The 101453-nt window shown below is 52.0% G+C and carries 94 protein-coding genes, 9 tRNA genes, 1 rRNA gene and 1 other RNA gene (1 of these 105 running past the window's edge); 21 read left to right on the forward strand and 84 right to left on the reverse strand.

Features of this window, described 5'->3' with window-relative positions; all coding sequences use genetic code 11:
- Nucleotides 1–113 carry the end of a stalk domain-containing protein gene (locus tag ACFQ88_RS29325; protein WP_239630301.1) on the forward strand. Its footprint begins 1540 nt before the window's first position, so the window shows 113 of its 1653 coding nt (coding positions 1541–1653); its start codon lies off the left edge, out of view; its stop codon occupies nucleotides 111–113.
- A 356-nt stretch (nucleotides 114–469) separates the two neighbouring features.
- Nucleotides 470–646, forward strand: a complete 177-nt coding sequence (locus ACFQ88_RS29330) for a hypothetical protein (RefSeq protein WP_239630302.1) — start codon at nucleotides 470–472, stop codon at nucleotides 644–646.
- A 419-nt stretch (nucleotides 647–1065) separates the two neighbouring features.
- Here ACFQ88_RS29330 and ACFQ88_RS29335 read toward each other — a convergent pair whose 3' ends face one another.
- From ACFQ88_RS29335 to ACFQ88_RS29345, 3 genes are all read right to left on the reverse strand, one after another.
- Nucleotides 1066–1716 (reverse strand): PspA/IM30 family protein, encoded by a 651-nt coding sequence (locus ACFQ88_RS29335; protein WP_379459809.1) that lies wholly within the window; start codon nucleotides 1714–1716, stop codon nucleotides 1066–1068.
- A gap of 39 nt (nucleotides 1717–1755) precedes the next feature.
- The gene (locus ACFQ88_RS29340) at nucleotides 1756–1950 is read right to left on the reverse strand and encodes a PspC domain-containing protein (RefSeq protein WP_239630304.1); all 195 of its coding nucleotides are present in this window, start codon (nucleotides 1948–1950) and stop codon (nucleotides 1756–1758) included.
- Between the two features lie 360 nt (nucleotides 1951–2310).
- Nucleotides 2311–2976, reverse strand: a complete 666-nt coding sequence (locus tag ACFQ88_RS29345; RefSeq protein ID WP_379459811.1) for a ThuA domain-containing protein — start codon at nucleotides 2974–2976, stop codon at nucleotides 2311–2313.
- A gap of 467 nt (nucleotides 2977–3443) precedes the next feature.
- Between ACFQ88_RS29345 and ACFQ88_RS29350 the strand changes: the two genes are divergently transcribed.
- Complete coding sequence (locus tag ACFQ88_RS29350; protein ID WP_379459813.1) at nucleotides 3444–5366, forward strand: pectate lyase family protein; 1923 nt, start codon at nucleotides 3444–3446, stop codon at nucleotides 5364–5366.
- 67 nt (nucleotides 5367–5433) lie between these two features.
- Here ACFQ88_RS29350 and ACFQ88_RS29355 read toward each other — a convergent pair whose 3' ends face one another.
- The 10 genes from ACFQ88_RS29355 to ACFQ88_RS29400 all read right to left on the reverse strand — a co-directional run bounded on the left by ACFQ88_RS29355 (nucleotide 5434) and on the right by ACFQ88_RS29400 (nucleotide 16039).
- The gene (locus ACFQ88_RS29355) at nucleotides 5434–6606 is read right to left on the reverse strand and encodes a DUF418 domain-containing protein (protein WP_379459815.1); all 1173 of its coding nucleotides are present in this window, start codon (nucleotides 6604–6606) and stop codon (nucleotides 5434–5436) included.
- Nucleotides 6607–6669: 63 nt separating this feature from the next.
- Nucleotides 6670–7677: an AI-2E family transporter gene (locus ACFQ88_RS29360; RefSeq protein WP_239630308.1), complete on the reverse strand. Its 1008-nt coding sequence runs from the start codon at nucleotides 7675–7677 to the stop codon at nucleotides 6670–6672.
- 136 nt (nucleotides 7678–7813) lie between these two features.
- Complete coding sequence (locus ACFQ88_RS29365) at nucleotides 7814–9355, reverse strand: ATP-binding protein (protein ID WP_379459817.1); 1542 nt, start codon at nucleotides 9353–9355, stop codon at nucleotides 7814–7816.
- A gap of 221 nt (nucleotides 9356–9576) precedes the next feature.
- Entirely contained in the window at nucleotides 9577–10320 is a 744-nt protein-coding gene (gene map, locus ACFQ88_RS29370) for a type I methionyl aminopeptidase (RefSeq protein ID WP_379459819.1), read from the reverse strand.
- Nucleotides 10321–10487: 167 nt separating this feature from the next.
- Nucleotides 10488–11030: a DinB family protein gene (locus ACFQ88_RS29375; RefSeq protein ID WP_379459821.1), complete on the reverse strand. Its 543-nt coding sequence runs from the start codon at nucleotides 11028–11030 to the stop codon at nucleotides 10488–10490.
- Nucleotides 11031–11131: 101 nt separating this feature from the next.
- Nucleotides 11132–12052, reverse strand: coding sequence for a helix-turn-helix transcriptional regulator (locus ACFQ88_RS29380; protein ID WP_379459823.1), 921 nt, complete (start codon nucleotides 12050–12052; stop codon nucleotides 11132–11134).
- Nucleotides 12053–12065: 13 nt separating this feature from the next.
- Nucleotides 12066–12674 (reverse strand): DUF1349 domain-containing protein, encoded by a 609-nt coding sequence (locus ACFQ88_RS29385; RefSeq protein WP_379459825.1) that lies wholly within the window; start codon nucleotides 12672–12674, stop codon nucleotides 12066–12068.
- A gap of 132 nt (nucleotides 12675–12806) precedes the next feature.
- On the reverse strand, nucleotides 12807–13787 hold the full coding sequence (locus tag ACFQ88_RS29390; protein ID WP_379459827.1) for a 2,3-diaminopropionate biosynthesis protein SbnB: 981 nt from the start codon (nucleotides 13785–13787) through the stop codon (nucleotides 12807–12809).
- Nucleotides 13784–14773 (reverse strand): 2,3-diaminopropionate biosynthesis protein SbnA, encoded by a 990-nt coding sequence (gene sbnA, locus ACFQ88_RS29395; protein ID WP_239630315.1) that lies wholly within the window; start codon nucleotides 14771–14773, stop codon nucleotides 13784–13786. Before sbnA ends, ACFQ88_RS29390 begins: the two co-directional genes overlap by 4 nt.
- A 36-nt stretch (nucleotides 14774–14809) precedes the next feature.
- On the reverse strand, nucleotides 14810–16039 hold the full coding sequence (locus ACFQ88_RS29400) for a phenylacetate--CoA ligase family protein (RefSeq protein WP_379459829.1): 1230 nt from the start codon (nucleotides 16037–16039) through the stop codon (nucleotides 14810–14812).
- A gap of 203 nt (nucleotides 16040–16242) precedes the next feature.
- Between ACFQ88_RS29400 and ACFQ88_RS29405 the strand changes: the two genes are divergently transcribed.
- On the forward strand, nucleotides 16243–17028 hold the full coding sequence (locus ACFQ88_RS29405) for a YheC/YheD family protein (RefSeq protein WP_379459831.1): 786 nt from the start codon (nucleotides 16243–16245) through the stop codon (nucleotides 17026–17028).
- A gap of 155 nt (nucleotides 17029–17183) precedes the next feature.
- Nucleotides 17184–18284, forward strand: coding sequence for a PRK06851 family protein (locus ACFQ88_RS29410; protein WP_239630318.1), 1101 nt, complete (start codon nucleotides 17184–17186; stop codon nucleotides 18282–18284).
- A gap of 94 nt (nucleotides 18285–18378) precedes the next feature.
- Here ACFQ88_RS29410 and ACFQ88_RS29415 read toward each other — a convergent pair whose 3' ends face one another.
- Nucleotides 18379–18750, reverse strand: a complete 372-nt coding sequence (locus ACFQ88_RS29415) for a response regulator (RefSeq protein ID WP_239630319.1) — start codon at nucleotides 18748–18750, stop codon at nucleotides 18379–18381.
- Between the two features lie 258 nt (nucleotides 18751–19008).
- Between ACFQ88_RS29415 and ACFQ88_RS29420 the strand changes: the two genes are divergently transcribed.
- Nucleotides 19009–19782, forward strand: coding sequence for a GGDEF domain-containing protein (locus ACFQ88_RS29420; RefSeq protein ID WP_379459833.1), 774 nt, complete (start codon nucleotides 19009–19011; stop codon nucleotides 19780–19782).
- 130 nt (nucleotides 19783–19912) lie between these two features.
- A complete protein-coding gene (locus tag ACFQ88_RS29425) occupies nucleotides 19913–23041 on the forward strand; it encodes a hybrid sensor histidine kinase/response regulator (RefSeq protein ID WP_379459835.1) in 3129 nt (1042 codons plus the stop codon).
- A gap of 59 nt (nucleotides 23042–23100) precedes the next feature.
- Here the strand turns inward: ACFQ88_RS29425 and ACFQ88_RS29430 are convergent, their stop codons facing one another.
- The 11 genes from ACFQ88_RS29430 to ACFQ88_RS29480 form a co-directional block, all read right to left on the reverse strand.
- Nucleotides 23101–23955 (reverse strand): GGDEF domain-containing protein, encoded by an 855-nt coding sequence (locus tag ACFQ88_RS29430; RefSeq protein WP_239630322.1) that lies wholly within the window; start codon nucleotides 23953–23955, stop codon nucleotides 23101–23103.
- Nucleotides 23952–26036, reverse strand: coding sequence for a cellulose biosynthesis cyclic di-GMP-binding regulatory protein BcsB (locus ACFQ88_RS29435; RefSeq protein ID WP_379459838.1), 2085 nt, complete (start codon nucleotides 26034–26036; stop codon nucleotides 23952–23954). The genes ACFQ88_RS29430 and ACFQ88_RS29435 overlap by 4 nt, the downstream gene beginning before the upstream one ends.
- Nucleotides 26037–26057: 21 nt before the next feature.
- Complete coding sequence (locus ACFQ88_RS29440) at nucleotides 26058–27308, reverse strand: glycosyltransferase family 2 protein (RefSeq protein WP_379459840.1); 1251 nt, start codon at nucleotides 27306–27308, stop codon at nucleotides 26058–26060.
- Complete coding sequence (locus ACFQ88_RS29445; RefSeq protein ID WP_379459842.1) at nucleotides 27305–28870, reverse strand: hypothetical protein; 1566 nt, start codon at nucleotides 28868–28870, stop codon at nucleotides 27305–27307. Before ACFQ88_RS29445 ends, ACFQ88_RS29440 begins: the two co-directional genes overlap by 4 nt.
- A gap of 20 nt (nucleotides 28871–28890) precedes the next feature.
- The gene (gene wsfD / locus ACFQ88_RS29450) at nucleotides 28891–30417 is read right to left on the reverse strand and encodes a glycan biosynthesis hexose transferase WsfD (RefSeq protein ID WP_379459844.1); all 1527 of its coding nucleotides are present in this window, start codon (nucleotides 30415–30417) and stop codon (nucleotides 28891–28893) included.
- A gap of 20 nt (nucleotides 30418–30437) precedes the next feature.
- Complete coding sequence (locus ACFQ88_RS29455) at nucleotides 30438–31562, reverse strand: hypothetical protein (protein ID WP_379459846.1); 1125 nt, start codon at nucleotides 31560–31562, stop codon at nucleotides 30438–30440.
- Nucleotides 31563–31943: 381 nt separating this feature from the next.
- Nucleotides 31944–32135, reverse strand: coding sequence for a YgaP family membrane protein (locus tag ACFQ88_RS29460; RefSeq protein WP_239630328.1), 192 nt, complete (start codon nucleotides 32133–32135; stop codon nucleotides 31944–31946).
- A 91-nt stretch (nucleotides 32136–32226) separates the two neighbouring features.
- Entirely contained in the window at nucleotides 32227–32889 is a 663-nt protein-coding gene (locus ACFQ88_RS29465) for a Crp/Fnr family transcriptional regulator (protein ID WP_379459848.1), read from the reverse strand.
- A 117-nt stretch (nucleotides 32890–33006) separates the two neighbouring features.
- Nucleotides 33007–33411, reverse strand: a complete 405-nt coding sequence (locus ACFQ88_RS29470) for a DUF1761 domain-containing protein (protein ID WP_379459850.1) — start codon at nucleotides 33409–33411, stop codon at nucleotides 33007–33009.
- Nucleotides 33408–33605 (reverse strand): hypothetical protein, encoded by a 198-nt coding sequence (locus ACFQ88_RS29475; protein WP_379459852.1) that lies wholly within the window; start codon nucleotides 33603–33605, stop codon nucleotides 33408–33410. The genes ACFQ88_RS29470 and ACFQ88_RS29475 overlap by 4 nt, the downstream gene beginning before the upstream one ends.
- On the reverse strand, nucleotides 33606–34052 hold the full coding sequence (locus tag ACFQ88_RS29480) for an SRPBCC family protein (protein ID WP_239630332.1): 447 nt from the start codon (nucleotides 34050–34052) through the stop codon (nucleotides 33606–33608).
- Nucleotides 34053–34193: 141 nt separating this feature from the next.
- On the opposite strand from ACFQ88_RS29480, the gene ACFQ88_RS29485 reads away from it, so the two are divergent.
- The gene (locus tag ACFQ88_RS29485) at nucleotides 34194–34523 is read left to right on the forward strand and encodes an ArsR/SmtB family transcription factor (RefSeq protein WP_239630333.1); all 330 of its coding nucleotides are present in this window, start codon (nucleotides 34194–34196) and stop codon (nucleotides 34521–34523) included.
- A complete protein-coding gene (locus ACFQ88_RS29490; protein ID WP_239630334.1) occupies nucleotides 34504–34968 on the forward strand; it encodes an SRPBCC family protein in 465 nt (154 codons plus the stop codon). Before ACFQ88_RS29485 ends, ACFQ88_RS29490 begins: the two co-directional genes overlap by 20 nt.
- Before the next feature lie 74 nt (nucleotides 34969–35042).
- Here the strand turns inward: ACFQ88_RS29490 and ACFQ88_RS29495 are convergent, their stop codons facing one another.
- From ACFQ88_RS29495 to ACFQ88_RS29505, 3 genes are all read right to left on the reverse strand, one after another.
- Entirely contained in the window at nucleotides 35043–36878 is a 1836-nt protein-coding gene (locus ACFQ88_RS29495; RefSeq protein ID WP_379459918.1) for a WG repeat-containing protein, read from the reverse strand.
- A gap of 211 nt (nucleotides 36879–37089) precedes the next feature.
- Nucleotides 37090–39129 carry an iron ABC transporter permease gene (locus ACFQ88_RS29500; protein WP_379459920.1) on the reverse strand — a complete coding sequence of 680 codons (2040 nt, stop codon included), beginning with the start codon at nucleotides 39127–39129 and terminating at the stop codon, nucleotides 37090–37092.
- A 20-nt stretch (nucleotides 39130–39149) separates the two neighbouring features.
- Nucleotides 39150–40157, reverse strand: coding sequence for an ABC transporter substrate-binding protein (locus tag ACFQ88_RS29505; RefSeq protein WP_379459922.1), 1008 nt, complete (start codon nucleotides 40155–40157; stop codon nucleotides 39150–39152).
- A gap of 235 nt (nucleotides 40158–40392) precedes the next feature.
- Between ACFQ88_RS29505 and ACFQ88_RS29510 the strand changes: the two genes are divergently transcribed.
- Nucleotides 40393–40608 carry a YgaP family membrane protein gene (locus tag ACFQ88_RS29510; RefSeq protein ID WP_239630337.1) on the forward strand — a complete coding sequence of 72 codons (216 nt, stop codon included), beginning with the start codon at nucleotides 40393–40395 and terminating at the stop codon, nucleotides 40606–40608.
- A 107-nt stretch (nucleotides 40609–40715) separates the two neighbouring features.
- On the opposite strand, the gene ACFQ88_RS29515 is transcribed toward ACFQ88_RS29510, so the two are convergent.
- From ACFQ88_RS29515 to ACFQ88_RS29545, 7 genes are all read right to left on the reverse strand, one after another.
- Complete coding sequence (locus tag ACFQ88_RS29515) at nucleotides 40716–41285, reverse strand: hydrolase (RefSeq protein WP_379459925.1); 570 nt, start codon at nucleotides 41283–41285, stop codon at nucleotides 40716–40718.
- Nucleotides 41285–41752 (reverse strand): MarR family winged helix-turn-helix transcriptional regulator, encoded by a 468-nt coding sequence (locus tag ACFQ88_RS29520; RefSeq protein WP_379459927.1) that lies wholly within the window; start codon nucleotides 41750–41752, stop codon nucleotides 41285–41287. Before ACFQ88_RS29520 ends, ACFQ88_RS29515 begins: the two co-directional genes overlap by 1 nt.
- 189 nt (nucleotides 41753–41941) lie before the next feature.
- Nucleotides 41942–42982 carry a hypothetical protein gene (locus ACFQ88_RS29525; protein WP_379459929.1) on the reverse strand — a complete coding sequence of 347 codons (1041 nt, stop codon included), beginning with the start codon at nucleotides 42980–42982 and terminating at the stop codon, nucleotides 41942–41944.
- Nucleotides 42983–43106: 124 nt separating this feature from the next.
- On the reverse strand, nucleotides 43107–44336 hold the full coding sequence (locus ACFQ88_RS29530; RefSeq protein ID WP_379459931.1) for an MFS transporter: 1230 nt from the start codon (nucleotides 44334–44336) through the stop codon (nucleotides 43107–43109).
- 214 nt (nucleotides 44337–44550) lie between these two features.
- Nucleotides 44551–46545: a carbohydrate-binding domain-containing protein gene (locus ACFQ88_RS29535; RefSeq protein ID WP_379459933.1), complete on the reverse strand. Its 1995-nt coding sequence runs from the start codon at nucleotides 46543–46545 to the stop codon at nucleotides 44551–44553.
- A gap of 25 nt (nucleotides 46546–46570) precedes the next feature.
- Nucleotides 46571–47251: a DUF4956 domain-containing protein gene (locus ACFQ88_RS29540; protein WP_379459935.1), complete on the reverse strand. Its 681-nt coding sequence runs from the start codon at nucleotides 47249–47251 to the stop codon at nucleotides 46571–46573.
- On the reverse strand, nucleotides 47244–47987 hold the full coding sequence (locus tag ACFQ88_RS29545; RefSeq protein ID WP_379459937.1) for a polyphosphate polymerase domain-containing protein: 744 nt from the start codon (nucleotides 47985–47987) through the stop codon (nucleotides 47244–47246). Before ACFQ88_RS29545 ends, ACFQ88_RS29540 begins: the two co-directional genes overlap by 8 nt.
- A 157-nt stretch (nucleotides 47988–48144) precedes the next feature.
- Between ACFQ88_RS29545 and ACFQ88_RS29550 the strand changes: the two genes are divergently transcribed.
- On the forward strand, nucleotides 48145–48831 hold the full coding sequence (locus ACFQ88_RS29550) for a response regulator transcription factor (RefSeq protein ID WP_379459939.1): 687 nt from the start codon (nucleotides 48145–48147) through the stop codon (nucleotides 48829–48831).
- A complete protein-coding gene (locus tag ACFQ88_RS29555; protein WP_379459941.1) occupies nucleotides 48821–50083 on the forward strand; it encodes a sensor histidine kinase in 1263 nt (420 codons plus the stop codon). Before ACFQ88_RS29550 ends, ACFQ88_RS29555 begins: the two co-directional genes overlap by 11 nt.
- Before the next feature lie 129 nt (nucleotides 50084–50212).
- Here ACFQ88_RS29555 and ACFQ88_RS29560 read toward each other — a convergent pair whose 3' ends face one another.
- On the reverse strand, nucleotides 50213–50473 hold the full coding sequence (locus ACFQ88_RS29560; RefSeq protein WP_239630347.1) for a hypothetical protein: 261 nt from the start codon (nucleotides 50471–50473) through the stop codon (nucleotides 50213–50215).
- Nucleotides 50474–51221: 748 nt separating this feature from the next.
- Here ACFQ88_RS29560 and ACFQ88_RS29565 point away from each other — a divergent pair.
- Nucleotides 51222–52148 carry a C40 family peptidase gene (locus ACFQ88_RS29565; RefSeq protein ID WP_379459943.1) on the forward strand — a complete coding sequence of 309 codons (927 nt, stop codon included), beginning with the start codon at nucleotides 51222–51224 and terminating at the stop codon, nucleotides 52146–52148.
- Nucleotides 52149–52335: 187 nt separating this feature from the next.
- Here the strand turns inward: ACFQ88_RS29565 and ACFQ88_RS29570 are convergent, their stop codons facing one another.
- The 14 genes from ACFQ88_RS29570 to ACFQ88_RS29635 all read right to left on the reverse strand — a co-directional run bounded on the left by ACFQ88_RS29570 (nucleotide 52336) and on the right by ACFQ88_RS29635 (nucleotide 67583).
- A complete protein-coding gene (locus ACFQ88_RS29570) occupies nucleotides 52336–52935 on the reverse strand; it encodes a hypothetical protein (RefSeq protein WP_379459945.1) in 600 nt (199 codons plus the stop codon).
- Complete coding sequence (locus ACFQ88_RS29575) at nucleotides 52928–53779, reverse strand: DUF4747 family protein (RefSeq protein ID WP_379459947.1); 852 nt, start codon at nucleotides 53777–53779, stop codon at nucleotides 52928–52930. The genes ACFQ88_RS29570 and ACFQ88_RS29575 overlap by 8 nt, the downstream gene beginning before the upstream one ends.
- 402 nt (nucleotides 53780–54181) lie before the next feature.
- Nucleotides 54182–54545: a transfer-messenger RNA gene (ssrA, locus tag ACFQ88_RS29580) on the reverse strand.
- A gap of 147 nt (nucleotides 54546–54692) precedes the next feature.
- The gene (gene smpB / locus ACFQ88_RS29585; protein WP_239630350.1) at nucleotides 54693–55172 is read right to left on the reverse strand and encodes an SsrA-binding protein SmpB; all 480 of its coding nucleotides are present in this window, start codon (nucleotides 55170–55172) and stop codon (nucleotides 54693–54695) included.
- A 92-nt stretch (nucleotides 55173–55264) separates the two neighbouring features.
- Nucleotides 55265–57790, reverse strand: a complete 2526-nt coding sequence (gene rnr, locus ACFQ88_RS29590) for a ribonuclease R (RefSeq protein ID WP_379459950.1) — start codon at nucleotides 57788–57790, stop codon at nucleotides 55265–55267.
- Between the two features lie 121 nt (nucleotides 57791–57911).
- Nucleotides 57912–58712 (reverse strand): alpha/beta hydrolase, encoded by an 801-nt coding sequence (locus ACFQ88_RS29595; protein ID WP_379459952.1) that lies wholly within the window; start codon nucleotides 58710–58712, stop codon nucleotides 57912–57914.
- A gap of 124 nt (nucleotides 58713–58836) precedes the next feature.
- Complete coding sequence (secG, locus tag ACFQ88_RS29600; protein WP_379459954.1) at nucleotides 58837–59076, reverse strand: preprotein translocase subunit SecG; 240 nt, start codon at nucleotides 59074–59076, stop codon at nucleotides 58837–58839.
- A gap of 145 nt (nucleotides 59077–59221) precedes the next feature.
- Nucleotides 59222–59926: a M50 family metallopeptidase gene (locus ACFQ88_RS29605; protein ID WP_379459956.1), complete on the reverse strand. Its 705-nt coding sequence runs from the start codon at nucleotides 59924–59926 to the stop codon at nucleotides 59222–59224.
- A gap of 367 nt (nucleotides 59927–60293) precedes the next feature.
- A complete protein-coding gene (gene eno, locus ACFQ88_RS29610) occupies nucleotides 60294–61586 on the reverse strand; it encodes a phosphopyruvate hydratase (protein ID WP_379459958.1) in 1293 nt (430 codons plus the stop codon).
- Nucleotides 61587–61638: 52 nt separating this feature from the next.
- Nucleotides 61639–63171, reverse strand: a complete 1533-nt coding sequence (gpmI, locus tag ACFQ88_RS29615; RefSeq protein ID WP_379459960.1) for a 2,3-bisphosphoglycerate-independent phosphoglycerate mutase — start codon at nucleotides 63169–63171, stop codon at nucleotides 61639–61641.
- Between the two features lies 1 nt (nucleotide 63172).
- Nucleotides 63173–63925 carry a triose-phosphate isomerase gene (gene tpiA, locus ACFQ88_RS29620; RefSeq protein ID WP_239630357.1) on the reverse strand — a complete coding sequence of 251 codons (753 nt, stop codon included), beginning with the start codon at nucleotides 63923–63925 and terminating at the stop codon, nucleotides 63173–63175.
- A gap of 90 nt (nucleotides 63926–64015) precedes the next feature.
- Nucleotides 64016–65197 (reverse strand): phosphoglycerate kinase, encoded by a 1182-nt coding sequence (locus ACFQ88_RS29625; RefSeq protein ID WP_239630358.1) that lies wholly within the window; start codon nucleotides 65195–65197, stop codon nucleotides 64016–64018.
- A 293-nt stretch (nucleotides 65198–65490) separates the two neighbouring features.
- Nucleotides 65491–66498 (reverse strand): type I glyceraldehyde-3-phosphate dehydrogenase, encoded by a 1008-nt coding sequence (gene gap, locus ACFQ88_RS29630; protein WP_379459963.1) that lies wholly within the window; start codon nucleotides 66496–66498, stop codon nucleotides 65491–65493.
- A 56-nt stretch (nucleotides 66499–66554) separates the two neighbouring features.
- The gene (locus tag ACFQ88_RS29635; RefSeq protein ID WP_239630360.1) at nucleotides 66555–67583 is read right to left on the reverse strand and encodes a sugar-binding transcriptional regulator; all 1029 of its coding nucleotides are present in this window, start codon (nucleotides 67581–67583) and stop codon (nucleotides 66555–66557) included.
- 530 nt (nucleotides 67584–68113) lie between these two features.
- Between ACFQ88_RS29635 and ACFQ88_RS29640 the strand changes: the two genes are divergently transcribed.
- Together ACFQ88_RS29640 and clpP are read left to right on the forward strand one after the other, a co-directional pair.
- A tRNA-Arg gene (locus tag ACFQ88_RS29640) sits at nucleotides 68114–68188 on the forward strand.
- A 164-nt stretch (nucleotides 68189–68352) separates the two neighbouring features.
- Nucleotides 68353–68934, forward strand: a complete 582-nt coding sequence (gene clpP, locus ACFQ88_RS29645; protein ID WP_239630361.1) for an ATP-dependent Clp endopeptidase proteolytic subunit ClpP — start codon at nucleotides 68353–68355, stop codon at nucleotides 68932–68934.
- Between the two features lie 343 nt (nucleotides 68935–69277).
- Here the strand turns inward: clpP and ACFQ88_RS29650 are convergent, their stop codons facing one another.
- The 23 genes from ACFQ88_RS29650 to ACFQ88_RS29760 form a co-directional block, all read right to left on the reverse strand.
- Nucleotides 69278–71041, reverse strand: a complete 1764-nt coding sequence (locus tag ACFQ88_RS29650) for a stalk domain-containing protein (RefSeq protein WP_379459966.1) — start codon at nucleotides 71039–71041, stop codon at nucleotides 69278–69280.
- Nucleotides 71042–71259: 218 nt separating this feature from the next.
- Nucleotides 71260–71529, reverse strand: a complete 270-nt coding sequence (locus ACFQ88_RS29655; protein ID WP_028548982.1) for an HPr family phosphocarrier protein — start codon at nucleotides 71527–71529, stop codon at nucleotides 71260–71262.
- Nucleotides 71530–71684: 155 nt separating this feature from the next.
- Nucleotides 71685–72614 carry a DNA-binding protein WhiA gene (gene whiA, locus ACFQ88_RS29660; RefSeq protein ID WP_239630363.1) on the reverse strand — a complete coding sequence of 310 codons (930 nt, stop codon included), beginning with the start codon at nucleotides 72612–72614 and terminating at the stop codon, nucleotides 71685–71687.
- Between the two features lie 7 nt (nucleotides 72615–72621).
- Nucleotides 72622–73608, reverse strand: a complete 987-nt coding sequence (locus ACFQ88_RS29665) for a gluconeogenesis factor YvcK family protein (RefSeq protein ID WP_239630364.1) — start codon at nucleotides 73606–73608, stop codon at nucleotides 72622–72624.
- Nucleotides 73605–74504, reverse strand: a complete 900-nt coding sequence (gene rapZ / locus ACFQ88_RS29670) for an RNase adapter RapZ (RefSeq protein WP_239630365.1) — start codon at nucleotides 74502–74504, stop codon at nucleotides 73605–73607. The genes ACFQ88_RS29665 and rapZ overlap by 4 nt, the downstream gene beginning before the upstream one ends.
- Before the next feature lie 127 nt (nucleotides 74505–74631).
- On the reverse strand, nucleotides 74632–75582 hold the full coding sequence (locus ACFQ88_RS29675) for an ROK family glucokinase (RefSeq protein WP_239630366.1): 951 nt from the start codon (nucleotides 75580–75582) through the stop codon (nucleotides 74632–74634).
- A 207-nt stretch (nucleotides 75583–75789) separates the two neighbouring features.
- Nucleotides 75790–76737 (reverse strand): thioredoxin-disulfide reductase, encoded by a 948-nt coding sequence (trxB, locus tag ACFQ88_RS29680; RefSeq protein ID WP_379459970.1) that lies wholly within the window; start codon nucleotides 76735–76737, stop codon nucleotides 75790–75792.
- Nucleotides 76738–76906: 169 nt separating this feature from the next.
- Nucleotides 76907–78652 (reverse strand): tetratricopeptide repeat protein, encoded by a 1746-nt coding sequence (locus tag ACFQ88_RS29685; protein ID WP_239630368.1) that lies wholly within the window; start codon nucleotides 78650–78652, stop codon nucleotides 76907–76909.
- A 131-nt stretch (nucleotides 78653–78783) separates the two neighbouring features.
- Nucleotides 78784–79734: a ribose-phosphate diphosphokinase gene (locus tag ACFQ88_RS29690; RefSeq protein ID WP_239630369.1), complete on the reverse strand. Its 951-nt coding sequence runs from the start codon at nucleotides 79732–79734 to the stop codon at nucleotides 78784–78786.
- A gap of 409 nt (nucleotides 79735–80143) precedes the next feature.
- Nucleotides 80144–80830 carry a bifunctional phosphoribosyl-AMP cyclohydrolase/phosphoribosyl-ATP diphosphatase HisIE gene (gene hisIE, locus ACFQ88_RS29695; RefSeq protein WP_379460026.1) on the reverse strand — a complete coding sequence of 229 codons (687 nt, stop codon included), beginning with the start codon at nucleotides 80828–80830 and terminating at the stop codon, nucleotides 80144–80146.
- Nucleotides 80827–81585, reverse strand: a complete 759-nt coding sequence (hisF, locus tag ACFQ88_RS29700; protein WP_239630371.1) for an imidazole glycerol phosphate synthase subunit HisF — start codon at nucleotides 81583–81585, stop codon at nucleotides 80827–80829. Before hisF ends, hisIE begins: the two co-directional genes overlap by 4 nt.
- 94 nt (nucleotides 81586–81679) lie before the next feature.
- Nucleotides 81680–82285: an imidazole glycerol phosphate synthase subunit HisH gene (gene hisH, locus ACFQ88_RS29705; RefSeq protein ID WP_379460069.1), complete on the reverse strand. Its 606-nt coding sequence runs from the start codon at nucleotides 82283–82285 to the stop codon at nucleotides 81680–81682.
- 2 nt (nucleotides 82286–82287) lie between these two features.
- Complete coding sequence (hisB, locus tag ACFQ88_RS29710) at nucleotides 82288–82893, reverse strand: imidazoleglycerol-phosphate dehydratase HisB (protein WP_239630372.1); 606 nt, start codon at nucleotides 82891–82893, stop codon at nucleotides 82288–82290.
- Complete coding sequence (hisD, locus tag ACFQ88_RS29715) at nucleotides 82886–84175, reverse strand: histidinol dehydrogenase (RefSeq protein WP_239630373.1); 1290 nt, start codon at nucleotides 84173–84175, stop codon at nucleotides 82886–82888. The genes hisB and hisD overlap by 8 nt, the downstream gene beginning before the upstream one ends.
- A gap of 89 nt (nucleotides 84176–84264) precedes the next feature.
- The gene (gene hisG / locus ACFQ88_RS29720; protein ID WP_239630374.1) at nucleotides 84265–84903 is read right to left on the reverse strand and encodes an ATP phosphoribosyltransferase; all 639 of its coding nucleotides are present in this window, start codon (nucleotides 84901–84903) and stop codon (nucleotides 84265–84267) included.
- Between the two features lie 12 nt (nucleotides 84904–84915).
- On the reverse strand, nucleotides 84916–86118 hold the full coding sequence (locus ACFQ88_RS29725; RefSeq protein ID WP_379460030.1) for an ATP phosphoribosyltransferase regulatory subunit: 1203 nt from the start codon (nucleotides 86116–86118) through the stop codon (nucleotides 84916–84918).
- A gap of 249 nt (nucleotides 86119–86367) precedes the next feature.
- Complete coding sequence (locus ACFQ88_RS29730; protein WP_379460032.1) at nucleotides 86368–86748, reverse strand: HIT family protein; 381 nt, start codon at nucleotides 86746–86748, stop codon at nucleotides 86368–86370.
- Nucleotides 86749–86775: 27 nt separating this feature from the next.
- On the reverse strand, nucleotides 86776–87543 hold the full coding sequence (gene hisA / locus ACFQ88_RS29735) for a phosphoribosylformimino-5-aminoimidazole carboxamide ribotide isomerase (RefSeq protein WP_379460034.1): 768 nt from the start codon (nucleotides 87541–87543) through the stop codon (nucleotides 86776–86778).
- A gap of 52 nt (nucleotides 87544–87595) precedes the next feature.
- The gene (locus ACFQ88_RS29740; protein ID WP_379460036.1) at nucleotides 87596–88108 is read right to left on the reverse strand and encodes an acyltransferase; all 513 of its coding nucleotides are present in this window, start codon (nucleotides 88106–88108) and stop codon (nucleotides 87596–87598) included.
- Complete coding sequence (gene ppaX / locus ACFQ88_RS29745; protein WP_379460038.1) at nucleotides 88092–88757, reverse strand: pyrophosphatase PpaX; 666 nt, start codon at nucleotides 88755–88757, stop codon at nucleotides 88092–88094. The genes ACFQ88_RS29740 and ppaX overlap by 17 nt, the downstream gene beginning before the upstream one ends.
- A 52-nt stretch (nucleotides 88758–88809) precedes the next feature.
- Nucleotides 88810–89835 carry a prolipoprotein diacylglyceryl transferase gene (gene lgt / locus ACFQ88_RS29750; RefSeq protein WP_379460040.1) on the reverse strand — a complete coding sequence of 342 codons (1026 nt, stop codon included), beginning with the start codon at nucleotides 89833–89835 and terminating at the stop codon, nucleotides 88810–88812.
- Between the two features lie 38 nt (nucleotides 89836–89873).
- Nucleotides 89874–90815: an HPr(Ser) kinase/phosphatase gene (hprK, locus tag ACFQ88_RS29755; RefSeq protein ID WP_239630381.1), complete on the reverse strand. Its 942-nt coding sequence runs from the start codon at nucleotides 90813–90815 to the stop codon at nucleotides 89874–89876.
- 93 nt (nucleotides 90816–90908) lie between these two features.
- Nucleotides 90909–91802: a LysR family transcriptional regulator gene (locus tag ACFQ88_RS29760; RefSeq protein ID WP_379460042.1), complete on the reverse strand. Its 894-nt coding sequence runs from the start codon at nucleotides 91800–91802 to the stop codon at nucleotides 90909–90911.
- Nucleotides 91803–92022: 220 nt separating this feature from the next.
- On the opposite strand from ACFQ88_RS29760, the gene ACFQ88_RS29765 reads away from it, so the two are divergent.
- Nucleotides 92023–93069: a YeiH family protein gene (locus ACFQ88_RS29765; RefSeq protein ID WP_379460044.1), complete on the forward strand. Its 1047-nt coding sequence runs from the start codon at nucleotides 92023–92025 to the stop codon at nucleotides 93067–93069.
- Nucleotides 93070–93346: 277 nt separating this feature from the next.
- Here the strand turns inward: ACFQ88_RS29765 and ACFQ88_RS29770 are convergent, their stop codons facing one another.
- Both ACFQ88_RS29770 and ACFQ88_RS29775 read right to left on the reverse strand, forming a co-directional pair.
- Nucleotides 93347–94468 carry an ABC transporter ATP-binding protein gene (locus tag ACFQ88_RS29770; protein ID WP_239630384.1) on the reverse strand — a complete coding sequence of 374 codons (1122 nt, stop codon included), beginning with the start codon at nucleotides 94466–94468 and terminating at the stop codon, nucleotides 93347–93349.
- A 92-nt stretch (nucleotides 94469–94560) separates the two neighbouring features.
- Nucleotides 94561–95676 (reverse strand): PucR family transcriptional regulator, encoded by a 1116-nt coding sequence (locus ACFQ88_RS29775; RefSeq protein WP_379460047.1) that lies wholly within the window; start codon nucleotides 95674–95676, stop codon nucleotides 94561–94563.
- A gap of 229 nt (nucleotides 95677–95905) precedes the next feature.
- Between ACFQ88_RS29775 and ACFQ88_RS29780 the strand changes: the two genes are divergently transcribed.
- From ACFQ88_RS29780 to ACFQ88_RS29800, 5 genes are all read left to right on the forward strand, one after another.
- Nucleotides 95906–97222 carry a nickel-dependent lactate racemase family protein gene (locus ACFQ88_RS29780; RefSeq protein WP_379460049.1) on the forward strand — a complete coding sequence of 439 codons (1317 nt, stop codon included), beginning with the start codon at nucleotides 95906–95908 and terminating at the stop codon, nucleotides 97220–97222.
- Nucleotides 97223–97240: 18 nt separating this feature from the next.
- Nucleotides 97241–97633: a hypothetical protein gene (locus ACFQ88_RS29785; protein ID WP_239630387.1), complete on the forward strand. Its 393-nt coding sequence runs from the start codon at nucleotides 97241–97243 to the stop codon at nucleotides 97631–97633.
- Nucleotides 97634–97637: 4 nt separating this feature from the next.
- Nucleotides 97638–98237 carry a gluconate 2-dehydrogenase subunit 3 family protein gene (locus ACFQ88_RS29790; RefSeq protein ID WP_379460052.1) on the forward strand — a complete coding sequence of 200 codons (600 nt, stop codon included), beginning with the start codon at nucleotides 97638–97640 and terminating at the stop codon, nucleotides 98235–98237.
- The gene (locus ACFQ88_RS29795; protein ID WP_379460054.1) at nucleotides 98227–99798 is read left to right on the forward strand and encodes a GMC family oxidoreductase; all 1572 of its coding nucleotides are present in this window, start codon (nucleotides 98227–98229) and stop codon (nucleotides 99796–99798) included. Before ACFQ88_RS29790 ends, ACFQ88_RS29795 begins: the two co-directional genes overlap by 11 nt.
- Before the next feature lie 157 nt (nucleotides 99799–99955).
- The gene (locus tag ACFQ88_RS29800; protein WP_379460056.1) at nucleotides 99956–100264 is read left to right on the forward strand and encodes an MTH1187 family thiamine-binding protein; all 309 of its coding nucleotides are present in this window, start codon (nucleotides 99956–99958) and stop codon (nucleotides 100262–100264) included.
- Between the two features lie 202 nt (nucleotides 100265–100466).
- Here ACFQ88_RS29800 and ACFQ88_RS29805 read toward each other — a convergent pair.
- From ACFQ88_RS29805 to ACFQ88_RS29845, 9 genes are all read right to left on the reverse strand, one after another.
- Nucleotides 100467–100539: transfer RNA gene (locus tag ACFQ88_RS29805), tRNA-Lys, on the reverse strand.
- 9 nt (nucleotides 100540–100548) lie between these two features.
- Nucleotides 100549–100634: transfer RNA gene (locus ACFQ88_RS29810), tRNA-Tyr, on the reverse strand.
- Between the two features lie 33 nt (nucleotides 100635–100667).
- Nucleotides 100668–100743: transfer RNA gene (locus tag ACFQ88_RS29815), tRNA-Phe, on the reverse strand.
- Between the two features lie 46 nt (nucleotides 100744–100789).
- Nucleotides 100790–100866: transfer RNA gene (locus tag ACFQ88_RS29820), tRNA-Asp, on the reverse strand.
- A gap of 15 nt (nucleotides 100867–100881) precedes the next feature.
- Nucleotides 100882–100957 (reverse strand) — tRNA-Thr (locus ACFQ88_RS29825).
- A gap of 7 nt (nucleotides 100958–100964) precedes the next feature.
- A tRNA-Val gene (locus ACFQ88_RS29830) sits at nucleotides 100965–101040 on the reverse strand.
- Between the two features lie 38 nt (nucleotides 101041–101078).
- Nucleotides 101079–101155, reverse strand: a tRNA-Met gene (locus tag ACFQ88_RS29835).
- A 6-nt stretch (nucleotides 101156–101161) separates the two neighbouring features.
- A tRNA-Ser gene (locus ACFQ88_RS29840) sits at nucleotides 101162–101249 on the reverse strand.
- A 104-nt stretch (nucleotides 101250–101353) separates the two neighbouring features.
- Nucleotides 101354–101453, reverse strand: a 23S ribosomal RNA gene (locus tag ACFQ88_RS29845); the annotation flags it as partial.

Raw genomic sequence — 101453 nt, forward strand, 5'->3', positions numbered from 1 at the left:
CTGCCCGGCTGATTGGAGAAAACACGATGGTTCCCGTCCGCTTGCTGGCCGAGGTGCTAGGCGCCAAAGTCGACTATATCGATGCAACCCGCACGGTGAAAATAACTTATTGATGTGAGAAAAACGTCTATCGACGTCCTTTCACAGAGGAGCGACCGCGTTAAGAGGTTGTTTTTATCGCCAAATAGAATTTTTACATCCGATGACCTCGGAATCTTATAAATTCTATTGTGGTAACAAAAACTCCGTCTGCAGCGACTTGCTGCGGACGGAGTTTTTCGTTTGTTCGTCCCGATAGAGCCCGCACTAACCAAATGACGTCCGAGTCCATTACTGTTATTTTCTTCCATTATACTATCTCCTGCAGTTATTGGGTACTCTTTTATCTCCTTGGCCAATATATTCGCCGCTGCAAATGCTAGAATCCGGGCATATCCTGATAGTACCTTCACCGGGGAGGTGAGCAGCTATGGGCAAAAGAAAACGACAAAAATCCATCAATAACGCGAATGCGGAAATCGATAAAAGCCGAACCAAGTTCAAGTCTAGGCAGAGCGCCAACGCTTCTGTGAACCAAGGCGGCAACGCCTTTGCCATCAACGCCAATGAATTGGGCATTATCCGAATTCGTCCAGGCTCGCACTAATGCTTCGCTAAACCGACGATCCCGCCTGCTGCTGAAAAATAAGCCGGGTAAATTGGGCGCTGTGCCGGTTTATCCGGTTTTGCATTGAACTGAGAACAATTATCACTTATCTTCCATTGTAGTATAGCTGAAGTACAGGTTCAATCGGCAAACAGCCGTGCGGGAGGAAATCTTCAGACTCAGGAGAAAACGCCGAAAAACAGCAGGGGGGGGACGTCGAAGGCACGATCAAATCCAACGGATATGGGTCGCAGATCATAGGACATGCTGTGGATAATTATCTCTGTGGATATGTTGACAAAAGAAGCGCTGCTTATACACAATCCGCTCTTATGGGCTGTGAACATTGTGCATAAACTTGTGGATAAAAGAAAAAAACTCAAAGTCCGGATCCGGTCCGAGACTTTGAGTTTTCTTTTTTACTGCTGCGGAGCCGACGTTTTCAGCCGGTTCAGCTGCTCCTCGATCAGCGCGTTGCGGGAGGCTGCAGCCGCCGCTTTCATCGATTCGGCGATTTCGATTTGCGCTTCCTTCTGCAAAATCGTCGCCTCGATACGCTGGAAGCCGCGCGATGCGGAGCCCGTATCTACGCTCGAGCTGAAGCTCGGCATTGATGCAGCGGCCTTTACCTCCGTCTTCCGCGCACGGGCGGCCAGCTCCTCGCGCTTCGCCTGCATCGCTTCGTACTCCGCCTTCGCCTTGTTCAGCTGCTGGGCCAGCTCGCCCGAACGCTGCCTGGACTGCTCGTAGGCTTGTGTGTATTCCGAAGCTTTTTCCAAATAGGTCAGCTTCGCTTCCAACGCTTGACGCGCTTCGACCGAACGGTCGTCCTGTACGGCTTGAGCCGCTTTATGCTCGCTTTGCTCCGCAAGACGGTTGCACTCGGCGATTTGCTGCTCCAATCTCCGTTCTGCGGCCGCTTCTCTAATAAGCGCCTGCTCCACGGAGTGGATTTCTTCCTCCATGCTCCGCAAATAGTGGTTCATCATCATGACCGGCTTTTCCAGCTTGTCCAGCGCCTCATTCGCCGCCGCTTTCGATATGTCGAACAATCGTTTCAATACTCCCATAGTTTTTATCCTCCTCATAATTTGGCTATTAAAATGAAATTATAGAACGTAGTAGCGTTTTTCCGTCAGCAGGCTGGCGATGAAATACAGCAGTACGGTAGTCCCGAAGCTGCAAAACGCTGCGATAACCATCAGGATGCGGACCAGTGTGGCGCTGATGCCCAAATATTCGGCCAAACCTCCGCATAATCCGGTCAACCGGCTGTTCGTCGAGGAACGGTACAATTTTTTCATATGAATCTTCTCCTTTTCATCTATTATCATCATTCGTTGTTAACTTTTTCGTGAGGCTGTTTCTTATGTCGCTTGCTTATGTCCTTATTGTAGTATGCGGGAGCGCCCTGCAAAACGGACCGGCGACGGTATTTGAGCCTAGCCTTTAGACGGGGAACCGTTCTGACCTTGGGCGGGATGTTGGGCAGCGGATGCCAAAACGGCGTCCTGCGACCCGGTCCGAATCTGCATTTAAACGTCCATTATTGTCCGCATGAAGCCCAGCCGAACGCAAAAAAGCCCCTTTTTTGCAGAAAGGGACTTCAAAAAATGTTCTGTTCAAACGCAATGCCGTTCATGCAGGAATCGGTTTTACAAAAATTAATCAAGCCGTCCGGCTACCCATAGGCATGCCGACAAAATGAGCTTGCGAACCTCGGGATGCTGCAAGGAATTTGCATTATGTCCGGGCATGAGCGATACGATTCGGCCGCGGCCCTCATGACGGACCCATGCCGCGGGATAAGCGACTCCGTCCTGCCGGTATTCCACAATCACCTGCTTCTCCGTACTCTCCAGCATTGCGTATCGATAAGGCTCGTCCTCCGACTCGAACGGCTCCAGCTCCCGTACAATGGGGTGGAGAACGGCGTTACCCTCTTCTATCCGCTGGAAGGAAAGCTTTTGATAAGGCGGGTGGCCGATAAAACGCGCGCCGATCAGCTCATGCAGCTTGTCGTGAATGCTTAGCGAGACGCCGGTATGGAGCACGACCAAGCCTCCGCCGTTCCGTACGAACGAAATCAGCCCTTCCGCCTGTTCCTCCGTTACCGCCGCATCCCATCGGTCCGTATAGGCGACGAGCAGCTCGTAGTCGCGACTCCGTTCGGCCAGAAGCACATCATAATCTTCGGTGAACGAAACGTTCAACGGACCGGAGAGCATCGTCTCCAGGTCTTTCTGCACCCTGCTCAAAGGATGGTACTTCATCCTCTCCTCGTCTGCCAATACTACAGCTCTTATTGCCTCAACGTTCGATAATGTCATGGTTACCCTCCTAATTGAATATTCCTGCAATCCGGCCGGTCCTATCCGGCAAGCATCGTCACACCTATGTATTCCGCAAATCACCGCCATTTTCCTTTGAGAACCAGCCCTTGGCCTTGTACGTTCTTTTCTGGAGTCACCACAACGGCCTCAAGGTGTCCTACGCTGTGGATATCTATTTCTGTGGATATGTTGATAGTGACAGGCAAACTTATGCACACTCTGGTCCTGGAGGCTGTGGAGATTGTGAATAACGTTGTGGATAGTAAAAGAGCACATAGGACAATAAATTAGCCTATTGAGCAATTCGCCCGGTTGGTGTAAGATCGTCCCACGAGTGCCGAACGGGCCCAGACTTTTCACCCAGATCCGAGACCTAATCATCGTCCAAAGCGAAAGCGTCTCATGACGCTGCGGCTCTCTCCTGCTATCCGACACGTTTCATAAAAAGAAAGGGAAGTGACCCCATGAGTAAAGAAGCCCGTCCTGCTGTACAAGCGGCCGAGTATGCTCCCTTAGCGGTGCTGACATTGGAGCATGCCGCATTAATTCAATCGATCGGCCAACCGGCTGTGCTCCGGCCCGGAGACGCTCTGCCGGCACTGCGCGTTCGTGCCGCCGCTGCCATAAGCGTCACGGTGGAGCTTGTGCTCGCTCCGGCAGAGCGTATCATTGCCCGGCTGCCTGAAATAGCCGTCGCTGAAGGTGAAGATCGCCTGCTGCCGCTCGAAGGCACCGTCCGGGAACACGGCCTCTACGAGATCCGTGTGCAGCTGGACGCCGCCGGCCGGGCGCCTGCTTACGACAGCTTCATGTTCGCCGTCATGAGCGAAGAGAGTCTGGCCCCGGACCAAAGCCGGCTGGCCTATATGAACGAGAGCGGGGACCTGTCGTACGTTCCCGACTTCAAAGGCAACCGCATTGCCGATTTCTCCAATTGCGGCTATATGGGCGGCGGCGTCCGTCTGCCGGAGGCGCCGGTCCGCCTCGACATCGCGCCCTCGCCTGAAGAGGGCGATGACACCGAGCGCATCCAGCGCGCTATCGACGAAGTGGCCGCCCTGCCGATCGGCCACGATGGGCTGCGCGGCGCGCTGCTGCTGAAGCGAGGAACGTACCGCATCGCGGGTACGTTGTTCATCCGCGACAGCGGGGTCGTGCTGCGCGGCGAAGGCCAAGGCGAGGACGGAACGGTCCTGCTCGCCACAGGCGCAACCAAGCGCGACCTGCTGCAGGTAACGGGAGGCGGCGCCCCACGCCCGCTGCAGGAGACCGCGACGCCGATCACCGACTTGTACGTTCCAGTCGGAGCAAGGACGTTCCACGTCGCCGATGCCGGCTGTTATTCGATAGGCGATACGGTATCCGTAATCCGGCACGGGAACGCAAGCTGGATTTCCGCGATCGATATGGATACGATCACCCCTCGTCCTAATGCCGGGGGTACGAAGCAGTGGGGCCCGTTCGATCTCGCCTTCGACCGCGTCGTTACCTGTGTTGAAGGGAACCGGGTCACAGTAGACGCTCCGCTAGTTAACTCGGTAGAGCACCGCTGGGGAGGCGGTACTCTCGTCAAATACGAAGCACCGGACCGCATTGAGCAGGTAGGCATCGAGAACCTGCGCGTCGATTCGGAATTTAATCCGGATATTAAGGACTCGCAGGTGGATGGCAAAGGGGGTTTTACGGAGCCTTATTATGCGGATGAAACGCACGCCGTCAACTTTGTCGTACTGAACTACGTTCAGAACGCTTGGGTCCGCGATGTGACCGGGTATCACCTGGAACACTCGCTCGTCACCATCGACCGCTACGCGAAATGGGTGACCGTCCAGGACTGTACCGTCCGCGACATGGTCAGCATCATCACCGGAGGCCGGAGGTACTCGTTCCATGTGACAGGCCAGCTGAATCTCGTACAGCGCTGCGATACGGAAACCGCCCGTCACGCCTTCGTATTCGACTCGCATGTGTGCGGTCCGAACGTGTTCCTAGACAGCGAATCGCGGATCGATTTCAATGCGAGCGAGCCGCATCACCGCTGGTCTGTCGGAGGCTTGTACGATAACGTCAAGGCGGTGATCTACATTCGCGACAGAGGCTGGATGGGCAGCGGACACGGCTGGGCGGGTGCCAACTACGTCGCCTGGAACACCGAAGGCGAGCTGACGCTGCAGCAGCCTCCCACAGCGCAAAATGTTTCGGTCGGACACGTCGGCCCGCAGACGCCTCCGTTCCTGCCGAACAAGCACGATATGCGCCCTCGCCAGGACGGCTTCTGGGACCGCTACGGACAGCACGTCAAGCCGCGCAGCCTGTACCTGCAGCAGCTCGCAGAGCGTCTCGGCGAGCAAGCGTTGCGGCAAATTGCCGATCCGCAGCAATACTGAGCACGCGCTAAAAAGCACCGTTCCCTGCGTGGGAAACGGTGCTTTTTCTAACTCTGCTGCCGAATGGCTACAGCTTTGCCGACGGCTGCTGCTCTGCATACGGCGGCGCAACCCGGCGAAACGCAGGCTTCCGCCCGTACGTTCCCGCCCTCCAGAGCCACTCTGCCGGCCCCATCCGGTAATGGCGGAACCATACCTTACTTACCGCGATTTGCGCCGCGTAAATGACGATACAGTACATGGTGCCTGCCCACAGCGGAATCTGTCCCGCGTAGCTCCGCACGAACTGCAGCACGATCATCGTAACGATCGTCTGGGTCAAATAATGGGTCAACGCCATTCTGCCGACGGAAGCCAAGCCTTGGAAGCGGCTTTCGCCGTACCGGTGAAGCAGCCTCAGCAATGTGCATACATAGAAGACAGCCATCGTCTTGCCGCTCAAATACGTGAAATGGTACATCGCTTCAGGATAATAAGCGTCATACGCTCCAAAATACCGGAGCATCGGAATGAACAGCGCAGCCGACACCGCGAGAGCGATCCATTGGACGCGCCGTACGGCAGCCGGGTTCCACCGGTCGCGGTCGAACCAGCCCTTTTTGCCGGCATACACCCCGAGCAGAAACAACCCCAGCACCTCGAAGCTCAGCAGCAGCGCATTGGCGATGCCGGCACCGAGCAAATATCGAAGCCGGTCGCCCATATCCGGAAGCTGTGTGAACAATGGCTTACTGATCTCGCCCGAGAGACTGCTCTGATAGACGGACACCGACACGAGGACAATCAGGACGGTAAACAGTGCGAGCAAGGATAAGGCCCAGATCAGAACGGTTTTGGGTGTGCGCTTGTAAAACGGCATCAACAGAAACCCTATGATGGCATACGTATACAGCACGTCCCCGAACCAAAGCAGCACCGCATGCGCGATTCCGAACAACAGCAGAAGCAGCAGCCTGCGGGTAAACAGCCTCTTCGGGCGCAGTCCTTTCTGCTCGGCGCTCTGCATGAACAAATAAAATCCAAGCCCGAACAAGAAAGAGAAGATCGTATAAAATTTCGTCTGAAACAACATGTCGTACAGCAGGCGAATGACGGCGTCGAAGCCGGAATGTACCGGGATAAAGGAGCCTCCGCTGCCGATCATTTCAGGAACGTTGACGAAGAAGATGCCCATGACCGCGAAGCCGCGTATGACATCCAGCGCAACAATCCGCTCTCCGGCGGGCTGCAATGCATTCATCGACCCAACTCCCCTCTCTATCTAGCTTTCCGGCTAAAGCAGCTCCGGATCGGCTTTCTTTCTCTACTTGCTCCTTGTATCTACATCGAGAATATCCAGCATGAAGACAAAGATCGGAATCCCGAGAATTAAGCCCCATACCCCAAGGTAATGCTCGGAGAAAACAAGAACGATGAACGTATAAAACATCGGCAGGTTCATTTTGGCCGACATCAGCTTCGGATTGAGAAGATATCCTTCAAACACATGCAGTATAGCGATCATGGAAACGACATAGATGATCATCACCAAGCCGCCGATATTATAGCCGATGATGCATAATGGAATGAGTGAAATGACAAATCCGACTACGGGAATGAGGCTAAGCAAGAAGATCATAATGGACAGGGCAAACAAGTATGGAAAGCCCAGCACCCACAGTCCGATCACGGTAAATACCGTATTGCAGATCGCTATTAATACTTGAGCTTCGATTACCTTGCCGAACGAGAGAATGAACTTTTTTCCGAAATATTCCAGCTCCTCGTACAGCCAGGAAAGCTTGCTCGTTTTGAAACGGGACGTGAAGGCGACGATTCTCTTTTTTTCGAGAACAAATACAAGACTCAATATGATGGCGAGCACGAAGGTCGTACCCCAATTGCTGATTCTGAACACATATTCAAAGCCCTGCTTGACGTAGGATTGCAGATTGAGGTCTTTCAAGGTCCGGTAAATATATTGGGAAAATTCATCCTGGGGAACCGGCATCACGGTCAGTCCAACCAAAATATCTTTGATTTGCTTGATCTGAACGAGCACCTTGGGCAAATAGTTGACTATCGAAATGACCAGCGTAGTAATTAAAATCAAATAGAGCAGAATAACGATAACCTTGCTGTTAATCTTTATATATTTATTGATTCGCTTGGTCAGCGCTTCCTGAAGACTGTTCATAATATAAGCGATCAGGAAGGTCAACAGAACCAGGTTAAGCATGTCCCTTATGCTGAACAGCAATAAACATATAATGGCAAGAATAGCAAATCGCCGAACCGTTAAATTAGCAAAAAACCGCCGAACCGTTTCCATCCATTCATCTCCATTTCAAGTAGTCAGCTATTTTGTCCTACCTCCTAGTTTACAGCAATGAAAATGGTCATGGCAATTCCCGCTTTTTCGACAAAAAGAAGAGCCGCCTCCCTCCCGGGCCGATGGCTCTTTAGACCTAGCTCACGGAGCTTCCGAACGTGACTTCGCTTTTGCCTGCGAGAGGAACCTCTATCGTAATCTGCGTTCCGGCGCCTACTTCACTTTCTATCCGCATACTGCCGCCGTAGCTGTCCAGGATTCGTTTGCACACGGCAAGTCCCAGGCCTGTCCCGCTTTTTTTCATAGTGAAGAACGGAGTCAAAATTTTATCCAGCACTTCCGGAGGCATCCCTTTTCCGGTATCTCTTACGAGCAGCAGGGCGGTTCCCTCTACGGCCTCCGAGGCCAAATGCAGCTGACCTCCCGAATCCATCGCTTCCAGCGCATTTTTGACAAGATTCAGCACGATTTGCTTGAAATGGTCTTTGGACACCTTGACCCAAACGGATTCCTCTGTCATTTGAAAAGATAATTGTACGTTATACATATGAGCTTCCGATTCGATGAGAGGAATAATTTCTTTGAGGATTTCGTTCAAATCGTTCGTTTCTTCAATGATTACCGTCGGTTTGCCAACGATCAGCAGCTCGCTTACGATGGTATTTATCCGGTCGACCTCATTCTGGATTAACGAGAAATAATACTGGTCCTTGCTGTCCTTATACTTGGCGCTGAGCAAGGAGATGAACCCTTTGATCCCTGTAAGGGGATTGCGGATCTCATGCGCGGTGCTTGCGGCGATCGTTCCGATCAGCTTCAGCTTTTCCGCCTCATTCTGTTTCAGCTCCTGCGCCAGCTTCTGCTTGCTCCTGTACGATTGGATCAGCATGAATAAAATCGTCGCGACAACAAACGCCGTCAGCAAATGAAACAGGAAAGGGATCATTACCAGCCCTGCGTAATCGAACGAAACGACCGATTTCACTTTCCATGGAACGACTTCCAGCTTCATGTAGGACGCTGCCGACTTGGCCTCGGGTACCAGGTCTTCCGATTGAACCAGGATCTGGTTATTGTCGTCAATCAGCTGTACGAATTCCCCGTTCGACAGATCGTTAATGACGTTCTCCATCTCGTTAAGCTGGACGCTGCCGATCAGAATACCGCTCAGCTCCCCGAAATGATTCCTTACCGGCGTAGCGAGGGAAAAAATATATCTTCCGGTCACTCTCCCGAAATGGGCCTCCGAAATACGGGTTTTCCCCGTTTGGATCGCTTCCTGGACGTAGGGACGGTCTATCAGGTTCACCTTATCCGTCAGCACATTGGAGCTGACAATGATGTCCCCTTCGGTATTCAGCCAGTAAAACCCTGAGAATCTCGCGTCTTTGGTATGCGTTTTATATAAAACCTGTTCAATTAACGATAGGTTGTCTCCCTGATCGCTCATAAGGACCGCCATACTTTCCAGCCGGCCTATCGTCTCGCTTATGAAGCTTTCGATATACAACGCCTGAAAGCTGGAATGGCTGCGCGCTTCCGCCTCCAGCTCGGCATGTACCTGCTTCGATTTGTAGTCTAAATAAAACGGGCTTAGGAGCGCCAAGGGCAATAAGACTATACATACGTACAAGAAGAAATTCCTTTTATTGAAAGCGCGTTTAAGCTGCTTGTGCATAGGGAACAAATCTCCTTAGCTCAGGTAGGGATATGTGTATCATACCATCTGCCCTGAGGTGCAACAATAATATTCGACACGGTCTGTTTTAACTTCTTATCAAATGGAAAAAAAGAAGACCACCGGTCCGAAGACCGATGGTCCTTTGAAGTATGCACTAGGGGGCGGCCCTTATCCGCTGGCAAACGTTCCCATCCGATCGGCTTCCTGCCGGTCAGCGGTCAGGCAACCGTCAAAATGACAGGTGCGCCCCTCGTAATAATGATGGTGTGCTCGTGCTGCGCCGCCAGGCTATGATCGGGCAATCGAAGCGTCCACCCGTCCGGCTGCTCCAGAACATAGTCGGCGCCGGTGGTCAGGAACGGCTCGATGGTGATGACCTGCCCCGCTCTCAAAGTCCGCTGATCCTGCTTGTTATATACGGGAGCGATCTGCGGTGCTTCGTGAACGGAACGTCCGACGCCGTGGCTGCACAGGTTTTCGATGACGGCATACCCTCCGCGCTTCGCCTCGGCCTGGATGATCCTCCCTACCTCGTTCAGCTTCACTCCATGCCGGAGCGCGGAGATCACTTTCATCATCGTATCGTGGGTATGCCGGCACAGCCGCGTAACGTCCTCGCTGTAAGGAGCGACCTGGAACGAGTGGCCCGTATCGGCGACATAGCCGTTCTTTTCGGCGCAGACGTCGATGTTGATCAAATCGCCCGGCTGAATGACCGTATCCCCTGGAATACCGTGCGCGATATCTCGATTGATACTGATACAGGTATGACCGGGAAAATTAAAGTTGCGCTTTGGTGCCGAGAAGGCGCCGTGGCTTTGAAGAATGCTTCCTCCCAGCTCATCCAGCTCCTTCGTCGTCATTCCCGCTTTGGTATTTCGCTTCATCTCCTGGAGCGTAACCGCTACAATGCGGCCGATGTCCTTTAGCCCGTCTATATCCTGTTGAGAACCGATAGTCATATGCATCCCTCCCGATATTCGCTTGCATATCAGCTTATTCCACAAGCTTCCATATTGTTTCTAGCTTACCGTACGGTAAGTAAAATGTCAAGCGGTACTTCGTGAATCTGTCGAACATAGAGAGAGGATGCAGCGCTTTATGACAGCACCCCATGCCCTGCTCCGCCCTATCCCATAGCTGCAGCAAGACGGGGACGGCTGTTCTCTTCCCCCATATACCAGAACATGCCCTGGTCCGTCATCACGGACGGGTAGCCCATTTGCCGCAGCATGGCCGTAATGTTGCCGCGATGATAGGTGGCGTGGCTGACCACATGCATGACGATTTCGGCATAGCTTGTTTCTCTGATGTAAGCGTAAGGGTTATCCAGCGTGATCGTCCGGTCCATATCCTGCTGCTCTTGAAAAAAGGCTTTGTACTCCTCCGCCAGCTCTGCGTACAATCGTTCCATTTCCTCGATGTTTCGGGCCTCCGTCTCATTTTTAACCGGCCCGATCTCGGCCATGGCTTCCCTCATGCTTCTTCCTTTCATCACGTCTAACCACAAACGATCCGTATTATATACATGAGCCATCACCGTCGAGACGGTAGGGAAGACGCTTTTGACCTCCATTTCGTAAACTTCCTCCGGAAGCTGCTTTACATGCGCGAGCATCGTCTTGTTCGCCCATACATGATAGATATACATATTTACAGCGTTCGTCGTCATTTGGGACACGCTCCTTAGCGGTTTATTGTATACGGGCTGCTTGCCGGCCCTGATCTCTTATCTTGATTTCAGTGTACAAAAAAAAGTATGACAGCTGCGTGTCATACTTCGGAATACCGTTTCATCATATTTTCTATTTTCGCTTTGACGGCTGTCCTCAGCTCCTGCGGCCGTACCACATCTGCGTCCTCGCCAAAGCTGAGAATGGTCGATATCAGCCAATCCGCTTTCGCGGAGTTGTAAATTTTCAATCCCATTGTGAGCGAGCCGTCCTCATGGAACGTCTTCTCCGCATCGAAAAAGAAATCCATCGCCCGTGCCAGGCTGTCCGAGGAAAAATGGAGGACGACTTCGTCCATGTCCTCTGCGCGGGTTTCCCATGAACGCCTGGCTTCCTTCGGAGCCGACTCCTGGTGATGGTCCGCAAAGTACTCGGTCGACGAGACGAGCTCCGCCATCCGGGATATTCTGAATTCCCGGTAGTCCTTGCGTCCCCGGCAAAAGCCGTACAAGTACCAGGAATTGTATTTATACATGAGCCGGATCGGCTCTACCGAACGGCCGGCTCTTTCGTTCTTCGCGTTGATGTATTCGAACCGTACGACGCGACGGTCGGTAATCGCGGTTCGCAGTACACGCAGTATCTCGTTATAAGCGCGCCGGTTGCCGATGTCCATCGACAGGCTCGGCGTCTGGTGATTTTGGATCGTTTGCAGCTTGTTGATCGTTTCCATGGCGCGGTCGTCTTCGAATACGGTGGACATACTGTGCAAAATCGTAATGAGCGAGCCGACGTCGTAGGAGCCGAGCAGGCTTTTGTCCATCTTGTATTCTTCCATGATGCCGTAGCCTCCGTTGACGCCCTGATACGATACGACAGGGATGCCGGCGGCGCATATCGCCTCGATATCGCGGTAAATCGTCCGTTGCGATACGTTATATTTCTCAGCCAGAGCCGAGGCCGACAGCACTTCGTTGTTCAACAGCATGTAGATCATGGAAATAAGCCGTTCTAATTTCATTCCGTTCCCCCTTTTAGATGGATCGGACGGTCAAATCCCGAAACGCTGCTTCGGCCGTGCCCGTCTTGCTATGTGCCGTCACAGCAAGCCCGAGCAATACGTCACGGGAGAGCTGCGTACGGTAAATCGAATACGGCTTCCACTCCGAGCCGTCGGCGCTGTAAAACGATTGCAGGCTGTCCCCGGACCGCTGCAGCCTCAGCCATGTATGCGGATACTGTACGGGGAATGCCGGCGGCTCCGTCGTATAGTCGTCGGGGTAGATGGCAGCGGAGCCGCCTCCGGCTGCTTCGCGGAATTGGAATTCGTAGCCTCCGTTATTTTTGTTGCGGGGGCTGTTGTCGGGAAATACTTGAAAGAACGCATGCGCACTGTCGGCCGCGAGCGACTCCCGAACCATAATGCCCGCCTTCGTATACAGGTCGGCGCTGCTTAAGCTCTCCAGCCGAACGGTCACTTCGAAATCGCCGCTGGCCTCGGTGTATGCATAATGAAATTGATCCGATTTGCCCCATATGTCCTTCCCGCCCGCAACCACGTTGCAGCCGCCCGGCACCTCAACGGTAGAGCCTTGAAACTCCGGCTCGCCGATATCTTGTCCTGTAAGCTTGGCTATGCTCATTGCTATCCCCACTCTTCCATGCAGATTGGAAAACTATTTCAAATTATAGCAGACAGCTCAAGGGGCAACAATGCAGCAATCGGGAGCGAACAGCCCAAAAAAATAGCATCCCTATGAAGGGATGCTTAAACTCTATACTTGGCCGGATGTCTCCAGCCGGATTCCTTTTCCAAGCCGCTCCGCTTCGCGCATATAATAAGAAGCGACGCCGATATCGAACACCGACAAGCCCATCGGGTTGAAGAACACCGTCTCCTCGCGATCGTATTGTTCCAGCGCCTGGCGGCATACGACATCGTTAATCGTGATTACATCCGATTCGTTCAAGCCGCAGCGCAAATGCATTTGCTCGATATCGGTGTTCTCCCGGCATATCTCCTGCCAATCGTCTACTACGATAGCGCGCAGACTAGCCGCACACTCCGGCTTGTAGTCTCTGAGCGACACGTTCAATAGCAGCGATCCGGGGGCAGGCGCCTCGTCAATATAGCGTTCCGCAGCAACGGTGCATGTCGCCATGACGTTGGATTGACGGTACACCGAACGCCAGTCGTCGGCAACCGTCGTTATCGATCGGACCCCTTCCGGTATCGCTGTCCGGTCGACTCCTTTCATGTCGTACAGAATGACCTGCTCGAGCTGCTCGCGCCATAAGGAGGAGAACATCTCCAGATGGAGCCGTCCGATCGGCCCCCACCCGATTATGCCGAGTCGGATGCCGGTCTCCGGTCTGGCCGCCATATAGGCGCGGGTCATAACCCCGCTGACCGCTGCGGTCCGCAAGCCGTTCAACAATCCGCTTTGAAAAAAGGCAAGCGGTGCACCGGTAGCGGAGTCGTTCAAAATAATCGTATTATGAGCACGCGGAAGCCCGTGGATATAGTTGTTCGGGAAGCCGGCAATCCACTTGATTCCCGCCATGTCGACGGAGCCTCCGACGTAAGCAGGCATGGCTATAATCCGGTTGATCGGATCGCGAAAACGCAAATAAGGCTTCAGTGGATGAACGCAGTCCCCTTCTTCTTTAATCCGGATTACCGTTTCAATGACGTCGACCAGCTTCCGCCAATCCGTTCCGATCTCGCGCAAATGGCCATCGTGCAAGTAAATCATAGTTCGCCTCCCAGAGATGAACGCGGGTCGAAGCCAATTTCCTGTCGCACCCATTCGTCGTTATATACCGTGCTAAGATATCGTTCTCCGCGATCCGCCAATATCGCAGCGCATACCGCCCCTTCCGGCAGCATAGGACTCATCCCGCGAATGGCCGCAATTACGCCGCCAGACGATGCGCCCGCCAAGATCGACTCGTACCGGACCAAATCCCGGCAGCCCTCCACGCAGTCTCTGTCGGACACATAGACGACTTCGTCTGCCATATCCGGCATGAATAGCCCCGGCACCATACCGGCTCCGAGCCCCGGAAATTTGCGCGGACCTTTCTCCCCGCCGAAAATAACGCTGCCTGCCGCATCGACCGCCACAATCTTGGTGGACCACTGGCGCTCCCGGATATATTCCATACATCCGCGTATCGTCCCGCAGGAGCTAACCCCGCAAAACAAATAATCGATAGGCCCGAGCTGCTCCCCAATCTCGGTCATCGTCGTCCGCGCGTGGGCCAAATAATTGTCAGGATTGCCGTACTGATTAGTCCAGTAAGCATTGGGAATGGTGCGGACCAGCTCGCCTACTCGGCGGATCCGTGCCGTTAAAAATTCTCCTGTTACGGGGTCCGGTTGATCTACTAAATCAATTTCCCCGTGAAAGCTGCGAATGATCTGCTTATGCTGCTCCGTCGTCCGGGGGTCGACGACACATATAAAACGAATGCCCAAATACCGGCATAATTGGGCGAGACTGATTGCCAGGTTACCCGAGCTTGATTCAATAACGACGGTATTGCTAGTGACTTCTCCGCGACGTACCGCCTCTCTGAGCATATACAGCGCGGGTCTGTCTTTGGCGCTGCCGCCCGGATTCATCCACTCCAGCTTGCCGTATACCTGAAACGGCGCATCCTTGAACAACTGCTGGAGCCTGATTAATGGAGTCTTGCCAATGGCCTCGACGATGCCTCCCTCAAGCTTCACCTTCATTCCTCCTCCATGCTCTCCCAAGCTTTAGAGAAACCGTTACTCATAGCTAATTTTCTTATTTTTTACCGAGCTCCGATGGACTGCATCGTCGAAGCTCTCACCGATGACCTGGATTCCGCCCAATATTCCCGCCTGGATCATCATGCCGATTTCGGGAATCCGGTTTTCTACATCATGACGAATGCTCTCGAGCACCGCTTCCGGCACATTATCCCCATGCACATGGATGCACAGCGCATTCCCCGCTACCTTTACCCGAACCGCCGCCTGCTGCAAATGACGGTAGACGACGTCCTCGATGTCGTAGATGCTAATTTTTTCCCCATGCTTCAAATCCGGGCCAATTCGTTTGACAATACTTTGGAAGCTTTGCTGCAGACGGCCGTCTACCGTTATCGGACGAAGGTCGCGAACGACGTCGTAGGTAACATAGCGCAGCGCGGGAAAAGCTTCCCTCACCTCGGAGGTAAGCACAAGCACCTGCTCCTCCGGATCCGACAAGGGCTCCAGCCCGTCCCCTATCGACTCAGCGCTAACCCCTTCCGCGATGATTCCCTCCGCAAATAAATAACGCTCATGCTCGTGCGAATAATACGCGATAGTCCCTATCTCAATGGACCCGTACGTATCCGTAATATCGCGCGCATCGATCCCTAACCGTTTGGCCGTTTGAGAACGCCAGCCCGGGGAGGCGATTTCTCCTACCAGAACGACACGGCGGATACCGTAAGCCGCCGGATCCTCCGATGCAAGGAGAATGCGGTCCAAGATGGAAGGCATCGTATACAGCACTTCAGGCCTGAAGGCGGACAGCTTCTCAATATGCTGCTCAATGGGAGAACGGAACGATATGGATTCGACTTCCATGCCCAGTCGCCGAAATACATCCACCGCTGTCGCTTCCGCATGTCCTGTGCCCATGTCGGCCAACGCCGACCGGTATACCTCGCTTCCCAGCACCGCCCGGAATACATCGAGCTTAATCCGGACGTATTCCTCTTCATCCCGCTCCGTGTAATAAATCGCTTTCCTGCGCCCAGAGCTTGTACCCGATGTTTGATACTTATAGAGGTCAGTTCGCAAAGCCAGCCGGTTATCGGCCGAATAATAATGAGCTTCCAGCATCGAAGCGTTCACAAGCGGCAGCTGCTCCAAAGCGGAAGGCGGCCCCTTGCTCGTTAGTTGGGAGGCAAGGTTGTGCGCATACCAAGGGAATTGTCCGGTCATGCGATCCACGATAAGCTGAAGCCGTTCCGGCAAACTCATCTGCTCTTCTTCCTTTCCCTTCAATGTTAGCCTATATCTTGTACTACATAGGACTGTATAGCATATGTGACTGACTCCCTTTGCGTTCTGCATTTTGGGGCAAGTCGGCCAACTATGGGTGACAACCTAACACGCAACGAATGCCTGCTTCGTATGATGTATGGCTAGTATGACCATATGCTCTGAGGAAAGAGGTTGCATGAATGAAAAATAACCGGATTCTCATATCAAGCAAGCTGAAGAAAACGCGCGTCGTTTTGCGGGATCACCGCTTGGCTCGCTATGTCCCGTCCACCCGAACTTACAGCAAGGCTCGCCTGCGGAAAATGCTGGATCGTTATCATCTCGTCTATATGAAGCCGAATCGGGGATCGCTCGGAGTCGGGGTTATGCGGGTGGAGAAACGAGGAGGTACTTACAAGTACCAGGCCGGCACGAAGAAGCGTACCTTCTCTTCCTTCCGTGCTATGGTTTCATCGCTCCAGCGACGGGTCAGCGGCAAATCGTATTTGGTGCAAAAAGGGATCCGGGTGCTGAAACGCAACCGGCGCCCCTTCGACTTCCGGGTTGTCATTCAGAAAAACCACCATGGTGTATGGGAGCCTACAGGTGCGGCCGGTCGTGTTGCCCATCCACGCAAGGCGGTGACGAACGGCAGTCAAGGCGGAACGATCTTCTCCGTGCAGAAGCTGCTCAGGCCCCACGCCGGATCGTACCGAAGCTACAAGCTGATGAAGAAAATGAATCGGATCGCAAGGCTTACAGCCACCCAATTCAGCAGAGCTTATCCGGCCGTGCACGAGCTCGGGCTCGATATTGCTGTCGACCGCAATCTGTATCCATGGATATTGGAGGTTAACACGAGTCCGGATCCCTGCCCGTTCACAAAGCTCCGCGACAAGTCGATGATTCGGAAAATTGTAGCCTACGGCCGCGCTAACGGCAGAAGATACAGTCTGCACTGCAGCAGAGCCAAATCCGGCCGCTAACAGGTACGGGAACAAAACCTCTCCGCCGTTTGGCGGTCATTAAAGGGCAATTGGCACGAAGCTGACAATAAATGGGCAAGCACCTTTTGGGCGCATCGGTAATACGATATGTTATGTCACTAGACATTAGCCCAGACAGAAAGGTGTGTCTGATCATGAAGGGAACTACCCGGAACTATTATGCAGGCGGCAACACCGCCCGCGGCTTTACGAGCCTTTTTGAAAGCTCACTGCAAGGATTGGATCGGATTTTTATATTAAAAGGGGGACCGGGCACCGGCAAATCGACCTTGATCCGTTCCATCGCCGATGATTTGGTCAATAGGGGATATGATATTGAATTGATTCATTGCGCCTCGGACAACGGCTCTTTGGACGGCGTCATCGTGCCGGAGCTGAAGGTAGGCATTGTCGACGGCACCGCCCCTCACGTGATAGAGCCCCGGCTGCCGGGCGCTGTAGAGCAGTATGTCAACTTGGGGGAAGCATGGGATTCCGCCCGTCTGGGTGCTCACCGCTCTACCATCGAACGATTGAACGGGGAAATAAGCCAGGCTTACGAATTCGCCTATGCCGGCTTTGCCGAGGCGCTGCGCATTCATGACGAATGGGAAGCCTTTTATATCGATAACATGGATTATCAAGCCGCCGATGAGCTGACCGACGAATGCAGAAGCCTGTTGTTCGGCGACGGCAAGCTGGATAAGGCGAGCCGGGTGGATCACCGTTTTCTGGGAGCGGCTACGCCGGCAGGGGCGGTAGATTTCGTCCCGAACTTGACCGAAGGGCTGTCCCGGCGTTATTTCATCAAAGGCCGTCCCGGATCGGGCAAATCGACCATGCTGAAGAAGCTCGCTTCGACCGCCATCGAGCGCGGGTTCGATGTGGAAATATACCACTGCGGCTTTGACCCTAACAGCCTGGACATGGTCATTGTGCGGGAGCTCGGCTTCGCCATCTTCGACAGCACGGCTCCTCACGAATATTTCCCGGACCGCGAAGGCGACGAGATTATTGACACCTATGTCCGCTGTATTAAGCCCGGAACGGATGAAGCGCACGCAGATGCCCTGGACGATATCAAGCAGCGTTATTCCGCTCAGATGAAGCAGTCGACGCGGTATTTGGCGCAAGCGAAGTCGCTGCACGACGAATTGGAGCGCATTTATATTTCGGCCATCGATTTTCGCATTGTGGACCGGATAAGGGAGCAAATCCGCGCCGAAATTACCAGCCTGATCGCGGTGGAAGGGTAATCGCACGGAAACCATTGGATAGCGCGGTCTGAATGTCCGCAACAAAAAAGAGCTCTGTGACCGCTTCCCGGTGACTGGAGCTCTTTTCCATTAATCACACCCCGGCCGATACGCCGGAATTGCGTACGGCTTCCTCCAGCCGGTCTTTTTGCAGCGGCTTGACTACGAAATCGATGGCCCCGCTGCGCATAGCCTCAAGCACCATATCCTTTTGCCCCATGGCCGAGCACATAATCACCTTCGCTTTGGAGTCCATCCGCTTAATTTGCTTCAGGGCTTCTATGCCGTCCATTTCGGGCATCGTAATGTCCATCGTCACCAGATCCGGCCTTACCTTCTCGTATAAGTTCACAGCTTCCAGACCGTTGCGGGCTTCAGCCACTACATTCATTCCTAATTGCTCCATCAATCCGCGCATCACCATGCGCATGAACGCGGTATCGTCCACTACCATGACCGCCGCCATCCCTCGTCCCCCTTCAGCGCTGGAATTCCTTAAGCATCCAGTTTTTCAAAAACTTAATTTAATTTTAACAATAGCCTCTGAACAAAAAATGAACAAATCGCCATGCTGCGGCTCGCTGCAGAGTCCCTCTGCTTGTCTGTTCAGAAATTGTTTAGTTCCACGCGTTATAATGTAATTTTATAGAAACCTTTTCCGTCGCCATCGTCTCCGCGCTGATTGTTATTCTAAAACCTGTCGCTTTTGAGGAGTGTTTAGATTATGCCAGTCGAAGGATGTACTATATACCATAGCTTGGCCCTCTCCGCCCCTGTCATTGTCTTGGGCTTGTATCATGCCTTCCAGAGCCCCTCGCCTTACCACGGTCACAGACACAAGCTGCTTCTGGGTACAGGGATGACGGTTATCGGCTCCATTATGCAGATTTATCCTTATTGGACCGGACTAGCCCCATTCCTGCTTTTTGGCGGAGCCTGTATGGTTGTCTTCCCTTTGCTCCTGATATGGAGAGCCCTGTTAACCGACCGGCGCCAGCTGGAGAGGATGGCCTATACGGACACGATGACCGGACTGCCTAACCGCAATAAAATGAATATGGATTTGGCCTCCCGCAAAGGCCGGAATACCATTGCCATTCTGTTTGTCGATTTGGATCATTTCAAAGCGATCAACGACACGTTCGGGCATCATATAGGCGATCGGCTTGTTCAGGAGGCAGGGGCTCGACTGCGCAGATTCGTATCGGCAAAGCAGCAGGTTTATCGTATCGGCGGAGACGAGTTCGCATTCATTCTCATCGATTGCTGCGAGGAGCAGGCGGAGAGACTGGCGGATCGGATCGTACGTCAAATGAAAGAACCCTATTATCTTATGGAGCAAGTGCTTCATATTACGGCCAGTATTGGAGTCAGCATCGGTTCGGAGCAGAGCGCCGACAGGTCGCTTCTTATCCAACAGTCGGACCGTGCCATGTACAAGGCCAAGAGTCTGGGCGGAAACCGGTACTGCATGAACAACGGCCCAATTTCCCCTTAATGGGCCTGAATCCGCCCGCCCTATCTCCACAAGGCTCAAGGCTTGGGCCGTAACCCACGTTTCTCCTATATGCCTCCTCTACCCTTCGGACGAGAAGGAATCCTGTTCAATTTTGTCGAATTTCCCCATTATGAAGAAACGTACTCTGAAAACAACCCTTATCGTCGTCGCCTTTCTGATGGTGCTCGCTGGTGTCCGGATCGTTTGGAACAGCCAGCTTGCTATTCCGGATCACCCTCATGCCGCCCAGGGCGTGCTCGATTTGCGCAGCTGGGACTTTAAAGCGCATCCTATCGTCAAGCTGGACGGCCAGTGGGAATTTTACCCCGGTCAATTCGTACCGCCCGGACAGCCTTCCATCGCCAACAGGCCGGATAAGCAGTATATACAGGTCCCTGGAAGCTGGACATCGGCTTTTCCAAATCCGGAAGCCTCGTACCGCTACGGAACGTACCGTCTGCAGGTTCTCGTTCCTGACGGCATGGATACCTCCTTCGGCATCCGCACCACTTCTATCCGTTCGGCATCGAAGCTGTTCGTCAACGGGCACCTGGTCGGGCAAGCGGGGAATCCGGCGGCTGACGAAGCACAATATGTATTCAGGAACATTCCTTATTCCGGTGCTTTTACGCATGATGGGACTACGCTGGACATCATCCTGCATACAGCTAATCCCGACTTTGTCGGAGAAGGAGGCGTCCTTCAATCGATCCGGTTCGGGGAAGCTTCAGCCGTAAGCGGCTATGCAAGATTTTTTACAGGCTCTCAGCTCGCGGTCTGTCTCATTCTGCTCATCCACGCCATCTATGCGGTGCTGCTGTATTTTATCGTCCCGAAGCAAAAGCTCTCTCTTTCCTTCGCCCTGCTGCTCGTAAGTGCCACGGTCTCCATCCTTGTCGACGACGAGAAGCCGCTGCTGACGTGGTTTCCGTTTAGCTACGAATGGTCGGTTCGGCTGATTTATTTGTCCTATACAAGCATCGCTGTCTGCTTGCTCCAGTTGGGTAACCAATTGTTTCCCCTGCATCCCGGACACAGAATCTTTCGTCTATTGCAGCTTGCAGGTGCTGTCTATATTGCATTTATTATGATCGCACCGGCATCGCTTGTCTCGAAATCGCTTCTCTTCCTGCTGGGGTTCGGTCTGTTAACGGATTTTATTTTTGGTGCGCTCATGCTGCATATGGTTATGAGGAATAAGGAGGACTCCATCTTCCTGCTGCTCGGAATTACGGCCGTAGTGTCCAGCGTACTCTGGGGCTGTATGAAAAATATATTCGCCATGGACGTCGGGCACTATCCGTTCGATATGGTCGCCGCCTTAATGGCTTTTGCATCGTACTGGTTCAAGCGGTATTTCCGGGCGTCCACCCGTACCGAGTCGCTCGCTATCCGGCTCCAAAGGGAGGATAAGCGCAAGGACGAATTTCTAGCCAACACGTCGCATGAACTGCGCAACCCGCTTCACGGCATTTTGAATATTGCACAAACCGTACTCACCAACGAACAAGACCGCATGCAGGATAGCAACAAAAAGCATCTGGAGCTGCTGATTACCGTAAGCCGTCGCATGTCCTACTTGCTGAACGACCTGTTAGATATGACGAGGTTAAAAGAAGGCCGCATCCGGCTGCACCTTCGGGACGTCGATGTCCGGTCCGTTGCCTCCGGGACCCTGGACATGCTCCGGTTTATGACCGACGGCAAGCCGATTCAGCTCCGGCTCGAGATACCGGACGCCTTCCCGTATGTAGTGGCCGATGAGAACCGGCTGGTGCAAATGGTGTTCAATCTCGTTCATAACGCGATCAAGTTCACGAACGAAGGCAGCATCACAATCGGGGCATATACCAAGAACCGACAGGCCTTCATCTATGTAGCGGATACCGGGAGAGGTATCGATCAGGACGCTATCGGCAGCATGTTCCAGCCGTACGAGCAGGCGGAAGAGGTCGTATCGGCAACGGGAGGCGGTCTTGGGCTCGGGCTGAGCATATGCAAGCAGCTGGTCGAGCTGCACGGAGGGACGCTTACGGCAAGCTCCGTGCCGGGGCAGGGCAGCGTATTTACGTTCAGCCTGCCGCTTGGCGCCGGCATCCCGGCGGACGAGCTCTCGCCCGCTCCCGAGGCTACTGCGACGGCACTGGCGATGGCAGAGCCACCGCAGCCGTACACGGGGTTCACCGAAGCCGCTCCGGCTGCGGCGCCGTCTTCGGCATCGTTCGGTCTGCAAGGATCTGCTGCTGCCGGCTCCGAGGGTCCTAATCTGCTGGTCGTTGACGACGACCCCGTCAATTTGAAAATACTGGAGGGCATGCTGTCCTCCGAGGGGTACAGCATTCACACCGCGGCGAACGGCACTGAAGCATTGTCTCTGCTGCGCCAAGGCAGCTGGAATCTGGTCATCGCCGACGTCATGATGCCGCAAATGTCCGGCTACGAGTTGACCCGCACCCTTCGTGCGCGCTACTCTTTGTCCGAGCTGCCGATTCTCCTGCTAACGGCTCGCAGCAATCCGGAGGATATAACGACCGGCTTCATGGCAGGGGCTAACGATTATGTGATCAAGCCGGTAGAATCGTACGACCTGCAAGCGCGGGTACGGTCGCTGCTCGATTTGAAGCTGTCCATTGAGGAAAGGTTGCGGATGGAAGCCGCATGGCTCCAGGCGCAGATCAAACCACATTTTTTCTTTAATACGATCAATTCGATATCCGTTTTGAGCGACCTGGACACGGAGCAAATGAAACGGCTGCTGGAGACGTTCGCCGATTACTTGCAGCAAAGCTTCGACTTCCGCAACTCCCGGCAGCTTGTCCCGCTGCGGCACGAGCTCGATTTGGTCCAGTCGTACTTATCCATTGAGAGCGTGCGCTTCGGACCGAGGCTTGCGATTCGGTGGGAAGTGGAGGAGAGCCTGGACTTCAGGCTCCCTCCCCTGTCGATACAGCCTCTGGTAGAAAATGCGCTCGTCCATGGCATCCTGCAGAGTCCGCAGGGAGGAACCGTAATAATCCGGATCACAAGTCATCAGGACTATGCCGAAGTGGAAATTACGGATAACGGACCGGGGATGAGCAAAGAGCAGCTGGCCTCCATTCTCGATGGTCCGCTCGGCAAAGAACGGGGCATCGGATTGTTTAATACGGACCGCCGTTTGAAGCATCTGTACGGGGAAGGATTGTCTGTCCGGAGCATTCCCGGCGAAGGAACGAGCGTGATGTTTCGAGTATATCCGCTTGCTCTGCAGGACTCCTAGTCCTCTTTGCAGCGGGAAATGAAAAAGCACCGGCCTTCACGGACCGGTGCTTTTTCAGGCTATACATCATATTGCAGCTGCTTCTTCGCCTGCACGATGAAATCGAGCGGCGTCGGGATCGTCTCGCGATTGTACTCGATGGCGCCGATCTTCAGCACCAGCTCCACTCTGTACTTCTCTGCATATTCCCCCTGGTTCAATTCATCTACTCTTTTCCTTAACCGTTCGATGACGAAATCCGCACCGGGCCTGTCCGTGAACAAGAGCATGCCCCAGGTCGGGGTGTCTTTATTGAACAAATATAAAGCATCGTTCGTCCGAATGCTCGTCTGGCTCACCTTCGAAATTTCATGCACCGCTTCCATCAAGTGCTCCTCGCTGATCATCCGCCTGATTTCGTCCCAATATTTTACACCGATGACCAGCAGGGTAAGCGGGATGTTGTAGCGGACCGAAAGAGCCATGAAAATCTTCGCGTCGTTTTGAAAGGACAGGCTGTTTTTCAAATTCGTCCTCTCATCCATCGTAGCGAGCGATGCATTGGCCTTCTTCAGCTGCTCGTTCTCTAGCTGAAGCTGCCTGCTGGCGGATGTGAACATCCAGGTCAGCAGAGTGAAGATTGGGGTCATAACCAGCCAAAAGTAGCTTTGCGTACTGATAGAACCGCCTTGAACGACGGTCTGGTACAAGGTGAACGTACCGTAACCGAACACGAACAAAATATTCAGAATCAGACCTGTCGTCACCGTCGTAAAATAAGTCACCACGGCGATCAGAAACGCCACGTTCAAGAAGATGATGTTCTGAATGTAGCGGTTAGGGTCCGCCGCCATGAATACGATGGTAATAAAGCATGCGATGAACAGCAGCAGGAAAGCGCCGTCCGAAACGAGACTGCCTGGATATCGCCTCATTGCTCTTTCCCCCGCTTCTTCCTGTATTTGCGAACCATAAGAATCAGCGATACGAGAACCAATACGATCACCAGTATTACGGCAACCATGAAGCCCAGGACATCACGCCGTTCCAAAATATTGCCGATCGTCGACGGCCCTTCCGGCTCAGCCTGCTTCTTGAACCGGAACGCCTGCACGTTGCCGTCCTTGTCTGCAACGACCCCGTCGCCGAACACCTTCCAGAGCGTTCCTTCCACGGCCAGCATTTTGGAGGCCAAATACGTATATTCCGCCCCGCTGCCCGTTACCGCCAACAGACCGCTGCCCGCTTCATAAGGGGAATCGATCAGCTGCAGCGTCCCGATCCGTTTCCCGTAATCGGCGTCGATGCTCATCTTCTCATTGGAGACGAATCCCCCGCCGTTCGGATCGTACTTGAAATACAGCTTATCGTTGTTGTCTCGTATGATCTTATTGTCGCGGTAGCTCCCTATGGCAATAACCTGCCTGGCCTTCAAATTGTCGGCGCTCACCGCGTCGTCGAAGAAGCGGACCTCCCCCGTGTTCGTCTGCGCATATTGGCCGAGCAGGTTGAACAGGTTCGTCAAGGTAGCGTACGTATACGATTCCCGTTCCTTCGGCAGGACAACGGCAACCTGATTGTAGCTGCCGTCCCGAAGAAGCGGGTACGGATAATTATTGAGCAGCAGCTCGGCACGGTCTTTGGTGTTCAGCTGCAGCATCGATTTCTTGTCGATAAATGCCCATGGCATTTGATCCTGCGTATCGATACATCCCGCATCCTCCAGCTCCAGGTCGAACGCGACCGTGACGGAGAAATTGCCGGAAATATTCAAGTCTTTCGGTATCGTCATTTCCATATGGTCGCCGTTGGCCAGCTCGGTAGACAGCTTTTTGCTGCCGATCGGCGTCTTGTCTATTAAGACGGTGACCATGGAACGGCTAAAGTCCAAGTTCCGCGCATAGCGGAAATCAAGGCTCAGCTTGCTGGCGTCGGCGATAGAGCGGTTGCCCGGCAGCGCGATGAAATACGTTTTTTCCCGGTGCAGCGCCCCGGTCAGCTTGTCGCCCGCCTCCGTCAAAGTTACGTTACGGCTCACATCCACCTGCGGTGTGGCGACCTCCGTGGTCGAGTCGACCACCTTCGTATCGGCATCGAGCTGGCCCAGCAGCGATTGATTGGCCGCGAGCCGCCCGGCCTTGATCAATAAGCCGGGGTCGCTCGACGTTATGACCAGCGTCGGCTGATCCGCCATCCGGACCAGCTGGATCAGCGCCTTGTCCTGCACATCGGATCGGCTGAGCAGCGGCTTAAGAGACGGGGACAAGTTGTCGTACAGCGCTATCGCTACGACGGCCTGCTTCCCTTTCAACGTCTCCTCGCCGTAAGGCACCAGAGGGATGACCTTGTCTTTGACCGGGCTTGCTTTGGCAAAGCCGGACAAGGCATAGACGGCCGCCTCCAGCTCGGCAGGATGCCCTTTCTCGGACACGGCGACGGCATTTAATCCGTCGTTGGTCGTATCCATCCCGATGAAGCGCCGGTTGAAGTCGCGAATGCTATTCTTCATCGCTTCATTGCTATGCTTTACGTTGATGGCCGAGCTATCCAGAATATGCAGCCAGTTATCCCTGTTGGTCGTCGGCAAGCATACGAGATTCGGGTTCGGAACCGTCGTTTCGAGGTGTCCTTGAATCGATAATGTGTTAACCCCCGGCACAATCAATGCGGCCGGAACGGTTACGTTCAAGCGCTGCATGTCCGCATCGCCGACGGTCGGCCGGAACGAATGGAACGGGCTCCCGTTAATGAGTAACGTTACGCTGGAACGCTCCGTCTGCGTCAACGTCGACGTTTTGTAATCGAGCTGAAGCGTTACCGAATCGACCTTCCAATAGTCTTCGACCCGGAAAAATTGCTCCGTCGATGTGAAGCCGCCCGATAAGGAGGTGTCGGATAGAACCGTTCCATAGTTTTTCACAAGGGGGGCGGAGCCGTCTGCCGCTTCGACGGCCAAAGCCATTTGCGGAACCAGCAAGGACAAGCAGACGCTTGTTATCAATAGCAGTCGTTTCATCTTAATTGTTCCCTTCCCGCGCTAGAAGCGTTCGGTTTTATACCATTTTGCCTCTCGCTTAAATACCAAGTCCTTCAGGTACGTATACAAGCCGTATGCAGCGACAACCATCCATAACTGACAGTACGACACATACATGAACAAAATAATCCAGATATTGGATAGCCTCATTTCTCCCTTTTCCGTAATGAGAGTGATGAAGGTCCCAACAACAAACAGCGTTATAGCCAGCATCCATAAGAAGGAGCTGAAGCTGGCGATCGTCGTCGTAACATAGCCCAGCGCATTTAGAATAAGCAGCATATCGGACATGATCAGCGAGGTTAGCAGCAAGAAATAAATCGATAGAAAATATAAAATATCAAAGCGTACCTTCGACGCTGAACGGTCAAACAGGAGGGGGATGTTTTTCACGATGACGTAAATGTTTCCCTTGGCCCACCTCGTCCGCTGCTTGAACCACACTTTGACCGTCTGGGGCTCCTGCTCCCAAGTGACGGCCTTCGGCTGAAACTTGATCCGGTAGCCCATCATATAAATGCGGAAGCTGATTTCCGTATCCTCGGCGATCGCCTTAACATCCCAGCCGCCTATATGCTCAACGATTTCGCGCCTCATGATAAAATTCGTTCCGGGGATCGTGCACAGCTTGAACAGCTTCCAGCGCCCCGCCTGCGCCATCCATTGGAACGATAGCGTCTCCACGTTAACGAACCGCGTTAACATATTGACATCCCGGTTTCGCGTCCGGAATTTGCCGATAACCGCCCCTAGCGAGGCATCGTGCATGATTTCCGATACAAGATAGAGCAGCGCCTTTCTCTCCGGCGTATTATCGGCGTCGTAAATCGCAATCAGCTCGCCCCGGCTTTGCGCGAAGCCCAAATTCAAAGCGTTCGACTTCCCTTTGCCCCCCGTCACCGCATCCGTATTCAGGACGATCAGATTGCGTCCGGGATGCTTCGACTGCAGATTAGATAGCAGGACGCTGCTGTTATCGGAGGAGTTGTCGTTAATGACAATAATCTCATAACGGTCATGAGGGTATTCGAGCCCCAGCAGCGATTCGACGGTCTGAATAATGACCTTGGCTTCGTTATGGGCGGGCACCATAATAGAGACGAAGGGCATTTCCCCTTCCCAGAGCGGCACCGGCTTCTCTTCAATCTGAATGTAGTACAGGTAGCCTGCTACAATCAGAACCACGTTCACCAGCAGAAGCGACCAAATGCATAGAACGGAAATCAGCATAAGAATATCGGCAATGGTCACAACGATCTCTCCTGGTTTGTGTATTTGCGCCGGTACAGCCGGTGCCCGATTATCAGAAAGCCGGCGAAGATTAGAAGCGTAAGCAAGATGAGCGCGATAAAAATGTTATTTTGCAAAGTGAAGACGGCGGCAAACGCTTTGGGCCCTTCTTGAATGTAGACGTGCTGCGAATCGACGGCTTTGACCGCCTTGTTCAGTACAGGCGTCTGTCCGTTGATCTGCAGCTGCCCTTGCCGGGAGACTGCCTCATTCGCTCCCGTCCGAACCGTATGCGCCGCCATTTTGTAATCCGCAAAGGTCGTCCAATCCGAAGTGAGAGCTTGCAGCGTTTGCTCGAGCTGCTTCCCGTCTTCCGGGAAGTCGTATACAAGAGCGGTGTCCATAGGAAACGGCTCCCTGACCTTGCCTTGCTGCTCGAACTTATTCAGCTCGCCGGCCTTCAGGGTGTATACGGAAGAAGAGAACGCCTTCGACGTATCGGTCTGCGCCCGGTGCATGATGCGCTCGTTCGGGAACGTGACGATGGAGTCAAAATAGGACATGCCTCGCGCCGTATAATGCTGATCGTAGGTCCAGTACATTTCGGCGCCTATGCCGAGCGGTGCGATCCCGTATTCGGCCAGCGCGTTAATAAAAGAAGCCATCTGGTCGCTTAATGTCGTAATATCCTGACTTATCGTCGATGCTACGACCGGCGCGTTCACGAGGATGCTGCCGTTTCGCGACTGCACATATTTCAGCGCTTCGAGATACCGCTTCATCGCCGGATAATCCGTATTGCTGAACACCGGCATAGCACTTACGATGAAAGGAATGCCGGATTCGTACAACCGGTCGGCCAGCCGCTGCATCTGTTCCAGATTGGAGAACGGATATACGGGCTTGAACAGCACGTAGTTTTGGCTCTGTCTCTTCACGCCCAGCCAATCCTTGACTATATAGGCGATAGCCAGCTCGCTCAAATTTCCTTTTTCGAAATAAGGAACGTAAGCCATCCGCTCTTTCATGACACCGTACGGAGAAGCGGCATGGGAGCTGTCCGAAACAAGGCTTCCGTATGCAGATGCAGTCCCTTCCGTCTGTACAATGTACGGCATCCGGTTGACCGGAATGGCGGACTGAGCGTACGAGCCTATCGATAATCGAATCGTATCTCTGCTTCGCTCCTCCACCTGCAAGCCCAGCGCTTGCCGCGTCTTATCGGGAAGCTGCGATCCAATGTGCAAGTACGCCCCCTGATACGAGGCAAAATCGTTCCTGTATTCCGCCTTGAGCTCAGTAAGATCGTCTGCGTTGCGCACCCCGATGACTTGCTGATACTTGTCCAATGTCCCTTGCTTGTAACGGTCGAAGCTCGTCACCGTAACCTCGACTCCGAACGAAGCGAGCACCCGCTTCAAAGCCTCGATATTCCCTTCCTTCGGCGTGCCGAGTGCCAGGCTGTCATAGACTACCAGCACGCGGGCCGGTTCGGCATAAGCCCGTTGAACGAAACCATAGGGGAGCAAGAGAAGAAGGCATAGCGTCACCATCCATAGCTTCCATGTTGTTGTTCCAGCCATCCTTCTCTCCCCCTTCATCATTACGCTTGCAGCGTTAGCCCCTTCTGCTCCGGTACGCTCGGCTGCATTTCAGGCGCTTGAGCCGGCTCCTGCTCGACCGCCCACAGCCTGCGGCCGAGGATATCCGCGACGGCAAGAAACGATACCAGATCGAACGTCGCCGTGAATAAAAATTCATGCTTGGACAAGTCGGCATCCCCCGCCCCGATAATAGAAACCGCAATGCCGGATATCCCGATGAGCATCATCATCACAACAAGCGGTAACCGGAAGCAGCGCCTCATCTCCCGTAATTTCCAGGCGGTAACGAAAGACGGCGTGTACAGACCGATCACGATAATCATCCAAATGACGACAAATCCGAACGTTTTGGGCGCCAGCGCGTCTTTCATCAAGCTGTACCCGGAGAAAAACTTCGTCTGGGCGCCAAACGGCTTTCCTACCGATTTCTCGTAGTTCCCCATGGCCGGAGGACGAATGGTGAAGCCGCTTTTGGCAGCCAGATTCAGCATTTTTCCCGCCTGATCCGGATGGGTGATGTAATAGGCCAGAATGGAGCCGAAGCCATACCGGCTGTAAAATTCGTTCTCCAGCAGCTCCGAATCTACATCTACGGTGGTATAAGGGTTGTAATAGATGCTCTGATTCAAGATCGCAAACTGCTTGTCGATACCGAACGATTCCAGCGTTTTTTCCGGATTGACCGAATCCATCAGTACGCCCCGCGTCATGGCATGGTATTTGTTAATGTTGACGAATTCCTTAGGAATCAGCACATAGGTACCTACACCTACAGCGAACAGCAGCACGAGAAGCGAAGCCGTGATCGCGCGAAACGTCCTCTCCCGACGGATCAGCACGAGATATACGCCCAGCATGGAGATCAGAATGCCGACCGGTGCGTTTTGCTGTTTACTCGTCGTTAGAAGGATCGTGCTTATGAAGAACAATGCCAGAAGAACATAGTCATTGTATCGTTTCCGATAAAGCAGCAATCCTGAGGCGAATACGAGCATGGATGTTATGAGAACGACGCTTTCGCTGAAAAAGGAGTTGAAGTACGCGGTATACCCTGTATCGCCGAATAGGAAAATAGCTATTCCCGCAATGATATACCCTCGCTTTGCGGGGAGCCTCCACGTAATGCCTTCTATCAGCAAGTAAACGGCCATCGTATACAGTACCGTGTAAATAGCGGCTTGAAATCGGATATCGAACAACTGGGGATGATATAGCAGCTGGTTAAGCCATATTGCTAACTTAATGAACAGCGATTGCGAAGAAAATAGGGCTGCACCATTCTCGTTGTAGTATTGAAAAATCCCATAGTTTTTGACGAAGTAACCCAAGTACTGGCTGTTATAATCGGGAGCGTTGAAGTAGAGCCCATTTCCGTACAAGCTGCGAAAGTAGTCCCCGTTATCCGCCATCCCGATATAAGGCGGGACGAACAGTGCGAATAAAGTAATCAGAAACACTCCAGCAGCCGCCATTACCGCAGGGGAAGCGTAACGGATCCAAACACGTTCAGGCCGGGCTTCCTGCATTGGCTTAGCCTTCTTTCTTGTTAATATACGTAAGCTAGTAAAGCGTTCAGATTATCGAAGGAATAGGCTTGCATGGACGCTGTATCTCCGAAGCCTCCGTCCAGCACGCTGCCGGTATTCCGTATCTGAAATTCGTTCATTCTGCGGATGCTCGCTTCATAGAGCTCCTTATCTCCAAGCTCGGAGCCGATCATAGCCGCAATGGCATATATCGCCGTCGATCGAATATCGTTGGCCGGCTTCCCGTCCCTTGTATACTGGCCGAACAAAGTGCCTGCCAGCACCTGCTTTTTCAAAAACCGGATGCTCTCGGGCTGATGCTGCCGCACTTCCGCCAAGGAAAAAATCGTCAGCAGCGATTCCACGGTGTTGATCCCTTCCGAGCTGTAGGCTTGGGCGCCGTAATCATACCGCGTTTCGTAGAACGGAAAATCGTCCGATATGTATCCTTTCTTCACCGTCTTCAGCATGTTCGCCAGTAGTGCGTCCTTCTGCCTGCTTTCAATATCGAGCATGCCAAGCGTCTTCAGATCGATGTAACATAGCGTAATAAACCGGTTCGTCGTCTTGTACGTTTCGTCGTAAAAATCATACAAATAACCGTCTTTTACATTATGCTCGTAAAAACGGCTGCCGTACGTCTTCGCTTGAGTCGTATAGCCCTCATCCTTGAAGGCTTGTCCCGCTTCGTACAAAGCGCGGATGATCCGAAGATCGTCCACGGCCGCATTGAGCGTATACCGCTTATTGAGCACAGGACTGTATCTATAGCTGAACCCGGTTGCAAGATCGAATGTCTGCTTCGCTTTGGCCCATTCCGCGTCGAAGCCGCTCCGCTGGCCGGCTATAGCGTAGTAGCGCAGCATAAGGCCCGCCGACTCGCTCAGCACCTCGTGACCGCTGGCAGCCTCCGACGATTGCGCGGAATCCCGCAGATTCGTATATATTCCGTTAGTACCCGTAAGGTGCTCCGTAATAAACTTGTACAGCGCATCCCGTTTCTCTGTCATGTGCAGAGAATCCCCGTAGGATTGCGTGTTCGCCAGCGGCACGGGAGCAGGTGTGGATGAATTCGGCGTCTCGCAAGCCGTAAGCAGCAAGAATAGCAGCAAGCCGTTCAACCCCAGAAGCATCCTTTTGCTCATACCTTTCTATCTCCCTTTCACTGCTATCCATCTTGGAATACGGGAACTATTTTTCAACATTATTTTACAATGTTTTCACGTATTATGTCGAATTGTCGTTTTTTATCAAATTTTCTTTAGATGATAAATTAGTTTACCATATCGCCTTGGGACCATTAGAAGGTAAGTATTGGCATGATGATTTGGTGGCGGTCCGATACCCTCTTTATTAACTTTAAACAAAAAAAGGCTCCTCCAAACGAGTGGAGAGCCTTAAGCTTGTTGAAAAAACCAGGATAACCTTCGCAGCGTGCAGTATATCCCGATGAGGTTCCTCCCTTAGGTTAAACCTCTAACCTACTGCAGCCTTGTTATGCAGTCCATAACCGGTTATGCTTCGCCTTACAGCTTGCAGCTGTTGATCCCAAGAAGCCGGTTGATGGCACATTTCTGAGTCAGCCCCGTAAAGAGCAATGGAACGCTGATTATCCCAAGCCATTTCCATGCCCCCGGCAGAAAATAAACCAGCGAAGCAAACGCTAGTCCTGTAATAATCCGTATGGCTCGATCGGCCCCTCCGACATTTCTTTTCATATAGAAAGTCATCTCCTTATATGATAGTGGTTATTTCCTGGTTCCTATCATACAAGGAGCGGCGCCGGCGTTCCGTAACTTCATCACCAAACTATTCGACAAGCTCTAGCAAAGATTCCCTGTGAAGAACAATGATTTTTCCCCGCGACAATTGGAGCCGCCCTTCCTGCTCCATCGTCTTCAGCGTACGGCTTATGACCTCCCGGGCGGAGCCCAGTTCCACCGCCAATTGATCATGGGTCATGGTTACGGCAGGCTGATCCGGAGCGGTTTCCCGCAGCAAATATTCAGCAATACGAGAGCGGACCGATTTAAAGTGGATGCTGTCCAATAAATTCGACATGATCAGCAGCCGCTCGGCGAACACTTTAAAAATATACTGCCGGAAGCTTTTGTACCGGTCGATCCAATCGCGAAATACCGCTATAGGAATAATCAGGACGGTGGAAGGCACTTCAATGCAAGCCGATGCCTCGTACTGGGTCTCTCCCAATATGCTCGTAATCATAAGCGGACAGCATTCCCCGTCATGAATCCGGTATAAGGTGACTTCCCTGCCGCTCCCGCTCACTTTATACACTCTCACGGTCCCATCCAGCACGAGGGCGGCGTGCTCCAATAAATGCCCTTCATGCAGCACTTGATTGGGAGGCAAGGACCAGACCGAGATGCCGTTCGTCTCCCAGTCTTCCTTGGCTATATCCGACAAGCTCGGAAATTTGGATACAATGCAATCGATTTGCTGCGGCAGCATGGCTTCACTCCACCCCCGGATTTAGGCTAACCGAACTCGCATTCCTGCTATCGTTCAAATACAACAAACGCAATGTAACTAATTCGCCGGAATCCGCGTACCATCCTTTTTCAGGTATTACGATAAACCTCCGTGTAAAGCTCCCAGCACGAGAAATGAAACCAGATGCTCGCCTGCTGCAATCGCATATACTTTGCTTGACATGAGGCCGAAGGCCGAATTTTTCAAATAGACGAGAGCAACGATAATACCGACGATGAAACCCAGGATGAGTCCGGAAACGAGATCACCTGCACCCGCCGCCTGTACCAGAACAGCAACCAGGAACGAGCTGAGAAATGCTACCCCGGTGGAGGCAACATAAATGAGCGGATTGCTCATATGTCCTTCTTTGACCTTATTGAGTCTCGTCCAATGGCTGCCAAACAAGATCGGGGAATAATAGAGTGCTCCGAAGATCATATAAAAGATAGCTCCTGCAAGTACAGCCCAATAATTCAATTGTGCCAAATCCATGTTCATTCAATACGACCCCAATCACATAGTCGGCGGGCATCTCCCCTAGCATTTCGGTAAACAGCCTGTGAAAATGCGACGGAGAATACGTAGACCATTTTGGCCAAATGCTCCAGCGTTAACGTCTGGTTCAAGTGGTTTTCAATGTATTCCAATGCTTTATGAATGCGTGCGCGCTGTTCATTGTCGAGCTCAGCCATCTATGTTACCGCTCCCTGTTCCAGTATTGCCTTGATATTCTTCAAATCCTTCTTGTTCGCGCTCCGCATCATGAACGACATAAACGGGGCGAATATGGCGGAAAAACCGCTCGGATTGCCTCTGTTGCGCAGCGTCATCCGGGCTGCATGGCTGCCGGCGGCTTCCCATGTATAGGTCGTTTCCATAGGAAAAGGACCGTCCGCCGTCCTCATGACCAGCTTTTGACCAGGAACATAATCCGCTATTTCATATATGTAGGCAAGCTCCTTGCCGAGAAAATCCGCTTTAAAAGCAATTTGCGTCCCGACAGTTAACGGTTTGGGAGTCCGCCACTCCGCTGAACGGATATTGACGTACCATTCGGGTGCATTGTCCGGGTTTGCGGCATAGGCAGCCACCTCGTCCCGGGGACGGTTAATGATGATTTCGGTCAAAACATCTACCATGGCGAATGCTCCTTATCGTATTGTTTGCAAGTTATACACCCCTATGGATACATGCTTACAAGGTCAGAATATAGCAAGACGGAATCATGTGCAAGTTTTGTTTAAGTTGACACTTAATTAAGTATGTGCTAAATTAATGCCATGATAGATAAAGCCATTCACGCCTTAGCGGAACCGAGGCGCCGGGATATCTTATATCTCGTCCGTGATGGAGAGCTGCCCTCCAGCGCCATAGCATCGCATTTTGATATATCGGCACCAGCCATATCGCAGCATCTCAAAGTGTTGGAGGAAGCCGGGCTCGTCGTTGTCCGGCGCGCGGGCACCAAACGATTTTACGGGATTAGGAGGGAAGGGTTCGCCGAATTGAAGCAATATATTGAGAGCTTCTGGGATGACAGCTTGCTGCGCTTGAAAGAAGCCGCGGAAGAAGAAGAGAGGAGAAAGAATAATGCCAATGAACAGCAATGACACGATTGTGAAAGAGATTTTCATAGAATGCCGTCCAGAGACGTTGTTCACGTTTTTTACCGATTCCGACAAGCTGGTGCGCTGGATGGGACGCCACGTCTTGCTCGATCCCAGCATCGGCGGCAAATACCGCATCGACGTGAATGGCAGCGATATCGCCATGGGGGAATATAAGGAAATCATCCCGAACGAGAAGATCGTTATGTCCTGGGGCTGGGAAAAGTCGAAGCTTGTGCCTCCAGGCTCCAGCACCGTCGAGTTCAAGCTGACGGCGCAAGATAACGGTACCCTCTTGACGCTGACTCACTATGACCTGCCGGCCTCCGAGATCGCTTCGCATCAGCAGGGCTGGTCGCACTATATGCCGCGTATTCAGCAGTTGGCGCAAGGTCAAGACCCTGGCGTCGATCCTTGGTCCGAGCAAGCGATGCATGACAATAAATAAATGGTGAAGAACACGGATGTGCTGCCGTGGGGTCTGGGAGAAAAGCGAAAGAAGCAGCGACGGCTGCTTCTTTTTTATAACTCGTGTATAGCTGAAACCACAACCGTACGACCTGTCACATCAATATACGATTCAGTACCGTTGAGCTGTACTTTGGCCAATCCATTGTAAAACTCACTCGCCTTGTCGTATATGGGCGGGATAACCCAATCGCCATGCTTGTCGATATATCCCATGTTGCCTGGGCCCGACAACGACTTCACCGGTGCAATTCCTTGCCGGAAACTCCCCGCATATCCGAACTGCGGCTGGATGACCATGCTCCCCTTGGCATCGATGTATCCCCAGCCATTGCTATCCGGAAGCTGCACAGGAGCGAGTCCTTCCGAAAATTCAAGAGCTGCCTTGTACTTCGGCTCAATCTGTGTTGTTCCATTCCGATCGATATACCCATATAAGCCGGCAGGAGTCTGATCCTTCGTCACTGCAGCCAATCCTTCACTAAACGCCCTTGCACGGTCAAAAACAAAGGGAATCCGTTCCTTCCCTGCGGTATCGATATACCCCCACCGAGCGCCGCCTCTCGTGACCGCAAATAACCCTTCGCCATAAGGCGTTCCTGCAAATATATCATGCTTAAATTGAGGGGCGGCAATAAAGTTACCCTCTCGATCTATCAAGCCTTTCTTGAGATCGGTTAACGAATGATCGTCGGACGTAGATACAACGGCAATTTGATCTTCAAAAGGCTCAGCAAAAGTAAACATGCCAGGAAACAACGGCTTCCCCTGTTTATCGATGTATTGGGCGAACAGCCCGCCTTGGCTTTTCATCGTCACAGGTGCTGCTCCGGATTGAAAGGAGCCTGCAGCGTCATACTGCGGTTCTAGAACGATATTGCCTTTCAAATCGATATAGCCGTATTTCATGTGATTGTCCTTTCGCACCCCCACGACGGCCAAGTCATCGGAGAACGGTTCGGCGCTATCATATTGTGCAGGGACAATCATCGTACCGTACCGATCAATGTATCCGTATTTTCCATTCACATTCAGAGGGAAGAGCTGCCGCGGTACAGTCACATTGTACCTGCCAAGCATGTCGACTATGGTTAGGATTCGCTCTTGAGCCGCAGTATCGTTCCCCGCTTCTTGACTTATCTCGACCGCCAGCTCTAGCGGCGCCCGTCCTTTGGCATCCTGTACGCCGGCATCGGCCTTGGCATCCAGCAGCATTTGGAGAAGAACCGTGTCGTGCTTCTTCACCGCTTGATGCAGAGGATAATCCCCTTGAGCATTTCTTGAGTTGGTTTCCGCTCCCGCTTTTAACAAAGCTTCAGTCACAGCGGGAGAAATCGTCACGGCTAGCTCCAGCAAAGACTGCTGCGCTGCATCCGTATAGTTCGGGTACGCACCTTCGTCAAGAAGGGCTAGAACCTGCTTCTCATCGCCGTTCACAATGGCCCGTCGCAGCTTCTCCTCGTCGGTCGTCCCTAACCGGATCGTACGGGTCGGTTCATTCCACTCGACATCGCCTTCAAGACTCTCTCCGACGAAACGAAGCGGTACGAACGTTACCCCGTCGCTGATAGCCGGAGCCGCATCAAGCTCGACCGGCTTTTCATTAACGAGCGCTTCCCTTTGCCCCACTCTCAATGTGATAGTCGTCTTATGGTTTTTACCTTGGATAGTTTGTGCAGACTCATCCCATTGTACTGTCAATCCAATCCGTTCGAAAATCGGACGAAACGGCACCAGCGTCGTTCCGTTCTCGATAAAAGGAGGCTGCTCAAAGACCGCAGCTTGTCCGTTGACTATGACCGTGATGTCCTTCGGACTTTCGGCGAATAACCGCCCTCCAGGCAGCAGCAAAGCGGCGCAATATAGGGAAATGATTGTTTTTTTCAGCATAGATAGACTCCATCTTTGTCTTTGTAAAATTAAATGCTCATCTGTATCAAGCAATTCGACAAAAACCTATACATTTCCTTCCATTCCGACAGAATGGATAGAGCCAACGGTTAGAGAACAATCAAAGGCGAATTCGTTACGGCAAGCAGGAACAATCAAAAAAAAGCACCGGCCGCAAGAGCCGATGCTTCTTGTACTATATGAACTTCGCTTACTTCCGTACCGCGCTCCGGTACATCAGCATCAGCAAATAAGGCGTTCCGAGCAGAGCCACGACAATGCCCGCCGGAATTTCCTTCGGGGCAATGACCGTTTTGCCGATCAGATCGGCTGCGACAAGCAGCACGGCGCCGACCAGCGCAGACAGCACGACCGATCTGCGATGATGATGGCCGACCATCAACCGGACCGCGTGAGGGGCAAGCAGCCCGATAAAGCCGATGGAGCCGACACTAGAGGCTGCCGTTGCCGCCAGCGCTACGGCGATCACCGTCGCAATCAGGCGCATCCGCTCGAGCCTTAGCCCGAGGCCCAGCGAGACATGATCCCCGAAGGCCAGCAAATCCATTCTGCGGCCGAGCCACCAGGCAACCGGTCCCAATACGCCTGTGACGACGAGAAGCCGGAGAAACTCATCATAGCCACGCGCATATGTGCTGCCTGCAAGCCATGCCAACGCCGGTGCTGCGGCAATGCCGGACTTGATGACGAGGAACTGGATCCCTGCCGTTCCTATCGCTGATACGCCGATTCCCACCAAAATGAGCGCGACGGGGTTGAAGCCTTTGCGCCAGGAGAATAGGTAGACGCATGCCGCCGCCGCGGCTGCTCCGACGATGGCGCCCACCGGCAGCATCGCGGCCGGAGCCTGCGGCCATAGCACAAGGACCGCGAGCGCTCCGAATCCCGCTCCGGAGGTCACGCCAATGACGGAAGGGTCGGCCAGCGGATTCCGCACGGCCCCCTGCATCATCGATCCGGCGATCGCCAGCGCCGCGCCGGCAAAAGCCGCTACCAAGATGCGGGGAAGACGCAAATCGACGACAACGTTCCGCGCGAAGTCCTCGCCTCCGCCGAGTAACGTAAGCCAAACCTCGCTTACGGACAGCTTCAGCGTTCCCGACATGAGACCGACGACCATGAGAGCGAGTAATACAACCAGCATCCCGGCTACAAGCAGCGGATAAGGCGCTCGCTTCTGAATCGCGCCGACGCTCATCGAGGAGCCGCTGTCCTGGGATTCGCGTCCTTTCATGACGCGGATCACGAGCCATATGAGCCACGGCGCGCCGATCGCCGCCGTGACTGCTCCGGCCGGCAGCTCGCCGACCGAGCTGCGGAACATGCGGGCGATCGTATCCGCTCCGACCAGGATGACGGCGCCCCATAAGGCGCTTGCCGGCAGCAGGAGCAGATGGCGGCGCATGCCCAAGAGCCGCATCAAATGCGGCGCGATCAGCCCTACAAAGCCGATCGGGCCGACGACGCTAACCGTTACGCCCGCCAGCAGGACCGCTACCGCCATGCCCGAGAACCGGGCGGCGTCGACCTTTTGGCCGAGCGAGCGGGCGGTCTCGTCACCGAGCTCCAGCATGTCGAACGTCCGTGCATATACCATCACGTAGACGATTCCTGCAGCGATCCAAGGCCAGGCGTAGCTAACGCCGCTCCAGTCGTTCTGCACGAGCGACCCGGCTCCCCAGGCTAACAGCTGTGACGCCTGGGTTTCGAACAGCAGCTGGAGCGCGCTCGTGAAGGACGCCAAAACAAGGCCGACGATCATCCCGGCGACGGCCATCCGCACCGGCGTGCTTCGTTTGCCGCCGGCGATCCAGTATGTCATGGCCGCAGCCCCCAGCGCTCCGGCCAAGCCGAGCAGCAAAGGCGCCTCCGCCTTTAGGGCCGGGAAGAAGATGGCGGCCGCCATAATAACAAAGTAAGCGCCGGCATTCAGTCCGAACGTGGATGCCGATGCGAGCGGATTGCGCGTGACCGTCTGCAGCAGCGCGCCGCACACAGCGAGCGCAGCTCCGGCAAGAAGTCCCATAACGGCTCTCGGCAGACGGACTCCCCGAATCATATGATGGGCAGGGTTATCCTGCGGATTCGTGATCGCCCCGATCACATCCTGCAACGTAATGTCCGCTTCCCCGTACATTAAGCTTACAAAAAGGAGAGCAGCCAGCAAAACCAGGCCGCCCCCAAATACGAATGCCGTCCTGCCGCTTATGCGGACTGCATCTCTCGTCAAAGTATTTACTCTCATCGTTGTCATTTGGTCAGTGCGTTCGTAACGAGATCGACGATGGATTTGGCCGACAATGCCCCGCCGAACGTCCAAGTATTACCCGGCAGCTTAAAGGTCCGCTTTTCCTTCACGAACGTAAGTCCGTTCCACACCGCGTTATCCTTCAGCTGCTTCTCAAAAATATTATCGTTATCCTGCACGATATAAATGAAATTGGCGTTCTGAACAGCCGGCAGAGCCTCTACGCTCGTTGTTGCAAAGCCGTTGGATTCGAACTTATCCGATTTGAAGCTGTTTTTCAATCCCATCCGCTGCATAATTTGAATCAGCATCGAGTTATCGGTGAACATGCGCAGAACAGCGGCATTTTGCTGAGAGAAGGCTTGCGTCACGGCAACCTCCGCGCCTTCCTTGCCTTTCGCCTTCAGCTTGGCCTTAGCTTCATCGAACGATTTTTGCAAATCGCTCATCACCTTATCGGCTTCCGCTTTTTTGCCTACCAATTCAGCTACGGTTCTAAACGTTTTTTCCATTTCATCGAACTGATTGCCCGCTCCTTCGGCAGGATACGGATTGAAGGCGATCGTTGGAGCAATTTTGCTCAACGCCTCATAGCTGGATTTGATCCGGAAATCCGGTGCGATAATCAGGTCCGGCTTCAACGCGGCGATCGCTTCCAAGCTCGGTTCTGTACGCGTTCCTACGTCTGCTACATTTGCATCAAGCTGCGGCGGGATGTTGACCCAGGTTTTATAGCCTTTGATGTCCGCTATTCCTACAGGCTGAACGCCTACCGCCAGCAAATGCTCTACATGGGACCATTCCAGCGCCACGACGCGCTTCGCCGTCCCTTTCACCTCGGTCGTCCCGAGCGCATGCTTAATTGTCTTGCTGCCCGACGAAGCCTCTTGATTCGCACTTGGTGCAGCGGGCGCGGTTCCTTGACTCGTGTTGGTCTTGGCCCCGCATGCGGTTAAAAACATAAGCATAAGAGACAAGATGATGATTAACGGTTTGCCAATCGCTCTCATAAAGTGAATCCCCCTAAGAAATATGTATAAAAGCATGCCATTCATAACAGAAAGCATCGTGAGCAGATAACCACCATATGATAATGATTATCATTACCCAGTTGAAAATGATAATCGTTATCATGTTATTTGTCAATAGTTTCGCAGCGATTTGTCCGCTGGATTTCGCAATAAATTTATGGTCATGGGCACAATAATAGCTGAACTTTTATTTCCATTAGCGGAGGGCTTACTTGTGAAATGTAATGTGGGAAGGACGGAGCAGGCGATCCGAATCGCCGTTGGCTCAGGAATCGTTGCGGCTGGGATCGTGAACAAAAGCTGGTGGGGCTTATTGGGAGTAGCGCCTATCATTACGGGGGCCACCCGTTATTGCCCGCTTAATGCCGCATTAGGGATGAATCATTGCAAAGATTCCAAAGAAACCGATTCTCAGCTGGTAAGCAGCTAAACGTGCGACAGTGATGGTCAACAGACAGAATGGGGCATGCAGCTAAGCCCGCACAAAACAAAAGCACCGACCAAAGGTCCGTGCTTTTTGTTTTTATGAAATTGAACTTACTTGCTCTCGCTGATTTCCGATACGAATTGCTCCGTCGATCGTACTTTGCCTATTCTGGGGAAAATATATTTGCACGAGGCTTCATGCTCTTCCATGCTCATTGCAGTCATTGCGTCCGTGATAAGGATTTGGTGATAGCCCAGCTGAAAAGCTTCTCTCGCCGTACTTTCCACTCCGATATTGGTGGCAATGCCGCACAGTACAATCGTATCTATGCCCCTGCGGCGCAGCTGAAGATCCAGATCCGTTCCGAAAAAAGCCCCCCATTGACGCTTCGTGACAATATGATCATTGGCGGTCACTTCAAGCTGGGGATCCAGCTCGGCCCAGTCAGCTGGGCGCTGCATTGCTTGGACCGGGAGATCCGTCGCCGGCTTCAATGCATCCTTTCCATCGAGGAAATCGACTTTGACGAAAGAGATGAACCCTCCTTTTTGACGAAAAAGCTTCACGAGCCGGGCTGCCTTCTCGACAACTTCCTGACAGCCGGGCCGGCTTACGATGCCTTTTTGCAAATCGATAATGACTAGTGCCGTTTTCTGAAAATCGATGTTTAGCGGATTCATTAGGTTCCCTCCGTATTGTGCGATGATTTCAGCTGTTTCCGCCGTTCGATCGACCGGTTCAGCCTTGCCAGCAGCTGCGAAAATTGCTCAAGCTCCTGATCCGTCCAATCCTCCAGCAGCTCGCTGTAGGCATCCAAACGGGCAAGCTTGGCGGCGATAAGAGCTTCTTTCCCTGAGTCGGTAATTTCAACTACATTAACCCTCGCATCCTCGGAATCGGAGTAACGCCGCGCCCAGCCCTTGGCTTCCAAAGCGGCTATTTGCCTGCTGACCGTCGAGTTGTCCAATTGAAACGCCTCGGATATTGCTCCATTAGCCGAAGAGCCCTCCCGATCCAGCCATTTCAGCAGCAGGTATGCCGACCTGTCCATGGAATGGGCCGCCCCGTCGAGCGTCCGTTTGAAATCAGCCCGCCGGAGCAGTAAGACGACTTCGTGCTCAATATGTTCATAGAAATCGTTTCTCATACTTTTCCTTCCCAATGAACTATAAAATGCTTTCTTCTCATCAAGATATCTGTATTATACAACGATTTATCTGTATGATACAAATAGTTTGCATGAAGCTATCCTAATAAAAGAGCACCGATTCCTATTGGAACGGTGCCTTGTAAACTTTGCGTTTTGATGCGCTAGCCTGCCGATAGACTGCACATTTTATCGAATCGTAATTTCACGACCGCCGCGGTTGATATCGGACTCATTTACCGTCTCAGTCTGTGCCGTGCCGTTCTCCGAATAGCTGATCGAGATAGGCGTGACCAATCGGGCCATATACGTGCCTGCAGGAACTTGTCGGCCGTTCAGATCCTTTTGATTCCAATAGGCTCGCAGCGTTTTGGAGCTTCCTGCGACGTCAAATGCTCCTTCAAGGCCAGGAAGGGTCGTTCTCCATACCACTTCCTGATTACCGGTATCATAGAGTGAGACGCCATCCGGCACTCTGCGAACCTCCAGCTCCAAGGATACCGGCTTATTTAAGGATATCCGCTGCTCTCTGGTATTCGTTGCAGTGAAGCCGAACACCATCGTATGGCCTTTGTCAAAAAACGCAGTGCCGCTTTCCGTAACGGTTGCGTTCGTATAATCCACACCCCAGTGCACATTGAGCGGGTCGCCATAAATACGAGTCCCCACTTCGAGCTGGACATCATTCCATTGGTTGTCTTGTTTCCATGTACCGATCTTCAATCCGGACAGCGCATCCCATTGGGTATCGATATGAAATGTGTCGTGAGTGAATCTCCAGGTCATGGGGAAATAAGTAATCCCTCTGAAATTAAAGACCGGAAATTCCTCCTGAGCATTCTCAATCCGCATGCCGTTCACTGCAATAGGATAGGAGGGAAGCACAGCCTGATATTCCTTAGCGAAATCGTTGTTTCCCGACGGATCCTGACTCCAGCTGCCGGGGGTACTCTTATTGATCTCCAGCCCTTTAACCGAATCCCATTGGATGGCAAGACCTAACGCTTTGCTATAGTCCCAAGTCATAGGGAAATACGTAATATCTTTATACATCAGCAATGGATACGCAGCATGCTTGTTGTCGATGAAGCTCCCGTTCACTTCCACCGGAAACGTTGGGATTTTGACCCTTATATCCGCCTTGCTTTCCGCATGAACGGCTCCGGGAATCGGTATAACCTGCAGGGCGACAAGTGCTATCAGGAATGCTGGCAACCATCTTTTTTTCATAGAGACCTCCCGCTGATCGGTGAATGAATTTCACTATCCATTAAACAGTAGAGGATAGAGATGAATCTGTACATGGCCGATTATTTCCTGGTTCGGAACCATTCCATTCAGTTGACCGGGATGCTTACTTGTCTGCAAAAGTCCGCAGCCTCCGGAGCTGCGGGAATAGATACATCCACATTCCGGCGATCACTATGGTTCCAACGCCTCCTACGACAGTAGCGTTAACAGCTCCGATAAATCCTGCCAGCGTACCGGACTCGAATTCGCCCAATTGATTGGAGGTTCCTACGAAAAGCGAATTGACAGCACTCACTCGGCCGCGCATTTCATTCGGCGTGTTCAGCTGCACGAGAGTAGAACGAATGACGACGCTGATGACGTCCGAAGCACCTAGGAAGAACAAGGCTGCCAACGATACGTACAGGCTTGTCGACAAGGCAAAGACGATAGTGGCTAATCCAAAAACGCCCAGCGCCCCGAACAAAATAGGTCCAAGCGCACGGGTTAGCGGATAGTGGGCCAGCACAAGCGACATCAATAAGGCGCCGACCGCCGGTGCGGACCTCAGAAGTCCCAGCCCCCAAGGTCCCGTATGTAAAATATCCTGCGCAAAGATCGGCAATAGCGCCGTCGCACCGCCGAGCAATACCGCGAAGAGATCGAGCGAAATGGTGCCTAATATCACTTTATGACGGAACACAAAGACGAGACCCGAGAAAATGGAACGGACTGTCAGCGGCTCCAGACTGCGGGCGCTCCGCTCTTTACGGATCATAGAAATAAGGACGGCTGCGGACAGCAGCGCCACGGCCGATGTGCTGTACACGAACGCAGGGCCTATCGAGTACAGCACGCCGCCCAGCGACGGCCCCAATATTTGCGCCGTTTGACCGGCCGAGGCCGACCAGGCGGACGCTTGCGGGAGCATCTCCTTCGGTACGAGCTCCGGGATAAGCGCGGCAAGCGTAGGCCCTTCAAAAGCCCGGCAAGCGCCGATCAGGGCCGCAGCCAGCAGGATTTGCTCGCGGCCGAGCCAGCCCGCATGATTTCCATAAACAAGCAGCACAGCGACTATCCCTTCAAAGATCATGCACAAGACAACGATGTTCCGGCGATCGAACCGGTCCGCAACTTGACCGACGATCAATGTGAGCAGCATCATCGGCACAAACTGTGCCAGACCCACCAGGCCGAGACTGAAGGCGTCGTTGGTCAGCGCGTACATCTGCCACCCGATGGCAACGGAAAGCATCTGGAACGAGGTCGTCGATAAGATGCGGGCCGCCCATGCTTTCGCGAAGGACGGCTGCCTCATGACAGACGGATTGGATTGCGACAAAGCGCGACTCACGACCTTTCCTATACAAGTACAATAAATGATAGCATATTATGCGGCTTGTAGAGTCTGCGGTGTAAAAATAAAGTTGGGCTGCTGGCTCGCCAAAACACAGCAAAAAGCACCGACTTGTGCGAGTCGGTGCCCTCTTGGTTAGCACGTTCACGGCGGCTCGATCCTTGATCCCTTCTGCCGTGTACCTTTCTTCTTGCCGGGAAGCTATAGTCCGTTATGGCTGCTTCATGTCGCCGCGCCCCTGATTATTTCCGCCTTGCCCGTTAGGCCTTGCGCCTCCGCCGGGACCGCCGCCTGGACCTCCTCCGAACCCTCCGGGTCCGCCGCTTCTGGCAGTGGTAACCCCCGACTCATTCAGCCAAGTCGTTATATTGGCAACGGTGAATTCCACCGTCTTCGTTCCTCCGGTATACAGCGAGTAGGCAGCATCCTTCTTGAGCTCCGGAGAACCAATGACGACGGTCTGGAAGCTTTTATCCGGCGTCAGGCTTGCAATGGTTTTGCCGTCCTTGTCTTTGAGCTCGACAACGGTTCCTGCCTTTTGCGACTGGGAGTACGTCATGAGAATGGAATGCTGTGACGATGAATCCGACGGGGCTTGAGCCATGCCCGAGCTTCCGGCTGCCATCAGCAGGCCGCCCGTCAATTCGAAGGTGCCATCATAATCCAATGCACCGTTGCCATTCTCTGTCGGTCCGCTCACTACTACGTTACCGCCTGACATAATGATGGAGCCGTTCGAATCCAGTCCGTCGCCGGTGGAATTTACGTACAAGCTGCCGCCGGTAATCGTGAGCTTGTTGTTGGAGGACGCAGCGCTGAAATTGTTTTGCCCTGGACGTCCGTTCGTCGACGAACCGTCCGCCCCTCCGGCAACATTAATGCCGTCATCGCTTGCCGTCACCTTGATATCTCCGCCCGAGATCGTAATGTTTGAGCCCACGATCCCCTCATAGCTCTTGGCAATCTGAATGGTGCCGCCGCTGATTACAACCGAGGAATCGGCGTGGATGCCATCGTCGCCGGAAGTGACGGCAAACTCTCCGCCGGCAATGGTGACACTGTTATTGCTGTGAATCGCATCGTCGGCGGAATCCATTGTGAACGTCCCCTTCGCAATGGTAATAGCCGTGCCTGCTTTGATCGCTTTACCGCTCGTCGACTCCGCAGATTCTGTTGATTGTGTCGGCTCTGTCGATGGTGCCGTTGGCGCTGCAGCCTGATTATCCATCGGTCTTCCCCCCGAACCTCTCATCCCGCCGTTCATTTCACTCGGCTTGGCAACGGCGTTCGCACTGCCGCCGCCGGACGAGATTGTATAGGAGCCTCCGTTCATCTGCACATGGGTTACGGCCTGGATTCCGTCCTTCCCTGCTTTGATAGAGAATGTACCGGCATCGATAGCTATTAGCCCTTTAGAAGCATCCGTATCGTTGGTCGATTTGATGCCGTCACCCGCAGCTTCGATTGTGAGGGTGCCATCTTTGATCGCTACCAAATCCCTTCCCATCACACCATCATCAGCCGCATGGACCGTGATGGAGCCTCCGGTCATTTTCAGATCATCCTTACTGGTTATGCCATTGTTATAGTTCCCTTGAACGGTCAGAGCACCGCTCCCATTGAACGTCAGATCATCTTTACTGAAAATCGCCGCATTAGGTTCGCCGCTGTCTGCGTCCACCGTTGTATATTGAGCCGCATCGGCCACATCGTTCTTCGTGCCTTCCTGGAGCGTAATGATCGCTTTATCCGCTTGCTTCACATAGATCGCCGAACCTTCATTGCTGTGAATCGAGACTCCGTTCAGCACAAGCCTTACCTTGGCCTCCTTCGGAGCATCGACGATAACCTGCCCCTGCTCCCATTGGCCGCTTAATACATAGGTGCCTGCGGCCGTGATGGTTACGGTCCGATCCTTCGACTCGGCTCCCTGCCCCTTGATTGCGGCGCCGGATTCGCTGAGCTCAATATAGATGGGATTGGATGCCTTCCAATCGGTATACTCGTCATTCTCGCTGAAAGTGACAGGCGTTGGCGCCGCGGATGCTTGAACCGCTGCAGTCGATGCCGAAGCCGAAGCCGCGGTGTTCTGGGCAGCGGCTGCATTATTTGCGGTGGACGCCGCATCTTGGCAGGCTGGCAGCATCATGGCGGACAAAAGCGCCAGGAACAAAAATTTGCTTTTATGCTTATTGTACTTAGTCATAGGGAGTCCTCCATTTACTTTGAGATTAATAGTCCGCTGTTTCCGGACTCATCGATAAGGTAATATTCAGATTTCCGTTTCTGCATCGTAAAGCGTCGATCAGTTCCTTTTGGCTCGTATTCGGGTTCATCGTGACCACATAAACGAGCTCGAAGAGACTGCCCAGCTCGGTTGTTTTCACCTTTTTCAGCTCGTGGCTGACTGCAAATTTTTGAAACACTTCCTGGAACGCTTCCTCATAGCCCAAATCCTCGGGCACCGTTATTTTCAATAGCTTTTGCGAGCTTCGCTTCTCGCCGAATTTGAACTTGTGCAGCACTACCATCAGCACGCACAAAACAATAGTGAACAGCACCGCATAACCGTACATGCCGACGCCGCAGGCGAGACCTGTAGCCATCGTAAACAGCACATAAGCAATATCCTTCGGATCGCCCGGCGCGCTTCGGAAGCGGATAATGGAGAAGGCTCCGGCAAGGCTGAACGCTCTAGCCACGTTGTTCCCGATAAGAAGAATGATGACGGCGATAATCGAAGGAATCAGAATCATGGTCAGCGCGAAATTTTGGGAATAAGATTGCTTGCTCGTTTTCATATAAGTGACGCTGATAATGGCCCCCATAAGGAAGGAGATGACTATCGTTAGAATAGCGTTGGTAAAAGTAAGGGTTGAGTCGGCGGTTCCCGCAAAAATAGATTCAAGCATATGCAAGTTCTCCTTTCGTTTGCTGTTGCTGCTTTCGCATTTTCATATATTCATTGCCGTACTTCGAGAAGCTTGTTCGGAACATGCTGTGCTCCGACAGAAGCCGGGCGAGCCAGACCGGGATCGTTTTTTCCGCCTTGACCTCCATGAGCCATTGACCTTCGTCCAGCAGCGGTTCGCCATGATCGCCGCTCTCCAGCAGCAAGTCGTGTCGCCTGGACCGAATATTACGGTCGAACGTAATGCGCAAATCCCGGCTTTCCTTGCAAAACATCGCAATCCGGTCATAAGCCAAGTACACCTTCGGCTCCAGCGTATACCGCTGCAAGAAGTATTCAATCTCATTAAGCACCTGATTGTTCATATAGCTTTCAAGCTCCGGCTTGATCCCCGTACGGACAAATTCGTAGGCTTCGTTCGTCTTGAGAGCGCTTCGCCTTTTATTTACGAGCCCATGCACCTTTTTCTTCAACTCCAGATATACCTTGGAGCCGGGCGCCGGAACGCCGTATGCGCGAAGCCTGAGCTTCTCTTTATACTTTGGTTTCGAAAGCGACTTGCGAATTAAAGCATGGTCTTGCGTATCGAAGTAAATATTAGTGATGGAATAAAACGTATGCTTCCGGTTATACTCATCCAATTCCATATACTCCAGCAGCTTATCGTGAATCGTCCGGAATGCTGCATCGTCAAGCAAATACTTGTTCTCATATCGGTTGAACACCTCGATGGCCATTCTCACCGCCCCTTTCTAAATCTTGTCTCGTTGGATGGCTCTATCTTAGGGCGCTAACCTTTAACGAATCTTAAATGACGGGTTTAAGGTTCATTAAAGGTCCGAAATGCTATAATACCCCTATGACAACAGGCAGCTGGCCGAAAGGAAGAAAACGATGAGAATACTAATAGTAGAAGATGAGGCGCATTTGGCGGAAGCTCTTGCCCAGATTTTGCGAAAGCATCATTATTCCGTCGACGTAGTTCATGACGGCACTTCCGGACTGGACTATGCCCACAGCGGCATATATGATCTGCTGCTGCTGGATATCATGCTTCCCGGCATGAGCGGCCTTTCAATATTACAGACGATTCGCAAAGAAGGAATATCGACTCCGGTGATCTTGCTGACTGCGAGAGGAGAAACCTCCGACAAGGTGTCGGGACTGGATTACGGAGCTGACGACTATATCGCCAAGCCGTTCATAACCGAAGAATTGCTGGCCCGCATACGCGCGGCGCTTCGGCGCAAAGGCGAGATGGTTACGGAAAATACGCTGCAATACGGCGATATGGAGCTGAATACGGCGACTATGAAGCTGTCCTGCGGGGGCAAGGAAATGAAGCTTATCCTGAAGGAAAGCAACCTGCTGGAGCTGTTGATCCTGAGGAAGCAGGCGGTTACGCCTAAAGAAATGATTATCGAGAAGCTGTGGGGCTTCGATTCCGAGGCGGAGCATAATAATGTGGAGGTGTATATTTCTTTTTTGAGGAAGAAGCTTGTCCACTTGAATTCCAATGTAGGAATTAATACCATTCGCGGAGTCGGCTATGTGCTGGAGGTGAAGGGCAGTGTTTCGTAAGCTGCGAAATAAGTTCCTTCTGCTGAACATGGTCACCATCTCGGTCATGATGCTTCTGGCTTTCGCCTGCATTTATTTCATTATGTATCAAAATGTAAGCCGCGATATCGATATGGAGCTGCACCGGGAGGCGGATATCGGACGGAAATCGGGCAATATGGGCGGCCCGCCGAAGTCCGGCAATCCCATTGCCGAGCCTGGCAAAGGCGATAGGCAGCCTATGGCCCGCTCCATTTCCTTCATGCTCATTACCGATAGCCAGGGGACGATCAAAAGCACCCGCTCCAGCTTCGCGCTGGCCGAGGACAATTATCAGGAGGCAGCGAAGGCGGCCTTGTCCGGTAATGACCAGCAGGGTAAATTCAAGCTGGAGGACACTTCCTGGGCTTACCAAGTCCAAAAGCTTCCCGACGGCTTCGCTATCTCATTTCTGGATGTTACGGCTCAGCAGGCCTTTCTGACCAACCTGATCTATGCTTTTCTGCTTGTAGCGTTCGTTATGCTCTTCATCATATTCTTCACCAGCCGCTATTTCGCCAATCGTTCGATTGAGCCGGTGCAAGAGGCATTCGATAAGCAAAAGCAGTTCATCGCCGACGCTTCGCATGAGCTCAAGACGCCGCTGGCTGTCATCAACACTAACGTAGACGTATTGTTAGCTCATTCGGATGATACCATCCAGAATCAGTCCAAATGGCTCACGTTTATCAAATCGGAATCCGAGCGGATGGCGAAGCTCACGAACGACTTGCTCTATTTGGCGCAGATTGATCAAGCGAACACCGGCGTGATGATGGCCCCTTTTGATGCAAGCGATGCAGTGGAGCAGGTTGTGCTGACGATGGAAGCCGTTATTTTCGAGCGCGATCTTCATCTCTCCTACGAGATTGAACCCGGATTGAAAATCCGCGGCAGTCTGGAGCAGTTCAAGCAAGTGGTCATGATCCTGCTGGACAATGCCATGAAATATACAAGCCCTAACGGCTCTGTAGAGATTGAGATGAGAAAACGCCATCAGCATATGGAGCTAAGCGTTACCAATTCGGGGGAAGCGATTTCCGAGGAGCATTTGGCTCGGATTTTCGATCGATTCTATCGCACCGATCCATCCCGTACGCGCAGCCAAGGCGGCTATGGGCTTGGACTTGCTATCGCCAAAGCCATCGTCGATCAGCATAAGGGCCGCATTTATGCCAAAAACAAAAAGGATCACAAGGTCGCGTTCGTCGTCGAGCTCCCGCTTCACTCGTGAGGCAATACAAAATCCACATCTTCCTATCCGATGTGGATTTATTTTGGATACAAGTAAGGGGTTGTCCCCCCGTTCTTGCTCCACTGTATTTAATTCCAGCTACATAGCGGCGTCGTCCGGACTATTGAATTACTCTTCGTTCTCCTCCACCGTAACGGCAAATACCAATCTCGCCACACATTCAAAGCAATTAGCTACGATGACAGTGACCAGTGTAGTGCCCGGATTGCGGCCGGTAACCGATGCACTTGTTCTATCGTTGGAACAAGTAGCAATCGAACAGTTCATGCTCGTGCAGTTTAAAATAAATTGCCCGTTTCTAAGAGGAATAGGTAACTTAACCGTATCGCCGACGGAAACGGTTATTTTTCTTGTATGGTTGTTTCCCATTCTTCTCACCTCCTTCTGAATTATTCTATGAAAATCTGCTAGAACCGGCTTGTACCTTTGTCATGCTAAGTGAAAAGAATTCATTTCTGGAGCTGGGTTTGAGCCCCGAAAATACCCAAGAATTTCGATGCTTCTTCACTGTATGAACGGGTTGCTTTGCCTATGAGAAGACGAGTTGTAAAATGCCAAAAAGAAGCTTGGCCACACCTGTTGGCAAAGCTTCTTTTCGTGTTTATGGTGCGCGTCCAGCTGGAGATGAACCGCTGCCGGGTGGGTAGGCAAACTACCCGTTTCGGACATCGGATCGGGTCATGGATTTCAAGGCGCCGACCTTACCTTGTCATTTGTTCTTTTCTATAAGATGTTTGTTGATTCTAGTAAAAATAAGAGAGGGGAAGCTCCTTGAGCTTGAATGAATAAGCTTGCAAATATCATAGCCATTTTTCTTATCTAAGTGCATTAACAATGGCGTTGACCCATACGTTCTGCTGATCAGGCCAAATCCGTAGCCCTCAATTTTGTATACATGATTTTCCTTCACACTTGAACGTTTTTTCAAGACCTCGCTTTTCTCCCATTCGTCCGCAAAAATCAAATAAACGTTAGATAAAAAACAAAGCTCATCGTCTCCTTGATAAAAAGCACCGACCAATTAGATCGATATTTTTTTCATTTAACCATAAAAACCCGCACGAATATCTTAAAAAGCTTCAAGGAATATTAAACATACATGAAGGGGGAGTTCTGATTGAGAAATTCAAAAAAGACAGGAAAAGTGCTTTTTGTTTCGATGCTTTTGCTATTTTCCGTTACAGGTTGTACTTCGAACCGTCACGGGGCTTTACCACCAGGAAATTCAACAGGTACAGGCGGGGGGCAGACGGTCGCACAAAGCACTCCTCCCCATACGAACAATGCTCCTCGTTATATTGGGGTCACAAAAACAGACTATGATGAAGCTGCAAAAGAAGCCAGGATAGAAGTTCAATCGGTAAATGAGTCGGATCTTCAAAATAATAATAATGAGGGTATCTTGGATACTGCTATTCCTGAAGGAATTGTAAATTTCGCCACCTCACAACTTCCTGGAAAAACTGTAAATCGTATTCGAGTAAAACATACTGGTTCTGGCGCTGAGTTGTTCAATCTCCCTGTCACCGATTCAAGTAATTCTGCTCAAAGTGGAAACAGGTTTCAAGCTCAACAATTTACTGGAAACACAAGCACCCCTCTCCCTCCTCCAGGAGTAGAAATGGATAAAAACATTCAGCCACTGGCTTCGTTAAATGCAAGCTCGGAAGCAAAAGTCGCTGCCCTTCGTAAGATAGCCGAATCTAAGCTCGGTATGCCTTATGTTTGGGGTCACAATGAAGACCGCGGAGAGTATGGATTTGATTGTTCAAACTACACCTCGTATGTCTATCATCATGCTCTAGGATATTCGTTTACCACTAGCAGCCGAAATCAATACAGTTCAGTAGGTAAACCTGTACCCTTCAGTGACATGAGACCTGGTGATTTGTTAGCTTTTAAAGAAGGGGCGCATGTGGGTATTTATATGGGTGACGGACAGATGATACAGATGGGCGGCGGCACTGGTAAATGCTCCTATCTTCCGGTAACACCGGATTCGTTTTGGTATGGTGAGCTCTCTTCTGTTAAACGGATGTTTTAAACCATTAAGAAAAGCCGTTAGCGTTAGCTGCTGACGGCTTTTAGTGTTCTAAGTCGATTCGTGATTGAGTCTAGAAATCTCCCATCTTTCTGCTTAGGACGCCTACTCAACGAAGATAACCTTAGTTCGATACTGTGCCCCTCCTCATACCTCCATAATAATTCGGATGTTTCTTAAAAATGATCATTTAGAATGGCTCTTGCTTATTACTTTCTTGTACATTACTTGCCGTTTTTAATTTAGAATTAATATTGCCTAAGCTTTCATCCAACCTTACTTTTTCAAATCCTAATCGAAGAATCATCCTAACTAATGATACTGTATTTAATAAACAATAAATAAACAATGCAATATAGAAATATAAAATTATATTTAATAACACTTGAAATGCTTCGTTCTTTATATTAGTTGATGCTATTAAAAAAACTCCAATAGAGAAAATTGCATGCCATGCCCAGAGAACACTTGATAAATAAAATGGAAAGAAAAACTTAATATTTAAATTTTTTCTACTCAGAAAAAATAGAAAATTACTATCACTTACTGAAAGAAGTATTGCAAAACCAGATATTACGATTGCCAATACAGCAGCATCTGCAGCAAATAATAACTTACAAATTTCTAGAATAAGATTACGCATCTGTTCTCTATCAATATAGAACAATAAGTAAAAGTAAACAGTAGGAATGAAAATCGAGATATAGAATTCCCGACATAAAAAAAGCTTCGAATATCCAAAGACCTTCAGCATCTCAAAAAAATCATACCTATTCTTTCCGTTACTCATGTTTAGATGCTCCTAAATGTTGATCTATTGCCTTCCTTAAAAACGAGAGATAATTTCTTGTGAAATCCTCTATTATATCATCTCCCGTTTGGACTGACTCAAAAAGCAATTCTTGCTTTGAAATTACTTGCTTATTTTCCCCTTCTTGGTCTGTACCCCTGACATCAAAATGACCATACCCTGCCAAACTCATATTAACTGGTTTTTTTATTAATCTTGATTGTGGGTTTAGACCAGTACCCCTAGCTTTATATTCATGAACTGCTTCTGATGTCCCAAGATTCTTCAGTTCTTCATCTAGTTCATTAAAATCATCACCGTCATCCCAATTTGCAGGAATTAGATGGAATCTCGCATAATTGATAACCTTTAGTTTTTTCAATTCATCCTTAAGATTATCTGCCGCGGGTAAAAACTCATATTTTAATTCACCTAATTCTGGTGTGTTAATTTCAACCATCTGCTTAAATACTTCAATAAATTGATTTTTCGAAATCTTACCTATTCTTTCCTCAAATATCACTATTTCCGTAGCATAATCGAAAATAAAATTAGACCAACTGGCTACATTCTCAACATTATTTCTCCTTACCTTAACGTCAGCTGTATCTACGACATTTGTACCTTCATCTTTTCCTCTTAATATTCTTCCTGCAACGATAATCCGTCCTTCTATACTCTCTTTAGCAATATCAATAAAATTCCAAAGCGAATTATACTTTTTCAAAAAGATACCTGATGTGTTAATAGCATTTAAAAAATGTGCTTTTGTTTCTCTCAATGGACGAGAAAAGAGCGTCTCGTTAATGCTTAACTTAACTGCATATAAATGATGTTTCCTCAAATAACTCCCCCCTTAGAACTACTCCCTTTTAGAGTAAATTCGACTTTTTTCCTATTTTTCCTTCAAATTACCTATTATAGTGAAATTTTCATAACTATGTACTGAGAATCTATAGATTAATTTGTCGTTAATTAACACAAAAAGGAGCTTAGCCATAATAGTGGCAAGGCTCCTTTTTATTTTTATGGATTTAACATATGGTGACGAGGGGAGTATCGAAATCCTCCATATCACTACTCACGACGCCCACCCCACGAAGACAACCTTAGCGGTAGATTTCGATCCCGTGCTCCCTCCGCTCCGCTGCGGTCCGCGCGGACTGAACCCCTTAGCGGGGATCTCCTCCCCTCCAGGTCTCCATACAAAGCAAAAGGCACCCTCTCGGGTGCCTTACTTGCATTTGTATGGAGACGAGGGGAGTCGAACCCCTGTCCGAAGATAACGCCACATAGGCTTCTACGGGTGTAGTCACAGTTTTGATGTCACCCGAGCAGCGCCCCGTAACCGGCTCTGCGTTGGGTCAGCCTGGTTGTCTTCTTCAGCTAGCCGCAGGCGGAGACTAGACAGCGTATCCCACTATAGGTTGAGCCCCTATCCCGCCACATGGGCGATGGAGGGTAGAAGCGCTCCAGCAGTTTCTTAGGCTGCTAAAAGAGCAGGTTGTTGTTGTTTGCCATTTAATAGGCTTTAGCGTTGTAAAGTGGTCGCGTCCCCACTACCCGCTACCCATGCTCGAACTATCCCCGTCGAATCCAAGAACGTCCCCGCATAGGTGGGCTTTCTGCCAGGAAAGCCGCAATAGATAAAGCATGCATCCGCTTGGGATGCTTAATTAGTATATCATATTTCCAAGCAAAGTGAAGCACATCTTGTTGGAAATCGAACCAGCGTCAACCTACAATACAAGTAACGGTTACCGCGCCACCTTCTGCTTCTCGCGTAGAGCGCGCTGAATGTCGCGTTGAGCGTCTTTTTTCGCGGCGGATTCCCGCTTATCGTACTGCTTCTTGCCTCGGCCGAGACCGATCAGCAGCTTGGCGTAGCCGTTGCGCACATAAATTTTGAGCGGCACCAGCGTGTAGCCTTCCTGCTTCGCCAGACCGAACAGCTTGCCAATCTCCTGCTTCTTCAACAGCAGCTTGCGGGTACGCGTCGGATCCGTTGGATTGTGCCGGTTGCCCTGCTCGAACGGGCTGATATGAACGTTGTGGATGAACGCCTCTCCGTTGCGAATCGTCGCGAAGGCATCGCCAATGTTCGCTCGTCCCATCCGCAAAGATTTAATCTCCGTACCGGTGAGCACCATGCCGCACTCGTACGTATCTTCAATGAAATAATCATGGGAAGCCTTCTTGTTCTGTGCCAGAACCTTGCCGTCGGCTTTCTTGCTCATCGAATCCTCACTCCTTCCCCCACAGCGCTTTCGAAAAAAAAGGGATTGGAGTTCATTTTACCAACTCCAATCCCCCGAAGCAAGCGAAAAAGCTACTTTTTCGGCTTTTTCTTCCGCTTGCGAGGTCCGCCGGAACGGCTGCCTTCGCCGCTCGAGCGCTTACCGGCGGTGGCGCCACCCTCCAGCGCCCGAGCCTTGGCCGCTTCGACGCCGGTGCCGCGCGAAGCCCCGGCGGCGGCGTCGAACACTCCGCTGCTGCCCGATCCTTTGCGGGCACGGCCGCTCTTGCTGCCGGCGCTGGCGCCCGACTTGCTGCCGCGCTTACCGCTGCGCGAGGACTCGGCTGCCGCACGTTCGCGGTCTCCTCCGCGCCCGCGCGGGCCGCGTCCCGCTCCGACGGCGGCTTCGCTGCGACGGCCTCCGCGCTTCTTGTCGCGGCGTACCCCTTTCAGCGCGTCGACTAAGCTCACCTTCTGTTGCCGCGGCTTCATATCCACCATCTCAAAATCGATGGTGTGCTCCTCCATGCTGACGCGGGCGACGCGCACCTTCACTTCATCGCCAAGGCGATAAATTTTCGACGTACGCTCCCCGATCAGCGCATGCTGCGCTTCATGGTAATGGTAGTAATCATCATGCATGTCGCTTAGACGGATCAGTCCCTCGACCGTATTGTCGAGCTCCACGAAAATACCGAAGTTCGTCACGCTGCTAATGATGCCTTCGAATTCTTCGCCGACTTTATCGAACATGAACTCCGCTTTCTTCAAAGCTTCCGTTTCCCGCTCGGCATCAACCGCAACACGCTCCCGCTCGGAGGATTGCTTGGCGATATCCTCCATCCGTCCGGCTAGATACTCGTTGCGCTTGTCGTCAAGCGTTCCGCTTTCGAGCACTTCCCGGATAACCCGGTGAATGATCAAGTCCGGATAACGGCGAATCGGCGACGTGAAGTGAGAGTAGAATTCCGCCGCAAGGCCGAAATGGCCGAGACTCTGCGCATCATACCTGGCCTGCTTCATAGAACGGAGCATGACCGTGCTGATAACCGTCTCTTCCTTCGTTCCCTTGATCTCCTCCAGCAGCGATTGCAGCGCGCGAGGATGAACCGTATTGCCTTTGCCGCGAACGACATAACCGAAGTTCGTAATAAACTCCATGAAATGCATCAGCTTCTCGGCATCCGGGTCCTCGTGAATCCGGTACAGAAACGGCACCTTCAGCCAGTGAAAATGCTCCGCTACCGTCTCGTTGGAGGCAAGCATGAATTCCTCGATAATCATCTCGGCAATGGTCCGGTCTCTTTTGATGATATCCGTCGGCTTGCCGTTCTCGTCGACCAAAATTTTCGACTCCTGGAAGTCGAAATCTATCGCGCCCCGATTCATCCGGCGCTTGCGCAGCTTCATGGCCAGCTCTTCCATCAGACGGAAGTCGTCCATCAAGTAGGCGTACCGCTCCACCAGCTCTTCTTCCGCTTCCCCGGTAAGCAGCTTGCGCACGTTCGTATAGGTCATCCGCTCGCTTGTCTTGATTACGCTCGTAAAAATATCATGGCGCACTACATTCAAGCTTTCGTCAAACTCCATCTCGCAAGACATCGTTAACCGGTCTACCTTCGGGTTAAGGGAACAAATGCCGTTCGACAGCCGGTGAGGCAGCATAGGAATAACGCGATCCACCAAGTAAACGCTGCAGCCGCGGTTATACGCCTCTCTGTCGAGCGGAGAGCCTTCCCGCACATAATAGCTGACGTCTGCGATATGAACGCCCAGCAAATAGTTTCCGTTCGGCAGACGCTCAACATTAACCGCATCGTCCAGGTCTTTGGCATCTTCGCCGTCGATTGTCACGATACGCTTATTCCGCAAATCCCTGCGGCCTTCCAGATCGCTTTCCGCGATCACCTCAGGCACTCCCATAGCTTCTTCCAGCACTTCATCCGGGAACGCCTCAGGCAGCATATGCTTGCGGATAATGGAGATAATATCGACTCCCGGATCATTTTTATGACCCAAAATCTCAATAACTTCCCCTTCCGCCGCAGCGCGTCCCTCAGGATAGGATACAATGCGTACGACGACCTTATGTCCGTCCATCGCTCCGTTAAAGGCATGCTTCGGAATAAAAATATCCCGAATCACCCGCTTATCGTCCGGAACGACGAATGCATAGCCTCCGTCGTGGGCCTGAAACAGCCCTACCATTTGCGAGTTCGCGCGGGTTACGACCCGTACAACCTCACCCTCCAGCTTGCCGCCGTGGGCGCTTTTGGACGTAATACGGACGAGAATAATGTCCCCATTCATGGCTCCGGCCATATCGTTCGCGTGAATGTACACGTCAGGATGATCCTTGTCATCCGGTATGAGGAAGCCGAAGCCTTTGGGATGCGCCTGCAGCTTGCCTCTCAGCAGGTTCATTCTTTCCGGAACGCCATAGCGCTCCGTTCTTGTTCGCAATATTTGCCCCTCGTTCTCCAGTTCATTCAACAGCTTGAGAAATTCCTTGAAGTCGTGGGCGCTCTCGATTTGAAAATGCTTTTCCAATTCCTGATATGTCAACGGTTTATATGCCGTTTCCCTCATGAAATCCAATACTTGTTCTCTTGTAATCAATATGTCACCTTCCTTCTTTTCTTCTATAAAATAGGCTTTCGTTTCCGGACTGACTTTCCGGTCTTAATAACAACAAATCAGTATATAGTGTAGTCTTACCCTTTTTCCGGCTATGAAAACATCAGGAGTACACCAGTTCACCGCGATTCTCCGCGCGCTCCTCATTTTGCAGTACGTCCATAACGAAACGATGGATATCCTCGAATACCCGTTCACGCTCCTCATCCAGCAGCAGCGCATGGGAAGATTGCGGATAATACATAAGCTGCTTCACCGCGGAAGACACCCGGTCATAAATGTAGGCTGCGCTTTTCGGGCGGACCACACCGTCCTTCTCCCCTTGCGCGATCAAGATCGGTGTACTTATTGCTCCGAGACTCACTTTCACCCGCTTCAACAGCTTTCGCAAATCGACGACACAGGGAATAGGCAGTTTGCTGTACGAGCAAGACTCCTCCACAATATGCTGTGCGACAGTGGGCTTTCTCTCAATATATTTGACAATATACTGCAGCAGAACGGCCAAAATCGTATTACGGCTCATCAAAAACATAGGGGTAGCCAAGGATACCAAACCATCCAAATGCCGCTCCATAGCCAGCTTTAACGCCAGTAAACCGCCCATGGAATGCCCGATGGCAATAATGCGCTTCCCGTTCTCTTGCGGAATGTCGTCATAACGGCTGATGACATGTCCCGTCCAATCGTTCCAGCCCGTCTTGATCATATCTTCCGGCGACGTTCCATGACCCGGCAGCAGAGTAGCGTCAACCGTATAACCAAGATCGTTCAAATAATATCCGAGCCGGCGGAACTCCGATGGAGAGCCGGTGAACCCGTGGATCATCATAATGTGCGTGGAAGCATTGTCCCCGTGGCCCTGCAAATAAAAAGGTTCCGTTGTCTTATAAATACGGCTCATCATCCGACCTCCGTGCAGCCTCTCAAGGAATGGTTCCCGCCCGTTATTTCTGGAATATTCTGGACAGCCCCATATGTACAAAAAAACAGCAGGAGTATCATTCCCCTGCTGCATTGCTTTTATGTTACGCTTGTTTGACAAAGTAAGCAACGACGAGAGACAGAATGAAGAAAGCAACTGCCAACCCAATCGTCAAGCGCGATAAAAACAGCTCCAAGCCGCGCGCCTTTTGCTTCCCGAACAGATGCTCCGCACCTCCGGAGATGGCACCGGACAACCCTGAGCTCTTTCCTGGCTGAAGCAACACAACCGCGATCAAGCCAAGAGAGGCGATGACCAGTACGATTTTCAAAACAAGTTCCATGTTTCCACCTCCTGCGGACAATCATTCCTGTAAACAAGACCTAAGTGCAATCATGAATAAAGCCTAAAATAGACAGCATTTGTATTATACCACAAACTTGTCCAACCGGCAAACAAGGTATAAATGACTTGCAGCGCGTTTAGGTTTAATAATAAGGCTCTTGGGGCTGCTGCCGCACGGAACGCTTCTTTTTCCGTTCCAAAAAAGCAACGATGGCGTTCTTCGCGCACCAGAGCGAGAACAAGGTGAACAGTACGGCCCATCCAATGGCCGGAATCGGCGTGACTCGGCTTAAATTCGCCGCATCCCCCGCTGTCGCCGGATTTTCAAGCGCGTAGACGATCAAGGAAATCGGCCCCATGACCGATTCTTCCAAAGTCAGGAACGCAAGAAGCAGGTAGTAAAAATCCCGCAGCCAACGCGGCACCAAGGCCAGCATCACGATATTCAGCGCAATAAAACCGACCAGCCACATGACGCCGAACTCGTTACGCACGAAGAGTACGAGAGCCAGTATAGACACCACGGTCATGACCTGCAGCCCAAGCCGCTGCTTGCCCCCGGCCCGCATCTTGAACAAAAAGACGGCGAACAAGGACGCTGTCATATAGCCGGCGAGCGATACCGGGATCGAGCTCCAGTTGTTCATAATCTGTGAATACGTAACCCCGCTGTGATTCGCGTACAGCTCGATGTACATCACTTTCCCGGACACGGCCAAAGTGATTATCGCATGCCCGAACTCGTGAATCATCGTATCCAGGTTGCGAAAAAAAGAAGAGAAAGGGATCAACCGTGTGAGAAAGGCTGACCCTATTAAAAAGAATACAGTCTTCAACCCATTACCCATGTTGATCCCTCCGGAGGTCCGTTATATGAATAGTGTTGAAACACTCGAAGCGTGTTCCGGCTATGGACTAGCAAGTCCGTTAAAATGACAACACTGCGCCGTCGGATCATTCTTCCGATCGCTCTTGTCCCCGGATTCCTAGAATTATTCCGCAGTAGCCGTTGGAATCCAGGGACAAAGGCGAACGCTATCGATTCTCCAGAACGATTCCGCCCGCTCCGCTACCATTTTAACACAACTTATGAGATCCTCTGCCCTGTCATCGCGTTCGGTTGGTTTAAAACCTATTCATATAACGTTTTTATTATTAATAAGCACAAAAGACGGATTTCAAACCCGTCTTTTGCTTAAACCGATACTATATATCTTATTTGAAGTTTTTCAGGTTGTAGAACGCTTTTTTACCAGCGTATTGAGCTGTATCACCCAATTGGTCTTCGATGCGAAGCAATTGGTTGTATTTCGCTACGCGGTCCGTACGGGAAGGAGCACCCGTTTTGATTTGGCCGGCGTTCGTAGCAACCGCGATGTCAGCGATCGTGCTGTCTTCGCTCTCACCAGAACGGTGGGAGATAACTGCAGTGTAGCCAGCGCGTTTTGCCATTTCGATAGCGTCGAAAGTTTCGGTCAAGGAACCGATTTGGTTCACTTTAACGAGGATGGAGTTCGCGATGTCTTGCTCGATACCTGTGGACAGACGAGCTGTGTTAGTTACGAACAGGTCGTCACCAACCAATTGTACTTTGCCGCCCAATTTCTCAGTCAACAGCTTCCAGCCTTCCCAGTCGTCTTCGGAGCAGCCGTCTTCGATAGTGATGATTGGATACTTGTCTACCCAGTTAGCCAAGAAGTCAACGAACTCAGCGGAAGTATAGGATTTGCCCTCGCCTTCCAGGTGGTATTTGCCGTCTTTGTAGAACTCGGTGGAAGCAACGTCCATACCCAGGAATACGTCAACGCCTGGCTTGTAGCCTGCGCGCTCGATAGCTTCAAGGATAGAAGTGATAGCTTCTTCGTTGGATGCGAAGTTAGGAGCAAAGCCGCCTTCGTCGCCAACTGCCGTGTTCAAGCCTTTTTCCTTCAATACGGATTTGAGGCTGTGGAAAATTTCTGCGCCTGTGCGAAGAGCTTCTTTGAAAGAAGGAGCGCCTACAGGAAGCACCATGAACTCTTGAACGTCAACGTTGTTGTCAGCATGCGCGCCGCCGTTGATGATGTTCATCATAGGAACCGGAAGCTGCTTAGCGTTGAATCCGCCAAGGTAAGTGTACAAAGGAACGTCCAAAGCTTCAGCTGCTGCGCGAGCAACCGCCATGGATACCGCAAGAATCGCGTTAGCGCCCAATTTGCCTTTGTTAGGCGTGCCGTCAAGCTCGATCATTTTGTTGTCGATGCCGACTTGATCCAAAGCGTCCAAACCGATCAATTCAGGAGCGATGATGTCGTTAACGTTCTCAACAGCTTTCAGAACGCCTTTGCCCAAGTAACGGGATTTGTCGCCGTCGCGAAGCTCAACAGCTTCGTATGCGCCTGTGGATGCGCCGGAAGGTACGATTGCGCGGCCTTTTGCGCCGGACTCCAGGTATACTTCTACTTCAACAGTCGGATTGCCGCGGGAATCCAATACTTCGCGAGCATAAACATTAGTGATCATTGTCATGGTTGAGTACACTCCTATTCGATTATCGTATTTTAGATGCTGCTACGAAAGCTTATACTAACGCTTTGCCGGTCATTTCCTCAGGCTGCCGCACTCCGAGAAACTTCAGCACCGTCGGGGCGATATCCGCCAAAATGCCATCGTTTCTTAGTGTAACATGATTGTCGGTCACAATAAAAGGGACCGGGTTCGTCGTATGCGCCGTGTTGCGGCTGCCATCCGAATTCGTTACAACGTCCGCGTTACCGTGGTCCGCCGTAATCAAAGCTACGCCGCCTTGAGCCAGCACCGCTTCGACGACTTTGCCTAGGCACTCGTCAGTCGCTTCTACCGCTTTAATAGTCGGCTCGAGCAGGCCGGAATGTCCAACCATATCCGGGTTGGCGAAGTTCAGGATGATCACGTCATGGCGTCCCGACTCGATTTCCTTCACCGTCGACTCGGCCAGCTCGTATGCGCTCATCTCCGGCTGCAGATCGTATGTCGCAACCTTCGGAGAGTTGATCAGGACGCGCGTCTCGCCCGGGAGCTCGACATCACGGCCGCCGCTGAAGAAGAACGTTACGTGCGGGTACTTCTCCGTCTCCGCCGTACGAAGCTGCTTCAGGTTGTTTTGTACCAGCACCTCGCCAAGGGTGTTGTCGAGGTTTTTCGGCTTGTAGGCTACGAAGCCGTCCACGCTCTCGCTGAACAGCGTCAAGCAGACATAGTACAAGCCCGACGGGCATTTCGGCCCGCGGTCGAAGCCGCGGAAGTCGCTGTTCGTGAACACCTGGGACAGCTGGATCGCGCGGTCCGGACGGAAGTTGAAGAAGACGACGGAGTCGCCGGATTCAACAAGGCCTACCGGAGTCTCATCCGCTTTGACGATAACGGTCGGCATGACGAACTCGTCATACACGGACTTCTCATACGATTCGACGATCGCTTTCATCGGATCGGTATATTTTGGTCCTTCGCCGTATACCATTGCGCGGTAAGATTTCTCCGTACGCTCCCAGCGCTTGTCGCGGTCCATCGCGTAATAGCGGCCTTGCACCGTAGCAATACGGCCTACGCCGACTTCAGCGATTTTGGCGAGCAATCGCTCCATGTACTGCTTCGCGCTGTCCGGCGCTACGTCGCGGCCGTCCAGGAACGCGTGGATGTACACTTCCTCGAATTGCTCCTTCTTGCACACTTCAAGCAAAGCGAACAAGTGCTCGATGTGGCTATGTACACCGCCATCGGAGAGAAGACCGTACAGGTGCAGCTTCTTGCCGGTTTGCTTAGCATTACGAATCGCACCCAAAATCGTTTCATTCTCGAAAAACTCGCCGTCCCGAATCGATTTGGAAATGCGCGTCAAGTCCTGATACACGATACGGCCTGCGCCGATGTTCAGATGGCCGACCTCGGAATTGCCCATTTGACCTTCCGGAAGTCCAACCGCTTCGCCGCATGCCGTCAACGTCGTATGAGGATATTGCGACCAGTAACGATCGTAGTTCGGCTTCTTAGCTTGCGCTACCGCGTTGCCCGTCACATCGTCCCGAAGACCGAAGCCGTCGAGAATAATCAGTGCTACCGGTTTTGGTCTGGACATCTTACTTGGCCCCCTCAACGAGAGCGATGTAGGAAGCAGGCTCCAAGCTCGCTCCGCCTACAAGAGCGCCGTCGATGTCGGACTCCTGCATATATTCGCCGATGTTGTTCGGCTTCACGCTGCCGCCGTATTGGATGCGCACCGCATCCGCCACTTGCTGGCCGTACAAGCCGGCAACCAGCTCACGGATGTAGCTGATGACTTCGTTGGCGTCTGCAGCCGTCGAAGATTTGCCCGTTCCGATAGCCCAGATCGGCTCGTACGCGATAACGACTTGAGCTGCTTGCTCTGCGCTCAGTCCGGCAAAAGCCGCTTCCGTTTGCACTTTGCATACGGCTTTCGTTTCGCCTGCTTCACGCTCTTCCAGCTTCTCGCCTACGCACACGATCGGCGTCAAGCCGTGCTTGAATGCTGCGTGTACTTTTTTGTTCACCGTCTCGTCGGTTTCCGCAAAGTAGGCGCGTCTCTCGGAGTGGCCGATAATGACATAGTCCACGCCAAGATCCTTCAGCATAACACCGCTGATTTCGCCTGTGAATGCGCCGTTGTCTTCAAAGTGTAGGTTTTGGGCTCCCACTTTCAACGTTGTGCCTTTCACCGCTTCAACCAGTGCAGGCAGATTCGTGAATGGTGCGCAGATAACGCTGTCCACGCCGTCTACTTCCGCTTTGCCTTTGACCTCGTTCACGAAAGCTACCGCTTCGCTAACGGTTTTAAACATTTTCCAGTTACCGGCAATAATCGGTTTCCGCATTGTCGTCACTCCTTCTTTGGTAAATCGCCTCTGCCGGCAGCCCCTCACAACATTGAGAGTGCCGCCGAGAGAGTGCGAATGATCTAGAACTTACTTATCGTTCAATGCAACGACGCCTGGAAGAGCTTTACCTTCCATGAATTCAAGGGAAGCGCCGCCGCCTGTAGAAATATGGTCCATTTTGTCGCCCAGGTGGAACTTCTCCACTGCAGCCGCGGAGTCGCCGCCGCCGATAACGGTATAGCCGGATGCGTTAGCGCAAGCTTCGGCAACCGCACGAGTACCGTGGGAGAATGGCTCGATTTCGAATACGCCCATAGGTCCGTTCCAAACGATCAGCTTGGACTCGGCAATCGTTTTTGCGTATTTCTCGCGTGTCTTCGGTCCGATGTCGATGCCTTCCCAATCCGCAGGGATTTCGCTGATCGATACTTGCTTCGTGTTCGCCGTAGGGCTGAAATCGTCGGTTACGACAATATCTTCAGGAAGCAGGAAGTTGACGCCTTTTTCCTTCGCTTTGTTAATGAAGCTGAGAGCCAGGTCGAGCTTCTCGTTGTCCACGAGCGATTTGCCGATTTCATGGCCTTGTGCCTTCAAGAACGTATAAGACAAGCCGCCGCCGATGATGATGTTGTCCGCGATGTTCAACAGGTTTTCGATGACATCGATTTTATCTTTAACTTTTGCGCCACCTACGATTGCCGTGAAAGGACGCTCCGGATTGTTCAATGCTTTGCCCAATACGTCCAGCTCTTTCTCCATCAAGAGACCGGATACGGCAGGCAGATGGTGCGCGATGCCTTCAGTGGAAGCATGAGCGCGGTGAGCGGCGCCGAACGCATCGTTCACGTACAAATCAGCCAGCTCGGCAAAAGCTTTCGCCAATTCCGCATCGTTCTTCTCCTCACCCGCATAGAAACGAACGTTTTCGAGCAGCAGGACGTCGCCTTCGTTCAAAGCCGCTACTTGCGCTTTCACGGCATCGCCGATCGCTTCGTCCGCTTTTGCTACCGGTTTGCCCAACAGCTCAGCCAAACGAACCGCTGCCGGAGTCAAGCGAAGCTCTTCAACTACTTGTCCTTTCGGACGGCCCAAGTGGCTCGCCAAAATAACCTTCGCGCCTCTCTCGGTCAAATATTGAATCGTTGGTACCGTTTCACGAATCCGTGTGTCATCAGTGATTTGCCCGTTTTCCAAAGGAACGTTGAAATCCACCCGTACAAACACTCTTTTGCCTTTTACTTCTACGTCACGAACGCTTTTTTTGTTCATGTTCTCCCACGCCTCCTTTTTTTCTGCCGCCCTTGTACTGCCTGATCTACATAACCTATTTACACAAAAAATGTGGTTGTGCCTGATCGTCGCTTCATCACGTCGCCGCCAAAAAAACAAGAGGGGATGTACTGCAGAGCGTCAGCGTGGTTTTCCTTTGAGATTGTATTCATACTGCTATGAAGTCAAATCACAAGAATACCAACTCAACAGAACCCGGAAGTACATCCCCTTTGCCAAATAGCGCGGAACGTGTTGAAACTTAGGTCAGTTCATAACCACAATGTTTTTTCTTACAGACCTTTTTTCGCGATGAAAGCTACCAAGTCAACAACACGGTTGGAGTAGCCCCACTCGTTGTCGTACCAGGAAACCACTTTCACCAGGTTGTCGCCAACTACCATAGTGGACAATGCGTCGATTGTGGAGGAAGCTGGATCTCCGTTGTAGTCGCTGGATACAAGCGGTTCTACGGAGTAGTTCAAGATGCCTTTCAAAGCGCCGTTAGCCGCTTCTTGCAAAGCTGCGTTCACTTCGTCAACCGTTACGTTAACTTTCAGCTCAGCAACAAGATCGGTTACGGATACGTTCGGAGTAGGAACGCGGAATGCCATACCGTTCAATTTGCCTTTCAGCTCAGGCAGTACCAAGGATACCGCTTTAGCAGCGCCTGTAGTGGAAGGAATGATGTTCTCAGCCGCTGCGCGAGCACGACGAAGATCTTTATGCGGAAGATCAAGTACGGATTGGTCGTTAGTGTAGGAGTGAATAGTAGTCATCATCCCTTTAACGATACCGAACTTGTCGTTCAATACTTTTGCGAATGGAGCCAAGCAGTTGGTTGTGCAGGAAGCGTTGGAAATGATAGTGTGGCTAGCTGGTTCGTATTTATCTTCGTTAACGCCCAATACGATAGTGATATCTTCGTCAGTAGCAGGAGCGGAGATAATGACTTTCTTAGCGCCGCCTTTCAAGTGCATGGAAGCTTTTTCTTTCGCTGTGAAAATACCAGTGGACTCAACAACGATTTCAACGCCGTTAGCAGCCCAAGGCAGGTTCTCAGGGTTGCGCTCAGCAAATACTTTTACTGTTTTGCCGTTAACGATCAAAGCGCCTTCGGTAGCTTCAACCGTACCGTTGAATTTGCCATGAGTTGTATCATACTTCAGCAAGTGAGCCAAAGTGTTAACGTCAGTCAAGTCGTTGATTGCTACGATTTCAACATCTGGGTTGCTGAAGGATGCGCGGAATACGTTACGACCGATACGTCCAAAACCGTTAATACCTACTTTAGTTGCCATGTGAGTAGCCTCCTAAAAATAATGTTTGATGTTTATGTCAAGACAGGCAGGACCTGTCAAGATGGCAATGCTTGAACAATTTCCAATGCGGCCGCTTCATCAATGACCAGAATGTCCTCCCGGCCAAAACGGAGTACGGCCATGATCGCTTCGCCTTTGCTCTTGCCGCCGGCTACTCCGATCACACAATCCATATCCTGGATGTCTTCGATTCTCAGTCCCACGGTGGGCATTTTGTGCAAAATGGTGCCTTCGCGGTCAAAATAGTACCCAAATGCTTCTCCGAGCGCCCCATCGTTACGAAGGCTTGCCGTCGTCTCTGCGTCCACCTTCCGCCGTCTGGCCATCACCATAGCTTCTCCCATGCCGTGTATGACGATACGGGCTTTGCGGATAAACTGGATAATCTCCAGAATGGTGTCATCCTGCATCAAGGTCTGGTAAGCTTCCTCGCCGAGATGATCCGGAACGTGAAGCAATCGGTACTTGGCGCCGGTCTTCTTCGCCATCGTGGATGCGATCGTATTCGCCTGCAGCTCCACGCTCTCGCCTAGCCCGCCCCGTGCCGGTACGAACCAGCTGCCTTTGAGCGAGGTGGTCGAGGACAGATGGTAGGCAACCTCCGCCATGGTGGATCCGCCCGTTACCGCAATCACTTCGTCCTGGGATACGTACTTCCTCAGCACCGCCGCTCCCGCGCGACCCAGTTCCTTCTTCGTATGAGGAGAGACGTCGGAATCTCCGGGAACAATGACGACTTGCTTTAAACCGAAATGGGACCGGATTCGCTCCTCCAGCTCGGTCAATCCGAACAGGTCCTTGACCAACGGCTCGATCTTCTCGAGCAGCTGCCTTCCGGCTTCGCTGATCCTCATTCCCGATGCATCGACATCCAGCAGGCCTTGGGCTTTCAAGAACTCGACCTCGCTTCGCAAAATACGCTCCGTCGTGTTAAGCGACACCGCAAGCGTCCTGCGTCCGACCGTACCGGACACCATGATGTGATGCAGAATCGTGTACCGTTCCTTCAACGTGTCCAGTAAGTCCGGCAGAAGCTGCTTTTGAATATCGAGTAACTCTCTCATGAGAAAAACACGCTCCCGCCAAAGATATGGACAGTTAATGTCCCAGTACTACATTTTTAGTCCCACAACTTCCAAAAAAACAACTAAGCTTTCACTTAGCTGTTCTCATTATATAAAATCTGTCTGACAATTTCAACAAACAAAACACCATTTAGACAAAAATTTACGTTCTCTTCATATTAAGCACGGACAATCCTTGCTGCGTCTACAAATTACGACAATCTTCTTACGCTTAAAAGCTCATCCTGCGGTAGCGATTGTGTACGTTGCGAGAGCCATTTCGAAGGTCATTAAGGAGCGAGCCGAAGAATGGGCTGATCGAATAAATGTAGCGCCATCCGACGTCGAGCACGCTTTTTACGCTTGCGTCAGTCATGGCTCGATGCCGGAATCAGACACTGCACGCGCTAATTAATTGTTGCTCATGGACGGCTTTGAACAAGCTAGCTGTTTTTTTCTGGTAGGGGTTGCATTTTGGGACGCGATATCATATAATAACTCTTGCTTCTCAATTTTTGAGACAAAGCTATGCGCCCGTGGTCCAATGGATATGACGTAGGCCTCCGGAGCCTGAGATTAAGGTTCGATTCCTTACGGGCGCGCCATTACTTTAATAACGAATGAATCGTACAACCTCTAAAACTTGCCGTGACCGGTGAGCTTAGAGGTTTTTTTGAAACTATTGTTTGACCTTTCTTGACCTTAGTTTGCTTTTGCGCTATGATGGTTATAGTGTTACCATATATGAAATTTAAGGAGGCTGCAGCTTATGAGTTTCATTCCAATGGTCGTAGAACCGGATGCAAGAGGAGAGCGCGCTTATGACATTTACTCCCGCTTGCTGAAGGATCGCATTATTTTTCTAGGGACTCCGGTTAATGACGTTGTGGCCAATGCTATTATTGCCCAACTGTTGTTCCTGGCCGCACAAGATCCGGATAAAGATATTCACTTATATATTAACAGCCCGGGCGGCTCCATCACTGCGGGGATGGCCATCTATGATACCATGCAGTTCATCAAGCCGGACGTGTCCACGATCTGCGTAGGTATGGCCGCTTCCATGGGAGCGTTCCTGCTGGCGGCAGGCGCCAAAGGCAAACGCTTCGCGCTGCCGAACAGCGAAGTCATGATTCACCAGCCGCTCGGAGGCGCCGAAGGGCAAGCAAGCGATATCGAGATCCGCGCGAAGCGCATCTTGAAAATGCGCGACAAGCTGAACCACATTTTGGCCGAGCGCACTGGCCAATCGTTTGAACAAATCGAGAAAGATACCGATCGCGATAACTTCATGTATGCCGAAGAAGCGGCCGCGTACGGCTTGATCGATAAAGTCATCGAGCGCGTATAACGTACTCGATGCAGCTTTGGAAGCCCGTGCTGTAAGCTGGTTATCCCGCTTGCAGCACGGGCTTTTTTTGTTTGGCGCGAGCTGTAGGTCGGTTTACGGCTCATCAGCCGCGTAACGAAAAAAAGTCCAGTCTGCAATAATACAGACTGGACTTTTTCGCTTTATTACTCTTGAAAGTTGAAAAGCGTGAGCGGAGGAGAAGGGATTTGCTGCAGGAACGAAGTGTTTGCCTTTGAAATCATGAATACACCACAATTGCGGATAATCCCTATTCATGATTTCAACAGCGACCGGAAGCATACCCCTCTCTGGAGCACCACGCTTTTGCAACTTCCCCCTCTTCTTACTTCTTATCTTCCAAAGGATAGAAGATCAGGTCGATCGGGAAGGCCGAGCCGGCCGGAGGCGTAAATTCGATGTCGAGCGAATCTTCCTCGCCCGTAGTTTTCGCCAGAATCTGCATGCCGTCAAATGCGGTCAGCACGCCGGACTGCGGCACCAAATGCATTTCCCCGTTAATTTTGAACGGGCCTTTGAACACGCCGCCCAGAGGCTGGATCATGATAGCCATTTTGCGCGGCTTATCGGCATGAATTTTGTACACGACGCCATAGTTGCCGTCGTTCGTGACATTTTGTTTACGCATCGTATCGTAGCCCGGCTGGAACGGATCGCTCTTGCCATCGCCGATAATGAGGCGAGACGGTGTAGTAAACGAGCTTGCATCCACATTCCACTTCACCTCGGATACCGGGAACGATCCGCGGACGTGTCCGGTGAACGGCAGCAGAGGGAGCTTCAGCGTATCCTGCGTAATTTTATCCGTTGCGACGAACGAGAATTCAATCTCACCGTCGGTTTCTACGTCGTAGAACAAGTTAACGCCTTGTGCCGGGTAGAAGTCCGGCATTTGCGAATAAATGAACGTCTGCTTCGGCGGTACCGTCATTTCTTCGTTGTACGTATCGTTCATCAGGAAATCGACGGAAGCTTCGTTGCCGATCAAATTCGCATACACGGACGGGAATACTTCGCCCTTGTTGGTCGTTTTGATTTTTACCGGCTTATCGGTCGTATTTCTGGCCAAGATAGCCATCGTCACTTTTTCCTTCGTACCGTTGATATGATCGGCATACAATCTTCCTTTGCCGTTCACTTTATCTTGGTACAAGATGCCTTTTTCCGTAAACTCTTCAGGACTGTCGCTGACAAGCAGCTTTCTCGAGGAATCCGACGTCACTTGCTTAGGAAGCTCCGGCAGTTTCCAGAAGTTGCCCCAGATCATGCTCCAATCCGTCTTGATATAGCTGCCCGGAGGCTTCGTATAGATCGGATATTCCACCGCGTTCAAATACGTTTCCGTTCCGATGGTAATATTGCGCGTGTACGCCGTACTCTGATTGCCGTGGGCGTCCCAAACCGTCAATGTAATAGGATAGGTCCCCGGCGTGAAGAACGCCTCCTGGTTGCCTTTCCATTCGTATCTGGCGATCCCTTCCGCATCCGGGTCATAGCTTAAATCGATGTACTTGACCGGCTCGCCCAGACGATACGTCTCTTTGCCGAAAGCGAATTTCGCTACCGGTTTGGAGTTGCCGGAATTCGGTATGTACACCCCATCCGGTGTTTTCGTATGAAGAACCTCCACACGTCTCAGCTCGTCGTTGTACGTGTATCTCGCACCCATATAATCAGCCAACCAGGTCAGCTTGATCAGCAGTTTGCCTTCCGGGCTAATAGCCGCCACGGAATCGAACGGTTCCATCATGCCGTTAATCCACACGGATTTCCGGTCGCTATCGAGCACAATGTTGTAGCCTGGCGTTACCATTTCAATCTGGCGTGTCTTCTCATTCCATTCTACCTTCAAGCCCATTGCATCTCCCAAAAACTTGGCGGGAACAAACATTTTGTCTTTAATGATCGTTGCAGGAGATTCTAGCGTGACCTGCTTGCCGTTCAAAAAAGCCTCCGTCTTATCGACATAGAGCAATACGTGCGTCGAAGCCGACGATACGCCTTGCGCCATAGCCAGCGGAGTAAAGAGAACCGTGCACAGCAGGGCGATGATCATCATCAAAGACACTTCTTTTTTCATCTGGTTCATTCTCTCTCGAACTCCTTTTATGAATAAAAAATAAGCACAGCAAAAAACCTTTCCTACAGAAGACACGTCATTATAGACGCTCAACTAAAGAAAAGGTTGCGCTTTTACGAGTATCCCAATCCAACCATCATATGCCATTTCATAAAATGGACAAAAAGAGGGAAAACAGCAAGAAGCAAGCACCTTAAAACGGCTTCATCCGAAGCGTATAGCAGGTATTATTGGTTTTCGAGTTCCTCTTTGCTGACCAATGCGACTAAAGCGTTTACAGCCTGCTCGGCGTCCGAACCTTCAGCGCTAATGTAAACTTCAGTACCGGTGCTGATTGCTAAGCTCATGATACCCATGATACTTTTGGCGTTAACTTTCTTCTCGTCCTTCTCCACGAAGATTTCGGAAGAAAACTTATTCGCTTCCTGAACAAAAAGTGCCGCTGGTCTGGCATGAAGGCCTGTTTTCAACTTTACAACTACTGGGCGTTTCGACATTCCAACCCATACCCCCTACTATCTTAATTGCAAATGACCATTTACATAAATGACCATATGAAAAAGCGATTTTTCATCCATTATACCATTTTTCCATGGGTTACACTAGGAGTATCCTAAAATTACACAAAAAATCTATATTTCCGCCCAAACACTTATGATCTGCGGATTTTCTCGGCAAGCTCGTCGATTTTACGCAACCGGTGATTGACCCCCGATTTACTGACGGCTCCCTTTAGCAAGTCGCCGACTTCCTTCAGGTTCATGTCCGGGTGCATGAGACGGATTTCCGCGACCTCGCGCAGCTTCTCGGGCAGATTTTCGAGACCGATTTCTTTTTGCAGCAGCCGAATGTTATCGATCTGCCTAACGGCGGCACCGATCGTTTTATTCAAATTAGCCGTTTCGCAATTGACCAGCCGGTTGACGGAATTACGCATATCTTTCATGATCCGCACATCCTCGAACCGTAGAAGCGCTTGATGCGCGCCGATCAGGTTGAGAAATTCGATGATTTTCTCGCCTTCTTTGATGTAGAAGACAAAGCCTTTTTTCCGTTCGATGCACCGGGCGTTCAAATCAAACTCGTTGGCCAGATCGCACAGAGCCTGACAGTGCTCCTCGTACATCGAGGAGATCTCCAGGTGATAGGAGGAGCCTTCGGGATTGTTGACCGAGCCCCCTGCGAGGAAGGCTCCGCGCAAATAAGCGCGTTTGCAGCAGTCCTCCTGAATAATAGCCCGCTCTATTCCCGGAGTAAAGATAAATCCTTCCGAAACGATGTGCAGCTCCGACAAAATCTCCTGTACCTGATTCGGTACCCGGACGATGTAGACGTTATTTTTTTTCAACCGCATCTTTTTGCGTACAAGCAGCTCGGTATGAACGCGAAATTTCTTCTTTAACAACGAGTACATCCGACGTGCGATAGCCGCATTCTCGGTTGAAACATCCAATACGATACGCTGGTTGGTCAGCTGAACGGACCCGTTCATGCGAATGAGCGCGGACAGCTCAGCGATTTCACAGCAATCATCGGATTGGATCATGGTAAGTTCTTTTTTCGTTTGTGCGGCGAAGGACATGGGCTTATCACCTCTTCTTGAGCATCCAGCTCTCCACCAGTTGATAAATGTGTTGGCTTAGTTTTTCTGCATCGTGACGCAAATACGTTCGGAATAAAACCAATTGATCCGCTATTACTTTATAGCCTCGACTCGTAACCTCTTCCAGATCGAGAGGGACGACTCGCGCGCCCTTCTCGGCATATCGCTTCTGAACCTGAGGAGGAATATCCCCATTGTTGACGATAATATAATCGAACAAATGGTGGCCTACGTGATTGTACATGGCTTGCAAATGGTCGCTAACCGAGTAATTATCCGTTTCGCCGGGCTGTGTCATCACGTTGCATACGAACATCTTCAGCGCCTGCGATTCCACAATGGTGCGCGCGATTTCCGGCACAAGCAAATTCGGCATAATGCTGGTGTACAAGCTGCCCGGCCCGACAAGAATGGCATCGGCTTTCTTCAGCGCATCCACCGCTTCGTCCAATGGCTGCACGTTCGACGGCTCGATAAACACCCGCTTGATCACTTTGCCCGACTTCGGAATTTTGGACTCACCCTCGACGATGGTGCCGTCCTCCATTTCGGCCTTCAGTACAATGGCGTGATTCGCTGCGGGAAGCACACGGCCCCTCACAGCGAACACACGGCTCATCTCACGCACGCCGGCGACAAAATCACCGGTAATATCCCTCATTGCTGCCAAAATTAGATTGCCCAAACTGTGCCCCGCCAATCCCTGGCCTTTCTCGAAACGATATTCGAGCATTTTGCCGAGCAGCGGCTCTACATCGGCCAAGGCGGTGAGCACATTACGGATATCGCCCGGCGGCACCATCTCCAATTCTGATCGGAGAATACCGGAGCTCCCCCCGTCATCAGCAACCGTAACGATCGCCGTTATGTCTATCGGCTTTTCCTTCAAGCCTCGAAGCATAACGGACAGCCCCGTTCCACCGCCGATAACGACAATGCGCGGGCGGTCGCTTTCCATGCTGTCTGGGGTCATTTCTTCACCTCTACCCTGTCCCGTTCGGAGTCACGATGGCTGACGCGTACCGTTTCCGTCTCGCTGTTGCCCATCACTTTGCCCAAATATTCGGCGATGGCGACGGAGCGATGCTTGCCGCCTGTACAGCCGATACCGACCACGACCTGACTCTTCCCTTCCTTTTTGTATTGAGGCACGAGAAAGTTCAGCATATCCAGCAGCTTAGTAAGAAACTCCTGCGTCTCATTCCATTTCATAACATAATCGTACACTTCCGGATCCTGGCCCGTATTAGGGCGCAGAGTCTCCACATAGTGCGGATTCGGAAGGAACCGCACGTCGAAGATCAGGTCCGCATCGATCGGCACGCCATATTTGAAGCCGAAGGATATGACGTTGATGGAGATGCCGTCGGACTCGAGATTCGTGAATCGCGATACGATCCGCTCCTTCAGTTGTGCAGGCTTCAAGCTGCTCGTATCGATGACCTGCGTCGCCATCCCTTTCAGCTCCTCAAGCAGCTTGCGCTCCTGCACAATACCTTCGAGCGGTGCGCCCGTCGGAGCCAGCGGATGCTTACGGCGGCTTTCCTTATACCGTTGAACGAGGATAGCGTCCGTCGCATCGAGGAACAAAATTTCATACGTAAGCGACTGATTTTCCCGAATATACCGGAGCGACTCGGATAAGGAAGTGAAGAATTCTCTTCCTCTCAAATCGATAACCAAGGCGACCTTACCGATTCGGCCCTTGGATTGCTCTATGAGCTCCGCAAATTTCGGAATCAGTACAGGAGGCAGGTTATCCACGCAAAAAAAGCCCAAGTCCTCCAAGCTTTGCACGGCTATCGTCTTGCCTGCACCTGACATGCCGGTGATAATAACCAGTTTGCCTAAAGTATGCATCTCTTCCATGGGTGTTCCACCTCCAGGTTGTTAATCCACCTTGACCGGTTGCTCGACATTACCGAATAAAATATGTTGTTCCATGAAACAATAAATAATGGATCCATCCAGCCTAAATCTATGAACCAACCAAAAATTAGGAACGCAAGTTCAATCCTGCCGCTCCCACAACACCGGCATCGTTGCCAAGTGTAGCCGGAACGATCTCTACGCCTTCCTTAGCGGACTCTTGAGCATACTCGTTGTAATAGCCGCGAATGGCATCGAACAAAATATCTCCGGCTTTCGATACGCCGCCGCCGATAATAAACCGCTGCGGGTTCAAAACAATGGATACGGTCGCCATCGATTTGCCCAAATAGAGCGCAGCGCGATTAATAATGCGGAGCGCTACTTCATCTCCCGATTTGGCCGCGTCGAACACATCCTTGGCCATAATGTTCTCAACCAGCGCCAGCGAAGTATGCTCGCCGCGCTCCACCGCTTCCTTAGCCATACGAATAATGCCGGTTGCCGACGATACCGTTTCGAGACAGCCTTTCAGACCGCAAGCGCAGTTGATGGCTTCCAGATCAGGTACGACGGTCATATGGCCTAGCTCGCCCGCCATGCCGTTAAAGCCTTGATGTATGTTGCCGTTTATAATAACACCGCCGCCAACCCCTGTGCCCAGCGTGTAGCATACGAGATGAGGAATGCCTCTACCTGCCCCTCCCCATGCTTCGCCCAAAGCGGCCACGTTGGCGTCATTGTCGATCTTGACCGTCTTGCCGAGCTTTTCCTCCAGGATTTTCTTGATGGGCACGTTGCGCCATCCCAAATTCGGGGACAGCTTAATGAAGCCTTCCGGAATGTCCATAAAGCCGGCGATGCCCGCTCCGATACCTGCTACCTGTTCCCATTCGTAAGGCGAATCCGCTACCAGCTTGCGCACGTATTGTGCAATGTTTTCAAGAACTACATCAACGCCTTGCTCTGTTCCGGTTGGTCCTTCGAACGTCTGCAGCAGCATTCCATTTTCATCGCAAAGCCCTACCTTGATGGCTGTGCCTCCGAGATCGACTCCAACGTAAACTTTCTCTCCCATTATACAAGTCACCTCATAAACTATAATCACGCAAAAAAGCTCTCAGTTCCAACTATAAGCCAACCCTTCGGGCAGGTCAAGAAAACGTTCATGACAATTGCCCGTCCTTCCCCGGCTGATTCATCATGACATCCGCCCCAGTTCATACCACGCCGGATAGCCTACACACAGAAAAAACGTGGAACTTCGGTCCCACGTTTCGTTATGTTACAAGCTTTGACTCCAATCATGTACAGCATGGCCTTCCAAAAACTTCTCGCAATCGAGTGCCGCCATACATCCGCTGCCGGCTGCCGTTATCGCTTGGCGGTATTTGCTGTCCTGTACGTCACCGCAAGCAAAGACGCCCTCGATGTTCGTTTGAGTCGTACCCGGTTTGACTACGATATACCCGTGATCGTCGGTCGTAATCTGGCCGCCCAGGAAGCCTGTATTCGGCGTATGCCCGATAGCGACGAAAATGCCGTCCGTCTCGATAATTTCCTCTGAACCGGTTTCGTTGTTTTTCACCTTCAAGCCGGTCACGCCCTTATCTCCCGATACGACGGCGAGCGGCGTCCGGTTCAAGCTCCACGATATTTTGGAGTTGTCGCGCGCGCGATCCTGCATGATTTTGGAAGCCCGGAGCTCGCTGCGCCGGTGCACCAACTGCACTTCCGATGCGAATCGGGTCAGGAAGTTCGCCTCTTCCATCGCCGAGTCGCCGCCGCCCACGACGATAATTTTTTTGCCGCGGAAGAAAAATCCGTCACAGGTCGCGCATGTGCTTACTCCGCGCCCTATGCTTTCCTTCTCGTTCTCGATGCCGAGCAGCTTGGCTGAGGCTCCGGTGGATATAATGACGCTCTCGGATTCGATGTCGCCTATCCCTTCTACGGTCAGCTTGAACGGCCTACTGGATAAATCGACCTTGTTGACCCATCCGGTTTTGAACTCGGCTCCGAACCGCTCCGCCTGCTTGCGCATATTGTCCATCAGCTCAGGACCCATAATGCCTTGCGGAAATCCCGGGAAGTTCTCAACCTCCGTCGTGGTCGTCAGCTGACCGCCCGGCTCAGGACCCTCGATAACCAGCGGGCTCAGATTGGCGCGAGCCAAATAAATCGCCGCCGTAAGCCCTGCAGGACCGGTTCCGATGACTATGGCTTTGTACATATCCAGTTCCTCCTTAACTCCTTAATGGATTCTCTATCAGAGGTTGTTCAAAAAGCTGAATCCCAACTTATTGAACACGTAATATTAGTTTAAGTATTACCCAACTGTCGAGAAGAAAAAAACTGAATTTTCATAAGCTCGGAACATCGGACTTGAAGAGCGTATTCCTTTATTTATGGTCAAAGTTTGCGTACGCCGGGAAAATGGCTTCCATTTTCTCGCGAATGCCGCAAGCCTCATCGATCATTTTCACGTTCTTGCTTATGGTCGCGACGGATACGTTGTAACGATGCGATAGCTCATGAAACGAAATGGCGCGGCGGTGCATCTTGGCCGTCAAATACTCCAGAGCGGCGGACCAGCCCTCCGTCTTGGTAATTTTCGGCACACTCGGGTATACCCTCGATAAATACTCGACCCACAATGTCTGCAGATCGTACTGCTGCACCATATCGTACCTGCGGCTCATTTCCTGCATCGACCGGTCCATAATATCCTGCCATTTACGCTCCCACACAGGCAAATTCGGCGAAAACGGCGATGCCGGAATCGTCAGGCGATTGCCGTCAAGCACCGCGGTCACCGGCTCGTTCAGCCCGATGCTGCGCAGCACGAAGATAGCGACCTTCTTCAAGTAATCGTTCTCCTGCGGCTCCTGAATAAACTCCAGCAGTGCATCCTTCACCTCGTTGTCGCCAATGAGACCGAACGCCTGCAATACTTGCAGCTTCGTCTCCGTGTCGCCGTGGCGCAGCGCCCAGAAAAAGGACGAACGCACAAGAGGATCCCGTTTCAAATGATCGGGCAGTCCTTCGGCGGACTTCTCCAATCCGCGGAATTGTTCCTCGAACGGAAGGTGATAATGGTAGCTGACCGGCGGCTTTACTTGCTCGTGACGCGATTTATCCAGCAAATTCAAGTAAAACTTCGGAATTTCCGAGCCCGGATCGAATTTATCCGCATGACGCCATTGACGCTCCGCTTCGTTATATCGCTTCGTATTGTAAGCCGCCACCGCCGTATAGTGGAACAAGCACGGGTCGAGACCCGCTTCGCCGGTTTTCAGCAGCCTTTTGAACAAACGGTACGCCGTTTCATGCTCACTTAAGATGCCCATCGTTGTGGCCAGCTTAAACACATGATCCTGATGGAAAGGATAGGTTTTGCGCAATACCTCAAGCAGTTCCTTCAAATTATCTTTATCGCCGAAATGCTGGTAAAAGATCGCCAGATTGCACAGCGCGTGCAAATTGCCGTGATCGAGTTCCAATACCTGCTTGATCATTTCAACGGATTTTTCAAAATGCCCCATGTAGTAATAGGCCAACGCCAAATTGTTGCGCGCAGCCATAAAATCCGGGTGCTTCTTAATAATCTTCTCCAGGATGCGAACCGCCTCGCCGAACTTGCCTTCCTCCAGCATACTGCGCGCCCGGTCGTGTTCAAACATGCCTTCGCGGCTCTTGATCGACGTCAGCTTGGTCGGACGGTCCAGCTCGTAGCTGAGCAGTTCGATCATTTCCTCGGATTCTTCGAGAAATTGTCCTGTTGGGTCGTTCTCCAAATAATGGATAATTGCTTTTTCCGCCGACTCGTAGTTTTCCATATTGGCAAAATTGTTCGCCATATAGAAGTAGCATTCGGTCATCGTAGGATCGATCTGATCCAGCACGTGCTGAAGAATACGGTTGGATTCCTCGTAATTTCCCATCTCTGAGAGAAGCCCGGCCAGGTTACAATGATTTACCGGATTTTCCGGCTCGTAATCGGCTGCGCGACGAAAATACTTTAATGCCTTATCGTAATGATATCGGTCCAAAGATTGCACGGCTCGTTCGAAAAAGAACGTGGCATCCATTTTCACCGGGATAATGTTGCTATGTTGAGTTCTGACAGCACGCTTTTTCTTCCCCATTAAGTAAGGCACCTCCGGTTCCGTCTGGAATTCACAAGGAAACCAGCGTTATTTCGATAAGAAAAGTATAGCATAAATGATAACAAATCCATAAAGAGTGTTTAATTAAATCTATCTATTCCGACTGCAGTTTATACCCCGCCGTATTTGAACAAAGAGCTGATCGAACCGCCGTCTTTAATAATCCGGATCGCATTGGACAACAGTCCCGCTACGGAAAGCACCTGGAAACGGGAGGAGTGATCGTCTGGAATCGCAATGGAGTCGGTAATGACGACTTCTCTAATGTTCGGGTGGTCAAGACGCTGCAGCGCCGGTCCGGAGAATACCGGATGAGTCGCACAGATGAAGACGTCGTTCGCTCCTCTTTCCTTTAACCCTTCCACGACATTGACAATGGTTGTTCCGGTATCGATCAAGTCTTCGAAAATAACCGGTGTTTTGCCTTTTACATCACCGATAACGTGAGTCACTACCGCCTCGTTGTGCGCATAACGCTTTTTGAACATCATGGCGATGGGCGCTTCCAGCACGTTCGCAAGGTTCTCAGCTCTAGTCACGCCGCCCGCGTCCGGGGATACGACGATAAGGTCATCGATTTGCTTTTGTTTAATATGAGCGCTAAGCAAGTCCAAAGCCGTCAAATGGTCGACCGGAATGTTGAAGAAGCCTTGAATTGCAGGCGCATGAAGGTCAATGGTAATAACGCGGTCCGCTCCGGCTGCATTGAGCAAATCAGCAACCAATTTCGCGGAAATCGGTTCCCGTGGAGCCGCTTTCCGTTCCTGACGGGAATATCCATAGTAAGGTACGACAAGGTTGATTGTTCTGGCTGACGCGCGCTTGGCCGCATCCATCATAACCAACAGCTCCATGAAATTCTCGTTGATCGGATGGGAGAACGTTTGGACCAAGAACACATCACAGTTCCGAATGGTTTCTTCATAGCAGCAGTAAATTTCCCCGCATTTGAACCGGGAAAGCTTGACTTGGCCGAGTGAAACGCCTAGCTCATTACAGATTTTCTCTGCGAGCTTAGGGTTGGATGATCCGGAAAAAATCTTCAATTTGTCGCTAAACATGGTTAAAGGTTACCTCCGCTATGGATTGTTTACGTAAATTATGTGGGCTGCAGTTCCGATGCATCTATTGACATCAAGAGTCATTATACTATAAAAATGTCCACAACCCTCATTATACATGAAAAATAATGTTTAAGAAAAAGGCATTTCCGTGAAAATCGCAGGGAAAACCTGCATAACGGCGCCCTTTTTGCCAGTTTCGGTTACAGATTCCAGCAAAAACCGCTGGATCCGGGCGGCTTCTTGACACAGAGCAAGGGCATGAACTTCAGCGGCCCAGCATTTGGGTTGCCTACTATTCTATGCCCTTTTTGGTATCGTCCCATTCGTCCGGCACCGATAGTCACTCGGCAGCCATGTCATTTGTCATACGCTTCCCAATACGTGATACGGTGCGGGATGGTTTCGATTATTTTTTGGAATTGTGGCGGTTATCTAATTCGCGCATGACGTCGTCCAAAGGAAGCTTGGCTTCGCGCAGCAGCACCATCAGATGGAAGATCAGGTCGCTTGCTTCGTAACGGAGCTCGTCATTGTCGCGGTTTTTGGCGGCGATAATGACTTCGGCCGTTTCTTCGCCGACCTTTTTCAATATTTTATCGATTCCCTTCTCGAACAGGTAGGTCGTATAAGCACCCTCAGGACGCTCAACATCGCGCTGGGCGATAACCGATTCGAGCTTGGACAGCATCGCGAAGCGATCGCCCGCAGCAGCAGTCCCTGCGGAAGCAGCTTGACCGTCCACCTGCACTTCGTTGAAGAAGCAGCTGTACTGCCCCGTGTGGCATGCCGGTCCTGTCTGGTTCACCAGCACAAGCAGCGTATCTCCGTCGCAATCGTATTTCAGCGAGCGCACCTTCTGAATGTGGCCGGATGTCGCTCCTTTATGCCACAGCTCGCTGCGGGAACGGCTCCAGAACCACGTTTCCCCTGACTCCAGAGTAAGTCTCAGCGATTCTTGGTTCATATAAGCCATCATCAATACATCTTTGCTTGCCGCATCCTGAACGATGGCGGGAACGAGACCTTGATCGTCCCATTTTATCGCTGCCGTCAGCTCTTCCCAGGATTGCGGAGCTTGTTGTTCGTTTGTCATCGCACTTCGACTCCTTTCTGCCGGAGGTTGTCTTTAACCTCACCAATCGTAAGCTCTTTATAATGAAAAATCGTTGCGGCCAATCCCGCATCCGCTTTGCCTTCAGCAAACACATCGTAAAAGTGGTCCTTCGTTCCGGCCCCGCCCGACGCGATAACCGGAATGGTCAGCAGCTCGGATACAGCGCGAGTCAGCGGCAGATCGAAGCCGTCCTTGGTACCGTCGGCATCCATGCTCGTCAGCAAGATTTCGCCGGCGCCCAGCTCCTCCGCCCGCTTCGCCCATTCCAGCGCCTTGATGCCGGTGCCGTTGCGTCCGCCGTGGGTGAACACTTCCCACTCGCCCCAAGCTTCGTTGTAACGAGCGTCGATAGCGACCACGATGCACTGCGATCCGAACTTTCTCGCACCGTCGGAGATCAGATCCGGATTTCGGACCGCGGCCGTGTTAATGCCGATCTTATCGGCTCCGGCGCGGAGCAGCCGCTTCATGTCGTCCACGCTCGATATGCCGCCGCCGACCGTAAACGGAATCGTAATTTCGCCTGCGGTCTGCTTCACCACCTCGACCATCGTCGCCCGGCCTTCTACGGAAGCCGAAATGTCGAGAAATACCAGCTCGTCGGCTCCCTCCCGATCGTAGATCGCCGCCAGCTCGACCGGATCGCCCGCATCGCGTAAATTCACGAAGTTGACGCCCTTCACGACCCGTCCGTCTTTAACGTCCAGGCAAGGGATTATTCGTTTGGCAAGCATTGGTTAGCCCCCGTTCCCATGATATCTGTTGCTAGTGATTTCGATTGCAGCTCCTGGAGACAAGCAGTAAGCCCCCGGGCCGCGGCTCGGGCTCTTATCGTTTGCACAAGGCGAGAAAATTGCCCAGCAGCTGCATTCCGATGATGCCGCTTTTCTCCGGGTGAAACTGCATGCCGTACACATTGCCGCGTCCTACGATGGCGGTTGCCTGCTGATGATAGTCGGTCGTTGCCAGCAGGTCCGACGGCTGCTCCGGCTGCACGTGATACGAGTGCACGAAGTAGACGTGGCCTTCCTCGATGCCGCTGAACAGCGGGCTTGGCTGCTTGAACTGCAGCCGGTTCCAGCCCATGTGCGGCACCTTGTAGCTCCCGCGGAAGCGAACGACCTGACCCGGCAGCAGATTCAGCCCCTCGTGGGAGCCATGCTCCTCACTCTTGCTGAACAATAGCTGCATCCCGAGACAGATGCCGAGCAGCGGCTTGCCGGTTGCGGCGAATCGTTCTACCGCGCCATCCATGCCAGATGCGCGCAGCTGCTCCATGGCGTCGCCGAAGGCGCCCACGCCCGGCAAAATCGCTCCGTCGGCGGCAAGGATCTGCGCCTCGTCGGAGGTGATGACGGCTTCGAAGCCGAGCCGTTCAACCGCTTTGCTGACGCTGTGCAGGTTGCCCATGCCGTAGTCGATGATGGCGATCATCCTTACAGCACTCCCTTCGTCGACGGCACGCCTTTCACGCGCGGATCGATGCTCGTCGCTTCGTCCAGCGCACGGCCGAGCGCCTTGAATACCGCTTCGATCATGTGATGCGTATTTTGCCCGTAATGGACGATGACGTGCAGCGTTATGCGCGCCTCGAGAGCAAGCTTCCACAGAAACTCATGCACCATCTCCGTAGAGAAGCTGCCTACTTGCGCCGACGGATACTGCGCCCGGTATTCGAAGTGAGGGCGGTTGCTCACGTCGATAACGACTTGCGCCAGCGCTTCATCCATCGGAATGAACACGTTCGCGTAGCGCTTGATTCCTCTCTTGTCGCCCAACGCTTCGCGAAGAGTGTGACCCAGACAAATGCCGATATCTTCAACCGTGTGGTGGTCATCGATGTCGATGTCGCCGATCGCTTTGACCTTCAGGTCGAATTGGCCGTGCTTCGTGAACAAATCAAGCATATGGTTTAAAAACGGCACGTCCGTCTCGATTTCCGATACGCCGGAGCCGTCTACGTTAAACGTCAATTGAATATCCGTTTCATTCGTTTTGCGGGCAATCGATGCCGAACGCTCGTTGGTTTGTTGGTCAGCCACGGGAATTCCCTTCTTTCTCGAGTCGTATTTGAATCGCCCTCGCGTGGGCTTCGAGCCCTTCGTGGCGAGCTAGCGTAATAATTTTGTCCCCGTCCCGGAGCAGCGCTTCTTTGCTGTAGTAGATGACGCTGGACTTCTTCATGAAGTCGTCCACGTTGAGCGGAGAAGAGAACCGTGCCGTCCCGTTCGTCGGCAGCACATGGTTCGGGCCGGCGAAATAGTCTCCGACGGGCTCCGAGCTGTACGGCCCGAGGAAGATCGCGCCTGCGTTCTCGATGGCGCTCAAGTATTGGAACGGCTCGCTCACGATGACCTCGAGATGCTCCGGCGCAAGCCGGTTCACGGCGTCCACGCCCTCCTCGAGGCTCGCTACCGTGAGGATCGCCCCGTAGTCGCGGATCGACTGCTCCGCGATGCCCCGCTTCGGCAGCGTCTCAAGCTGGCGGGCTACCTCCGCCTGCACCGCTTCGGCGAGCGCTTGCGACGGCGTGATGAGAATCGCCGACGCCATCTCGTCGTGCTCGGCCTGCGACAGCAGGTCCGCAGCCACATACGCGGCGTCGGCCGTCTCATCGGCCAGCACGACGATCTCGCTCGGGCCGGCGATGCTGTCGATGTCGACCGCGCCGAACACGTACCGCTTGGCCAGGGCTACGTAGATGTTACCCGGGCCCACGATTTTGTCGGCCGCCGGGATCGACTCCGTGCCATAGGCGAGCGCTGCGACAGCTTGCGCGCCGCCGACGCGGTAGATCTCGCGCACGCCCGCTTCCGCTGCGGCCACGAGGATGTGAGGGTCGATGCCCTCGACCCCGGCCGTCGCCGGCGGCGTCACCATCACGATTTCCGGCACGCCCGCAACCTGGGCCGGAATCGCGTTCATCAGGACGGACGACGGATACGCCGCCTTACCGCCCGGCACATACAGCCCGACCCGGCGCAGCGGCCGGATCACTTGTCCCAGGATGCTGCCGTCGGGCTGCAGATCCATCCAGGACGTCCGCTTCTGCTTCTCGTGGAAGCGGCGAACATTGACCGCTGCTTCCCGAATCGCAGCGAGAAACTCCTCGTCCACCGACGCATAGGCGGCCTCGATTTCGGCTTCGCTCACGCGCAGCTCGTCGACGGTTACGCCGTCGAACTGCTGAGCGAAGCTCTTGAGCGCCGCGTCGCCTTCGCGGCGCACGCTCTCAATAATGCTTTTGACCCGCTCGTTCTGTTCCTCCGAGCCGTATTCCACTTCGCGCTTCAGCGCGAACTCGCTGGCCGGCACAATTTTCATCGCCTGCTCCCCCTTTTCCTTTACAGTGATTGCTCCCGTCCTTGCTTACGCGCTTCGTTCTTGCTCCCGCATCTATCCGTACACTTGCATTATTTCGCAGTAATGGAAGCCGTCAGCTGCTGCAGCTTGTCGCACAGCGCTTGAATCGATTCATTTTTCATCCGGTAGCTCACCCTGTTGGCAATCAGCCGGCTCGTGATCGAGAAGATCTGCTCCTGCTCGACCAGTCCGTTCTCCTTCAAGGTCTGGCCCGTCTCGACCATATCGACGATCCGGTCCGCCAAGCCGATCAAAGGCGCCAGCTCGATGGAACCGTTCAGTTTGATCACTTCCACCTGCTGTCCTTTTTCACGGAAATATTGCGACGCCACATTCGGATATTTCGTCGCCACACGCGGATTCAGCACCGGCTTCCAATCCGGAAGGCCGATGACCGACATCCGGCAGCGCGCGATTCCGAGGTCGATCAGCTCGTATACATCACGGTTTTCCTCCATCAGGACATCTTTGCCGACGACTCCAATGTCTGCCACGCCGTATTCCACATACGTCGCTACGTCGACCGGCTTCGCCATGATGAATTCGAGTCCTGCTTCCGGCACCGGAATGATCAGCTTGCGCGAATCGTCCATATCCTCAGGGATCGGATAGCCCGCGTCACGAAAAAGCTTGGAAGCCTGCTTGTAGATGCGCCCTTTGGGCATCGCCACTTTCAATACATCCTGCATATCCCTGCTCCTTTATTTAAACGTGATGACGTCCCGGTAGACCGTGCCGTTGACCAAATACGTTCCGTCTTCCTTGCGCGTCGATCCGATTTCATCCGATCCGTCCTGCAATAACCGCGTTTCCACCATCGTGCCACCTTGGGACCGCAGCTCCTGAGCTTTGGCGAACGCCTCGGCCCGGTTAGGTGCTTTATAAGCTACCAGCACCTTGCTAGGCGCCTCTACTGTCCCCTGCTTGCCGACTACCTCCATAATCCGGTTCGTTTTCAGCGCGAACCCTGTCGCCGGAGCCGGACGACCGAATTGCGTCAGCAAATTGTCGTACCGACCTCCGCTGCATACAGGGAACCCGAGATCCGCAGCGTAGCCTTCAAACGTCATACCTGTATAGTAGGAGAAATCTCCAATCATCGTTAAGTCAATCAGCACATGCTCGCTCACGCCGTACGCTTCAAGCACGTCCCACACTTCGCACAAATGGGTGATTGATTGCTGCGCCATCGGATCGTGTGTCACCTGCTGCGCCTGCGCGCAAATCTCCTGCCCCCCGCGAAGTCTCAATATCCCTTCCAGCTCCCGTTGAACTTCGGCGTCGAGGCCAAGGCCCTTGATCGTATCCCGATAGCCGACGTAGTCCCGGTTCAGCAGGCATTCCTTTAACGCTTGCTGAGCTTCCGTCCGGTGCTGCAGCGTTTCGTTGAATAGTCCGGTTAGAAAACCGACGTGACCGAGGGCGATTTTGAACTGCTGTACCCCTGCCGCCTGCAAGCTGGCAATCGCCAATGCGATAACCTCCGCATCGGATTCCGAAGAGCCGTCACCTACAAGCTCCACGCCGGCCTGGAAAAATTCCGCGTCTCTGCCCGCTTCCGCCTCGAAGGCGCGAAATACATTCGCATGATACGAGAGCCGGATAGGAAACGGCTGGTCCTTCAGCAGCGACGACACCACCCGCGCTATCGGAGCCGTAATATCGGACCGCATAACCAATGTCGTTCCGTTGCGGTCGAGCAGCTTGAACAGCTTGCGGTCTTCCGTAGAGCTCGCTACTCCCACGGTATCGTAAAATTCCAAGGTAGGCGTCAAGATCTCCCGGTACCCCCAACGCTCCATACATTGCAGTACGTTCGTTTCAATAGCGCGCAGCTTCGCTACCGCTTCAGGAAGATAATCTTTGACTCCAGTCGGTTTTTCAAACACTTTCGGTTTCGACACCGCTCTTCACCCGCCTATATTAACAATGTTCACAAATGCTTTAGTTCGCTAATATGCTACCAAATTAAAGGATGTATTCGTAATATAACACTGAACACCTGCGGCGTCAATGAGCAATACGGATAAATTAGAGAGGAACTTGCCGTCTCTTCCCTACAAATCCCTCTCTTCGTCCAGAGCCGCAGACTTCAGCTTCTATAGGCAAAACCACCTCGTCTGCCGATCATAAATCATGCAAAATGCTACGGCTCAAGGTCTTCTGTTCTCTTCTTGCTTTAAGTGATGGCGAATGCCTTGCCCGGCAAATGGCTCGTCTTTGAAACGGGGAATCCCATGCAAATGAGCGTGTAAAACCGTCTGCCCGCCCACCGCGCCGCTATTCCACCCTACATTATATCCGTCAGGCTTGTACCGCTCATCCAGGTAAGCCTTTGCTCTTAACAGCAGACCGCGGGTATCCCTAAATTCCTCATCCGTCAAATCGAATACTGTCTCCCGGTGCACCCTCGGTATGATCATGCAGGACCCGACAAGCACCTTATCCTTGTTCGTAATCAATACGCAATATTCGCTTTCCAACACAATCTCGTCACTCTTCAGCGGTTCGCAGAATGGACACGGTTCGGTCATCAACTTATCTCCTATACAGCCTCAGCCTTAAGCTCTTCCGCTGCAATAAGCTACGACATCACGGTAAGGAAGCTTGCCTCCGAAAATATCCAGCGCGCTGCCGACGGTAATATCCAGCTTGTCTTGTCCTAGTGTACGGAACAGCTCCAAGTCCTCCATAGACCGTGCTCCGCCTGCATAAGTGGTCGGAATGGTCACACCATTCGCCAAATGGCGGACTAGGCTTTGTTGAATGCCGGATTGCTTGCCTTCCACATCCACGGCATGAACCAGGAATTCATCACAATACTGCTCCAGGTAACGGATATTGTCCAACGTCACCTCGAAATTGCTGAACGTCTTCCACTGGTTGGTCACGACGTACCATTTGCCGTCCTTCTCTTTGCAGCTCAAATCGATAACGAGACGATCCTTCCCTACCTCGGAAACGATCTTGTTCATGTTCTCCGTATTCAGCTCGCCGTCCCGGAAGATGTAGGAGGTCACTATGACATGGGACGCGCCCTGCTCCAAATAAGACGATGCGTTATCCGCGTTGATCCCCCCGCCGATTTGCAAGCCGCCCTCGTATTGCCGCAGCGCTTTTATTGCCGCTTCTTCATTGCCGCCGCCCAGCATGATGACGTGGCCGCCCGTTAACCCGTCCCGTTTGAACATATCGGCATAGTACGCCGAATCGTGCTCCGAGACGAAGTTTTCTACAACCCCTTCGCCCTGTCGTCCCGCATTTAATGTTTCGCCTACTATTTGCTTTACTTTTCCTTGGTGAAGATCAATACACGGTCTGAATTTCAACGAGGCTCCCCTGCCCTTCATTTCATAATTCTGTCGGCTTCACGCCGCATCCCTAGGTTCCCGCTTTCGAATCATCCGTTCTAACGTCCTCACGAATGACACGCAGCGGATTGCCCGCTACGAAGCTGTACGGCGCCACGTCCTTATGCACGACCGAGCCTGCTCCCACGACCGCATGGTCGCCGATCGTAACACCGGGCAAAATCGTCGAATTGGCGCCGATCATCACATTCGAACCGATACGAACCGTACCGATGCGGTATTCCTTGATCAAGTATTCGTGGGTCAAAATCGTCGTATTGTAGCCGATGATGGAATTGCTGCCGACCTCTATCCGCTCCGGAAAGAACACATCCACCATGACCATTAACGCAAAGGAGGTATGCTGCCCTACCTTCATTCCAAGCACATGGCGATAAATCCAGCGCTTGAACGACAGGAAGGGTGCATACCGTGTAAGTTGAATAAACATAAAATTGCGGACCGCTTTCCAGAAGCTGACCGTACGGTACATTTGCCACAGCGAATTCGGCCCTTCGACCGGAAACTTATCCGTTTGTCTCAATCGATATCCCCTCGACTCCAGCAATAGGGAGAATTTCTCTTATATCATTGATGATATAGGTAGGATTGTACTGCTTCAAGTATTCGACGCCTTTCATGGACCATGCCACGGCAGCCGAAGGGATTCCCGCATTATGTGCGGCTTCCACGTCGTAATGGCTGTCGCCCACCATCATCGCTTGATCCGGTGTGGAGCCGAGCTGCTTCAACGCTTTGATTATTCCTTCCGGATCCGGCTTCGGCCGCTCTACGTCGTCCACCGTCACGATCGTTCCGAAATAGTCGAACAATCCGGTCAGCTTCAGACCCATCTCGGTCGTCAACCGTACCTTGCTTGTTACTACGCCCAATTTGATTCCTGCTTCGTGCAGTTTTTGCAGCGTCTCGCGGACATGCGGAAATTCCTTTACAAGCGCATCGTGGTGCTCCACGTTATACTTGCGGTATTTTTGCACCAGATCGTCCACTACATCTCTGCCGGTAAAAAACTTCATTTGCTCGACAAGCGGTCTTCCCATATTCGGAATAATATGCTCGCGAGTTACAGGCTCCTGGGTCACCCCTTCGAAGGTGTGGAGAAACGACTGAATGATCAGCTCGTTCGTATCGACAATCGTTCCGTCCAAATCAAACAACACCGTATCCAACATATTGTAAGCTCCTTTTCATGCTGTAGTTGTATCCAATGAAAGGCCTGTTGTATTACGTTTGCGGATGTTCCTTGTTGGCCGAGTTCTCTGTATCTCCTGCCGCTGCAGAAGCAGAGCTGCCGTTGTTCCCTTGATCGCCCGCCGCATTTGCGCCAATCGGCTCGTTCGGCTTCAGACGCTCGATTGGATCGGAATAGCGTACCGAAGCGGCCCCGGTCTTTCTGCGGATTGCGATCAATACGAAAGCAGCAATGACGATCAGCACAGCGAGCAGCTGCGAGATTCTTATATTACCTCCATAAGTCATAGCGCCCGCTTCAAAGCCTAACCAATGCATCGGCGCCCACAGTCCATGCAGCAAAGATGCCAGCCATTCCGGACCCGTGAAGTCCAGACTGTCCGTTCTCAAAGCTTCAATGAAGAAGCGGCCGATCGAATACCATATAAAATAGCTCATGAACAGCTCGCCCGCCCGCAGGAACGTTCTGCGACGCAGCACGAACAGCAGCAGCAGCCCTACGATATTCCAGAGCGATTCGTACAGAAAGGTCGGATGATAGTACTCACCGTCGATATACATCTGATTGACGATAAAATCGGGAAGATGCAGCGAGTTGCGAAGGAACGCTTCGCTTACCGGCCCGCCGTGCGCCTCCTGATTCATAAAGTTGCCCCACCGGCCGATCGCTTGTCCCACAATTAAGCCGGGCGCACAGATATCGGCAATCCGCCAAAAAGAGTAGCCCTTTTTGCGGACATAGATCAATGCCGCGATAATGGCCCCGATCAGGGCGCCATAGATGGCGATGCCGCCATGCCACACTTTAAACACTTCGGATAAATTGTCTTTATAATCTTCCCATTTGAATGCTACATAATATATTCTTGCCCCAATGATGGCCGAGGGGACGCCGATCAGCACCAAATCCATGAAGAAGTCGGGATTCATCCCGAAGCGCTTTCCCTCTTGAATTGCCAGCAGTAAGCCGACCAAAGCGGCGGTTCCCAGAATGATACCGTACCAGTGCACTTGCAAAGGTCCGATTCCGAACGCAATCGGATCGATAGCCAAAAACATGAAGTTCCTCCTTTGAGCGTCACGCTCCCGCATTCCTCTTATTCCATGTCGTCAATATCTTCAGACAGCGATTCGGTCAGCTTGTTCGTGAACTGCAGCGCGGCATTGTACCCCATCCGCTTCAATCTGTAGTTCATCGCAGCTACCTCGATAATTACCGCCAAGTTACGGCCCGGACGAACCGGAATCGTCACAAGCGGAATGTCTGTATCGATGATTCTCGTCGTTTCTTCGTCCAGCCCCAGGCGGTCATACTGCTTATCCTGCTGCCATGTCTCCAGCTTGACGACGACGGAAATTTTCTTCACATTGCGGACGGCCCCCGCACCAAACAGCGTCATTACGTTAATGATACCTACGCCGCGGATTTCCAGCAGGTGACGGATCAGCTCCGGCGCGTTCCCGATCAGAACGTGGTCCGCCGTTTGCCGGATTTCCACCGCATCATCGGCAATGAGCCGGTGACCGCGCTTGACCAGCTCCAGCGCCGTCTCGCTTTTCCCGATTCCGCTGCTTCCCGAGATCAGCATGCCGATCCCGTATACATCGACCAATACGCCGTGAATCGTTGTCGACGGAGCCAGCTTATTCTCGAGAAATCCGGTGATCCGGCTGGCCAGAATCGTCGTCGATGTTTTGGTGCGCAGCACCGGGATGTTGTAATCGTTGGCTGCAGCAAGCAGCTCTATAGGAATGTCCAGTCCGCGGCTCACCAGTATACAAGGCGTATCCTCGGGAGCGCACAGCTTCTTCATCCGGTCCATCCGTTCATCCGACGAAAGGCCGTCGAAGAACGTCAGCTCCGTTTTCCCGAGTATTTGCACCCGCTCCGTAGGATGAAACTCGTAATAACCCGCCATGGCCAAGCCAGGCCGGTACAAATCGGCTACCGTAATCGGACGCTTAAGACCCGAGTCGCCGCATATAACTTCGAGATGAAATTCTTGAACCAGGTCAGACACTTTCACTTTTCTAGCCATCTCTGCTCCGTCTCCTTCGTTTTTCCCAATAATCCCATCGTATAAAAAAACGAACGATAAATCAACCAACCGTTGACATTTCGGCCTGTTTCTTTACGTCATTTTAAATTGCTTCAGCTTTTGAACGAACATTTTGACCGCCATCGTTTCTGCGGCCGGCTTCTTATCCTGCAATATAAGAAAGTCTCTTGTAAATCGGCTATCCTTCACCGGAATGCTGCATAACTCCCCGGATTCCAGCTCCTTGCGGATGACCAGCCTGGATAGGATCGCTATCCCGAGTCCTGCCGCTACGGCTTCCTTAACGCCCTGGCTGCTGTTGAATACAAAAGACCGCTTCACCCTTATGGCCGATTCGGCAATAAATTGATCGCTGAACGCCCTCGTTCCGGACCCGCTCTCTCTCATCACCCATACCTGATCATGCAGCGCAGACAGCTCGATGCTCTTGCGGCTGCACAGAGGGTGATGCGCCTGCGCAACCAGCACCATCTGGTCCTCCATGAACGGCGGCTGGACCACGAGCTCAGGGAAGTCGACTTCGCCCTCCACCAGACCGATATCCAGCTCATTCGAATGAACGCCGCGGGCGATTTCTTCGGTATTCGCTATCGTCACGTTCAGATCGATATGCGGATATTGCTTCGCGAACTCCGCCAATACATGAGGCAGTATATATTCCCCGATCGTAAAGCTGGCCCCGACCTTGATCGTCCCTGTCACTTCGTCGCGCAGCAGGAATATTTCCTCCTTCGCCGATTCGTATAGCGCAAGCATTTGCTTAGCTTTTTTGTATAAAATCTCTCCCGCTTCGGTCATCTTCACATGCTTGGAGGAACGATGGATCAGTTTTACGCCAAATTCGTTCTCCAAATTCCGGATATGCAGGCTCACTCCCGGCTGGGATAAATTCAACAATTCCGCCGCTCTGGAGAAGTTGCTCTGCTCCACTACGGCAACAAATACTTTCAGTGTATCAACGACCATGCTCCCTTGACCCCGCTATTCCTCTATCCCTCTTGTTGTAACCCATTGTATCCTTTTCAAAGTTTGCAAACAATCCCGGCCGTCAGACGCCCAATCATAATGATTTGTAATAGTTCGGATAGCATATCGGTATTTCACTTTTCTTCCGCTTCATTTTATATTGGCGTTAAGCAAAGCAATTCTAATAACTAAATTCTTTTAAAAAGGAGCGGATAGGAGCATGAGCCACACTCAAGCACTTCCTGCACATAGCAAGAACAAAAGGCACCTCGGCTTCTCTATGGGGATCGGCCTGACTTTGCTAATTGCCCTGACGGCCAAATGGCTGGCCTATATCCCGCTGTTAAGCATTATGGGGCAGCTCGTTATTGCCATTCTTATCGGCATCCTTTGGAGCGCGGCTATCGGCGTTCCGGATAAAGTCGCGGCAGGAGCCGGCTTTTCCAGCAAAAAGCTGCTGCGTGCCGGAATCATTTTGCTAGGGATGAGACTGAACCTGATGGATATCGTCCATGCCGGACCCAAGATCATGATCATGGCTATCGTTGTCATCGCTTTTACATTATCGGTTGTATATGGACTGACCCGATTATTTAAGGTAGAGCAGCGGCTCGGCATCCTGACCGCCTGCGGCACGGCTATATGCGGCGCTGCGGCCGTAGTGGCCATTGCACCGCAGATCAAAGCCAAAGATGACGAAACCGCCATCGGCGCCGCCACGGTTGCGATTCTGGGAACCTTGTTCACATTGATCTACACGCTTCTGTTCCCGGTTCTTGGTTTATCACCGCTAGGCTACGGAATATTTTCCGGCGCCACGCTTCACGAGATCGCTCATGTCATTGCAGCCTCCGCTCCGGGAGGCCAAGCAGCCGTGGATATGGCGGTTATCGTTAAGCTGACGAGGGTCGCTCTGCTGGTCCCTGTCGCTATTATCATCGGCATCTGGGCCAACCGTACCAAAGCCGCGGCACAGGAAGGCGCGAACAAAGCCTCCTGGAGATCGATCCCTATCCCCTGGTTTATTGTGGGATTTCTGGCCGTAAGCGCGATCCACTCACTCGGGATCATTCCTCCCGCTGCCGCCGACAGCTTCGTCACCGCTGCTTACATGCTCATTGCCATGGCCATGGCCGGTCTCGGGCTGAACGTCGATCTTGCCGCCTTTCGCAGGCTGGGTATGAGATCTTTCGCCGCCGGCTTTATCGGCTCGGTGCTGCTGTCCGCTCTGGGCTACCTGCTTGTCCGCCTGTTCGGGCTCTCCTGATGAAACGAAGGCAGCTCTAGAGCAGACACCTGATGATGTACCACCCTTCGCGCTAATTCACCGTGACAACGGATATAATTGACCATCGGTCAGTTTTGTCCGTTGTCTTTGTCTTGTCTTTTTGCTTAAACCTCAACAAGCTGTTGAGCGGCAGAAGAAGGATCAATGCTCCTGCAACCTCTGTTTTACATGCAATGCACTGCAATCATCCCTTCCGTAAAGCTTGCCCTGAACGCAAAAAAGGCCAGTCGCAATGACTGGCCTCGATTATTTTCAATTAGTTAGCAAGGATGGACAACGTAGTTTGTTGATCGAAGAAGTGAACTTTGTTCATGTCGATCGCCAATTTTACGTTTGTGCCTTCTTTGAAGCCAGCGCGGCCGTCAACACGAGCCACTACGCTGTTTTTGCCGATACCGTTCAGGTACAAGAACATTTCGTGACCCAAGTTCTCGGAAACCTCGATGTGAGCATTCACGATTGTGTTAGGGGAAGCTTCCAGGAATACTGGCTCTTCGTGGAAATCTTCAGGACGAACGCCCATAATGACTTCTTTACCTACATAGCCTTTTTCGCGAAGCACTTTTGCTTTGCCTTCAGGCAGCTCAACGTTAACGCCATTCGATTTGAAGTATACGCTGCCGCCTTGATCTGCCAAAGAACCTGTAACAAAGTTCATGGAAGGAGATCCGATAAAGCCTGCAACGAACATGTTCAACGGATAGTTGTAGATTTCTTCCGGAGTAGCCGCTTGTTGAATGATCCCTTTGTCCATAACGACGATACGGTCACCCATGGTCATTGCTTCTGTTTGGTCATGCGTTACGTAGATGATTGTAGTTTCAAGACGCTTGTGCAGCTTGCTGATCTCAGCACGCATTTGTACGCGCAATTTGGCATCCAAGTTGGACAAAGGTTCGTCCATCAGGAACACTTGCGGCTCACGAACGATCGCACGGCCCAAGGCAACACGTTGGCGTTGACCACCGGAAAGAGCTTTTGGCTTACGATCCAGCAAATGTTCGATATCAAGGATTTTGGCAGCTTCGCGTACGCGAGCGTCGATGTCGGCTTTCTTGAACTTACGAAGCTTCAAACCGAAAGCCATGTTTTGATACACGTTCATATGCGGATACAATGCGTAAGATTGGAAAACCATCGCGATGTCGCGGTCTTTAGGTGCAACGTCGTTTACCAAACGGTCGCCAATGTAAAGCTCGCCTTCAGTGATTTCTTCCAAGCCTGCAATCATACGAAGAGTTGTGGACTTACCGCAACCGGATGCGCCTACAAGAACCAAAAACTCTTTATCTTTGATTTCAAGATGAAAATCTTTCACTGTCGCTTCTTCAGCACCTGCGTATCTTTTAACGATGTGGTTTAAACGTACACCTGCCATGGTTTTATTCCCCCTACGAATTAGTATCAATGTTATACTGTTATCTTACCGTAGGATCGGATATGTGACTATGCACAATCTTCACAAAAAAATTACTTTCTTTTCGTTACTTTGTACAATAGCAATGCAATCTTCACCAACACGGCATCGTTAAATGTGCGGACGTCGAGTCCCGTCTCCTGCTTGAACTTGTCCAGTCTGTATAACAGCGTATTGCGGTGAATATACAGCTTCTTCGCGGTTTCGCTGACGTTGCAGTCGAGCTGAAAAAATTGCTCCAGCGTCGTCATCGTCTCCGTATCGAGCGCAACATCGAGCCGCTTCAGTACCCGTTCGAGGAAATTTGTTTTTTCCGCTTCGGGGATCAGATTGATAAGCTTCTCCAGCTGCAGCATCCAGGGAAGATGCATATTGTTACCCATATGGTATGTTCGGCCCAGCATCATCGTCTCTCTAAGCTGCAGCACCGTCGCGTAGAGCGATTTGGACGGAATGATAGGATAGTGGATGGCCAAATGGCACTCTCCGACCCATTCGTTCTCCAGCATTTCATGCAGCCCGTACCCTATCGCGGCGAGCGTATCCTCCAGACTATCCTCTTCGCCATACTCCTTCTCGTCCGCGCCGTCCATCGACAGCATTTTCTCCGAGCCGAGAATGAGCCACTCTTTATCCATTAAAGGAATAAGGATGATTTCGGCTTCGAAGAACGATTCGAGAAGCTTCTTCAGCTCCTGATAGCTTACTTTGCGGGATTGCGAATAATCGCCATAGAGCAGAAGCGGAATTTTCGTCGTATAAAGCGACAGCTGAGAAACGAGCGTATCCGGCATCTCCGCATTGGACAGCCCCACATCCTGCTGCTGCTTGAACCAGTCGCGAACCATTCCGACTTTTCGTTCTTCCTCGCTGACAGATACGGCAGGCTTCTTGTCCTGGACTCGTCTCGACTCCAGCATCAATTCTACAAGTTGACGTTCCGATGCAGTCAGTCCGCCGGCTTCGACGGTCAGTACAAGCGCTTCTTGCGCTTCTTTATGGACTAAAAAGACGACCTGCTGGTCGTTGCTCAAGCTTTTGGGCGGTGCGCCTTTGCCTTTCGCTTCGGTATCCGCCTCTCTCAGCCACTGCTCCCATGTCCATTTCGACAACCTAACAGGTACTTGCAAAATATGTTCCAGCTGCTGCCTCAACGGTTCCCAATCCATTCCCGAGCTCCCAACGTTATGAATTTATCTGTATATTTTTATCATAACAAAAAAATCTGCGTCATAAAACCAACAAAATCAAATGCATCTATGCATATTCCCACCTTTTGCTTCCGCAAAGCTCCTATCCTCTCGTCTTTATCCTGGATTATAATCCAATGCCTGTGGTAAAAATGACCTCCTGCCGGCTCCCGGCTTTCTAGGATATTTCGCAGGCTAATGGAAATAATTGAACTGTTCGTGTTCATCATTTCATGGAGGAGGAGCCGCAATTTTTTACATACCTTACGGCACGGGCACCGTTCCTCTGGATATTCCTGATACACAGCCCTACGATGTCGTCAATTACCGCATGAACGAAAATGACGGAGATGAATCGGTCTCTCTCACCCGCATTCGCGATACGTTGAACCGCCCGTACGGGACCCCTCCATTGCGTGAGCTCGCCCGCGGAAAGAAGCACGCTGTAATTATGATCAGCGATGGAACGAGACTGTGTCCAAGCCACATCATTCTCCCTCTTCTGCTGGATGAGCTGAACCAAGGGGGAGTTCACGACGATGCCATTACCATTCTGATTGCGTTAGGGATGCACCGCCAGCATACGCCACAGGAAATGGAACGGCTGGTCGGAGCACGGGTATACACGCGCGTCCGTGTCCTTAACCATAGCGCTGCCGCGGAAGATTGCATTTATCTCGGTACGACGTCAGCCGGCACTCCCGTCGAAATCAACCGGATCGCGGTAGAGGCCGATCTGCGGATCGTTACGGGCAACATCGAGCCCCATGCGATGGCAGGCGTGTCGGGAGGCGTCAAGGCCATCATCCCGGGAATTGCTTCTGAACGGTGCATCCAGCATAATCACAGCTTGTCCATGAACGGCAGAACGGTGCCTGGTGAGACCGATAATCCCGTACATCGCGACATGGCAGAGGCTCTCCGGTTTATTAACATCGATTTTATGCTCAATGTGATCGTTAACCATAAACAGCACATTTTGGAGGCAGTAGCAGGCCACGTGGTCCAGGCGCATCGAACCGCTATCGACAAGGCGGCAGCCCGGTTTATCGTACCGTCGCAGACCGATTATGATGTAACCGTCGTTTCTCCCGGAGGCCATCCGAAGGATATGCAGATGTACCAGTCCATTAAAGCGCTGCGCAATGCTTCCGCTATTACGAAGCCCGGAGGGACGATTTTGATGGCGGCGGAATGTGCAGAAATGATGGGTAACGGGACACTCTCGCTATGGGTAGAGACGATGAGGGACCGCAAGCGGGCGGTTGATAAGCTGAAGCAGCAGTTTCAGCTCGGAGCGCACAAGCTCCTTCATCTGGACGACGTATTGTCGCGTCACACGGTCTATTTGCATTCATCTATTCCGCGGCCGATCGTTGAGCTACTGGGCTTCATTCCAGCCGAAAACCTGCAATCCGCCTTTCATTTGGCATTGACCAATAAAGCCGTCAAATTGGCTGTCATGCCGTTTGGCTCGCTCACCTATCCGCAAGTGCTTCAAAAGCCTCAAAGCCCGCCAAAATGAACCTACGGAGGTTGTACCATGCATTGGACACAATGGACGCTGGATCGAATGATCATACTGTTCGTCGCAATCGCCTTTTTTGCCATATGGGTACAGGTCACCTTATCGCATTACCGCCAAAATTTCCACCACAAATCCATGTGGGCGCCTATCATAGCATCGCCGCTGTTCAGCGTAACCGGTCTGGCTCTAGCCATGGTTCATGCCGGCTGGCTTGTTTGGCTGTTCACCGGCTTGATGTGGGTCGGAGTCTTGATTGGATCCGCAGGATTCTACTACCATTTCCATGGGGTCGGTGTGCGTGTCGGGGGCTGGACCATGCGTAACTTCTTAGTCGGACCTCCCGTTATTATGCCGGTTTTGTTTATTGCGATGTGCGCTCTGGGCTTGATAGTTATGTACTGGAGGTAGCCGGATGAATAAAGACACTTATTATCCAACCTACGACGTAATGGCCGCACAGCATGAATGGGATCCTCATACCCGCACTATCGTCAATGAACGGCTGCATACGGGCGGAGATTACTTGTCACTTACGGTGGTGGAAGCGGAAACTTTGCGGATATGGTGCAGCTTGCTCATGGACGACGATAGAGGGGAAATTATTCAATACGTCATAGAGCATCTGGATCGCAGCCTCTCCTCGGGAGTCGAAAGCGAAAGAAAACAAGGCCTCCCTCCTTCATCGGTTCTCGTGAAATCCGGTTTGGAAGCATTGGACGATTCGTGCCAGCTGCTTTATACCGAGCGTTTTTTTCATTTGGAGGATGAGCGCCGGCTCGAGATCATGACCGCTATCAGCTCCGGCGAAGCGACACCTTTCGAAGTCTGGAAAACGGTACCGCAGGAAGCGTTCTTCCGCAAGCTGCTCACCTTAACGACGGAAGCGTATTATTCCCATCCGCGCATATGGTCCGAGATCGGATACGGCGGTCCCGCATACCCTCGTGGGTATGTGCGGATGCATCCCGGACAATTGGACCCTTGGGAGGCGAAGCCGAAGTATGAAGCGTAAATACGAAGGAGAAGAAGTTGATGTGGTCATTGTTGGTGCCGGTGCGGCCGGAGGCGTTCTGGCCAAAGAGCTGAGTGAAGCCGGAATGAGCGTTGTCGTGCTGGATGCAGGGCCTCATCTTGATCCGCAGCGCGATTTCGCGAGCGACGAACTATCCATGCAGCGACTGGGCTGGCAGGACACCCGGATTGTCGATGGACAAGATCCACTGCAGATGGGACATAACAACTCGGGCAAAGGGGTAGGCGGGGGCACGGTTCATTTCACCGGCGTTTTTCTTCGCTTCCATGAGTCGGACTTTGCTGCCAAAACCCGTGACGGCGTTGCGGACGATTGGCCGATCCGCTACGAAGACCTGGCCCCCTACTACGATAAAGTTGAAAAAGAAATTGCCGTATCCGGGCCGAAGCATTTTCCATGGGGTAGCTTCCATGGACCTTACCCGTATCCGGAACGAGATCCTTTAAGCCCCAACGCCTTCGTTTTCCAAAAAGGCTGCGAGCAGCTCGGCATCCGTTCTGTCGTGACTCCGCTTGCCATTTTATCCGCGCCTTTTGAAGATCGCCCTCCTTGCATTAACAGGGGCTTCTGCAATCAAGGCTGCATGCCCAACGCCAAATTCAGCACGCTCATCGTTCATATCCCGAAAGCGGTCCAGGCCGGAGCCGAAGTGCTCGGCGATTGTATGGTGACGCAAATATTAACGAATGACAGCGGATTGGCAACCGGCGTCACGTTTATCCACCAAGGACAGACTTACGAGCAGCGTGCTCGGCTAGTGATCGTCTCCGCCTATGTAGTGGAAACGCCGCGTCTGCTGCTGAATTCGGCAAACTCCCGGTTTCCTGACGGGCTCGCCAACAGCAGCGGCTGGGTTGGTAAAGCATTCATGACGCACAGCAGTCAAGATGTTTACGCCAAATTCAACGAGGAGATCCGTTTATATAAAGGAACTCCCGTATTGGCGAGTACGCAGGACTTTTATGAAACGTCGGCCGACCGCGATTTTGTAAGAGGCTATACGCTTCATGCCCATGGCGCCAGACCGGTTGGTTTTGCTGCCGGGGTTACCCGTTCCTCCAATACACCGATATGGGGCGCACGACTTCGTAGTACGATGCTAGACTACAACTACTACGGCCGAGTAACGATGGTTGGCGAAGTGCTGCCGAATCCGGACAACTCCATTGCGCTGAGCGAGGAAAAGGATCAATACGGACTTCCTCGTGCAAAAGTGACGTTCAGCTACTGTGAGAATGATCAGCGCTTAATACGTCACGCCGTAGACCAAATGAGCGCCATTCTTGAAGCGGCAGGGGGCAAACCGGAAATCGTCGTACCCGATACGGCACACTTGATGGGCGGCTGCAGGATGGGCAATGACCCGGCCACCTCCGTCGTCAACTCTTACGGGCAAACACACGATATCCCGAACTTGTTTGTTTGCGACGCCAGCATCTTCGTCACTTCCGGTGGAGGCAACCCTACCAACACGGTCATGGCTCTTGCAGCCCGAACCGCCGATTACATCAAGAGCAAAGCTACACGGCTTGAATTGTAGGCTAGTCTTATAGTGCGGTTCCGGCTTTTCACTCCCTCTTGCCTTGGATCTCTATCTGACAGGGTAAGAGGCTTTTTTCGTTTGAAGCATGTCTATACAACCAGTACAATAGAGGTATGTAAATGTAGATGTACTAAAGAACCAGGAGGCGCACGAAATGGCTATTGCCGAACTAACGATTATCCCTATAGGCACGAATACGACCAGCTTAAGTCAATATGTTGCCGATATACAGCAAGTATTGGAACAGGCCGAAGAGCCGATTCATTATGAAATGACGGCCATGAGCACGATCATCGAAGGATCGCTGGACGACCTGATGAACGTCATACGCCGGCTTCATGAGGTTCCTTTCTCTCACGGTGCTCAGCGGGTTTCGACATCCATCAAACTTGATGACCGGAGAGATAAATCAGGCTCTATCGCGCAGAAGCTGAAGTCTGTAGCGGAGAAAATGAAGAAGTAATTAATGTGGCGGCAGGTAGTCGGAACGTTAGTCGAAGGTGCGAGGGCGATCTACAGATGCTGCTTACTGCGTGCTTGCTTGGAGCAGGCGGTCCAAACCGGGCCGCTTTTTTCTGATTGATCCATGGTCTTCAAGATCACAGTATAAAATGGAATAAAAAAAAGACCTCCGAAGAGGTCTGCAAATTTCGATTATAAAAACATGAGTCATGTAGGACTCGAACCTACGACACCCTGATTAAAAGTCAGGTGCTCTACCAACTGAGCTAATGACTCATAAAAACATGGTGGAGGCTGATGGATTCGAACCACCGAACTCGTCAGAGAACAGATTTACAGTCTGCTGCGTTTGGCCACTTCGCTAAGCCTCCATGTTTCGGCTAATCTAATATTTAGAAAGCCAATGGTGGCTCGGGACGGAATCGAACCGCCGACACGAGGATTTTCAGTCCTCTGCTCTACCGACTGAGCTACCGAGCCATATGTAATTAGTTTGTCCTGTTTCGAGACAGGCTATGAAAAAAAATGGCGGAGCCGACGGGATTCGAACCCGCGGTCTCCTGCGTGACAGGCAGGCATGTTAGGCCTCTACACCACGGCTCCGCATTAAGTAAAACATGGTGCCGTCGAGAGGACTTGAACCCCCAACCTACTGATTACAAGTCAGTTGCTCTACCAATTGAGCTACAACGGCATATTGATGGTGGAGGCTGACGGGATCGAACCGCCGACCCTCTGCTTGTAAGGCAGATGCTCTCCCAGCTGAGCTAAGCCTCCATCTTTATGAAGCAGGTCGAACCATTTAAAAATAAATATGGTAGCGGCAGAGGGGATCGAACCCCCGACCTTACGGGTATGAACCGTACGCTCTAGCCAGCTGAGCTACGCCGCCACGATACGGAGAGAGAGGGATTCGAACCCTCGCACCACTTACGCAGTCTAACCCCTTAGCAGAGGGTCCCCTTGAGCCACTTGGGTATCTCTCCAAGATCAAGAACAATCTTGTTTGTTCCTTGAAAACTAGATACGAAACGATGCGTGTAACGAGCAAGTATACTGCATATCTGACCATACCTCGTATGGCAGATGATTGGATAAGCCCTCGACCGATTAGTATTCGTCAGCTCCACACGTTACCGTGCTTCCACCCCGAACCTATCTACCTCGTCGTCTTCAAGGGGTCTTACATA

It is taken from the genome of Paenibacillus sp. NPDC056579 (genome assembly GCF_042793215.1).
Classification (GTDB): domain Bacteria; phylum Bacillota; class Bacilli; order Paenibacillales; family NBRC-103111; genus Paenibacillus_S.

Coding starts and splice junctions, on each gene's coding strand:
- ACFQ88_RS29330 (WP_239630302.1), top strand. CDS start 470: ATGGGCAAAAGAAAACGACAAAAATCCATCAATAACGCGAATGCGGAA.
- ACFQ88_RS29335 (WP_379459809.1), bottom strand. CDS start 1,716: ATGGGAGTATTGAAACGATTGTTCGACATATCGAAAGCGGCGGCGAAT.
- ACFQ88_RS29340 (WP_239630304.1), bottom strand. CDS start 1,950: ATGAAAAAATTGTACCGTTCCTCGACGAACAGCCGGTTGACCGGATTA.
- ACFQ88_RS29345 (WP_379459811.1), bottom strand. CDS start 2,976: ATGACATTATCGAACGTTGAGGCAATAAGAGCTGTAGTATTGGCAGAC.
- ACFQ88_RS29350 (WP_379459813.1), top strand. CDS start 3,444: ATGAGTAAAGAAGCCCGTCCTGCTGTACAAGCGGCCGAGTATGCTCCC.
- ACFQ88_RS29355 (WP_379459815.1), bottom strand. CDS start 6,606: ATGAATGCATTGCAGCCCGCCGGAGAGCGGATTGTTGCGCTGGATGTC.
- ACFQ88_RS29360 (WP_239630308.1), bottom strand. CDS start 7,677: ATGGAAACGGTTCGGCGGTTTTTTGCTAATTTAACGGTTCGGCGATTT.
- ACFQ88_RS29365 (WP_379459817.1), bottom strand. CDS start 9,355: ATGCACAAGCAGCTTAAACGCGCTTTCAATAAAAGGAATTTCTTCTTG.
- map (WP_379459819.1), bottom strand. CDS start 10,320: ATGACTATCGGTTCTCAACAGGATATAGACGGGCTAAAGGACATCGGC.
- ACFQ88_RS29375 (WP_379459821.1), bottom strand. CDS start 11,030: ATGACGACGAACGCTGTAAATATGTATATCTATCATGTATGGGCGAAC.
- ACFQ88_RS29380 (WP_379459823.1), bottom strand. CDS start 12,052: ATGAAATTAGAACGGCTTATTTCCATGATCTACATGCTGTTGAACAAC.
- ACFQ88_RS29385 (WP_379459825.1), bottom strand. CDS start 12,674: ATGAGCATAGCCAAGCTTACAGGACAAGATATCGGCGAGCCGGAGTTT.
- ACFQ88_RS29390 (WP_379459827.1), bottom strand. CDS start 13,787: ATGATTTACTTGCACGATGGCCATTTGCGCGAGATCGGAACGGATTGG.
- sbnA (WP_239630315.1), bottom strand. CDS start 14,773: ATGAAGGTGAAGCTTGAGGGAGGCATCGTCGAGGCCATTGGCAAGACT.
- ACFQ88_RS29400 (WP_379459829.1), bottom strand. CDS start 16,039: ATGAGTTTGCCGGAACGGCTTCAGCTTATCGTGGATCGCATGACCGGA.
- ACFQ88_RS29405 (WP_379459831.1), top strand. CDS start 16,243: ATGAAAAATAACCGGATTCTCATATCAAGCAAGCTGAAGAAAACGCGC.
- ACFQ88_RS29410 (WP_239630318.1), top strand. CDS start 17,184: ATGAAGGGAACTACCCGGAACTATTATGCAGGCGGCAACACCGCCCGC.
- ACFQ88_RS29415 (WP_239630319.1), bottom strand. CDS start 18,750: ATGGCGGCGGTCATGGTAGTGGACGATACCGCGTTCATGCGCATGGTG.
- ACFQ88_RS29420 (WP_379459833.1), top strand. CDS start 19,009: ATGCCAGTCGAAGGATGTACTATATACCATAGCTTGGCCCTCTCCGCC.
- ACFQ88_RS29425 (WP_379459835.1), top strand. CDS start 19,913: ATGAAGAAACGTACTCTGAAAACAACCCTTATCGTCGTCGCCTTTCTG.
- ACFQ88_RS29430 (WP_239630322.1), bottom strand. CDS start 23,955: ATGAGGCGATATCCAGGCAGTCTCGTTTCGGACGGCGCTTTCCTGCTG.
- ACFQ88_RS29435 (WP_379459838.1), bottom strand. CDS start 26,036: ATGAAACGACTGCTATTGATAACAAGCGTCTGCTTGTCCTTGCTGGTT.
- ACFQ88_RS29445 (WP_379459842.1), bottom strand. CDS start 28,870: ATGGCTGGAACAACAACATGGAAGCTATGGATGGTGACGCTATGCCTT.
- wsfD (WP_379459844.1), bottom strand. CDS start 30,417: ATGCAGGAAGCCCGGCCTGAACGTGTTTGGATCCGTTACGCTTCCCCT.
- ACFQ88_RS29455 (WP_379459846.1), bottom strand. CDS start 31,562: ATGAGCAAAAGGATGCTTCTGGGGTTGAACGGCTTGCTGCTATTCTTG.
- ACFQ88_RS29460 (WP_239630328.1), bottom strand. CDS start 32,135: ATGAAAAGAAATGTCGGAGGGGCCGATCGAGCCATACGGATTATTACA.
- ACFQ88_RS29465 (WP_379459848.1), bottom strand. CDS start 32,889: ATGCTGCCGCAGCAAATCGATTGCATTGTATCCAAATTTCCGAGCTTG.
- ACFQ88_RS29470 (WP_379459850.1), bottom strand. CDS start 33,411: ATGAACATGGATTTGGCACAATTGAATTATTGGGCTGTACTTGCAGGA.
- ACFQ88_RS29475 (WP_379459852.1), bottom strand. CDS start 33,605: ATGGCTGAGCTCGACAATGAACAGCGCGCACGCATTCATAAAGCATTG.
- ACFQ88_RS29480 (WP_239630332.1), bottom strand. CDS start 34,052: ATGGTAGATGTTTTGACCGAAATCATCATTAACCGTCCCCGGGACGAG.
- ACFQ88_RS29485 (WP_239630333.1), top strand. CDS start 34,194: ATGATAGATAAAGCCATTCACGCCTTAGCGGAACCGAGGCGCCGGGAT.
- ACFQ88_RS29490 (WP_239630334.1), top strand. CDS start 34,504: ATGCCAATGAACAGCAATGACACGATTGTGAAAGAGATTTTCATAGAA.
- ACFQ88_RS29495 (WP_379459918.1), bottom strand. CDS start 36,878: ATGCTGAAAAAAACAATCATTTCCCTATATTGCGCCGCTTTGCTGCTG.
- ACFQ88_RS29505 (WP_379459922.1), bottom strand. CDS start 40,157: ATGAGAGCGATTGGCAAACCGTTAATCATCATCTTGTCTCTTATGCTT.
- ACFQ88_RS29515 (WP_379459925.1), bottom strand. CDS start 41,285: ATGAATCCGCTAAACATCGATTTTCAGAAAACGGCACTAGTCATTATC.
- ACFQ88_RS29520 (WP_379459927.1), bottom strand. CDS start 41,752: ATGAGAAACGATTTCTATGAACATATTGAGCACGAAGTCGTCTTACTG.
- ACFQ88_RS29525 (WP_379459929.1), bottom strand. CDS start 42,982: ATGAAAAAAAGATGGTTGCCAGCATTCCTGATAGCACTTGTCGCCCTG.
- ACFQ88_RS29535 (WP_379459933.1), bottom strand. CDS start 46,545: ATGACTAAGTACAATAAGCATAAAAGCAAATTTTTGTTCCTGGCGCTT.
- ACFQ88_RS29540 (WP_379459935.1), bottom strand. CDS start 47,251: ATGCTTGAATCTATTTTTGCGGGAACCGCCGACTCAACCCTTACTTTT.
- ACFQ88_RS29545 (WP_379459937.1), bottom strand. CDS start 47,987: ATGGCCATCGAGGTGTTCAACCGATATGAGAACAAGTATTTGCTTGAC.
- ACFQ88_RS29550 (WP_379459939.1), top strand. CDS start 48,145: ATGAGAATACTAATAGTAGAAGATGAGGCGCATTTGGCGGAAGCTCTT.
- ACFQ88_RS29560 (WP_239630347.1), bottom strand. CDS start 50,473: ATGGGAAACAACCATACAAGAAAAATAACCGTTTCCGTCGGCGATACG.
- ACFQ88_RS29570 (WP_379459945.1), bottom strand. CDS start 52,935: ATGAGTAACGGAAAGAATAGGTATGATTTTTTTGAGATGCTGAAGGTC.
- smpB (WP_239630350.1), bottom strand. CDS start 55,172: ATGAGCAAGAAAGCCGACGGCAAGGTTCTGGCACAGAACAAGAAGGCT.
- ACFQ88_RS29595 (WP_379459952.1), bottom strand. CDS start 58,712: ATGAGCCGTATTTATAAGACAACGGAACCTTTTTATTTGCAGGGCCAC.
- secG (WP_379459954.1), bottom strand. CDS start 59,076: ATGGAACTTGTTTTGAAAATCGTACTGGTCATCGCCTCTCTTGGCTTG.
- ACFQ88_RS29605 (WP_379459956.1), bottom strand. CDS start 59,926: ATGGGTAATGGGTTGAAGACTGTATTCTTTTTAATAGGGTCAGCCTTT.
- eno (WP_379459958.1), bottom strand. CDS start 61,586: ATGACAATGATCACTAATGTTTATGCTCGCGAAGTATTGGATTCCCGC.
- gpmI (WP_379459960.1), bottom strand. CDS start 63,171: ATGTCCAGACCAAAACCGGTAGCACTGATTATTCTCGACGGCTTCGGT.
- tpiA (WP_239630357.1), bottom strand. CDS start 63,925: ATGCGGAAACCGATTATTGCCGGTAACTGGAAAATGTTTAAAACCGTT.
- ACFQ88_RS29625 (WP_239630358.1), bottom strand. CDS start 65,197: ATGAACAAAAAAAGCGTTCGTGACGTAGAAGTAAAAGGCAAAAGAGTG.
- gap (WP_379459963.1), bottom strand. CDS start 66,498: ATGGCAACTAAAGTAGGTATTAACGGTTTTGGACGTATCGGTCGTAAC.
- ACFQ88_RS29635 (WP_239630360.1), bottom strand. CDS start 67,583: ATGAGAGAGTTACTCGATATTCAAAAGCAGCTTCTGCCGGACTTACTG.
- clpP (WP_239630361.1), top strand. CDS start 68,353: ATGAGTTTCATTCCAATGGTCGTAGAACCGGATGCAAGAGGAGAGCGC.
- ACFQ88_RS29650 (WP_379459966.1), bottom strand. CDS start 71,041: ATGAACCAGATGAAAAAAGAAGTGTCTTTGATGATGATCATCGCCCTG.
- ACFQ88_RS29655 (WP_028548982.1), bottom strand. CDS start 71,529: ATGTCGAAACGCCCAGTAGTTGTAAAGTTGAAAACAGGCCTTCATGCC.
- whiA (WP_239630363.1), bottom strand. CDS start 72,614: ATGTCCTTCGCCGCACAAACGAAAAAAGAACTTACCATGATCCAATCC.
- ACFQ88_RS29665 (WP_239630364.1), bottom strand. CDS start 73,608: ATGACCCCAGACAGCATGGAAAGCGACCGCCCGCGCATTGTCGTTATC.
- rapZ (WP_239630365.1), bottom strand. CDS start 74,504: ATGGAAGAGATGCATACTTTAGGCAAACTGGTTATTATCACCGGCATG.
- ACFQ88_RS29675 (WP_239630366.1), bottom strand. CDS start 75,582: ATGGGAGAGAAAGTTTACGTTGGAGTCGATCTCGGAGGCACAGCCATC.
- trxB (WP_379459970.1), bottom strand. CDS start 76,737: ATGTACAAAGCCATAGTCATCGGAACCGGTCCTGCAGGGCTTACGGCG.
- ACFQ88_RS29685 (WP_239630368.1), bottom strand. CDS start 78,652: ATGGGGAAGAAAAAGCGTGCTGTCAGAACTCAACATAGCAACATTATC.
- ACFQ88_RS29690 (WP_239630369.1), bottom strand. CDS start 79,734: ATGTTTAGCGACAAATTGAAGATTTTTTCCGGATCATCCAACCCTAAG.
- hisIE (WP_379460026.1), bottom strand. CDS start 80,830: ATGACAAACGAACAACAAGCTCCGCAATCCTGGGAAGAGCTGACGGCA.
- hisF (WP_239630371.1), bottom strand. CDS start 81,585: ATGCTTGCCAAACGAATAATCCCTTGCCTGGACGTTAAAGACGGACGG.
- hisH (WP_379460069.1), bottom strand. CDS start 82,285: ATGATCGCCATCATCGACTACGGCATGGGCAACCTGCACAGCGTCAGC.
- hisD (WP_239630373.1), bottom strand. CDS start 84,175: ATGAAAATTGTGCCGGCCAGCGAGTTCGCGCTGAAGCGCGAAGTGGAA.
- hisG (WP_239630374.1), bottom strand. CDS start 84,903: ATGCAGGATGTATTGAAAGTGGCGATGCCCAAAGGGCGCATCTACAAG.
- ACFQ88_RS29730 (WP_379460032.1), bottom strand. CDS start 86,748: ATGACCGAACCGTGTCCATTCTGCGAACCGCTGAAGAGTGACGAGATT.
- ppaX (WP_379460038.1), bottom strand. CDS start 88,757: ATGTTGGATACGGTGTTGTTTGATTTGGACGGAACGATTGTCGATACG.
- lgt (WP_379460040.1), bottom strand. CDS start 89,835: ATGTTTTTGGCTATCGATCCGATTGCGTTCGGAATCGGACCTTTGCAA.
- hprK (WP_239630381.1), bottom strand. CDS start 90,815: ATGGCTAGAAAAGTGAAAGTGTCTGACCTGGTTCAAGAATTTCATCTC.
- ACFQ88_RS29760 (WP_379460042.1), bottom strand. CDS start 91,802: ATGGTCGTTGATACACTGAAAGTATTTGTTGCCGTAGTGGAGCAGAGC.
- ACFQ88_RS29765 (WP_379460044.1), top strand. CDS start 92,023: ATGAGCCACACTCAAGCACTTCCTGCACATAGCAAGAACAAAAGGCAC.
- ACFQ88_RS29770 (WP_239630384.1), bottom strand. CDS start 94,468: ATGGCAGGTGTACGTTTAAACCACATCGTTAAAAGATACGCAGGTGCT.
- ACFQ88_RS29775 (WP_379460047.1), bottom strand. CDS start 95,676: ATGGATTGGGAACCGTTGAGGCAGCAGCTGGAACATATTTTGCAAGTA.
- ACFQ88_RS29785 (WP_239630387.1), top strand. CDS start 97,241: ATGCATTGGACACAATGGACGCTGGATCGAATGATCATACTGTTCGTC.
- ACFQ88_RS29790 (WP_379460052.1), top strand. CDS start 97,638: ATGAATAAAGACACTTATTATCCAACCTACGACGTAATGGCCGCACAG.
- ACFQ88_RS29795 (WP_379460054.1), top strand. CDS start 98,227: ATGAAGCGTAAATACGAAGGAGAAGAAGTTGATGTGGTCATTGTTGGT.
- ACFQ88_RS29800 (WP_379460056.1), top strand. CDS start 99,956: ATGGCTATTGCCGAACTAACGATTATCCCTATAGGCACGAATACGACC.